97 protein-coding genes, 1 tRNA gene, 1 pseudogene and 4 riboswitches are annotated in these 114,124 nt (G+C 67.7%); of the genes and pseudogenes, 51 read left to right on the top strand and 48 right to left on the bottom strand.

Annotated features, from left to right (window positions below):
• Positions 1 to 512 precede the first annotated feature (512 nt).
• Positions 513 to 1,004 carry a carboxymuconolactone decarboxylase family protein gene (locus ACZYX4_RS13975; RefSeq protein ID WP_463876864.1) on the top strand — a complete coding sequence of 164 codons (492 nt, stop codon included), beginning with the start codon at positions 513 to 515 and terminating at the stop codon, positions 1,002 to 1,004.
• Positions 1,005 to 1,050: 46 nt separating this feature from the next.
• Here ACZYX4_RS13975 and ACZYX4_RS13970 read toward each other — a convergent pair whose 3' ends face one another.
• From ACZYX4_RS13970 to ACZYX4_RS13955, 4 genes are read right to left on the bottom strand one after another with little or no spacing between them, the layout of a single operon-like run.
• Positions 1,051 to 2,100, bottom strand: a complete 1,050-nt coding sequence (locus tag ACZYX4_RS13970) for a sulfate/molybdate ABC transporter ATP-binding protein (RefSeq protein WP_463876862.1) — start codon at positions 2,098 to 2,100, stop codon at positions 1,051 to 1,053.
• Entirely contained in the window at positions 2,097 to 2,945 is an 849-nt protein-coding gene (locus ACZYX4_RS13965) for an ABC transporter permease (RefSeq protein WP_463876860.1), read from the bottom strand. The genes ACZYX4_RS13970 and ACZYX4_RS13965 overlap by 4 nt, the downstream gene beginning before the upstream one ends.
• A gap of 6 nt (positions 2,946 to 2,951) precedes the next feature.
• Positions 2,952 to 3,722: a molybdate ABC transporter substrate-binding protein gene (modA, locus tag ACZYX4_RS13960; protein ID WP_463876858.1), complete on the bottom strand. Its 771-nt coding sequence runs from the start codon at positions 3,720 to 3,722 to the stop codon at positions 2,952 to 2,954.
• The gene (locus tag ACZYX4_RS13955) at positions 3,719 to 4,129 is read right to left on the bottom strand and encodes a TOBE domain-containing protein (protein WP_463876856.1); all 411 of its coding nucleotides are present in this window, start codon (positions 4,127 to 4,129) and stop codon (positions 3,719 to 3,721) included. The genes modA and ACZYX4_RS13955 overlap by 4 nt, the downstream gene beginning before the upstream one ends.
• A 173-nt stretch (positions 4,130 to 4,302) precedes the next feature.
• On the opposite strand from ACZYX4_RS13955, the gene ACZYX4_RS13950 reads away from it, so the two are divergent.
• From ACZYX4_RS13950 to ACZYX4_RS13940, 3 genes are all read left to right on the top strand, one after another.
• Entirely contained in the window at positions 4,303 to 5,637 is a 1,335-nt protein-coding gene (locus tag ACZYX4_RS13950; RefSeq protein WP_463876854.1) for an FAD-binding oxidoreductase, read from the top strand.
• Positions 5,638 to 5,726: 89 nt separating this feature from the next.
• The gene (locus ACZYX4_RS13945) at positions 5,727 to 6,914 is read left to right on the top strand and encodes an AI-2E family transporter (protein ID WP_463876853.1); all 1,188 of its coding nucleotides are present in this window, start codon (positions 5,727 to 5,729) and stop codon (positions 6,912 to 6,914) included.
• Positions 6,915 to 6,945: 31 nt separating this feature from the next.
• On the top strand, positions 6,946 to 7,815 hold the full coding sequence (locus ACZYX4_RS13940) for a DUF4031 domain-containing protein (RefSeq protein WP_463876851.1): 870 nt from the start codon (positions 6,946 to 6,948) through the stop codon (positions 7,813 to 7,815).
• Positions 7,816 to 7,953: 138 nt separating this feature from the next.
• On the opposite strand, the gene ACZYX4_RS13935 is transcribed toward ACZYX4_RS13940, so the two are convergent.
• Positions 7,954 to 8,466 (bottom strand): SRPBCC family protein, encoded by a 513-nt coding sequence (locus ACZYX4_RS13935; RefSeq protein WP_463876849.1) that lies wholly within the window; start codon positions 8,464 to 8,466, stop codon positions 7,954 to 7,956.
• 24 nt (positions 8,467 to 8,490) lie between these two features.
• Positions 8,491 to 8,904 carry a YccF domain-containing protein gene (locus ACZYX4_RS13930; RefSeq protein ID WP_463876847.1) on the bottom strand — a complete coding sequence of 138 codons (414 nt, stop codon included), beginning with the start codon at positions 8,902 to 8,904 and terminating at the stop codon, positions 8,491 to 8,493.
• Between the two features lie 132 nt (positions 8,905 to 9,036).
• Between ACZYX4_RS13930 and ACZYX4_RS13925 the strand changes: the two genes are divergently transcribed.
• A complete protein-coding gene (locus ACZYX4_RS13925; protein ID WP_463876845.1) occupies positions 9,037 to 9,195 on the top strand; it encodes a hypothetical protein in 159 nt (52 codons plus the stop codon).
• A gap of 25 nt (positions 9,196 to 9,220) precedes the next feature.
• A complete protein-coding gene (locus ACZYX4_RS13920) occupies positions 9,221 to 9,616 on the top strand; it encodes a hypothetical protein (protein WP_463876843.1) in 396 nt (131 codons plus the stop codon).
• A 5-nt stretch (positions 9,617 to 9,621) separates the two neighbouring features.
• Here the strand turns inward: ACZYX4_RS13920 and ACZYX4_RS13915 are convergent, their stop codons facing one another.
• The 3 genes from ACZYX4_RS13915 to ACZYX4_RS13905 all read right to left on the bottom strand — a co-directional run bounded on the left by ACZYX4_RS13915 (position 9,622) and on the right by ACZYX4_RS13905 (position 11,063).
• Positions 9,622 to 10,182, bottom strand: a complete 561-nt coding sequence (locus tag ACZYX4_RS13915; protein ID WP_463876841.1) for a YceI family protein — start codon at positions 10,180 to 10,182, stop codon at positions 9,622 to 9,624.
• A gap of 91 nt (positions 10,183 to 10,273) precedes the next feature.
• Positions 10,274 to 10,423: a hypothetical protein gene (locus tag ACZYX4_RS13910; protein ID WP_463876839.1), complete on the bottom strand. Its 150-nt coding sequence runs from the start codon at positions 10,421 to 10,423 to the stop codon at positions 10,274 to 10,276.
• Between the two features lie 28 nt (positions 10,424 to 10,451).
• Positions 10,452 to 11,063: a phosphoribosylanthranilate isomerase gene (locus ACZYX4_RS13905; protein ID WP_463876837.1), complete on the bottom strand. Its 612-nt coding sequence runs from the start codon at positions 11,061 to 11,063 to the stop codon at positions 10,452 to 10,454.
• A gap of 200 nt (positions 11,064 to 11,263) precedes the next feature.
• On the opposite strand from ACZYX4_RS13905, the gene ACZYX4_RS13900 reads away from it, so the two are divergent.
• Positions 11,264 to 11,914: a HutD/Ves family protein gene (locus ACZYX4_RS13900; protein ID WP_463876835.1), complete on the top strand. Its 651-nt coding sequence runs from the start codon at positions 11,264 to 11,266 to the stop codon at positions 11,912 to 11,914.
• Here ACZYX4_RS13900 and ACZYX4_RS13895 read toward each other — a convergent pair.
• The 4 genes from ACZYX4_RS13895 to ACZYX4_RS13880 all read right to left on the bottom strand — a co-directional run bounded on the left by ACZYX4_RS13895 (position 11,911) and on the right by ACZYX4_RS13880 (position 16,039).
• Entirely contained in the window at positions 11,911 to 12,738 is an 828-nt protein-coding gene (locus tag ACZYX4_RS13895) for an ABC transporter permease (protein WP_463876833.1), read from the bottom strand. The genes ACZYX4_RS13900 and ACZYX4_RS13895 overlap by 4 nt on opposite strands.
• A gap of 41 nt (positions 12,739 to 12,779) precedes the next feature.
• Positions 12,780 to 13,709 carry an ABC transporter permease gene (locus ACZYX4_RS13890; RefSeq protein ID WP_463876831.1) on the bottom strand — a complete coding sequence of 310 codons (930 nt, stop codon included), beginning with the start codon at positions 13,707 to 13,709 and terminating at the stop codon, positions 12,780 to 12,782.
• Position 13,710: 1 nt separating this feature from the next.
• On the bottom strand, positions 13,711 to 14,898 hold the full coding sequence (locus tag ACZYX4_RS13885) for an ABC transporter substrate-binding protein (RefSeq protein ID WP_463876829.1): 1,188 nt from the start codon (positions 14,896 to 14,898) through the stop codon (positions 13,711 to 13,713).
• A 67-nt stretch (positions 14,899 to 14,965) separates the two neighbouring features.
• Positions 14,966 to 16,039 carry an ABC transporter ATP-binding protein gene (locus tag ACZYX4_RS13880; protein ID WP_463876827.1) on the bottom strand — a complete coding sequence of 358 codons (1,074 nt, stop codon included), beginning with the start codon at positions 16,037 to 16,039 and terminating at the stop codon, positions 14,966 to 14,968.
• Between the two features lie 236 nt (positions 16,040 to 16,275).
• Here ACZYX4_RS13880 and ACZYX4_RS13875 point away from each other — a divergent pair, with 236 nt between their 5' ends.
• The 6 genes from ACZYX4_RS13875 (at position 16,276) to ACZYX4_RS13850 (ending at position 20,501) form a co-directional block, all read left to right on the top strand.
• Positions 16,276 to 17,016 carry a FadR/GntR family transcriptional regulator gene (locus ACZYX4_RS13875; RefSeq protein WP_463876825.1) on the top strand — a complete coding sequence of 247 codons (741 nt, stop codon included), beginning with the start codon at positions 16,276 to 16,278 and terminating at the stop codon, positions 17,014 to 17,016.
• Between the two features lie 36 nt (positions 17,017 to 17,052).
• On the top strand, positions 17,053 to 17,763 hold the full coding sequence (locus tag ACZYX4_RS13870; RefSeq protein WP_463876823.1) for a cache domain-containing protein: 711 nt from the start codon (positions 17,053 to 17,055) through the stop codon (positions 17,761 to 17,763).
• Between the two features lie 62 nt (positions 17,764 to 17,825).
• Positions 17,826 to 17,891, top strand: a riboswitch (guanidine-III (ykkC-III) riboswitch).
• Positions 17,892 to 17,900: 9 nt separating this feature from the next.
• Positions 17,901 to 18,224 carry a DMT family transporter gene (locus ACZYX4_RS13865; RefSeq protein ID WP_463876821.1) on the top strand — a complete coding sequence of 108 codons (324 nt, stop codon included), beginning with the start codon at positions 17,901 to 17,903 and terminating at the stop codon, positions 18,222 to 18,224.
• Positions 18,225 to 18,226: 2 nt separating this feature from the next.
• On the top strand, positions 18,227 to 18,664 hold the full coding sequence (locus ACZYX4_RS13860) for a DMT family transporter (RefSeq protein ID WP_463876872.1): 438 nt from the start codon (positions 18,227 to 18,229) through the stop codon (positions 18,662 to 18,664).
• A gap of 153 nt (positions 18,665 to 18,817) precedes the next feature.
• Positions 18,818 to 19,828, top strand: a complete 1,011-nt coding sequence (locus ACZYX4_RS13855) for an aldo/keto reductase (protein WP_463876819.1) — start codon at positions 18,818 to 18,820, stop codon at positions 19,826 to 19,828.
• Between the two features lie 22 nt (positions 19,829 to 19,850).
• Complete coding sequence (locus ACZYX4_RS13850; RefSeq protein ID WP_463876817.1) at positions 19,851 to 20,501, top strand: MBL fold metallo-hydrolase; 651 nt, start codon at positions 19,851 to 19,853, stop codon at positions 20,499 to 20,501.
• Positions 20,502 to 20,608: 107 nt separating this feature from the next.
• Here the strand turns inward: ACZYX4_RS13850 and ACZYX4_RS13845 are convergent, their stop codons facing one another.
• Complete coding sequence (locus tag ACZYX4_RS13845) at positions 20,609 to 22,519, bottom strand: DEAD/DEAH box helicase (RefSeq protein ID WP_463876815.1); 1,911 nt, start codon at positions 22,517 to 22,519, stop codon at positions 20,609 to 20,611.
• 327 nt (positions 22,520 to 22,846) lie between these two features.
• A complete protein-coding gene (locus tag ACZYX4_RS13840; protein WP_463876813.1) occupies positions 22,847 to 23,173 on the bottom strand; it encodes a hypothetical protein in 327 nt (108 codons plus the stop codon).
• Positions 23,174 to 23,389: 216 nt separating this feature from the next.
• On the opposite strand from ACZYX4_RS13840, the gene ACZYX4_RS13835 reads away from it, so the two are divergent.
• Positions 23,390 to 24,073, top strand: a complete 684-nt coding sequence (locus tag ACZYX4_RS13835; protein WP_463876811.1) for an SAM-dependent methyltransferase — start codon at positions 23,390 to 23,392, stop codon at positions 24,071 to 24,073.
• Between the two features lie 112 nt (positions 24,074 to 24,185).
• On the opposite strand, the gene ACZYX4_RS13830 is transcribed toward ACZYX4_RS13835, so the two are convergent.
• A complete protein-coding gene (locus ACZYX4_RS13830) occupies positions 24,186 to 25,598 on the bottom strand; it encodes an MFS transporter (RefSeq protein WP_463876809.1) in 1,413 nt (470 codons plus the stop codon).
• A 249-nt stretch (positions 25,599 to 25,847) separates the two neighbouring features.
• Here ACZYX4_RS13830 and ACZYX4_RS13825 point away from each other — a divergent pair, with 249 nt between their 5' ends.
• Positions 25,848 to 27,296 (top strand): hypothetical protein, encoded by a 1,449-nt coding sequence (locus ACZYX4_RS13825; protein ID WP_463876807.1) that lies wholly within the window; start codon positions 25,848 to 25,850, stop codon positions 27,294 to 27,296.
• A gap of 30 nt (positions 27,297 to 27,326) precedes the next feature.
• On the opposite strand, the gene ACZYX4_RS13820 is transcribed toward ACZYX4_RS13825, so the two are convergent.
• Positions 27,327 to 28,634 (bottom strand): MFS transporter, encoded by a 1,308-nt coding sequence (locus tag ACZYX4_RS13820; protein WP_463876805.1) that lies wholly within the window; start codon positions 28,632 to 28,634, stop codon positions 27,327 to 27,329.
• A gap of 96 nt (positions 28,635 to 28,730) precedes the next feature.
• On the opposite strand from ACZYX4_RS13820, the gene trmB reads away from it, so the two are divergent.
• The 5 genes from trmB to ACZYX4_RS13795 all read left to right on the top strand — a co-directional run bounded on the left by trmB (position 28,731) and on the right by ACZYX4_RS13795 (position 36,035).
• Positions 28,731 to 29,654, top strand: coding sequence for a tRNA (guanosine(46)-N7)-methyltransferase TrmB (trmB, locus tag ACZYX4_RS13815; RefSeq protein ID WP_463876803.1), 924 nt, complete (start codon positions 28,731 to 28,733; stop codon positions 29,652 to 29,654).
• A 92-nt stretch (positions 29,655 to 29,746) separates the two neighbouring features.
• The gene (locus ACZYX4_RS13810) at positions 29,747 to 30,622 is read left to right on the top strand and encodes a DUF1206 domain-containing protein (protein WP_463876801.1); all 876 of its coding nucleotides are present in this window, start codon (positions 29,747 to 29,749) and stop codon (positions 30,620 to 30,622) included.
• Positions 30,623 to 30,632: 10 nt separating this feature from the next.
• Positions 30,633 to 31,886 carry an N-acetylglucosamine-6-phosphate deacetylase gene (nagA, locus tag ACZYX4_RS13805; protein WP_463876799.1) on the top strand — a complete coding sequence of 418 codons (1,254 nt, stop codon included), beginning with the start codon at positions 30,633 to 30,635 and terminating at the stop codon, positions 31,884 to 31,886.
• Between the two features lie 166 nt (positions 31,887 to 32,052).
• Positions 32,053 to 32,127, top strand: a riboswitch (cyclic di-GMP riboswitch).
• A gap of 363 nt (positions 32,128 to 32,490) precedes the next feature.
• Entirely contained in the window at positions 32,491 to 33,207 is a 717-nt protein-coding gene (locus ACZYX4_RS13800; protein ID WP_463876797.1) for a biliverdin-producing heme oxygenase, read from the top strand.
• Positions 33,204 to 36,035, top strand: a complete 2,832-nt coding sequence (locus ACZYX4_RS13795) for a bifunctional diguanylate cyclase/phosphodiesterase (protein ID WP_463876795.1) — start codon at positions 33,204 to 33,206, stop codon at positions 36,033 to 36,035. The genes ACZYX4_RS13800 and ACZYX4_RS13795 overlap by 4 nt, the downstream gene beginning before the upstream one ends.
• A 167-nt stretch (positions 36,036 to 36,202) precedes the next feature.
• On the opposite strand, the gene ACZYX4_RS13790 is transcribed toward ACZYX4_RS13795, so the two are convergent.
• Positions 36,203 to 37,072, bottom strand: coding sequence for a DMP19 family protein (locus ACZYX4_RS13790; protein ID WP_463876793.1), 870 nt, complete (start codon positions 37,070 to 37,072; stop codon positions 36,203 to 36,205).
• Positions 37,073 to 37,298: 226 nt separating this feature from the next.
• Between ACZYX4_RS13790 and ACZYX4_RS13785 the strand changes: the two genes are divergently transcribed.
• On the top strand, positions 37,299 to 40,721 hold the full coding sequence (locus ACZYX4_RS13785; RefSeq protein WP_463876791.1) for a DEAD/DEAH box helicase: 3,423 nt from the start codon (positions 37,299 to 37,301) through the stop codon (positions 40,719 to 40,721).
• Positions 40,722 to 40,899: 178 nt separating this feature from the next.
• Here the strand turns inward: ACZYX4_RS13785 and ACZYX4_RS13780 are convergent, their stop codons facing one another.
• The 7 genes from ACZYX4_RS13780 to ACZYX4_RS13750 form a co-directional block, all read right to left on the bottom strand.
• Complete coding sequence (locus ACZYX4_RS13780; protein WP_463876789.1) at positions 40,900 to 41,298, bottom strand: hypothetical protein; 399 nt, start codon at positions 41,296 to 41,298, stop codon at positions 40,900 to 40,902.
• A 268-nt stretch (positions 41,299 to 41,566) separates the two neighbouring features.
• A complete protein-coding gene (locus tag ACZYX4_RS13775; RefSeq protein ID WP_463876787.1) occupies positions 41,567 to 41,989 on the bottom strand; it encodes a heat shock protein transcriptional repressor HspR in 423 nt (140 codons plus the stop codon).
• Between the two features lie 15 nt (positions 41,990 to 42,004).
• Complete coding sequence (locus tag ACZYX4_RS13770; RefSeq protein ID WP_463876785.1) at positions 42,005 to 42,991, bottom strand: DnaJ C-terminal domain-containing protein; 987 nt, start codon at positions 42,989 to 42,991, stop codon at positions 42,005 to 42,007.
• Between the two features lie 94 nt (positions 42,992 to 43,085).
• Entirely contained in the window at positions 43,086 to 43,760 is a 675-nt protein-coding gene (locus ACZYX4_RS13765; RefSeq protein ID WP_463876783.1) for a nucleotide exchange factor GrpE, read from the bottom strand.
• A 2-nt stretch (positions 43,761 to 43,762) separates the two neighbouring features.
• A complete protein-coding gene (dnaK, locus tag ACZYX4_RS13760; RefSeq protein ID WP_463876781.1) occupies positions 43,763 to 45,625 on the bottom strand; it encodes a molecular chaperone DnaK in 1,863 nt (620 codons plus the stop codon).
• 259 nt (positions 45,626 to 45,884) lie between these two features.
• Positions 45,885 to 46,289 carry a hypothetical protein gene (locus ACZYX4_RS13755; protein WP_463876779.1) on the bottom strand — a complete coding sequence of 135 codons (405 nt, stop codon included), beginning with the start codon at positions 46,287 to 46,289 and terminating at the stop codon, positions 45,885 to 45,887.
• Positions 46,290 to 46,695: 406 nt separating this feature from the next.
• Positions 46,696 to 48,921: an MMPL family transporter gene (locus ACZYX4_RS13750; RefSeq protein WP_463876777.1), complete on the bottom strand. Its 2,226-nt coding sequence runs from the start codon at positions 48,919 to 48,921 to the stop codon at positions 46,696 to 46,698.
• 180 nt (positions 48,922 to 49,101) lie between these two features.
• Here ACZYX4_RS13750 and ACZYX4_RS13745 point away from each other — a divergent pair, with 180 nt between their 5' ends.
• From ACZYX4_RS13745 to pabB, 4 genes are all read left to right on the top strand, one after another.
• A complete protein-coding gene (locus ACZYX4_RS13745) occupies positions 49,102 to 49,614 on the top strand; it encodes a MarR family winged helix-turn-helix transcriptional regulator (RefSeq protein WP_463876775.1) in 513 nt (170 codons plus the stop codon).
• 35 nt (positions 49,615 to 49,649) lie between these two features.
• On the top strand, positions 49,650 to 50,465 hold the full coding sequence (locus ACZYX4_RS13740) for a methyltransferase domain-containing protein (RefSeq protein WP_463876773.1): 816 nt from the start codon (positions 49,650 to 49,652) through the stop codon (positions 50,463 to 50,465).
• Between the two features lie 54 nt (positions 50,466 to 50,519).
• Positions 50,520 to 51,143, top strand: coding sequence for a LysE family transporter (locus tag ACZYX4_RS13735; protein ID WP_463876771.1), 624 nt, complete (start codon positions 50,520 to 50,522; stop codon positions 51,141 to 51,143).
• 64 nt (positions 51,144 to 51,207) lie between these two features.
• Positions 51,208 to 53,271, top strand: a complete 2,064-nt coding sequence (pabB, locus tag ACZYX4_RS13730; RefSeq protein ID WP_463876769.1) for an aminodeoxychorismate synthase component I — start codon at positions 51,208 to 51,210, stop codon at positions 53,269 to 53,271.
• Between the two features lie 45 nt (positions 53,272 to 53,316).
• Here pabB and cls read toward each other — a convergent pair whose 3' ends face one another.
• Positions 53,317 to 54,792, bottom strand: coding sequence for a cardiolipin synthase (cls, locus tag ACZYX4_RS13725; protein WP_463876767.1), 1,476 nt, complete (start codon positions 54,790 to 54,792; stop codon positions 53,317 to 53,319).
• A 93-nt stretch (positions 54,793 to 54,885) separates the two neighbouring features.
• On the opposite strand from cls, the gene ACZYX4_RS13720 reads away from it, so the two are divergent.
• The 10 genes from ACZYX4_RS13720 to ACZYX4_RS13675 all read left to right on the top strand — a co-directional run bounded on the left by ACZYX4_RS13720 (position 54,886) and on the right by ACZYX4_RS13675 (position 68,259).
• A complete protein-coding gene (locus ACZYX4_RS13720) occupies positions 54,886 to 55,848 on the top strand; it encodes an aminodeoxychorismate lyase (RefSeq protein ID WP_463876765.1) in 963 nt (320 codons plus the stop codon).
• A 392-nt stretch (positions 55,849 to 56,240) separates the two neighbouring features.
• Entirely contained in the window at positions 56,241 to 56,366 is a 126-nt protein-coding gene (locus tag ACZYX4_RS13715) for a hypothetical protein (protein WP_463876763.1), read from the top strand.
• 305 nt (positions 56,367 to 56,671) lie between these two features.
• On the top strand, positions 56,672 to 58,045 hold the full coding sequence (locus ACZYX4_RS13710) for a DUF4082 domain-containing protein (RefSeq protein WP_463876761.1): 1,374 nt from the start codon (positions 56,672 to 56,674) through the stop codon (positions 58,043 to 58,045).
• Positions 58,046 to 58,857: 812 nt separating this feature from the next.
• Positions 58,858 to 62,862 carry a Pls/PosA family non-ribosomal peptide synthetase gene (locus tag ACZYX4_RS13705; RefSeq protein WP_463876759.1) on the top strand — a complete coding sequence of 1,335 codons (4,005 nt, stop codon included), beginning with the start codon at positions 58,858 to 58,860 and terminating at the stop codon, positions 62,860 to 62,862.
• Complete coding sequence (gene dapA, locus ACZYX4_RS13700) at positions 62,859 to 63,797, top strand: 4-hydroxy-tetrahydrodipicolinate synthase (protein ID WP_463876757.1); 939 nt, start codon at positions 62,859 to 62,861, stop codon at positions 63,795 to 63,797. Before ACZYX4_RS13705 ends, dapA begins: the two co-directional genes overlap by 4 nt.
• Before the next feature lie 34 nt (positions 63,798 to 63,831).
• Positions 63,832 to 65,118 (top strand): heparan-alpha-glucosaminide N-acetyltransferase domain-containing protein, encoded by a 1,287-nt coding sequence (locus ACZYX4_RS13695; RefSeq protein WP_463876755.1) that lies wholly within the window; start codon positions 63,832 to 63,834, stop codon positions 65,116 to 65,118.
• 161 nt (positions 65,119 to 65,279) lie between these two features.
• Positions 65,280 to 66,095 carry a hypothetical protein gene (locus ACZYX4_RS13690; RefSeq protein WP_463876753.1) on the top strand — a complete coding sequence of 272 codons (816 nt, stop codon included), beginning with the start codon at positions 65,280 to 65,282 and terminating at the stop codon, positions 66,093 to 66,095.
• 90 nt (positions 66,096 to 66,185) lie between these two features.
• Positions 66,186 to 66,300, top strand: a riboswitch (SAM riboswitch).
• A gap of 13 nt (positions 66,301 to 66,313) precedes the next feature.
• Entirely contained in the window at positions 66,314 to 66,622 is a 309-nt protein-coding gene (locus tag ACZYX4_RS13685) for a DUF1737 domain-containing protein (protein ID WP_463876751.1), read from the top strand.
• Complete coding sequence (locus ACZYX4_RS13680) at positions 66,619 to 67,050, top strand: rhodanese-like domain-containing protein (RefSeq protein ID WP_463876750.1); 432 nt, start codon at positions 66,619 to 66,621, stop codon at positions 67,048 to 67,050. Before ACZYX4_RS13685 ends, ACZYX4_RS13680 begins: the two co-directional genes overlap by 4 nt.
• Positions 67,051 to 68,259 carry an O-succinylhomoserine sulfhydrylase gene (locus tag ACZYX4_RS13675; RefSeq protein ID WP_463876748.1) on the top strand — a complete coding sequence of 403 codons (1,209 nt, stop codon included), beginning with the start codon at positions 67,051 to 67,053 and terminating at the stop codon, positions 68,257 to 68,259. It begins immediately after the preceding gene.
• Between the two features lie 25 nt (positions 68,260 to 68,284).
• Here the strand turns inward: ACZYX4_RS13675 and ACZYX4_RS13670 are convergent, their stop codons facing one another.
• The 6 genes from ACZYX4_RS13670 to ACZYX4_RS13645 all read right to left on the bottom strand — a co-directional run bounded on the left by ACZYX4_RS13670 (position 68,285) and on the right by ACZYX4_RS13645 (position 75,359).
• Positions 68,285 to 69,469, bottom strand: coding sequence for a glutamate--cysteine ligase 2 (locus ACZYX4_RS13670; protein ID WP_463876746.1), 1,185 nt, complete (start codon positions 69,467 to 69,469; stop codon positions 68,285 to 68,287).
• A 67-nt stretch (positions 69,470 to 69,536) separates the two neighbouring features.
• Positions 69,537 to 71,060 (bottom strand): UDP-N-acetylglucosamine 1-carboxyvinyltransferase, encoded by a 1,524-nt coding sequence (locus ACZYX4_RS13665; RefSeq protein ID WP_463876744.1) that lies wholly within the window; start codon positions 71,058 to 71,060, stop codon positions 69,537 to 69,539.
• A gap of 96 nt (positions 71,061 to 71,156) precedes the next feature.
• Positions 71,157 to 71,960: an energy-coupling factor transporter transmembrane component T family protein gene (locus ACZYX4_RS13660; protein WP_463876742.1), complete on the bottom strand. Its 804-nt coding sequence runs from the start codon at positions 71,958 to 71,960 to the stop codon at positions 71,157 to 71,159.
• A complete protein-coding gene (locus ACZYX4_RS13655; RefSeq protein ID WP_463876740.1) occupies positions 71,957 to 73,591 on the bottom strand; it encodes an ABC transporter ATP-binding protein in 1,635 nt (544 codons plus the stop codon). Before ACZYX4_RS13655 ends, ACZYX4_RS13660 begins: the two co-directional genes overlap by 4 nt.
• 16 nt (positions 73,592 to 73,607) lie before the next feature.
• The gene (locus ACZYX4_RS13650; RefSeq protein ID WP_463876738.1) at positions 73,608 to 74,267 is read right to left on the bottom strand and encodes an ECF transporter S component; all 660 of its coding nucleotides are present in this window, start codon (positions 74,265 to 74,267) and stop codon (positions 73,608 to 73,610) included.
• A 66-nt stretch (positions 74,268 to 74,333) separates the two neighbouring features.
• A riboswitch (TPP riboswitch) is annotated at positions 74,334 to 74,477 on the bottom strand.
• A 114-nt stretch (positions 74,478 to 74,591) separates the two neighbouring features.
• The gene (locus ACZYX4_RS13645) at positions 74,592 to 75,359 is read right to left on the bottom strand and encodes a DUF4386 family protein (RefSeq protein WP_463876736.1); all 768 of its coding nucleotides are present in this window, start codon (positions 75,357 to 75,359) and stop codon (positions 74,592 to 74,594) included.
• Positions 75,360 to 75,537: 178 nt separating this feature from the next.
• Here ACZYX4_RS13645 and ACZYX4_RS13640 point away from each other — a divergent pair, with 178 nt between their 5' ends.
• Complete coding sequence (locus ACZYX4_RS13640; RefSeq protein WP_463876734.1) at positions 75,538 to 75,801, top strand: DUF4235 domain-containing protein; 264 nt, start codon at positions 75,538 to 75,540, stop codon at positions 75,799 to 75,801.
• Between the two features lie 115 nt (positions 75,802 to 75,916).
• On the opposite strand, the gene mnhG is transcribed toward ACZYX4_RS13640, so the two are convergent.
• Genes mnhG through ACZYX4_RS13610 form a run of 6 tightly spaced genes read right to left on the bottom strand, consistent with a single transcriptional unit; the run spans position 75,917 to position 82,387 of the window.
• Complete coding sequence (gene mnhG, locus ACZYX4_RS13635) at positions 75,917 to 76,333, bottom strand: monovalent cation/H(+) antiporter subunit G (protein ID WP_463876732.1); 417 nt, start codon at positions 76,331 to 76,333, stop codon at positions 75,917 to 75,919.
• Entirely contained in the window at positions 76,323 to 76,601 is a 279-nt protein-coding gene (locus ACZYX4_RS13630; protein WP_463876730.1) for an MrpF/PhaF family protein, read from the bottom strand. Before ACZYX4_RS13630 ends, mnhG begins: the two co-directional genes overlap by 11 nt.
• On the bottom strand, positions 76,598 to 77,143 hold the full coding sequence (locus tag ACZYX4_RS13625) for a Na+/H+ antiporter subunit E (RefSeq protein WP_463876728.1): 546 nt from the start codon (positions 77,141 to 77,143) through the stop codon (positions 76,598 to 76,600). The genes ACZYX4_RS13630 and ACZYX4_RS13625 overlap by 4 nt, the downstream gene beginning before the upstream one ends.
• Positions 77,140 to 78,753: a Na+/H+ antiporter subunit D gene (locus ACZYX4_RS13620; RefSeq protein ID WP_463876727.1), complete on the bottom strand. Its 1,614-nt coding sequence runs from the start codon at positions 78,751 to 78,753 to the stop codon at positions 77,140 to 77,142. The genes ACZYX4_RS13625 and ACZYX4_RS13620 overlap by 4 nt, the downstream gene beginning before the upstream one ends.
• Positions 78,750 to 79,325, bottom strand: a complete 576-nt coding sequence (locus ACZYX4_RS13615; protein WP_463876725.1) for a Na(+)/H(+) antiporter subunit C — start codon at positions 79,323 to 79,325, stop codon at positions 78,750 to 78,752. Before ACZYX4_RS13615 ends, ACZYX4_RS13620 begins: the two co-directional genes overlap by 4 nt.
• Complete coding sequence (locus tag ACZYX4_RS13610; RefSeq protein WP_463876723.1) at positions 79,322 to 82,387, bottom strand: Na+/H+ antiporter subunit A; 3,066 nt, start codon at positions 82,385 to 82,387, stop codon at positions 79,322 to 79,324. Before ACZYX4_RS13610 ends, ACZYX4_RS13615 begins: the two co-directional genes overlap by 4 nt.
• Before the next feature lie 152 nt (positions 82,388 to 82,539).
• On the opposite strand from ACZYX4_RS13610, the gene ACZYX4_RS13605 reads away from it, so the two are divergent.
• Genes ACZYX4_RS13605 through ACZYX4_RS13595 form a run of 3 tightly spaced genes read left to right on the top strand, consistent with a single transcriptional unit; the run spans position 82,540 to position 85,666 of the window.
• Entirely contained in the window at positions 82,540 to 83,943 is a 1,404-nt protein-coding gene (locus ACZYX4_RS13605; protein ID WP_463876721.1) for an MFS transporter, read from the top strand.
• A gap of 39 nt (positions 83,944 to 83,982) precedes the next feature.
• A complete protein-coding gene (locus ACZYX4_RS13600) occupies positions 83,983 to 84,465 on the top strand; it encodes a cation:proton antiporter regulatory subunit (RefSeq protein ID WP_463876719.1) in 483 nt (160 codons plus the stop codon).
• Positions 84,466 to 84,469: 4 nt separating this feature from the next.
• Complete coding sequence (locus ACZYX4_RS13595) at positions 84,470 to 85,666, top strand: cation:proton antiporter (protein ID WP_463876717.1); 1,197 nt, start codon at positions 84,470 to 84,472, stop codon at positions 85,664 to 85,666.
• A 24-nt stretch (positions 85,667 to 85,690) separates the two neighbouring features.
• Here ACZYX4_RS13595 and dcd read toward each other — a convergent pair whose 3' ends face one another.
• A complete protein-coding gene (gene dcd / locus ACZYX4_RS13590; protein ID WP_463876716.1) occupies positions 85,691 to 86,266 on the bottom strand; it encodes a dCTP deaminase in 576 nt (191 codons plus the stop codon).
• Positions 86,267 to 87,059: 793 nt separating this feature from the next.
• Between dcd and ACZYX4_RS13585 the strand changes: the two genes are divergently transcribed.
• Both ACZYX4_RS13585 and ACZYX4_RS13580 read left to right on the top strand, forming a co-directional pair.
• Positions 87,060 to 87,133 (top strand) — tRNA-Gly (locus ACZYX4_RS13585).
• Between the two features lie 167 nt (positions 87,134 to 87,300).
• The gene (locus tag ACZYX4_RS13580; protein WP_463876870.1) at positions 87,301 to 88,458 is read left to right on the top strand and encodes a N(5)-(carboxyethyl)ornithine synthase; all 1,158 of its coding nucleotides are present in this window, start codon (positions 87,301 to 87,303) and stop codon (positions 88,456 to 88,458) included.
• A gap of 83 nt (positions 88,459 to 88,541) precedes the next feature.
• Here ACZYX4_RS13580 and ACZYX4_RS13575 read toward each other — a convergent pair whose 3' ends face one another.
• Positions 88,542 to 89,942 carry an MFS transporter gene (locus tag ACZYX4_RS13575; protein ID WP_463876714.1) on the bottom strand — a complete coding sequence of 467 codons (1,401 nt, stop codon included), beginning with the start codon at positions 89,940 to 89,942 and terminating at the stop codon, positions 88,542 to 88,544.
• A 138-nt stretch (positions 89,943 to 90,080) separates the two neighbouring features.
• Here ACZYX4_RS13575 and ACZYX4_RS13570 point away from each other — a divergent pair, with 138 nt between their 5' ends.
• Together ACZYX4_RS13570 and ACZYX4_RS13565 are read left to right on the top strand one after the other, a co-directional pair.
• Entirely contained in the window at positions 90,081 to 90,935 is an 855-nt protein-coding gene (locus tag ACZYX4_RS13570) for a LysR substrate-binding domain-containing protein (protein WP_463876712.1), read from the top strand.
• Positions 90,936 to 91,140: 205 nt separating this feature from the next.
• Complete coding sequence (locus ACZYX4_RS13565; protein WP_463876710.1) at positions 91,141 to 91,494, top strand: hypothetical protein; 354 nt, start codon at positions 91,141 to 91,143, stop codon at positions 91,492 to 91,494.
• 111 nt (positions 91,495 to 91,605) lie between these two features.
• Here the strand turns inward: ACZYX4_RS13565 and ACZYX4_RS13560 are convergent, their stop codons facing one another.
• Both ACZYX4_RS13560 and ACZYX4_RS13555 read right to left on the bottom strand, forming a co-directional pair.
• Positions 91,606 to 95,127, bottom strand: a complete 3,522-nt coding sequence (locus tag ACZYX4_RS13560; RefSeq protein WP_463876708.1) for a proline dehydrogenase family protein — start codon at positions 95,125 to 95,127, stop codon at positions 91,606 to 91,608.
• Positions 95,128 to 95,360: 233 nt separating this feature from the next.
• A complete protein-coding gene (locus tag ACZYX4_RS13555) occupies positions 95,361 to 96,824 on the bottom strand; it encodes an amino acid permease (RefSeq protein ID WP_463876707.1) in 1,464 nt (487 codons plus the stop codon).
• Positions 96,825 to 96,966: 142 nt separating this feature from the next.
• On the opposite strand from ACZYX4_RS13555, the gene ACZYX4_RS13550 reads away from it, so the two are divergent.
• From ACZYX4_RS13550 to ACZYX4_RS13540, 3 genes are all read left to right on the top strand, one after another.
• A complete protein-coding gene (locus ACZYX4_RS13550; RefSeq protein WP_463876705.1) occupies positions 96,967 to 97,878 on the top strand; it encodes a LysR substrate-binding domain-containing protein in 912 nt (303 codons plus the stop codon).
• A 64-nt stretch (positions 97,879 to 97,942) separates the two neighbouring features.
• Entirely contained in the window at positions 97,943 to 98,371 is a 429-nt protein-coding gene (panD, locus tag ACZYX4_RS13545; protein WP_463876703.1) for an aspartate 1-decarboxylase, read from the top strand.
• Between the two features lie 175 nt (positions 98,372 to 98,546).
• Positions 98,547 to 99,596 (top strand): GmrSD restriction endonuclease domain-containing protein, encoded by a 1,050-nt coding sequence (locus ACZYX4_RS13540; protein WP_463876701.1) that lies wholly within the window; start codon positions 98,547 to 98,549, stop codon positions 99,594 to 99,596.
• Between the two features lie 31 nt (positions 99,597 to 99,627).
• Here the strand turns inward: ACZYX4_RS13540 and ACZYX4_RS13535 are convergent, their stop codons facing one another.
• Both ACZYX4_RS13535 and ACZYX4_RS13530 read right to left on the bottom strand, forming a co-directional pair.
• Positions 99,628 to 102,255 carry a trehalase-like domain-containing protein gene (locus ACZYX4_RS13535; protein ID WP_463876699.1) on the bottom strand — a complete coding sequence of 876 codons (2,628 nt, stop codon included), beginning with the start codon at positions 102,253 to 102,255 and terminating at the stop codon, positions 99,628 to 99,630.
• 145 nt (positions 102,256 to 102,400) lie between these two features.
• Positions 102,401 to 103,390, bottom strand: coding sequence for an LLM class flavin-dependent oxidoreductase (locus ACZYX4_RS13530; RefSeq protein WP_463876697.1), 990 nt, complete (start codon positions 103,388 to 103,390; stop codon positions 102,401 to 102,403).
• A gap of 137 nt (positions 103,391 to 103,527) precedes the next feature.
• Here ACZYX4_RS13530 and ACZYX4_RS13525 point away from each other — a divergent pair, with 137 nt between their 5' ends.
• From ACZYX4_RS13525 to ACZYX4_RS13505, 5 genes and pseudogenes are all read left to right on the top strand, one after another.
• A complete protein-coding gene (locus tag ACZYX4_RS13525; protein WP_463876695.1) occupies positions 103,528 to 103,653 on the top strand; it encodes a hypothetical protein in 126 nt (41 codons plus the stop codon).
• A 505-nt stretch (positions 103,654 to 104,158) separates the two neighbouring features.
• Positions 104,159 to 104,248, top strand: a pseudogene (locus ACZYX4_RS13520) (oxidoreductase); the annotation flags it as partial.
• A 56-nt stretch (positions 104,249 to 104,304) separates the two neighbouring features.
• On the top strand, positions 104,305 to 105,006 hold the full coding sequence (locus ACZYX4_RS13515; protein WP_463876693.1) for a type 1 glutamine amidotransferase domain-containing protein: 702 nt from the start codon (positions 104,305 to 104,307) through the stop codon (positions 105,004 to 105,006).
• 63 nt (positions 105,007 to 105,069) lie between these two features.
• Positions 105,070 to 106,773, top strand: coding sequence for a helicase HerA-like domain-containing protein (locus ACZYX4_RS13510; protein ID WP_463876691.1), 1,704 nt, complete (start codon positions 105,070 to 105,072; stop codon positions 106,771 to 106,773).
• Positions 106,774 to 106,846: 73 nt separating this feature from the next.
• Complete coding sequence (locus ACZYX4_RS13505; RefSeq protein WP_463876689.1) at positions 106,847 to 107,839, top strand: hypothetical protein; 993 nt, start codon at positions 106,847 to 106,849, stop codon at positions 107,837 to 107,839.
• Between the two features lie 82 nt (positions 107,840 to 107,921).
• Here the strand turns inward: ACZYX4_RS13505 and ACZYX4_RS13500 are convergent, their stop codons facing one another.
• The 4 genes from ACZYX4_RS13500 to ACZYX4_RS13485 all read right to left on the bottom strand — a co-directional run bounded on the left by ACZYX4_RS13500 (position 107,922) and on the right by ACZYX4_RS13485 (position 113,571).
• Complete coding sequence (locus tag ACZYX4_RS13500; RefSeq protein ID WP_463876687.1) at positions 107,922 to 108,800, bottom strand: DUF559 domain-containing protein; 879 nt, start codon at positions 108,798 to 108,800, stop codon at positions 107,922 to 107,924.
• Positions 108,801 to 109,018: 218 nt separating this feature from the next.
• On the bottom strand, positions 109,019 to 110,980 hold the full coding sequence (locus tag ACZYX4_RS13495; RefSeq protein ID WP_463876685.1) for an NHL domain-containing thioredoxin family protein: 1,962 nt from the start codon (positions 110,978 to 110,980) through the stop codon (positions 109,019 to 109,021).
• Complete coding sequence (locus tag ACZYX4_RS13490) at positions 110,977 to 113,139, bottom strand: bifunctional copper resistance protein CopD/cytochrome c oxidase assembly protein (RefSeq protein ID WP_463876683.1); 2,163 nt, start codon at positions 113,137 to 113,139, stop codon at positions 110,977 to 110,979. Before ACZYX4_RS13490 ends, ACZYX4_RS13495 begins: the two co-directional genes overlap by 4 nt.
• A gap of 144 nt (positions 113,140 to 113,283) precedes the next feature.
• Positions 113,284 to 113,571: an HU family DNA-binding protein gene (locus ACZYX4_RS13485; protein WP_123256536.1), complete on the bottom strand. Its 288-nt coding sequence runs from the start codon at positions 113,569 to 113,571 to the stop codon at positions 113,284 to 113,286.
• Positions 113,572 to 114,124: the final 553 nt, after the last annotated feature.

The following is a 114,124-nucleotide window of genomic DNA, read 5'->3' as shown; positions in this document are numbered from 1 at the left end:
GCGAACGGACCGCGCGGGGGGGCATGCCCTCCGCGCGGGCGGGCCACTGGACATAATCCCCATATGCCCGCTCCCCGGGCCCGGGACTGGACATGTCCCCAAGAATTGGACCGCGCGAATGGACCGCGCGAGTGGGCATGCCCTCCGCGCGGGCGGGCCGCTGGACATACTCCCGATATGCCCAATCCCGGGGCCGGAGAATGGACATGTCCCCAAGGCTTGGACCGCAGGAATGGACATGTCCCGCGCGCCGGCGGCGTCCGCCTCGACACGTCCGCGGCCCGGACCCCCGCAGCCGAGCAGCCCAAGCCCCCATTAAACCCATTCGACGGCCGGCCCCCCAAGGAGCCGACCGTCGATGATGGATGCTGGTCCGATGTCGGCGGACCGGCTCCGCGGAACGGTCGAGGGAACCGCTCCCACGTGGGGATTTGACTGCTCATACATCTTGTCACACCTATGACAAACCTGTCACGTACATTTCTGGAGTTTCCCGTGGGTAGTCTTTGTCCATGGATGAGACAGCGGCAACGAAGCACCACACCACCCGATCCGTTTTCCTGGACAAGGAGCACCCTGCCGCTTGGCGGGCCCTCAACGGACTGGGCCTGAAAGCCAAGGAGGCTGCGGATGAGGCCGGCCTGGACCGGACGCTGGTCGAGCTGTTGAACGTCCGTATCTCGCAGATCAACGGCTGCGCGTTTTGCCTGGACCTGCACGTGGGCGACGCGGTGAACAACGGCGAATCCACCCAGCGTCTGGCCGTCCTCCCGGCCTGGCGGGACACGGACCTCTTCACCGAGAAGGAACGCGCCGCCCTGACCCTGGCCGAGGCCATCACCAACATCTCCGACGCCGGCACCCGTGAGCACGAGGGCGCTGCCGCCCGGAAACACCTCACAGACGGGGAGTTCTCCGCCATCAGCTGGCTGGTGATCGCCATGAACGCCTTCAACCGGGTGTCAATCGTCAGCCAGCACCCTGTCCGCAAGGGCCGCGGGTAACCGGCCACCGCCGGCCGCTTCCAGCCGCGGACAACCACCCGCGCCGTCACGCCGGGTAGATCGATACCGCCGCGGCTTTGACCACGAAATAAACCTCAAGGCCGGGAGCCAGGCCGAGGTCCGCGGAGGCCGCAGGGGTCACGTCCGCGGACAGTTCGCCGGCGCGGACCCGGATCTGGTCCCCGTGCGGCTCCAGGTCCGTGACCGTGACGCGGAACGAATTCCGCGGGCTGCCGTGTGCCTCGCTCAGGAACACCGACACGGCCGACGGCGGAAACGCCGCCACACCGGCCTGCCCGGGCACGAGCGGCGCATCATACTGGCCCGCGAACTCAAGGCCCCCGGCGGACCGGATCCCCGCGGACGTCACGGTCCCGGCCACCAGGTTCAGCCCGGCCAGCCCCGCGGCGAAGCGGCTGCGCGGCCGCCGCAGGACGTCACGGGTGGGCCCGTCCTCGGTGATCCGGCCCTGCTCCATCACGATCACCCGGTCCGCGAGCATGTAGGCGTCCAGGACGTCGTGGGTAACGATGATGGCACGCCGCCCGGCCAGCACCCGCTTGAGCAGCCGCCGCAGCAGCGGTGCCGCGTGGATGTCCAGGGCGGAGAGGGGCTCATCCAGCAGCAGTACCTCCGGATTCACAGCCAGGGCACGGGCCGCCGCCACACGCTGGGCCTGCCCGCCGGAGAGTTCCCCGGGCCGGCGGCCGGCGAGGTCGGCGCCGTCGACCTCTGCCAGCCAGTGCCGGGCGGTTTCCCGGGCTTCCCGCTTGGGAACCCCCGCGCTCCGCGGCCCGAAGGCGACGTTTTCGAGGGCACTCAGATGCGGAAACAGCAGGGGGTCCTGGGCCAGCAGGGCGGTTCCGCGGCGGTGCGGCGCGGTCCAGGTGTGCACGCCTGCGCCAAGCTCGAACAGCACCCTGCCGTTCACTGCGGACCGGCCGGTGTCCGGGCGGAGCAGCCCGGCGATCACGGCGAGCAGGGTCGATTTCCCGGCCCCGTTCGGGCCGAGCACGGCAACCGTCTCGCCCGGCGCCAGGCTCAGCGACACCTCAAAGCGGCGGGCGGCGAGGACGGCGTCGAAAGTGAACGTCATGAGGCCACCCGCCCCGGGATGCCGTTGCGGACCGTCCTGCCGCGGGACCCCGCAGGCGCCGGTCCCCGGTAGGAGAGCCCGACGACGATGACCGCCACCACGACCAGCAGCAGGGACAACGCGACGGCGGCATCGGCGTCGGTCTCTCGCTGCAGGTAGATTTCCAGCGGCAGCGTGCGGGTGACGCCCTGCAGGCTGCCGGCGAAGGTGAGGGTGGCACCGAATTCGCCCAGGCTTCTGGCGAAGGAGAGCACGGCCCCGGATGCGAGCCCGGGCAGGACCAGCGGCAGGGTGACCCGGCGCAGCACGGTGGTGGGGCGCGCGCCGAGGGTCGCGGCTATGGCCTCGTACCGGCTGCCGGCCGACCGGAGGGCGCCCTCGAGGCTGACCACGAGGAACGGCAAGGCCACGAAGGTCTGGGCGAGCACCACCGCCGTCGTCGTGAACGCGATCTGGATGCCGGCGATCTCCAGGCTCCGCCCCAGGAGGCCCTGGCGTCCGAAGGCATAAAGCAGCGCGATGCCGCCCACCACAGGGGGCAGCACGAGCGGCAGCAGGACGAAGGAACGCAGCAGCCGCTGGCCCGGGAAGTCGCCGCGGGCCAGCACGAGCGCGAGCGGGACCCCGAACAGCACACACAGCACCGTGCTCGCGGCGGCCGTGCGGAGGCTGAGCCCGAGGGCGGTGAGCGAGGAGTCCGAGGTGATGAGCGGGATGAACTGCGGCCAGTTGACCCGGCCCAGCATGGCCGCGAGCGGCAACAGCACCAGCAGCGCCCCGACGGCGGCCATGGCCGCGACCCAGCGCGGAATCCCGTTGTAAGTGCTGTCCCTCCGGCGTTTCATGCGAACCTAGGGGGTTCCGAAGCCGGCGCCGCGGAGGAGCTGCTGGCCGTCCGGGCCCATGACTGTCCCGATGAAAGCGGCCGCGAGGTCCTTGTTCTTACTGGTCCGCACCGCGGCGATCGGATACGTGTTCACGGCCCGGGCCGACGCGGGGAAGGGGATTTCCTGCACCTTGTCCTTCGCGGCCTGAACGTCGGTGACGTAGACCAGACCCGCATCGGCCTCTCCGGCGCTGACTTTGCCCAGGACATCGGTCACGGACGACTCCTCGCTGACCGGCGTCAGTGTGATGCCGGTGTCCCGCTCGAGAGTCTTCGCGGCCGCGCCGCAGGGGACCTGCGGCGCGCAGATGACAGTCGTCACGCCGGGCCTCGCGAGATCCGCAAAGGAGGCGATGGACGCGGGGTTCCCCGGCGGCACGGCGATGGTCAGCACGTTGCTCGCGAAGTCCCTGGGCGATCCGTCCACCAGTCCCGCGCCGCTGAGTGTGGCCATGGTGTTGGCATCGGCGGAGGCGAAGACGTCCGCCGGGGCCCCCTGGCTGATCTGGGTGGCGAGGTCGGAGGACCCTGCGAAGCTGAGGGTCACGGTGGTTCCCGGGTTCGCGGCCTCGAACTGCTCGGCGAGCGCCGTGAACGGGGCCCTGAGGGAAGCCGCGGCAAAGACAGTGACGGTGGCGCAGGCGCCCCCGGTCCCGGCTGGTGCGGCGCAGCCCGGCAGCCCGGCGGCGCCGGCTCCCGCCACCAGCACGGCGGCGGCCCTCAGAGCGGCCCTCATAGAACGCCTTTGCCCTTGGGCGTTTCGATGATCACGGTGGTGGCCTTGACGACGGCGGTCGCAACCGAACCGAGCTCCAGGCCAAGCTCCCGCACGGCCTCGCTGCTCATCAGGGACACCACCCGGAACGGCCCGCACTGCAGTTCCACCTGCGCCATGACGGTATCGGCGGTGATGGCCGTGACGAGGCCGACGAAGCGGTTGCGGGCCGAGCTGCCCGCTTTGGCCGGGTCAGCCGGCAGCTGGGCCTGCTCCCGGGCGAGCCGCGCGAGTTCCAGCCCGTCGACGGAGAGCCGGCCGGCGTCGTCCTTGAGCGGGGTCAGGCTGCCGTTCTCGGTCCAGCGCCGGATGGTGTCATCGCTGACACCCAGCAAACGGGCCGCCTCGGACACTCGGATATTAGGCATAGGGACACTCTAGTCCGCATCTGCGGAGTAGAGGCTGATAATGGTCCGCAAAAACGAAACGGGCAGGACGGCGGTCATGGGCCTTCCGGCAACTGCGTCCTCTAGCGCCGGCGCTGCCACCGGACTTAAAATTTACCGGAGGGGTGGAGCCGCGGTCGCCTAGGAGCACCGCCGTGAAGTGGATTACACCTGTTGACCCGGGCTATGACGAGTCCCGGACTCTGTTCAACGCCATGATCGACCGCCGCCCGGCGGTGATCGCCCCCTGCAGCACCCCGGCCGACGTCGCCGAAGCGCTGAAATACGCCAGGGAGAGCGGCCTGGCCGTCGCCGTCCGCGCCGGCGGTCATTCCGTGGCCGGCATGTCACTGAACGACGGCGGCCTGGTGGTCGATGTACGGCCCATGAAGTCCGTCAGTGTGGACCCGGAGGCCCGCACGGTCAGAGCCGGGGCCGGACTGACGTGCGGTGAATTCGACCGGGCCACCCAGCAGCATGGCCTCGCCCTCACCGGCGGCCGCGTCTCCACCACGGGCCTGGCCGGCTTCACGCTCGGCGGCGGCTCGGGCTGGCTGGAGCGGGCCTTCGGCTTTGCCTGCGACGACCTCCTTTCCGTGGACCTGGTGACCGCGGCCGGGGAACAGGTCACCGCCAGCGCAGCGGAGAACCCCGAGCTGTTCTGGGCGCTGCATGGCGGCGGCGGGAATTTCGGCGTCGCCACGTCCTTCACCTTCCGGCTGCACCAGCTCGGCCCGACGGTCCACGCGGGCCTGATGCTGTGGCCGGGCGACGCGGCGGATGAAATCAGCCGGGGCTACCGCGAACTGGCACTCGCGGCACCGGACGAGGAATGCGCCACCATCGCCTACCTCACTGCGCCGCCCGAACCGTTCGTGCCTCCGGAGATGGTCGGCAATATGGCGGTCGGCGTCGTCTACGCTTACGCCGGGGATGCTGCGGAAGGTGCCGAACACGCCAAGCCCTACCGCGCGCTGGGACCCGCCGTGGACCTCCTGGAGGACACTGGCTACGCCGACTTCCAGTGCTCGCTGGACGATCCGCCGGGCAAGTACAACTACTGGAGCGCGGACTACCACAATGAACTTTCCGATGCCGCCCTCGACGTCATCATCGATTCCGCCCGCCAACTGCCGGGGCCGAGTTCCCAGATGCTGGTGCCCCACTGGGGTGGGGCGGTGGGCGGCCCGGCCGCAGCGGCGACCCCGCTGCTGAACCGGAACGCCAGCTGGGTGACCCACCCCTTCGGCCTGGGCGAAACCCCGCAGGGCGGGCAGGAGGCGAAGGCCTGGGCCAAGAGGTTCCGGGAGGACATCGCGCCTTATGCGACCGGGGGCGTGTGGCTGAACTTCATCGGCGACGAGGGTCAGGAACGGGTCCGGGCAGCCTTCGGCGAGGAGAACTACAACCGGCTGGCCCTGGTGAAACGGGAGTTCGATCCGGAGAACACCTTCCGCGGAAACCAGAACATCCGGCCCGCCACTTCCTGATCAACGGGCCAGTCCCACCGGGCTTGGAGCTCCGGCTGTGAGACGGTTGGTAAGTAACGTGACCATCCGATAGTGGGAGACAAAGCAGCATGGGCAGTCCGGTTAAGACAACACCCTGGAGCGACAGCCTGGGCCGCGCCAGCATCAGGACCGCGCAGGTGCTCCTGTTGCTGGTCCTGACAGTGGTGGTGGTCTACGCCCTGATCCAGGTGCGGCTCGTGGTGATTCCGGCACTGCTCGCCCTGATCCTTGCCTCCGCCATCGCGCCCCTGGTCCACTGGCTGCGCCGCCGCGGCTGGCCCAGCACCGCCGCCACCACTTTCTCGTTCGTGGCACTCCTGCTCGCGTTCGGTGCCGTCATCACCGGCATCGTCTTCGCCGTCATGAGCCAGGCGGACGAACTGGCCAGCAAGGCCACGGAGGGCTTCGACCGGGTCTACGACTTCATCCGCACGGGCCCCATCCCCATCGATGACCAGCAGATCCAGCAGGCGCGCGACGCCGCCATCGACTTCGCCACCAGCAGCACCGTCGGCGCGGGCGCCATCTCCGGACTCAGCGCGGCCGGCAACTTCATCACCGGCGCAGTGCTCATGGCGGTGATCCTGTTCTTCTTCCTGAAGGACGGCGAGAGCATCTGGGCGTTTGTGCTGCGGGCGTTCAAGGGCGAGAAGCTGGTCAAGGCACGCCGCGCCGGGGACCGGAGCCTCAACGTGCTCGGCGGCTATGTGCGCGGAACTTCCATCGTGGCCTTCGTGGACGCGTTCTTCATTGGCCTCGCCCTGGTGATCATGGGCGTGCCGCTCGCGCTGCCGCTCGCCGCGCTGACCTTCATCGGAGCCTTCATCCCGCTGATCGGCGCCACCCTGGCCGGTATCCTCGCGGCGCTTGTCGCGCTGGTCGCCAACGGTCCGTTCGCGGCCCTGGTCGTCATCATTGTCGTGATCGTCGTCCAACAGCTGGAGGGCAACTTCCTGCAGCCCGTGGTGATGGGCCAGGCGCTGAACGTCCACGCCCTCGTCATCCTGCTGGCCCTCACGGCCGGCACCATCCTCGCCGGCATCGTCGGCGCGATCCTTGCCGTCCCCCTTGTGGCGGTGGCCTGGGCAGCGATCAAGGCGTGGAACTCAGGAGGCGACGTCACTCCCGGGGACATCGCGGAAGCCGAACACGAGACCCGGCTGAATGAAAAGGGCGAAGGTGTGCGCTCCAAACCGGTTCATGCGCACACCCAGGAGGAGCGGCAGTCCGACACCGCGGCTGCTGACGCCAGTTAGGGCTGATCCGCGGCGGGATTAGACTTCCCCCATGGCCATTTATCTGGACCCTCCGCTCTGGCCGGCGCACGGAACACATTTCTCGCACCTGATCTCGGACACCTCGCTGGAGGAACTGCACGCCTTCGCGGCGGCGGCCGGCATTCCGGACAGGGCGTTCGACGGCGACCATTACGACGTCGCCGAGGTCCGCTACAGCGCTCTCGTGGCCTCCGGAGCGGTGCCGGTGGAGGGCCGCGTCCTGGTCCGCAAACTGATCGCCAGCGGCCTGCGGATCCCGGCCCGGCGGCGCAGCAGCTCACTCAAGCTGCCCCTGCTGACGCGCTGGAATGCCGTGTTGCCCGGCCACGACGCGCTCTTCCTGGACCTGCTGGACCGCTGGGGCGAGGAGCACCGGAAGTACCACGGCCGCACGCACCTGCTGGCCGTCCTGGAGGCCCTGGACCTTCTCACCGGACCCACCGGCCCGCCCCGCACCGTGCTGCTCGCCGCCTGGTTCCACGACGCCGTCTACCTTGGCATCGCGGGCCAGGACGAGGAGGACTCGGTCCGGCTCGCCGAGGACCGGCTGGCCCACGCCGGTCTTCCCGCGGCTGACGTGGACGAGGTGGCCCGCCTGGTGCGGATGACGGCCGACCACCTGCCCGCGGCGGGCGACGGGGCCGCCGCCCTGCTTAGCGACGCCGACCTCTCCGTGCTCGGCGGGGACCCGGCAGCCTACGCCCGGTACCGTGCCGCCGTCCGGCAGGACTTTGCACACATCGGCGACGACGACTTCGCCGCCGGACGCGCCGCCGTCGTCCGCCAGCTCCTGCAGCTGGATCCGCTCTTCCACACCCCGCGGGGCCGGGACCTGTGGCTGGACGCGGCGCGGCGGAACCTGCAGGAAGAGCTCGGGTAGGCGGAGCACTGCATACAGCCTCCCTCCCTCCGGACCGTAGAACCACAACGCGGGGTCACTTAGCGCCCATAAATCCCCTCAGGATGGGCGCTAAGTGACCCCGCGTTGCTTTGGTGTTGCTTGGTCCTGCCTGGTCTGTCAGGGGCTGTGGCGGAGGTGCTCGGCGAGCCGGTCGAAGGACTCGCGCCAGCCGATGCCCTGGCGGTCGCGGTTGTCAATCGTGTCGAAGGGACCCTGGAAGAACGTCATCCGGGTGCCGCCGTCGATCTCCTCCAGCTGGAAGGTCACCTCGGTCTCAAACCCGCGGGTGCCGTCCGGCTTGTCCCAGGCATGGGTGAAGATCAGCAGATTGGGAGGTTCGATGTCCGTGTGGACGCCGCTCCACCAGTTTGCCTTCCCGGTGCTGTCCTGGACCCTGCAGGCGCGGTAGAGGCCGCCGATCTCCAGATCCGCGTCGATGCTCTCGCGGGGAACATGGAACCCGCGGGGCCCCCACCAGGACGCTGCCTGGTCCGGGTCCGTCAGGGCGGACCACACTGTGGCAATGGGGGCCTGGAATTCGCGGGTGATGACCAGCATCAGGTCTTCGGCCGGAGCGGCGGACTCCCCTGGGCCGGACGATGCGGGAACGGCTGTGGCGTGCTCGGACATTGCGGGACTTCTCCTCTACAACGGTTAGCGGCGGGCCTTGCTATAGGCCGTCACAAAGGGCTTGTCACTCGGGACGATCTGTTTGCCAAGCGGCATCAGCGAGATCGGGATGAGCTTGAGGTTGGCGATGGCCAGCGGGATGCCGATGATGGTGATGGCCATGGCGAAGGCGGTCACCACGTGGCCGATCGCGATCCAGATGCCCGCGACGAGCAGCCAGATGACGTTCCCGAGCAGGGAGAAAACCCCGGTGCCACCCGGACGGTCCACCACGGTGCGCCCGAACGGCCAGAGCGCATAGTTGGCGATCCGGAACGACGCGAGCCCCCACGGGATGGTCACGATCAGCAGGCAGCAGATGATCCCGGCCACGAAGTAGCCGAGCGAGAGCCAGAGTCCGCCAAAGAGCAGCCAGATGATGTTGAGCAGTGTCTTCATGGCTCCATTCTCCCCTGCCGGAGGCCAATCCGGACTAGGGGTTCACCCTGAACATTTTCCGAAATGTGTCCCGGAACCGGGGAAGCGGGTCGGCAGCTTTGCGAACGCACGAAAGGGCACAATACTGGGAGCATGCCTGCACTCCTGAAAATTGCCCTGATCGTTGCCGTCGTCCTGCTGGCCGTCGGGCTTGCGGTGAAGGCCGTGCAGTTCCTGTTCTACGTGGGCCTCCTGGTCCTGGTGGGGGCCGGCATCATGTTCTTCCTGCGCCGCTCGCGCATCACCCGCTGATGCCGCCCGCCCGGGACGCGCGCAGATGATGAGCATCGGGGACCTGCTGGGCCCCATTCTCGAAGTCATGACGTGGGTGGGTTTCGTCCTGGGCCTGCCGCTGCTGGTGTGGGGCTGGATTTCCCGGCGGCGGCATTGCCAGTGGGCCGGGACCACCGGCCAGGTGATCAGCGCCGGCGGGTTCACGGGCTACAGCTGGACGGACCACCACGACGTCGACCACCGGTCCCTGTTGCCGGCGGCCGAGTCGCACGGCCTGGTGGTCGGGTCCGACGTCGAACTCTACTACGACGTCTGCCACCCGTCCCGGTGGGGACTCACCCCGCCAAAGCAGGACAATGCCGCCTGGGTCCTGGGCTGGATCCTCACCGGGGTGGGGATCGTTTCCACGGTCGGCGGCTTCGTCCTGCTGCTGTTCTAAACGCTTCACTGCCCTGCCGGCTGCTCCTGCTTCACCAGGGCCGCCTCGACATTGATCTTGACCTTGTCGCTGACCAGCAGGCCGCCGGCCTCAAGCGCGGCGTTCCAGGTCAGGCCGAATTCCTTGCGGCTGATGTCCGCCTCCGCGCTGAAGCCGGCCCGGGTGGCGCCGAACGGGTCCACCGCGATCCCGGTGAACTCGACTTCCAGGTCCACCGGCTTGGTGATGCCGCGGATGGTGAGGTCGCCGGTCAGCACATAGTCCTCGCCGGCGCCCCTGATTCCCGTGGCGCGGAACGTCATGTCCGGATACTCTTCGACGTCGAAGAAGTCAGCGCCGCGGACGTGGGCGTCGCGTTTGGCGTCGCCGGAGTCGAAGCTGGCGGTCTTGATGCCGGCATGAAGGCTGGAGTCGGCGAGGGAATAACCGACATGGGCCTCCGCCGTGGCCTCGTTGAAGCGGCCCCGGACCTTGCTGATGCCGGCGTGGCGGACGGTGAAGCCGACTTCGCTGTGGGACATGTCCAGTGTCCAGACGCCAGGGGTCAAACCTTCGGGCAGTGTCACAACGGTCTCCTTCGCAGGTGGCGGGACGGGCCCGCCGGGTCGTCGGGGTACTCCCCCAAGGAGCCATGCTAGCCACGGCGCCGCGGCCCGGCTAGCCTTCCGCGGAACCTGAGGGGGCCGCCACAGCCGCGCCTTGGGCGCCCCGCCCGGCGGCGTCGACTGCCAGCTCCTCGGCGATGGTGTCAGGGGCGACGACGTAGCTTCGCCCGAAGCGGGCCACCACGGGAGGGCCCGGCGGCATTCCTGCCGCGGGGTTCAGGCTCCGGGGGTCAGGGTTTCGCGGCCAGTGACTTCGCCGCCGCCACGAAGTCCCGGATTCTGGCCACGTCCTTCACCCCGCGGGAGGACTCGACGCCGGAGGAGACGTCCACGCCCCAGGCACCCGCCTGCGAGGCGGCACCGGCGACGTTGGCGGGATCCAGCCCGCCGGCCAGCAGCCAGTTGCGCCCCGCCAGCCCCTTGTCGCGGACCGAAGCGTAGTCCCAGGCCTCGCCGGAGCCGGGGACGGCGGCGTCGATCAGGAGCAGGTCCTCGCCCCAGTCAGCGAACGCCCCGGGCGCGGCGGACATGGTGACGGCCCGGATGAGCCTGAACCCGGCGTCGTGCACGGTACGCACGTCCGCCGGAGTGCGGTCGCCGTGCAGCTGGACCCAGCCCAGGCCGGCCTCACGGGCCAGCGCGACGGCGTCCGCCGCGGCTTCGTGCCGGAAGACGCCGACGGCGGGGAGGCCTGCCGGGACGTGGGCCAGGAGTTCCCGTGCCTGCGCCGGCGTCACTTCGCGGGGGCTGCGGGTCAGGACGAAGCCGACGGCGTCCGCCCCGGCCTCCGCCGCGGCCCGGACCGATTCGGGGGTGCTGAGCCCGCATACCTTGACGAACATCCGGCTCCTTCTTCGGTGTTTACCTTGTTTCTGCCTCCGACGGTAGCAAGGACCGTGGCAAGACAACGCCTCACCTGCCCCCGAGGTGAGATTTCGCGCCCATGTTTGTCCAGAACATGGGCGCGAAGTCGGACCTCGGCGCTGCTGGCAGCGGCCGGGACCCCGCGGTTACATTCCCTGCCGGCGGATAGGGTGGAGGGATGGAGATCATCCGCTATGCCGAGCTGAAAGCCCACCCCTGGCGCAACGGCGGCGGGGTGACCCGCGAACTGGCCAGCCGTCCCGCGTCCGCCTCACCGGAGGGCCCCGCGGCCGCCGGGTGGGACTGGCGGGTGAGCATCTCCGAGATGTCCAAGGCCGGCGGCTTCCCGGCGTACCCCGGCATGGACCGCGTCCTGACCGTGGTGGAGGGCGAACTGCTGCTGCTGAGCGTCGACGGCGCCGAGCACCCGCTCGAGAAGTACCGCCCGTTCCGTTTCTCCGGCGACGCCGCTGCGTCCGGGGCGCTGCCGACGGGCGACATCCGCGACCTGAACGTCATCACCCGCCACGGCGTGTTCAAGGGCTACACCTCCATCATCGAACTCTCCAAGAAGCGGGCGCATCCCGTGTTCGAGGGCCAGCTCGGGATCCTGCTCCAGGGCCAGGCTGCGGTCACCCCCGGCACCGCAGGCGACCATCCGGACGTGCCGTCCGGAGGGGAGCCGGCCGCGGGCTCCCCGGGGACGCAGAGGCACGAGCCGACGACGCTCGCCCGCTATGACGCCGTCGTCGGTTCCGATACCGGCACCCCCGAGATCCTGGGCCGCGGTTTCCTGGCCGTCGTGTCGATCGACCCCGCCGCGGATTAGTCCTCGGTCACCTTCACCCGTGTGGCGCCGATCCCCACCGAGTCCTCGGACAGCCGCTGCGCGAGCCAGATCGGCACGATCGAGACGACGATCAGGACGACGGCCACGACGTTGACCACCGGCGCCTGGTTGGGCCGGAAAAGGTTCTGCAGGATCCAGATCGGCAGGGTGGTGTCCCCGGCACCGATGGTGAACGTGGTCACGATGATCTCGTCGAAGCTCAGCGCGAAGGCCAGCAGGCCGCCGGCCAGCAGCGCGGAGCGGAGCTGCGGGAACGTGACCAGCCGGAACGTGGTGAACACGCCGGCGCCCAGATCCGCGGACGCCTCCTCCAGGCCGCCGTGCATCCGGCGCAGCCGCGCAATGACGTTGTTGAACACGGTCACCATGCAGAAGGTGGCGTGCGCGATCACGACGGTCCACATGCTCAGCGAGACACCCAGAATGGTGGTGAACATGTTGTTCAGGGCGATGCCGGTCACGATGCCGGGCAACGCGATCGGCAGGATCACGAGCAGGCTGATGACGTCCCGGCCGAAGAACTTGTAGCGCAGCAGGGCCAGCGCCAGGAGCGTCCCCAGCACCAGCGAAATGATGGTCGAGACCAGCGCCACCCAGAGCGAGGAAACCACGGCCTCGCGGACGCCGGTGGAATCGATGGCCCGCCCCCACCACTCCAGGGTGAACCCCTTCGGCGGCCAGCCGAACGTCCGGTCCGCGTTGAAGGAGTTCACCACCACCAGCAGCAGCGGCAGGTAGATGAAAAGGAACACCAGCGCGGTGACGACGCCGAGGATGACTTTGGCGCTTCGGGAGAGTCTCATGGTGCTCCTGCCGCCTGTTCCGGGCTAAACGCCGCCACTGTTTACAGGCTGTTGAGGGCGCCGGAGCGCCGGACAATGAAGAGGTACAGCGTGATAATCGCGATCGGGACCAGCGAGACGGCGGCGGCGAACGGCAGGTTGTTCGCGGCCCCGACGTTCGCGTAGACCACGGTGCCGAGCATTTGGGTGGTGCCGCCGACGATCTGGGCCGTGATGTAGTCCCCCAGCGAGAGCGAGAACGTGAAAATCGTCCCGGCAATGACGGAGGGGACCAGCAGGGGGAACATGACCAGGCGCATGGTGGTCAGCGGTTTCGCGCCCAGGTCCCCGGAGGCCTCGAGCAGCGAATCGGGGACCCGGTCGAATCCCGCATAGATCGGCAGGATCATGAACGGCAGCCAGATGTAGGCCAGCGTCAGGATCACGGCGGTTTCGCCGTACCCCGGGGATTCCAGCCCGATCGGGGTCCCCAGCCACTCCAGCAGCCCGCCGTCGGCGAGCACGTTCCGCCACGCGTAGGCCTTGACGAGGTAGCTGGCCCACAGCGGCATCAGCACGGCCACCACCAGCAGCTTCTGCCAGCGCGGGCTGGCCACCTTGGCGATGAAGAAAGCCATGGGCAGCGCCAGGACCAGGTCGATCAGGGTCACGGCGATGGCGATCCACAGTGTCCGCAGCGTGATCCGCTGGTAGACCGGATCGGTGAGGACCGTCACCACGTTTTCGGTGGTCCAGACCGTGGACACCTCGCCGGTGAAGGTGTCCACGGTCCAGAACGCGGTGATCAGCAGCGCGGCCAGGGCGGCGATGTAGACGAGCACCAGCCAGCCGGCGGGGGCGGTCACCAGCCCCGCCAGCCGAAGGTTCGGCGAGCGGTGGAGCAGCGCCGAGAACCTGTGGGCTTTGGGCCGGGGCACGGCGGCAGCTGCCGGCGGCGCCCCGGGGACCGGGTGCTGCGTCTGGAGCGTCATGTCAGCCCTTGATCTCCGTCCAGGCCTTCGTCCACTCCGAGTAATCCGTGCACTTGACGTCCGTGCGGCCGTCCAGGCATTCGGCCACCGGGGTGGTCCAGTACCAGATCCGCTCCGCGTAGGCCTCGTCACCGGAGTGGAAGGTCTCGCAGTGCGCCTTGTCCTTGGTCAGGTCGCAGGCCTTGGGGTTGGCCGGCGATTCGCCGAAGTACTCCGCCACCGCCGCGTTGGCCTCGGGGCTGGCGATGTAGTCCAGCCACAGGTAGGCGCAGTTCTTGTTCTTGGACTCCGAACTGATCATCCAGGTGTCCGACCAGCCGGTGGCGCCCTCTGCGGGGAGCAGCGTCTCCACGTTGGTTCCGTTCGCGACGGCGATGTTGGCGCCGACCTGCCACGTGGTGCCGACCACCGTGCTGCCGCTGGCGAAGGCCTGGACCTCCTTGACGACGTCGCTCCAGTACTCACCGACGTGCTTGCGCTGCTCCTTGAGCAGTTCAACGGCAGCCGCGAGCTGGTCCTTGTCCAGCGCGTAGGGGTTCTTGATCCCGAGCTCCGGTTTCTTGGCCATCAGGTACACGGCGGCGTCGGCGATGTAGATCGGCGAATCGTAGGCGGTGACCTTTCCGCTGTGCTGGGCGGCGTCGTCGAACACGGCGCTCCAGGAGGTGGGTGCCGGGGTGACGGTGTCCGCGGAGTACATCAGCAGGTTCGCTCCCCAGCCATGGGGCATCCCGTAGTTCTTGCCGTCCACGGTGTTCCAGGCCTTGTCCTTCAGGAACGGGTACACATCGGCGTAGTTCTTCAGCAGGGCCATGTTCACGGGCTCCACGTCGTTGCCGGCAATGAGCCGCAGGGAGGCGTCACCGGAGGCCGAGACAACGTCGTACTGGCCGGTGCGCATCAGGGTCACTGCTTCGTCCGAGGTGCCGAAAGGCTTGAAACTCACCTTGCATCCGGTCTGGTTTTCGAAGGGCGTCACCCAGTCGACGGCGGGGTCGTTGCTGCCGTCCTCGACATAGCCCGGCCAGGCGAGGATGGAGAGCTGGCCTTCGCCCTGGCCGATTTCTGATTTGACCGGCTGCGGGGCCGGGGTGGCCGATCCCCCGCCGGTGGTGCCGCAGCCGGCCAACGCGAGCGCTGCCGCCGCGGCCACCCCGACCACGAGGGAGGCCCTATTCCTTGATGCCATGATCCTTACCTTTCGTTGTGGGGGTGAATCAGAAGCTGGTTCCGCGTGGCTGTGCACGACTGAAGCGTCAGGAGCCGCCGGGCGGCAGCCAGACGGCGGCGTCGTCGTCCCAGCTCACCGTGACGCGCCGGTCCAGCAGTTCCGCGTCGCCGCCGGGCAGCGTCTCCGGGGCGAGAACGACGACGGCGGGACCGTCGTCGAGCTGCACCCGCACCTGGGTGGCGTGCCCCACGTAGACGAGGGAGGTGACGGTTCCGGGGCGGGAGGTGACGCCGGCGCGCGGCTCCGGCGCCGCCGTCCAGGACAGGCGCAGCCGTTCCGGACGGATGCAGACCTGCTCCGCGCGGCCGTAGAGTTTCCGGGCGTGGTCGGCGTCGAAGATATTGGAGGTGCCGACGAAGTTGGCCACGAACGCACCGCGCGGGCGCTCGTAGATCTCGTGCGCCGTGCCGATCTGTTCCAGGCGCCCGTTGTTGAAGACGCCGATCCGGTCGCTCATGGTCAGGGCCTCCTCCTGGTCATGGGTGACGAAGATGAAGGTGATGCCGAGCGAGCGCTGCAGTTCCTTGAGTTCGACCTGCATCTGCTGCCGGAGCTTGAGGTCCAGGGCGCCGAGCGGCTCATCCAGCAGCAGGACCTTCGGCTGCACCACCAGTGCCCGGGCCAGGGCCACCCGCTGGCGCTGGCCGCCGGAGAGCTGGGCGGGCTTGCGTCCGACGAACTTCCCCAGCTGCACCCGTTCCAGGGCTTCGCGGGCCCGTTCCTGGCGCTCCTTCCGGGGCATGCCGCGCACGCGCAGGCCGTAGGCGACGTTGTCGATGAGGGACATGTGCGGGAACAGGGCATAGTCCTGGAAAACGGTGTTGAGGTCCCGTTCGAAGGGCGCCATTGAAGTGACGTCCCTGCCCTCGAGTTCGATGCTTCCGGCGGTGGGCAGTTCGAAGCCCGCGATCAGGCGCAGGACGGTGGTTTTTCCGGATCCCGAGGGTCCGAGCATGGAGAAGAATTCGCCCTGGCGGATGTCCAGGTCCACGTTGTCGACGGCGACGGTGTCCCCGAAGACTTTGGTGAGTTTCCGCAGCCGGATCGCCGGAACGGCGTCCGTTTCCGCCGGTCTGCCGGCGGCGAGCGTTTCGGTCATGGGGTGCGCCTCACTCCGTTGCCGGATCGTCGTAGATGCGACGCAGCGGGATGTGATCCAGGCCACAATGGGCTGCTGGGCCAAATACTATTACTCCATAGGTTTTGTGTATAGACCCCCACGGAAGCCCGGATTAGGATGGCATCAACCGGGCGCCGGCAGCCCCCGGCGCCCGCCCCCGGATGCCCGCTCCCGGATACCGGGACGCGACACCAGAAACTGCCAGGGAGGCCCGGATGCTGCTGACACCGCAGGGCGCTTCCCGCAGCCTGGCGGCCGTGTTCACGCCGATCAGGTCCCGGGGCCTGGTGGACGAGGTGTGCGGCCGGATTGAACAGGCGGTGGAAACCGGGCTGCTCACCAGCGGGCAGCGGCTGCCCAACGAGACCGAACTCGCCGCCGCCCTGGGCGTCTCCGCGGTGACCGCCCGCGAGGCCCTGTCCCAGCTGCGGACCGCGGGCATCATCCGCACGGCACGTGGCCGCAGCGGCGGAAGCTTCATCGCCGATGACGTCCTGCCCTCTCGGGAACGCGCCCTGGGCCAGTTGCGGGAACTGACCCGGCTCCAGATCAGTGACCTGGGGCTGCACTACCAGGCCATCGCCGCCGCCTGCGCCAGCGTCGCGGCCCGGCGCTCCGACGCCGCGGACATGGCAACCCTGCGCTCCTTCATCCCGACGGCGGAGGCGGATCCGTTGCACTGGCGGCTGGCGCTCTCGGAGTTCCTGCTCGAGGTGGCCGCCATCGCCCGCTCGGCCAGGCTGGCCCGGGAACTGATCCGGCTGCAGGCCGACCTGGGCACGCTCACGCTGCTGCCGTGCACCGACTCCGGCTACCGCGCGAGAACCACCGGACTCCTCAAGGAGGTCGCGGCCGCCATCGAGGCCCACCAGCCGGCCGCCGCGGAAGCCGCGGTGAAGGCGCTGGTCGCCGCCACCACGGACTGGCTGCTGGCCGAGCAGTCCAAACGTTACTGACCACCCGGTTCCTTCGAGCTAAGGCAGAGACCCCCGATGGCTGAAACCACCGCCTCCCGTGACACCACCACCTTCCATGCCCGGGAACTCGACGCCGCCATCACCGGGATCGAGGACCGGCTTGCGGCGTGGGCCGCGGACACGGGAACCGCCCTGGCCGCGCTCTCCGGCAAGGTCACCGGCACTGCCGTGGACAAACTCATCCGGCCGGTGGTCGAGGAACTGGTCCGGACACCCGACGGATACGTTGCCGGGGCAGGGTTCCTGGCCAACGCGGGACTGCTGGGGCCCGAACGCAGCTACATCGCCTGGTGGCAGGGCGAGGAGCTGGAGCACGTGGATGCGCTCGCCAACTTCAGCCCCAACTCCATCAGCCGCTACGTCAGGTCCGAGTGGTTCCGCATCCCGGTGGAAACCGGCCAGGCCCACGCGACCGGGCCGTACGTGGATTTCCTGTGCACGGACGAATACGTCCTGACCTTCACGCACCCGGTCTTCTGCCGCGCGGACGGTCCGGTGGTGGGCATTGTGGGAATGGACGTCACCGTGCAGCGGCTGGAGCGCGGCGCCATGCCTGCCCTGCGCCGGATCGGCGAACGGGCCACCCTGGTCAACCCGGACGGCCGCGCCATCGTCTCGGCCGCCCCGGACATCGCGGCCGGAGATCTCGCCGCCGCCGCGGAGGGCTGCAGCGTCCACCCCGCTGGAAGGAAGTTCCGGATCTGGAGCGCAGCCACCGCACTCTGACCCGGTGCGCTGCGACGCCGGCCGGGGGTTCGCCTCTCGGCGGGGGCGTTGCTAAGCTGGAGTGAGGGCCCGTCTGAGGGGCCTCCGGACGACGGTTCAGTACCCGGCACGCGACAAGACTGGCCACAGGAGCTGTTATGTCGTGGATAATTCTCGTAGTTTCCGGGTCGCTGGAGGCCGTCTGGGCTGCGGCCCTGCACCGCACCGCACAGACCACGGGCCGCCGACGGATTGCACCGGCCGCCCTTTTCCTCGTGTCCGTACTGGCCAGCACCGGCGGTCTCGCGATCGCCATGCAGTCCATCCCGACCGGCACCGCCTACGCCGTGTGGGTGGGGGTCGGCGTGGTGCTGACCTCCGCCTATGCCATGATCACCAAGGTGGAGCCCGCGACCGCGGCGCGGTTCCTGCTGCTCGGCGGGATCGTCGCCTGTGTGGCCGGCCTGAAGCTGGTGGCGTGACCATGGCCGCAAACCGCACGCCGAACACGGCAACCAAGGCGCCGGCCGCCACCCTGGCCTGGCTCATTCTGCTCGCCTCCGCCGTGCTGGAAGCGGTCTGGGCCACGGCTCTGGGCCTGTCCGACGGTTTCACCCGCCCGCTGCCCACCCTCGTGTTCGCGCTGACCGCGTCGCTGAGCATGGCGGGCCTGGGCTGGGCCGTGAAAAGTATCTCGCTGGGCACGGCCTACGCCGTCTGGGTGGGGATTGGAGCGGCCCTGACCGTAGGCTGGGCGATGGCGACCGGCGTCGAACCGGCCAGTCCGCTGAAATTGTTGTTCATCGCGGGGATTGTGGGCTGCGCGGCCGGGCTGAAGCTGCTGCCGGCGACGAAACAGGCAGCGGAACCGGCGTCGGAGGCACAGCAGCCGACTTCCCCCGCGGGAACTCCCCACGTTTGAGGCAGTACGACGGCGTGTACCGGCGACGCGCCGTCGGACCGGCCATGCAGTATTCAAAGGTGGGGAGAATCCAGCGCCGACGCCGGAATAGCTGCGCGTCCGCCGGAGTTCTTGGCTGGGACGGCAATTCCGGCAGCGAATAGGAGACCAAAGATGAAGGCAGCGACAGTCCTGCTCGGCGACGGTTTGATGGTCAGTCCCTTGGGGTTCGGCGGTATGGCCCTGACCCCGGTGTACGGGGAGGTTGATCCGGCCCAGGCCCTGCGGACCCTGCACCACGCGGTGGATGCCGGGGTCAGCTTCATCGACACGGCAGACATCTACGGGGGCGGCAGCAACGAGGAGCTCATCGCCCGGCTCCTTAAGGAACGCCCGGGCGAGGTGCAGCTCGCCACCAAGTTTGGCCTGGTGGGCACCCCGGCCACCGGCTACTCAGATATCCGGGGTGACGCCGCGTATGTGCGGCAGGCCGTCGACCTCAGCCTGCAACGGCTGGGTACCGACACCATCGACCTGTACTACATGCACCGCCGCGACCTCCGCGTTCCGATAGTGGAAACCGTGGAGGCCATGGCGGAGCTGGTGCAGGCCGGCAAGGTGCGCCACCTTGGCCTGTCTGAGGTGACGGCCGGGGAGCTGCGTGAAGCCAGCAGCATCCACCCGATCGCCGCGGTCCAGAGCGAGTGGTCGATCTGGAGCCGCGATGTGGAGCACAACGTTGTTCCTGCCGCGGCCGAGCTGGGGGTGGGGTTTGTGCCCTATTCGCCGCTGGGCCGGGGATTCCTCACCGGCACCGTGGACGCGTCGAAGCTGGACAGCAACGACTTCCGCCGCAACATCCCGCGCTTCGCCGAGGCTGCACTTGATGCCAACCAGGGTGTGGTCGCGGCCGTGCAGTCCGTGGCGGCTGATCTTGCCGCCGCCGGGCAGGCTGCAACTCCTGCCCAGGTGGCTCTGGCCTGGCTGCTTGCTCAGGGCCGGAAGCTGGGGCTGCCCGTGGTCCCCATTCCCGGCACCCGCAAGGCGGACCGGATCGACGAGAACCTCGGCGCTTTGACGCTCGACTTCACCGCAGCCCAACTGACGAAACTCGACGCCGCTGCGGATGCCGTCGTCGGCTCCCGCTCCGCGGACCCCAACTGGGTGTCCCAGGGCCGTGAATAGCGTCTTTCGTAGACTGAAGCCCATGGACTCGCTCATTCACTCACTACGTGAGATCACCATCCGCCGCATTTCGGTCAGCGAGATGGACAACAACGTGTATCTGCTCACCAGCAAGGTCTCGGGCGCGCAGCTCCTGATCGATGCGGCCGATGATCTGGCCGCCATCCAGGGGCTGCTTGCCGACGCCGCTGCGGATTCCTCCGCGACGCCGAAGCTGGCGCTGGTTGCCACCACCCACCAGCACTGGGACCATGTCCGTGCACTGCCGGGCCTGGTGGCGGCCACCGGGGTGAAGACGGCGGCCGGGACGGATGATGCCCCCGAGCTGCCGGTGCCGGTGGGTGTGCTGCTGGATCACGGGGACGTCTGCACCCTCGACGGCTTCGACGTGACGGCAGTGCACCTGCGCGGCCATACCCCGGGATCGATCGCGCTCGTGTACCAGGACCCGGCAGGCCCGGCGCACATTTTCTCCGGCGACTCGCTGTTCCCTGGAGGCGTGGGCAACACCCAGAACGATCCGGACCGGTTCGCCCAGCTGATCAGCGATGTCAGCGAGCGGCTGTTCGGGGCGTATCCGGATGACACCGTGGTGCATCCGGGCCACGGGACGCCGACCACCCTGGGCGCGGAACGCCCGCACCTGGAGGAGTGGCGCGCCCGCGGCTGGTAGGTCTCAGCCTTTTTATGCGGCGTTTTCGGACAGCCGCCGCGCTATCGGACGGCCGCCACGGGGAACCCCATAGCGGCCGTCCGATTGCGCAGCGGTAAACCGAAACCTTAGCGGCTGCGGCGTTCGTTCGACGCCGGGGCGGACGCCCGGCGGGGGCCGCCGCTGCGTGCCGGACGGCCTTCGCCGGAGCGGCCGTTGCCGCCGCCTGCGTAGGATCCGCCCGAGGTGCCGCCGGTGTTGGAGGACCAGACAGCCGAGTTGCCACCGGCGTTGGCTCCGGTCTTGCTTCCAGCGGGCTTGGCGCCGGCAGCTGCACGCTGGCCCGTTGCCGGACGCCCGCCGCGCTGGCCACCGGTTGCGCCGCCCGTGCGGGGAGCCCCGCCGCTACGGGGTGCGCCGCTGCGGGGAGCCGAAGCGCCGCGGGAGTCGCTGCGTCCTTCTGCGGCGCGGCCGTCGGAACCACGGCCGGCCGAGGCGCGGCCACCGGCAGCCGGAACATCGTTCCGGTGCGTGCCATAGGAAGTTGAGCGGCTGCGGGTGCTGCGGCGCTCGGCGCGCTCGGCATCCTGCCGGTCCTCGTTGCGCTCGATAACCCGCTCTGCGGCGTTGCGCGCAGCGGCCTGGCCTTCGTAGGCCACGGCACGACGCTCGGCACGCGGAAGATCGGTGCGGGGAGCCTCGGCTCCGACGCGTCCGCGTCCGCCACGGCCGCCCCGGCCACCCGCAGTGGGTGCAGCCTGGGTGGTGCGGCGGGCGCGCTTGCGCTCGGCGTTGGCGCCCGTGGAGCTGCCGCCGCCCTGGTTGGACTTGGCGGCCAGCAGTGCGGCGCGGGTGCGCGGGTCGATCTTGTCGGCCATTTCGCCGACCAGCTGTGCAACCAGCGGGGAGTTGGCGGTGACGCGTTCGAAGTTGACGTCAACGCCGGCAGCCTTCATGAGCTTCTTGACGTCGGACTGCTGCTCCGGCAGGGTCAGCGTGACCACTGTGCCGTCGGAACCTGCACGGGCGGTACGGCCTGAGCGGTGCAGGTAGGCCTTGTGCTCTGTGGGCGGATCCACGTGGATGACCAGCTCGACGTCGTCGACGTGGACACCGCGGGCGGCGACGTCGGTGGCCACCAGGACGCGGACCTCACCGGAGGAGAACTCGGCGAGGTTACGGTCACGGGCGTTCTGCGAAAGGTTGCCGTGCAGGTCGACGGCGGGGATGCCGGCGTCCGTGAGGGTCTTCGCCAGCTTGCGGGCGTGGTGCTTGGTGCGCATGAAGAGCACCCGGCGGCCGGCACCCGAGGCGAGCTCGACGATCAGCTGCTTCTTGACGGTCTGGTCGTTGACGACGAGCACGTGGTGCTCCATCGTGGTGACCGCGGCCTGTGATTCGTCCACGGCGTGGGTCAGCGGGTTGGACAGGTAGCGCTGGACGATCTTGTCCACGCCATTGTCCAGGGTGGCGGAGAACAGCATGCGCTGGCCCTGGCTCGGGGTCATGTCCATCAGCTTCTTGACCACGGGGAGGAAGCCGAGGTCGGCCATGTGGTCGGCCTCATCCAGCACGGTGATCTCGACGCCTTCGAGGGTCAGGACGCGCTGGCGGATCAGGTCCTCCAGGCGGCCCGGGCAGGCGATGACGATGTCGACACCGGCGCGCAGCGCCTTTTCCTGGCGGGCCTGGGAAATGCCGCCATAAATAACGGTCGTGTTCAGGCCCATGGCCTTGGCCATCGGCTCGATGGTCGCGTTCAGCTGGGTGGCCAGCTCACGGGTCGGCGCGAGGACCAGGCCCATCGGGCGGCCGGGCTTGCGGAAGTGCTTGGCTTCCCGCTCAGCGAGTCGTGCTACAAGCGGGATGGCGAAAGCAATGGTCTTGCCCGAGCCGGTGCGGCCACGGCCCAGGACGTCGCGTCCGGCCAGGGTGTCCGGCAGGGTCTTGACCTGGATGGGGAACGGTTCAACGATCCCCTGGGCGGTAAGGGTGTCGGCGAGGGCCTTGGGCGTGCCGAGGGCAGCGAAAGTAGTCATATATTTCAAAGGTCTTTCAGGCGGTATCCATGCGGATATCGGCCCCCGGTGCCGGTTGGCCCAGGGGTTCGCCGAAGAAAAGTCAGGTGATCAACCGGCCAGCTGCCAGCTAAGGGCGGCGGCCGGGACCAAATAGAACGCGTTCATCGACGCAGGATGTGCCTCTCACATGAAAAAATCCCACTCCCTGCAGGCGGATTCCGGAAGGAAACCATCAGGGGAACCGGTTGATGAACCGGACCGATCATTCAAGACCAAAGTGGGCATCACTGCACATCAAGTTCCTTCAGTCTACCATCCGGCGGAGCCAGGGCCGTTTTCTCCCGCTCAGGGCACCGGGCTGGGTGCCTGGAACAGCGGGGCGTACGACGCCGGCACCGCGGGCGTTGAGGGCACCGCGGGCACCGCGGCCTCCGGAGCTGCCGGGTCAGGATTGGCTGCCGGCACTGCTGCCCGCCGGATCACCAATGTCCCGGCGTCGATCAGCCGCCGGATTCCGGTGCGCCCGTCCAGGATCCAAAAGAGGTCCGTGGCCGCCACAGTCCGGATTACCTCGCCCCGGTGGACGAGTCTGCCGTTATGCCACGCTTCAATCCCGTCCCCCACCGACAGCTCCTCACACGATAGAACCTGCTGCGCAACCTCTGCAGTCATGGCCTGCTCCTTCCTCAGATCAGGATGCACCCCAGCGTCATTCCGTTCTCCGGCTCCAGCCTCCTCCACCGAGGTTTCGAGCGCATTTCCGGGCGGTGATCTTCGTGTGTCGATTTTCGGGTGCAGCCGTTATGCCGGTGTCCCTTGGAGCCTTCCCCTGCCATGATGTGGGAAACGGCCCCACAACCCGACACCCCCAGACCGGCGAGGACAACGATGACCGATCACGAGCACCACACGCACGCCGAGCACCCCGAGCACGACAGCACTGTCGGTGCGGCCCAGGTGTGGGACGAGAAGTACCGCAGCCGGGCCAAAATTTGGAGCGGCGAGCCGAATCCGCAGCTGATCGCCGAGGCTGCGCACCTTCCTCCCGGGACGGCGCTTGACCTGGGCTGCGGCGAGGGCGCGGACGCCATCTGGCTCGCCAGCCGCGGCTGGAAAGTCACCGCCGTCGACGTCTCCGCCGTCGCGCTGGAGCGGGCCGGAGCGCACGCGCAGGAACGCGGCCAGAGCAGGAACATCACCTGGGTGCGGCAGGATCTCGCCACCTGGGTGCCCGGCGAGCTGTTCGATCTGGTCACGGCCCAGTTCCTGCACTCCACCGTGATGCCCTGGCAGCAGGCCCTGCAGCTGGCCGCCGCGGCGGTGCGGACCGGCGGCACACTGCTGATCGTGGGCCACCACCCCGACGGGCTGCCGCCGTGGGGGCAGCACCATGATCACACCCAGGAGAGGTTCTACACGGCGGAGCAGCTGGCCCGCGAGCTGGGGATCGAGGAGCCCGAGTGGCGGATCGACGTCATGGACACCCGGCACCGCAGCGCCACCGGGCCCGACGGCGAGGCTGCCGCACTGACGGACGCCGTACTGCGCGCCACCCGCCTCGCCGCCCACTGAGCGAAGCGCCCGCCAGGTCCGCCAGGGTCCGTGGCTGCGGCGACAGCACCTGATCCGGCGGTCCTGCGCCGACCTCGCCGGTAACGGGCAGGGCCGTGCGTGGCCGCAGGACCTATCGTCGCACCGCGACCCTCGGTGCGACGGCCACCGCTGCGACGCCGATCACCACCGTCAGGGCGAAGACCCCGGCGAAGGATGCCGCCGTCGTCGTCGGGAACGCGGCGAAGATAAGGCCCGTGGTGGCGAGGGACAGCGCCCCGCCGAGCGAATCGGCAATAGACATCGCCGAGCTGTTGAAACCCTCGTTTTGCTTGCTGGATAGGGCCAGGGTCATCACGCTCAGGCGCGCATACAACAGCCCCATGCCGCCTCCGGCGAACACCCAGGCGGTGATCGCGACGGCGGCCGGCCAGTTAAGGACCGTGGTCACCAGCACCAGGACGACGGCGCCGAGAACGAGGGCCGCACCGATCCGGACGGCGCGGCGGTGGTCCAGGCGCGTCCCGAGCCGGCCCTGGACCGCCGAGCCCACGGCCCAGGAGACGGCTCCGCCGGTGAGCGCCAGGCCGGCGAAGGTGGGCGAGAAATCGTAGCGTTCCACCAGCAGGTACGGCAGGTACACCTCGGCGCCGAAGAACGCGGCCGCGGCCAGGCCGCGGGTGAGGATGACGCTGGGGAGGCCGCGGCGGGCGGACAGGGTTCCCCGCGGCACGAGCGGGCGGACGGCGGTGAGGGCCACGGCGACGGCGGCCACGGCCACGATCCCGCCGGCCACCGGGAGCCGGGCGGAGAGGTTCAGGCCGAGCACGGCGAGCGCCGCGAGCACCGCCCACGCCAGCCGTGCGGAGCCCGAGGACTTCCGCGGCGCAGAAGTGGACATGTCCCCCGCTGCGGCGGGCTCCCGGGATCCGCCGTCGGGCGTGCCGTGCAGCCCGCGCAGGGCCGGCATCACCATCAGCAGGGCCGGCACCACGAGCCCCACCACGCCGAGGAACACCCAATGCCAACTGACCAGCTGCGCCACCAGACCGGCGGCGACGGGGCCCACCAGCGAGGGAATCACCCAGGCTGCGGAGAAGGCGGCGAAGATCTTCGGGTGCAGCACGGGCGGATAGACCCGGGCGATCACCACATACAGCGCCACCGTCATCGCGCCGCCGCCCAGGCCTTGGACCAGCCGGCCGGCCACCAGTGCGGGCATGGTCGCCGCTGTTCCGGCGATCAGCAGGCCCAGCACAAACAGGGCCACGGCTGCGTACAGCGGCCCCACCGGGCCGCGCCGGTCGGACCAGTTGCCGGCGGCCACCATGCCGATAACGCCGGTCGCCAGGGGGCCGGCGAACGCCAGGGCGTACAGGGCGGCCCCGTCCAGCTCCCGGCTGACCAGCGGCATGATCGTGGTCACCGCCAGCGATTCGAACGCGACCAGGAACACGAGGGCACACGCGCCCAGCGTCACCAGCACATAGTCGCGGTGGAAGATGCCGGCTGAATCCAGAGTCGGAGCGGGGACGGGACGGGGCAAGGTCGTGGCCTGATCGATAGTTATGGACGGAACCGTGAAGCCTCGGCCGGTGTTGAGGTCAAGCCCTCAGGCCGGACGTCGGGTCCCGGCGGAGCGGGGATGTTGCTCAAGGGGAAGCATGCCACAGCCGACGGCCGGGGCGCACCCGCAGAAGACCGGGCCTGCCCCCACCAATGTCAGGCCAAAGTGCCCTTCTGGGGATTCCCTGCTGAAACGTAGCCTGTGGCCTACAAGTCAAGGGGGCCTGCGATGTCCACTCGGGCAGTTGAGACAGTTGGAATCTTCCGGGCATCGCCGGCGGCGAGGGGCAGGCGGCGGATTGCCCGCGTCGTGGCGGCCCTGCTGGCGATGCTGGCCATGGGGGGATGTTCCTCCGGGTCCCCGTCGCCGGGCGGGCCGACGGCGGCGGCTCAGTCCCCTTCGTCCAGCACCGCTTCACCGGCGGGCGTTCCGGACAGGGTCTACACAGACCTGGAGCTTATGGCGATCATCAACGCCGTGGCCCAGAACCGCCAAATGCAGGGCGGGGCAATGGACTCCCAGCGCCTGCGCAGCGCGGTGGGGGCGGACGCCGGACCCCTCCCTGCACTGCAGACGACGCCCGGTGATTGCGTGGTCTTCGCGCCCCGGAGCCCGTTCGCCGTCTGGGCGGACAAGAGCGTGACCATGGCGGAGGGCGCGATCCCGATCGCGGCACAGTCGGGGCCGACGACGACCATCACGTTCACGCTCCGGAGCGCGGGAAAGGACGCGATCTCCGAGGCCGACTTCAACTACACGGACGAATTAGCTGCCCGCTGCGGCCAGTTCGGTCTCGCCTTCACGGAGTACGGCAAAACCTCGACGCACGCAGTCCAGCTCCTCAACGCCCCGCCTGCCGGGGAGAGGAGGTTCGCGTGGATGCAGAACCCCGAGCCCCGCCAGCCCGAGGGCTTCGGCTCGGTCGGGCTCCAGGTGCTGGCGGGTACGCTCTCCGTCAGCCTGACTCTTCCCGTCGCCGAACTGAACTCCGGGGCCGATGCCCGGCCGGCCCTCGATTCCATGGCCGCACTGGCCCAGGAGCTCATCGACCAGGCTGCGCAGCACCCTCCGTCAGTCGCGGCGGCTCCGCCGAACTCCCGCACCCCTGACGATCTCGTGGGCCTGCTCAAGGGCATCGAGGGACCGAACGGGAACACGGTGGAAAGGCCGGGCGCCACCGTCATTGGCGCTCAGCGGCCCGGCGCGGATCCCGGCACTGCGTCGCAGGCGCCCCAGGCTCCCTGCACCTACAGCGACGCTTCCTCCTTCCCGCCAGGCTCGACGGTCGGCCAGGGACAGATCCAGGGTTCCAACAAAATGGGCTCCGTGACCCTTACGGTGGCCAGCATGCCGACGACGGCGACGCAGCCGTACCCATTCGACGCCCTTGCCGCTGCTCTTCGGGACTGCGCGACCATCCAGGAGGGCCTGGGCGGCAGCACCCGCCCGTGGTCGGACCTTAAGCACCCGGGCGTGGACATCGCCGCGGACTCGAGTTACGCCGTCGCCTACCAGCTCTCCGATGGGACCGGCGAGCGGCACGTCTTGGTCGGGGCCCGGAAGGGAACGTTGATTGTTCAGAGCAGCGTCATTAAATTCACGGACGCCGAGGTGCAGTCCGGCGCCGAAGGGCTCGCAGCCATGATCGGCCAGGTCTTCGCCAGGGCCGGCCTGTAGACGCGGCGTCGCCGGCGGGCGACTCCGCCGTCAGCCGCCGATGAAGCGGTTCCGCCCGGCGCGGTAGCCGAACACCGCGGCCAGCGATCCGACCACCAGGAAGAGGACACCCGCCGCCGTGAAAGAGCCCGTGGCCTGGTGCAGTTGGCCGACCATCAGGGTGCCGGTGGAACCCACCCCGTAGCCGACGCCCTGCATCATCCCGGACAGGTGCGCGGCGGTGTGGCCGTCCAGGGTGCGGACCATGATCATGGTCAGCGCGACGGCGGTCAGGCTGCCCTGGCCCAGGCCCAGCAGCCCGGTCCACAACCAGATCAGCTCCAGCGGGCCGAAGATGCTCAGCGCGAAGCCTCCGCCGGTCATGAGCGCCACCACGGTGTTGATCGCGCGCTGGTCCCGGAGCCTGGTGGCGAGCGCCGGGGCGAACAGGGACCCCAGCATCTGCAGCAGGATCGAGACGGAGACGATCACTCCGGCCGTGCCGCCGTCCACCCCGCGTTCGCGCAGGATCGGGGCCAGCCAGGCGAACACGCTGAAGGACATCATCGCCTGCAGCACCATGAACAGGGTCACCTGCCAGGCGACGGCTGAGCGCCACACATTCACTCCGCCGTGCGCGCTCTGGTGCCTGCCGTGGCGCTGCCGGATGGCCAGCGGCAGAAAGAGCAGAAGAACGACGCCGGCGGGCAGCGCCCAAAACTGCAGCGCCGCGGTCCACTCCCCCGTCGCGCTAAAGACCGGATAGGTGAACCCTGCGCCGAGGGCTGCGGAGGCGCAGATCGCGGTGGTGTAGAGGCCGCCCATCAGGCCGAGCCGGTGCGGGAAGTCACGCTTCACCAGCCCGGGCAGCAGCACGTTGCAGAGCGAGATCGCGGCACCGCAGGCCGCCGTCCCTGCCAGCAGGGCAGGGAGGTGCCCGGCGTCCCCGGCGCTCAGGGGCCGCAGCAGCAGTCCGGCCGTGAGCACCGCCATCGCGCCCAGCAGCACACGCTCGGCACCGAAACGGCGGGCCAGGACAGGAGCGAGCGGGGCGAAGACCCCGAGCAGCGTGACCGGTACCGTGGTGAGCACGACGACAGCCCAGCCCGGCAGCCCGGCGTCGGCCGTCACTTCGGGCAGGACCGCAGAGAAGCTGGAGAAGACGGTGCGGAGGTTCAGACCGATCAGGACCAGGCACACGCCCAGGTAGGCCAGGGCGCGGCGGCTGCCGACCCGGGTGGGTTCCGCCGCGGGGACGTCGTCGATCTCGGCGTCCACCAGCAGGCCGGGGCGGTCGTCGATCCCGGCGCCGGTGCCGGTGGAGTTTTGGGAACTTTTCGGTATGGTCACGGACCCCATTCTGGCAGGCTCCGTGGCAGCGGCGGTGCCACCAGCACCCGGGCCGGCGATGCTGCCCGCCCGGGCGGACGCCGGGACTCCACTATTCTGGAAGGGATGAGTGAATCCCCAGAATCCCCCGAAACGCCGCAGCCCTCGCGCCCGGTGACCCCCGGCAGCCAGGCCTCCTTCGGCACCTATGGAGGCCGTCCGGTCAGCTTTGTGCGCCGCGGCACCCGCCTGCAGGGCCGCCGGCAGGTGGCGTGGGAGGAGCATTCTGACCGCTGGGCCGTCGAGGTACCACGCCACATCGCCAACACCTCGGTGCACCCGGACTACGTCTTCGACGCTGAAGCCGATTTCGGCCGCAAAGCCCCGCTGATCGTGGAGATCGGTTCCGGGCTCGGGGACGCCGTGTGCCACGCCGCCGAGGAGCACCCGGACAAGGACTTCCTCGCGGTGGAGGTCTATACCCCGGGGCTGGCCAACACGCTGATCAAGATCAACAGCCGCGGCCTGAGCAACGTCCGCGTTGTGGAGGCGAACGCCCCCGAGGTGCTCGCCACCATGCTGCCGGCCGGTTCCGTCACGGAATTGTGGGTCTTTTTCCCGGACCCGTGGCACAAGTCCCGCCATCACAAGCGCCGCCTCATCCAGCCGGCCTTCGCCGACCTCGCCGCCCGGGCCCTGAAACCGGGCGGACTCTGGCGTATCGCAACGGACTGGTCCAACTATGCCGTCCACGTGCGCGAGGTCCTGGCCGATTCCGCCGACTTCGAGAACCTGCACGACGGCGAGCGCAGCGGCGCCGAGAGCCCCCTCACCCAGGTGTGGGAATCCGGCGTCGAGTCCCTCGTGGGTGGGGCCCCCGTCAAGGAGGGCCGCGCACCCGTGAGCACCGAACACACCGGACCCAACGAGGGCATCGATGAGACAGGCGGCTGGGCGCCGCGGTTTGACGGCCGGATCCTGACGAGTTTCGAGAACAAGGCGCATGAGGCCGGCCGGCTCATTTTCGACCTCAGCTACCGCCGCCGCTGAGCGCACGGCTGAGGTGATTTGCCGTCGCAGGATCCGGACCGGCAGCAGTGCTGTTCCCGGCGGGTTCGGCGTGGCACGATTAGCTCAGAGGCATGAACCGGGAAGAACGGCGGCCCGGCGGCACCACCGCGTCATGTGAAGGACCGATCATCAAAAGAGAACTGAAGGACGCAGCGGACGCGGCCGAGGACATCACCAACTCGCCGGCGCTTGAGTTTGCGGCGCGGGCCGGGTTTGCCGTCAGCGGCGTCCTGCACCTGCTGATCGGACTGGTCGCGATCCGGCTTTCCCTGGGCGGCCAGGGCGATGCCGACGTCAGCGGCGCCGTGGCGCAACTCGCCCAGCAGCCGGCCGGGCCGGTGCTGCTGTGGAGTTCCTTCGCGGCGTGTGTCGCCCTCGCCGTGTGGCAGACCAGCGATGCCATCTTCGATTTTGAGCACCTTCCGGCGAAGAAAAAGGTTGCGAAGAAGGCCAAAGCCGTTCTCCAGGCCGTGGTCTATGCCGGGCTCGCCGTGACCCTGGCATCCTTCGCGATCGGTGCGGGCAAGGACCACAGCAGCTCAACCAGCGACCTCACCATCGCTGTGATGAAAGCCCCCGGCGGCTCTCTGCTCCTGCTCGCGGTCGGCGCGGGAATCGCAGTGGCCGGCATCGTCTATGCCATCCGCGGCTTCCGGCAGTCCTTCGCCGAGCACCTCCGGCTCCCCGCCTCGGCGAAGGCCAGGATGGCGGTGACCGTGCTCGGCGTCGTCGGCTACACCGCCAAGGGCATTGCCCTGCTGCTGGCCGGCCTGCTGATCATCATCGCCACCGTCAACGCGCACCCCGAGGAATCAACCGGGCTCGACGGCGGGCTGAAAGGCCTGCGCGACCAGCCCTTCGGCATGTACATGCTCGCCGCTGTCGGCATTGGCCTGATCTGTTACGGCATCTTCATGATGGTGCGGGCAAAACTCGCCAAGATGTAGCTGCCCGGCCATGCCCAGCCCGGAACTCCGCCCCGCCGCCCCGGGGTCCTCTTATGTCCTGTCCGGAACACTGATCTCGGACGGGCACGCCACTGCTGATTCCGTCGTCGCGGTGGCCGACGGCCGGATCGCCTATGCCGGGCCCGGGCGCGGGTTCGACGCCGCAGGTTTCCCGGGCGCACGGGAACTCACCCTTCCGCCGGGCAGCTCGATCCTCCCCGGACTCATCGACCTGCACTGCCACGGCGCGGCGGGCGGCGGCTTCCCCACCGGCGACAGCCCCGCGTGCCGCGGCGCCGTCGGCTTCCTGCACCGCAACGGAACAACGACGCTGCTGGCCAGCCTTGTAACGGCGCCCGCGGAGGAACTCCTCAGGGGAATCGGGGTGTTGAGACCGCTGGCGGAGGAGGGGCTCATCGCGGGCATCCACTCCGAGGGCCCGTTCCTCTCCCCGGCCCGCTGCGGGGCGCAGAACCCGGAGTGGCTCCGGACCCCGGACCTTGAGCTGCTCCGCCGGCTGCTGCACGCGGCCGGCGGCACGCTCAAGACCATGACCTATGCCCCCGAACTGCCCGGAGCCAGCCGGCTGGTCAGCATGCTCGCCGGGCACGGCGTCACGCCGTCGCTCGGCCACACCGACGCCGACGCCCGCACCACCGCAGACTCCCTGACCGGCGCGGCAGAATCCCTGCGGGCCGGCGGAAACGGAGCGGGCCGCCGGCCCACGGTGACGCACCTGTTCAACGGGATGCCGCCGCTGCACCACCGGAGCCCCGGACCTGTGGCAGCGTGCCTGCGCCTGGCGGCCCAGGGCACCGTCGCCGTGGAACTTGTTGGCGACGGCGTCCATCTGGACCCCGATACGGTACGGATGGTGTTCGAACTGGTCGGCGCCGACAACATTGTCCTCGTCACCGATTCCATGGCGGCGGCCGGCCTGCCCGACGGCGAGTACGAGCTGGGCCCCTCCGCCGTGGCGGTGCACGGCGGCGTGGCCGCGCTGAAGAGCAACGGGGCCCTCGCCGGCGGCACGAGCACGTTGCTCGAAGTGGTCCGGAAGACCATCGGGGCCGGGGTGGCGCCCGAAGCCGCGGTTAAGGCGGCGACCCTGGTTCCGGCGGGGATCCTGGGCCTTGAAACGGAGATCGGCAGCCTGAAGCCAGGCATGCGCGCCGACATCGTGGCTGTCGATAGTGACTTCGGGCTGGCCGCGGTCCTGCGCGGCGGCCAGCCCCTGCCCCGCGCCGCCGGAGTCAGGGCCTGAAGTCGTCGTGGACCACGACGCGCGAGAGCTCAATCGATCCGTCCGGCAACCAGGTTTGCCTCTGCAGCTGGATGGTGGGCGCGTTGTCGAGGGAGCATTGTAATGCCGGGCGCCTCAACCGGCCTGTGTTACGTTTTTCTTCGTATTACGTCGGCCCAGGTCGAAGGATAAATAAGGGCAAACCCGGCGCAATCCGGGGACGCAAAGCCACGGGGCCCACGCGGTCAGCCGGGCCGCCGAGCAGCAAAGGTCTCCCATGATGTACAGACTTATTCGACCACTAAGGTCACAGCTACGAAGTTCCGGAAATCTTTCCGGACTTACCGGCCACCGCTCTGAGACCGAAAATCCCTTACCGGACAGTGAGTGTCAAACACTCTGATAAGTCCAGGCCTTTGGCTGCCTTACCATTCCGGAGCCGGGAATGCCGGTGGCTTTTTCGGTAAAGCTGGGTGAACTGGGAGGCATCCGGGCCTGGAGTTTCGCCTTCGTGGAAACGCATGCCCGACCATTCCAGGTGTTGCGGTGGTGCAGGCGCCGCCCGAACGGAACGGTCGCATTCTCGGATGCGATGCGCAGGCCTGGGTCGCGGCCAGGAAAGACCATGACGGCTCATCAAAGCGCTAAATACACAATCAGCTCGTTGTTTGTGCGCTCTGGACAGTTCAAAATTCACTATTTAGGGAACTCTTTGAAGGACTTGAACTCCACACCAACGCCAGATCCCGGGCCGACCGAGGAGCTACGGGAGCGGCTCCGGAGAGAGACCTCCGGGCTGCATCGCAACGTCGAGGAAATGACGGATCTTCCAGGATCCATTTCCACCCGCGAGGACTACGTGGAACTGTTGCGGCGGCTTCATGGCTTCCACACCGCCGTTGAGGCGCGGCTGGCCGACCCTTCCTTGGCCACAGGGTGGCTCGATCTGGGGATTGCCTTGCCAGCGCACAGGCGGGCGCACCTGCTGTCCGAGGATTTGTTGTCCCTTGGAGCCCTGCCCAAGAAGGCTCCGGCGCGGCTCCCCGGGCTGGATAACATCGGTCAGGCCCTGGGATGCCTGTATGTCGTCGAGGGCTCATCTTTGGGAGGGCGTGTCCTCGCCCCGGCTTTCCGTGTTGCCCTCGGGGACGTCCCCACCGGTTTCTTTGACAGTGATGAAAGGATGCATCCGCACCCGTGGCGTTCCGTCATGGCGGGACTTCGAAAGTTCGACGTCGCCGCCGGGAGCGCCGATGATGTGGTGCTGGGAGCGCAGCGAACGTTTTTGGCCTTCGGAAGGCACCTCGTTTGCCGGGCACGGGTCAGGACCGAGGCCCCGTGACGCGCGCCCAGGAGTTGCTGACAGCGGACGAACAGGAACGCCTCGAGGAGTGCGCGCGTGAGCCCATCCATGCGCCCGGGGCGATCCAGCCCCACGGTGCCCTGCTCGTCATCGACCCAGATACCCTGGAAATCGTGCAGGCCAGCGCCAATACTGGTGGGCTGCTTGGCCGTGAGGCAGCCTCACTTCTGGGCCAGCGACTGGAGGTCCTGGCCGGTTCCGAAGCGGTAGCGAAGCTGCGGGCGGTGATCGCTGCCGGGGTCGAAGATGCCCCGAACCCGACGGCCCTCACTATCCTCGGGCGAGCCTTTGACGTCATTTTGCACCAGGCGGACGGACTGGTCATGGTGGAATTCGAACCCGCCCGCGAATGGGGCGACGCGAATCTGCTGGCGCTGTTGCACCCGGCGGCGACAAGACTCTCCACGGCCAAGTCGGTGAGCGAGGTGTGGGCGGCAGCCGCACGAGAGGTACGACGGCTCACTGGCTTCGACCACGTCATGGTCTACCACTTTCATCCGGACGGACACGGTGAAATTGTCGCTGAGGAACATGGCGAGGGCATCACCCCCTACCTCGGGCTGCACTTCCCTGCGTCGGATATTCCAGCCCAGGCTCGCCGGATATACCTGAAGAAACTTTCACGCGTGATCGCCACCAGCGATTACCGGGCCGCTGCCCTGGTCCCGGAGCTAAACCCCCGGACAGGCAAGCCCACAGACCTGTCCCTGGCCGAACTGCGCAGCGTCTCCCCACATCATCTGCAGTTCATGCGAAATATGGGCCAGGGCTCATCGATGTCCCTGTCGCTGGTCCATGAGGGCCAGCTCATCGGGATGATCACATGCTCGCACCGGGAACCGCTCCATCTGCCTTACATCCGGCGGCGCGTGTGCGAAATACTGGCACAGCGGATTACGTTGCAGCTCGGCGCAGTGACCGAGCAACGCCGGCTTTCGGATCAATTGCAGAACCAGCGTCTGCGCAACAGCCTCATCCAGCAGATGGTCACCGCGGACAACGTGGCGGAGGCACTCGTCAGCGGCGCCGCCAACGTCCTTGACCTCCTGGCGGCCGACGGGGCAACGGCCCGTATAGACGGGACGGCCGCATGCGCCGGTCAGAAGCTGCCGGAGGAAAACGTCGAGGCGATGGTCAACCTTTGGCGCAGCACTGCCCAGGACCACCAGCTAATCAGCGAATCGCTCAGCACCGACCGGCCTGACCTGGCCGAGCTCCTTCCCGGAACGGAGGGACTCGTCCTTCTGGATCTGGGCGCAGGAGGGGACTACCTTCTCTGGTTCCGCAACGAGGTCTTGAAGTCGGTGAACTGGCTCGGCGATCAGTCACTCGCGAACCGTAATACGCCGCTCTCACCCCGGAATTCATTCCGGATGTGGTCTCAGTCTGTGTCCGGGCAGTCCGAACCCTGGGACCCGGCGGCGGTCGCGGAGGCCAGCGAATTGCGCCGTGACATCGACACGGTCCGGCTACGCCGGGCGCAGGCCCGGCTCGCTCACCAGGGTCTGCACGATGCACTGACCGGCCTGCCCAACAGACGCCTGCTCACGGAGCGCCTTGGTCATGTACTGGAACGGCGCGCCCACGGCGTTCCAGCGTCCGTGCTCTTCATTGACCTTGACCGCTTCAAGTTAGTCAACGACTCGTTCGGACACGACGTCGGTGACGCGCTGATCGTGGAAGCCGCGGAACGCATCTCCCGTGTAACCCGGGGCAGCGACACCATCTGCCGCTTCGGCGGGGATGAATTCCTGGTCCTCTGCGAAAACACGGACGCCGGCACGGCCGAAAGCATTGCGGAGCGCATCGTAGAGGCGTTCCGGGAGCCGGTCCGCGTAGACGGTCTCGAGCTGCGCATAACGGTATCGGTGGGAATTACGGTAGCGCAGAGACATCACCGTCCTGCCGATCTGCTCCGTGAGGCCGACAGCGCCATGTATCTGTCCAAAAACGGGGGCCGAAACCGGAGCTCATGGTTCACAGACCAGCTGCGGGATCAGGCCAGAGACCGTCTGCACGTTGAGCACGCTCTGCGCCAAGGCATCGATCGCGACGAACTCGTACTCCATTACCAGCCCATCTGCGATGTCGCAGAAGGGCAACTCAAGGGGGTGGAAGCCTTGGTGCGGTGGAACCGGCCCGGACACGGACTGGTTCCCCCCGATGAGTTCATCCCTCTGGCCGAAGACATCGGCATCATCAACCAACTCGGTGAATGGGTGATGACAGAGGCAGTCCGGCAACTCAAGCAATGGCAGGACGACGGCGTCGTAGGATCCGGTTTCCACATGGCCGTCAACGTCTCCCCGCTCCAACTCCTGGCCCCCTCACTGATCGGCACCGTTAAACGGCTCGTGACCGGCTTTGGAGTGAATCCCTCCGACCTGATCATTGAGATCACCGAATCGACGATGATGTCAGCGTCAGCAGCCATCACCAACGCACTCGGCGCCCTGGCAGACTTCGGGGTCACGCTCTCAATCGACGATTTTGGTACCGGTTACTCTTCTCTGGCCTACCTGCGCTACATGCCGGTAAATCAACTGAAGATCGACAGATCCTTTGTCGCCGGGCTCGGCACCAATCAAGCCGATGCCACCCTTGTGGAGACCGTCATCGGCCTCGCCCGCGGATTGGGCATGACCTGCGTCGCCGAAGGAGTTGAGACCGCCGTGCAGATGAACCTGCTTCGCGGACTGGGCTGTGACCTGGTCCAGGGTTACCACTTGGGACGACCACGAACCGGTCCCGAGCTCACCGCCGCCTGGGATCAATCCCCCGTCCCCGCACAGATGGGAGAGCACTGATGCCGGCCGGGGTGCTGCCGGTGATGACGTTGGAAGGACCGGGCGGCCGGGGACATTCTGGGCCAGGGCGTCGGCAGCGTCTGGTACCTCGTCGCCGCGTCAGGTGAAATAATCACCGGCTCCGTCGGGGACCAACGAAAGACAGCCCCGGCGGCCGAGGGTCCGGTTCAGTCGTCCTCCACCGCGAACTCGACGGCGGCCACAATCTCCTTGGTGTCCGGGTGGATCATGACAGCTTCGAGTTCATCGTCCAGCATGAGGAACTCGCCCTGGTCCGTGGTGAAATGCCATGCCAGGGTGGTCTCGCCGTCGTGCTCGTAGTTGGGATCGCCCATGGTGATCTTCAGGAGCGTATGGCCGGCCACGTCGCAGAGTTCGCGGATGATCACCTCGAATTCCGGCACGTCCAGCAGGTCATCCTCGGCGGCCTGGGCCTGGCGCTCCGCCAGGTTCGGGATCCGGGACACGCGCTCGGCGATATGGCGGTCGATTTCCTCGTCGTCCAGGACGAGGAGGTCCGCCTGGCCCCGGAGCCAGGCGGCGTTGAGCGCGGTGATGTCTTCGGTTTCCAGCAGCGTTTCGAACTCGCCGTCGAGCTCTTCGAGGAGCCGGACGGCGTCCGGGACGCCGTCCGTGCCGTCGTCCAGATCCGCGTCCCGGTCAACATACACGTCCGCTTCCTCCTCGGAGAGGGCGTCGAAGGCGGCCACGGTGCGGTTGAACAGGTCCAGGTGCGCGCTGGCCCCCATGTTTTCCAGCCCGGCCCGGATGTAGGGGTCGATGTCCTCGCGTTCGGGCGCGGTAAAGACGTACTGGGCGAACCCTCCGCCCAGCGACTGCGTCAGGTAAAAGTCAACGTAATAGCTGCGCAGAGCGTTCGGTGCGATTTCCCCGACGTCGAGCAGTTCCGCGTACATCGCGTTGACCACGTCCACGTTCGCGTCGACGACGTCCTCGTCGCTGCCGTTGATGATCTCCCGCGGCAGGACCGTCGCGTAACCGGTAGCGGGCAGGGTGGTGGAAAGGTCGTTGCTCATGGAAATTCCTCACTGCTGCAGGCGGGTGGCGCTCCGAACCCTTTCCACGCTACGTGGCGCCGCCGGCAGCGGGGTTGAGCGGCGCTGAACGTCCGGCGAAGTTTGGGTGTCCCGGGCCCGTGCGTCCCTCCGCCCGGATATCCACATGGCACGGCGCCCAGTACGGGGTGCCCTGCCAGGCTCGCTAAGATGGAGCAGATGACCAACTGCTGAAAGTAGTGCGCACATGCCATCCCATCCGGACGATAGTGCCGCACTGGCCATACAGACTCCCGCGATCAACGACCGCTCCCTCGCGGCCGGACTTGCCTACGCCATGGGGAGCCGTGTTTCCGGTATTTCCTTTGACGCCACCACCGGGCTCATGCTCGGCAAGGTCCGGGGCGGCTCAGATGTGCCGTATTCGACGACGGCGAAGCTGGTCCGCAAGGCGGGGGGCTGGAGCTGCACCGTGGGTGTCTGCAGCTGCCCGGTCCGGAAGGACTGCAAGCATGTGGCCGCACTGTTGTTCGCGGCCGAGGACAACCCGGCGATCCGTGTCCAGCTGCTGGCCCCCGCCGACGTCAGCCGGCTGTCCCGGCAGGCCCCGGTCCTCGAGGTCCCGGACTGGGAACAGGCCCTCAGCCCGCTGATCGCGCAGCCGGGGATCACGCAGTCCACCAGTGGCGTCCCGCTGGCGCTCCAGTTCGAGATTGAAGAACCCGCCCCGCACTTTTCCTACACCGGGCGCCGGGATCCGCTGCGCAGCGTGCGCCAGCTGAAGGCCCGTCCCGTGATCATGGGCGCCAAGGGCAAATGGATCCGCGGCGATGTCTCCTGGAACACCTTGAGCTATCTGAGCTACCGGCGCGAATGCAACGAGGCCCACGTCGAGTGGATGCAGGAGTTCCTCGCCTCGCACACCGCGCAGGCGAACCGCCAGCACGCCGGAACCGGGCTGTGGCTGGGCCTGAACACCTATGCCGGCAAGAACCTGTGGAGCCTGCTGGACCAGGCCGGGAAGATCGGCCTCGCCCTGGTCCACAGCCGGGGCCCGGATCCCGTAAGGCTCGTTGAGCAGCCGGCCGCCGTCGGGCTCAATCTGACCCGGTTCGGCACGGGGCCGGTCCCCGACGAGGGGAACGGCGCCGTCATCCCCGACGGCGGGCTGTCCCTCGCCCCCAGCATCACCGTTGAGGGGGAGGTGGTTGATCCGGCCAGCGTCGGGACCATCGGGCGTCCGGCCCACGGGATCTTCCTGACCTCCGGGGCGGATGCCCTGCCGGGCGTCGCACCGGCGGACTCCGTGATCACGCTTGCCCCGCTGGAGAGCGGGCTCAGCGAGGAGCTCCTGACCTTCGTCACGGCGGGAACCACGCTTCACATTCCGGCCCGGGACGAGAGCCGCTTCCTGACCGGGTTCTACCCCAAACTCAAACAGAGCACCCGGGTGACGGCCTCCGACGAGTCCGTGGTGTTGCCCCAGCTGGCCGTTCCCACCCTGTCGCTGCTGGCGAACTACGGCGCAGACCACCGGGTCCGGCTGCACTGGGAGTGGCATTACAAGTCCGGCACCCTCGTCACGGCCCAGCCGCTGTGGCGCCACCCCGGCGATCACGGCTACCGGGACGACCCGGCCGAGGCCCGCATCCTCGAAGCCTTGGGGCAACCCTGGGACGTGGTGCCGGCGCTGGGCGAGTCGGCCACGGGCGGCTGGGGAACGCCGCGGCTGGCAGCCTCGGCGGAACTCAGCGGCCTTGACACCCTGGCGTTCACCGAGGAGCTGCTCCCTGCGCTCCGCGAGGTCCCCGGCGTCAGCGTGGACACGGCCGGCGAGATCGCCGACTACCGCGAGGCCGAGGAGGCCCCGGTGGTGTCCATCTCCACCAAGGCCACCGAGCAGCGGGACTGGTTCGACCTGGGCATCCAGATATCCCTGGAGGGCCAGCCGGTGTCCTTCGCGGCCGTTTTCTCCGCCCTCGCGGCCGGCCAGACCAAGATGCTGCTCCCCAGCGGCGCCTACTTCTCCTTGGACCTGCCCGAGCTGCACCAGCTGCGGGCTCTGATTGAAGAGGCTCGGGAGCTGCAGGACAACAAGGACGCGCCGCTGCAGATCAGCCGTTTCCAGGCCGGGCTTTGGGACGAACTCGCGCAACTGGGCATCGTGGATGAGCAGGCCACGGCGTGGCGTGAGGCTGTAGGAGGGCTGCTGGAAGGCGGCGTGAAGGGCCTGCCGCTGCCCGCAACGCTCAACGCCGAGCTGCGCCCCTACCAGCTGGAGGGTTTCAACTGGCTCAGTTTCCTCTACCGGCACGGACTCGGCGGGGTGCTGGCCGATGACATGGGACTCGGCAAGACGGTGCAGGCGCTGGCCCTGATCTGCGCCGCCAAGGACGCAGCAGCCGGGAACGCGGCGGCCTCCGACGGCGCTGCGCCCTTTCTCGTCGTTGCCCCCACGAGCGTGGTGGGCAACTGGGAGGCCGAGACCGCGCGGTTCGCCCCCGGACTCACGGTGCGCGCCATCGGTGAGACCTTTGCCAAGAGCGGCTCGAACCCCGCGGAGGCCATGGCGGGGGCGGACATCATCATCACCTCTTACGCCCTGTTCCGGATCGACTACGAGGCCTATGCCTCCAAGGAATGGGCCGGCCTGGTCCTGGACGAGGCCCAGTTCGTCAAGAACCACCAGTCCAAGGCCTACCAGTGCGCCCGGAAACTCCCGGCGGTGTTCAAACTCGCCATCACGGGCACCCCGCTGGAGAACAACCTGATGGAGTTCTGGGCGCTCACCTCGATTGTCGCGCCGGGGCTCTTCTCGAGCCCGAAGCGATTCGCCGAGTACTACCAGAAGCCGGTCGAAAAGAACGGTGACAAGGCCCAGCTGGACAAGTTGCGGCGCCGGGTCCGTCCGCTCATGATGCGGCGCACCAAGGAACAGGTCATCCACGACCTGCCGCCGAAGCAGGAACAGATCCTCGAGGTGGTGCTGAACCCGCGGCACCAGAAGGTCTACCAGACGCACCTGCAGCGGGAACGGCAGAAGATCCTGGGCCTGATCGACGACGTCAACAAGAACCGCTTCACCATCTTCCAGTCCCTCACGCTGCTGCGGCAGCTCAGCCTGGATCCGTCGCTGATCGACCCCTCGCTCTCCGGGGTGCGGTCCAGCAAGCTCGATGTGCTCTTCGAGCAGCTGGAGGACCTTGTGGCGGAAGGGCACCGGGCCCTCATTTTCAGCCAGTTCACCGGCTTCCTGGGCAAGGTCCGCGAGCGGCTCGTCGAGGAGAACATCGAGTTCTGCTACCTCGACGGCAGCACCCGCAACCGCACCGACGTCGTCAATGAGTTCAAGAACGGCGCCGCCCCGGTGTTCCTGATCAGCCTCAAGGCCGGCGGCTTCGGCCTGAACCTGACGGAGGCGGACTACGTGTTCCTGCTGGACCCGTGGTGGAACCCGGCCTCCGAGGCGCAGGCCGTGGACCGCACGCACCGGATCGGCCAGGCCCGGAACGTCATGGTCTACCGGCTGGTCGCCAAGGACACCATCGAGGAAAAGGTCATGGCCCTCAAGGCCAGGAAGTCCCAGCTGTTCGCCGACGTCATGGAAGGCGATACCCTCTCCGGCGGCGCGCTGACGGCCGAGGATCTGGCCGCGCTCTTCACCGACTGAGGCGCTGCCACCCCACTGCAACGCGGGGTCACTTTTCGCCGGTAAATCCCCTCAGGATGGGCGCGGAGTGACCCCGCGTTGGGTGTGATGGGCGCGGAGTGACCCCGCGTTGGGTGTGATGGGCGCGGAGTGACCCCGCGTTGGGTGGGATGGGCGCGGAGTGACCCCGCGTTGGGGCTCAGGCCGCGGCCGGCGCAGTCCCGGACCGGGAGGCCGTCTGGTTCCGGAACCAGACGGCCAGTTTCTTGCCCCTGCCCTTCCACCAGCTGTCCTCATCACCGCCGTGCTTCCACCGGTAGATCACCATGACCATCACGAAAACCCCGGCGGCGACGTCTTGCCACGTCCCGCTGGCGGCATCGATCAGCACGCTGGCGGCACAGATCAGGATCGAGGGCCAGGCCAGTGTGGTGAAGACTGTGTTGGCCACGTAGCGGCGGTGGGACCGCGGCAGCGAGAGGGCGCGGACCATGTCGAAGCAGACACAAACGACGACGACGGTCTGGCCCAGGGTCAGCAGGATAGAACCCGTGAGGGATCCTGCGAACACGGCCAGGGCCTGGAGCCCGGAGTTCATGCCCTGCCCGCGATCAGCGCGGGTCCGCACGCCGATTTACCCGGCGAAGATGGATCAAACATGCGGCGCCCCCGGCTGTCCTCGCTGTTTCGCTGGCTGTGGCGCCAGTCTTTCCTGCCAGGACAAGTCAAACGCCGGGCGGGCCTGAAGTCACATGAACCCTGTACCCGTCTTTCCGGCCGTGAACTACCCGGGCGCGTGTGCGAATACTTGCCCGGGCCCGTCGACTCCCTGGACAGCGGAGACCGGAGCCAGCCGGCGGGCAACGTCACTCGCCGTTCCGCGGCCTCCACACAACGATGGCCTGGGACCGGGCCCGGGGGCGCTTGCCGCGGGCCAGGCTGACGACGTCGCCCGCGGCTCCGGCGGCGAAAATGCGGGACTCCAGGCTGCGGGGGCGGCGCTGGAGTTCTTCGCTCAGCTCCGCGACGCGCCGCTGCAGGGCTGCCACCTGGTTCTCCAGCTGAAGGATCCGTTTGATGCCTTCGAGGGAGACGCCTTCCTGCGAGAGCCGCTGCACCTCGCGCAGCATGGTGATATCGCGCTGGGAATAGCGCCGGGACTTGCCCGGGGCGCGGCTGGGCGACACGATGCCCAGCCGGTCATATTGCCGCAGCGTCTGGGGGTGCATGTCCGCCAGTTCCGCGGCAACGGAGATGACGAAGATCGGCTGCTCGTAGTCGATAGCCATGGCAGGCGTCCGCCCCTAGAGCCGGGCCTTGGCTGCCAGTTCGGCGCGGATGTCCTCGCCGGCGGTGGCCGCGGCGAAGGCATTGACGGCCTCCTCAGCTTCCTTGTTCAGCTTCCGCGGGACGGCGACGTCGATGGTCACCAGCAGGTCCCCGGTGGCCTTTGTGTGCTTGACGCCACGGCCTTTGACGCGGAGGGTGCGGCCCGACGGCGTGCCGGCCGGGACCCGGACCTTGACCTTGTCACCGTCGATGGTCGGAACCTCGATGTCGGCGCCCAGGGCGGCCTCCGGGAAGGTGACCGGCACGTGGATGCGCAGGTTGTCACCGTCGCGGACGTAGAAATCGTGCGGCTTCACCGAGACTGTGACCATAAGGTCCCCGTAGCCGGCCGGACCGTGCTGGCCTTTGCCGCGGACACGGACTTTCTGACCGTCCTTGATGCCGGCCGGGACGCGGACGTCGATGACTTCGCCGTCCGGTTCACGCAGGCCGATGGTGGTGCCGCGGATGGATCCGGCGAAGGATATCGAGGTCGACGCCGTCCGGTCCGCGCCCTTCTGCGGGGCACGTTGGAACGACTGGCCGCCGCCGAAGCCGCCGCCGGCTCCGCCGAAGAGGTCGGCGAACTCCGGCGGAATGCCGCCGGATGTGTTGTAGCCGCCGGGCTGGCGTGCGCCGCCACCGGTGAACAAACCGCCAAAAAGGTCCTCGAAGCCAGCCCCGCCGCCGGCGCCGCCGCCACCGCCGGGGGCGAACCGGGCTCCGCCGCCCATGGCCCGGATCGCGTCGTACTGCTGGCGCTCATCGGCATCGGAGAGCACGGAGTAGGCCTCGGAGATGTCCTTGAACTTCTGCTCCGATGCGACATTTCCCGCATTGGTATCCGGATGGTGCTGCCGCGCTAGCTTCCGGTACGCCTTCTTGATGTCGGCGTCGGAAGCGTCTTTGGCGACTCCAAGGATCTTGTAAAAGTCCTTGTCCACCCAGTCCTGGCTAGCCAATGGCGTTTCCTTTCAAATCTGTGTGCCGAGGTGACAGTTCGCGCCAATGTTTGGTCGAAACACGGGCGCGAACTGTCACCTCGATGGGGTACTGCTACGCCGGAACAGCCACGATGACCTGGGCTGCCCGAAGGACCCGGCCGCCGGTCTTGTAGCCGGCGCGCAGGACCTGGCTGACGGTGTCGATTTCGACGTCCGGTCCGGGCTGCTGGATGAGGGCCTCGTGGATCGTGGGGTCGAACTCCACGCCGGTCTCATCGATGCGCACCAGGCCGTAGGTCTTCAGCGCGTTCTCCAGCTTGGCGGCGATCGCGGCGAACGGTCCGTCCGTGAGGTCACCGTGCTGGCGGGCGGCGTCGACGTCATCCAGTACCGGGAGCACGGAGTTCAGCACGCCGATGACGGCCATCTCCCCTGCCACGGCACGGTCACGTTCGACGCGCTTGCGGTAGTTGACGTACTCGGCCTGCAGCCGGCGCAGGTCATTCCTGAGCTCCTCCGCTTCCGCGCCGTCGGCATCCTGGGCAACGGACTCCGCAGCCGGCACCTCCACACTGTTCAGGATGTCCTCCGCCTGGGACAGGGCGTCCCCGGAGTCTGAATCCCCCGCGGCGGCGCGCTCCTGGTCGGGGTGGCGGGCCTGGCCGGTCTTCGGATCAACCTTGCGGTCGTCGTGGATGATCGGCTTCTGCGGCTCGTTCGCCTGCTGTTCAGCGTCGCGACGGCTCTCGGAAGAACCGTGCTCTTCTTCGTTACCGTGATGCGGCATGATTACTTCTTCTCGTCTTCGTCAACGATCTCGGCGTCGACGATGTCCTCGGCGGCTCCCGCTGCCTGCTCGCCGGCGGGGCCATCCTGGGCGCCGGTGGCGCCGTCCGGGGAACCAGCCTGGGCGTAGATGGCTTCGCCGAGCTTGGTCTGGGAAGCCTGCAGCTTCTCAAACGCGGTCTTCACGGCGGCGTCGTCGGTGCCTTCGAGGGCGGCCTTGAGGGCGTCGACGTCGGCCTGGACCTCGGTCTTGACCTCGTCCGGCAGCTTGTCGGCGTTGTCGGCAATCAGCTTGTCCACGGAGTAGGCAAGCTGCTCGGCGGTGTTGCGGGTGTCGGCTGCCTCGCGGCGGGCCTTGTCCTCTGCTGCGTGCTCCTCGGCGTCCTTGACCATGCGGTCGATGTCTTCCTTGGAGAGGCTGGAACCGCCCGTGATGGTCATGGACTGTTCCTTGCCGGTGCCCTTGTCCTTCGCGGAGACGTGCACGATGCCGTTGGCGTCGATGTCAAAGGTGACCTCGACCTGCGGGACACCGCGCGGGGCCGGAGCGATCCCGGTCAGTTCGAAAGTGCCCAGCGGCTTGTTGTCGCGGGTGAACTCGCGCTCGCCCTGGAAGACCTGGATGGCCACGGACGGCTGGTTGTCATCCGCCGTGGTGAAGGTCTCGGAGCGCTTGGTCGGAATGGCCGTGTTGCGCTCGATCAGGTGCGTCATGATGCCGCCCTTGGTTTCGATGCCCAGGGAGAGAGGGGTGACGTCGATCAGGAGAACGTCCTTGCGTTCGCCCTTCAGGACACCGGCCTGCAGCGCGGCTCCGACGGCGACAACCTCATCGGGGTTGACACCCTTGTTCGGCTCCTTGCCGCCAGCGAGTTCCTTGACCAGGTCGTAGACGGCGGGCATACGGGTGGAACCGCCAACCAGCACGATGTGGTCGATCTCGGAAAGCTTGATGCCGGCTTCCTTGATGACGTCGTGGAACGGCTTCTTGGTGCGCTCAAGCAGGTCCTTGGTGAGGTCCTGGAACTTGGCGCGGGTCAGCTGTTCGTCCAGGTGCACCGGGCCGTCGGGGGTGACGGAGAGGTACTGCAGGGAGACGTTGGTGCTGGAAGAGGAGGAGAGTTCCTTCTTCGCCTGCTCCGCTGCCTCACGCAGGCGCTGCAGGGCGATCTTGTCCTTGGACAGGTCGATGCCCTTGACCTTGAGCTGGTTCAGCAGGTAGTCGACGACGCGCTGGTCCCAGTCGTCGCCACCGAGGCGGTTGTCACCCGCGGTGGAGCGGACCTGGATGGTGGAGAAGTTGTCTTCGTCCTTGCCCACCTCGAGGAGGGAGACGTCGAAGGTTCCGCCGCCGAGGTCGAAGACGAGGATGAGCTCGTCCTCCTTGCCCTTGTCCAGGCCGTAGGCCAGTGCGGCCGCGGTGGGCTCGTTGACGATGCGCAGGACCTTGAGGCCCGCGATTTCGCCGGCTTCCTTGGTGGCCTGGCGTTCGGCGTCGTTGAAGTACGCCGGAACGGTGATCACGGCGTCCGTGACCTTTTCACCGAGGTAGGACTCGGCGTCGTTCTTGAGCTTCATGAGGATGCGGGCGGAGATTTCCTGCGCCGTGTACTTCTTGTCGTCAATGGCGACGTTCCAGTCGGTGCCCATGTGGCGCTTGACGGAGGCGATGGTGCGGTCAATGTTGTTGACGGCCTGGCGCTTGGCGATCTCGCCAACCAGCACTTCGCCGGACTTGGAGAATGCAACAACCGACGGCGTGGTGCGGCCACCCTCGGCGTTGGCAATAACGGTGGGCTCGCCACCTTCGAGAACGGAGACGACGGAGTTGGTTGTTCCGAGGTCAATACCTACTGCACGTGACATGTGTTGCTTCCTTCTTTCCGGGGAAACTTGCTGAGATGGCTGCGGACCGCGGGGATCCGGCCGTTATTGAGCGATCTGCACTCAACTTTACTCAGGCCCGATTCAAAGTCAATCCGAAGTTGAGCGCCATGCGCTCAACTTCGGATTGAGGGGGAGGCAGGAAGGCCCGAACGGACGGCCCGTCCCCCGGAACTCCGGCATTGTGCCGGGAGCGACCGGGCCGGCGGGCGCTGGTTTCGCTGTGCGCGAAGTCCGCCGTCTAGCGGTCGCGGCGGTCCGCTTCGCCGGCGGAGTCGTCCCGGGCGCGGTCCTTATCGCCCGCCCCTGCGGCTTTGCCCCCTTCGGCGCGCCGGCGGTCGGCTTCGCCGGCGGTCCCGTAGTCGCCTTCGGGGTACTCCCCCTCCACGGCGGCGGGCGGCGTCGTGCCGGCACCAGCCGCGCCGTAGTCGCCCTCGGGGTAGTCGCCCTCCTGCGCGCCGACGGCGGTGGCGCCGCTGACGCCCGCAGCCCCGTAGTCACCGGTGGGGTACTCGCCCTCTTTTGCCTCGGGCGGATTCTCCCCGGCGGTGCCGGCCGCGCCGTAATCGCCCCCGACGTACTGGCCCTCGGCCGCCGCGTCGTCGGGTTCTGCTGCCGTTCGATCAAACTCGTTGTTTTCGGACATGGTTGGATCCCTCCTGGAAGCCTCGGCGCGCCCAGGCAGGCGCAGGGGCAGTCTATCGAGCACTGCGGGGAGACAACAGGGGGTCGGGCAGCGGGCGCCCGGAGCTCCTCCGCGCCGCGGCGGACGAGGCCGGCGCGGCGCTCATGCCGGCGGGCGCATGGTGAAGTCGGTCCTTGCGGGTAAAACCCTGCTGGTGATCGGCAATGCGGGGCCGCTGCATTCGTTCACGTATGTGCCGGATCTGGCCGCGGCCATGTCCCCGTTCGAGCACCCCTTCGTGATGGACTCGCGCCCAGCGAGGCTGCCGTGGGGCTGCGGCCTACCCCGATTAAAGAGGCAGCCGCCGCCACGGTTGCCTGGTGGGGGGACCAGGACCAGTGACGGCTGCTGCGGTTCTGGGTGCCGGCTAGCGGGTTCCCGCCCTTGCAGTCTCCGGCTCCGGGGCGGACGACAGGGCGCGCGCGGCGGCATCCGTCTCGGGGCGCCCCAGCTTGCTCGGCCACCAGATCCGCGGGCCGATGTCGTAGGTCAGGGCCGGGACCAGCAGTGAGCGGACAAGAATTGTGTCCAGCAGGACCCCGAAAGCCACAATGAACGCCAGCTGTGCCAGGAACATGATGGGGATGACGCCCAGAGCCGCGAAGGTGGCCGCGAGGACCACGCCTGCGGACGTGATCACCCCGCCCGTGACGCCCAGGCCCCGCAGGATGCCGGGCCGGGTGCCGTGCTTAATGGATTCCTCCCGAACCCGACTCATCAGGAAGATGTTGTAGTCCACGCCCAGTGCGACCAGGAAGACGAAGCCAAAGAGCGGAACGGTGGCATCGGCGCCCGGGAACCCGAAGATGTTGTTGAACACGAAGGCTGAGATCCCCAGCGCGGCGGTGTATGACAGGACCACCGAGGCGACCAGCAGGACCGGCGCCAGCACGGAGCGCAGCAGCAGCATCAGGATCACGAGGATGACCGCGAGGACCACCGGGATGATGGTGACGAGGTCGCGCTGGGCGGTGGTGTTCGTGTCCAGGGCCGTCGCGGTCACTCCGCCGACCAGTGCGCCGTCGTCGACCTTCTTGAGGTCCTGGCGCAGGACCACCACGACGTTTTCAGCCTCATTGGAGTCGGCGGCGAAGTTCAGCGTCGCGTTGATCAGGACCTTGCCGTCCCGCACCGCGGGAGCCGTGGGCGCCGCAGGCGCTCCGGGGGCAGCTGGTGCGCCGGTGATGATCGGCACGCCGCCGTCGGCCAGCAGGTAGGCGTCGCCGACGCCGTCAGTCGACTTGGTCTGTTCCAGCACGTCCTGCGCCTTTGCCTCGTTGGCGACGATCACGACCGGGCTGCCGGTGCCGGCGTCGAAGTGCCGGGCCAGGGCATCCTGGCCGTCGACGGCGTTGGAGGCGGTGAGGATGACATCGGTCTGCGGGACGCCGTTGGCCTTGAGCTGCAGGACACCTGCGGAGGCCACCAGGAGCAGCAGCACGGAAGCGATCCAGACGGTCCGGGGCCGGCGGGAAACGAGGGAACCGGTGGCGCGCCACAGGCCCTTCTGCCCCTCAAGGCCGGTGACGATTGCAGGCTCGCGCTCGGCCTCCGGGAGCAGCTTGGGGATGAACGGCCAGAACGCGGCACGGCCAAACAGTGCCAGCAGCGCCGGCAGCAGGGTGAGTGCTGCGAAGAGCGCGCAGAGGATGCCCGCGGCGGCCACCGGACCGAGGGCCTTGTTGGAGTTGAGATCGGAGAACAGCAGGCAGAGGAGCGCGATGATGACCGTGGCACCGGAGGCAATGATGGGTTCCCACGAGTTTTTCCACGCCGTCAGCGCGGCGGCAGTGCGGTTGGTCGTGTGCGTCAGCGCCTCGCGGAAACGGGACACATAGAGCAGGGCGTAATCAGTTGCGGCACCGATCACCAGGATGGACAGGATGCCCTGGCTCTGGCCGTTGAGCTGGATCCAGCCGAGCTTGGCCATGCCGAAGACCAACAGGATGGCGGCGCTGAGGGCGAAGACCGAGGTGAAGAGGACGACAATCGGCAGCAGCAGCGAGCGGTAGACAATCAGCAGGATCACGAACACCGCGCTGAGAGCCGCGAGCAGAAGGATGCCGTCGATGCCGGCGAAGGCGCTGACGAGATCCGCCGTCAGCCCGGCCGGACCGGTCACGAAGGTCTGCATGCCCTCCGGGGCGGATGCCTGCACCTTGTCGCGGAGTTCGGCGACGATTTCCTTCACTTCGCCGTCCGAATCGATCGGGACCACAAACTGCACGGCGTTGCCGTCCTCGGACGGTATGGGGCCGATGACGGTACTGCCGGCACCTACGGCCTCCAGGTCGCCCTTCAGGGCTGCCATTTCACCGAGCTGGGCCGGGGTGAAGGGGGATCCGCTCTCAATGACAATGACGGCGGGGATCTCGTTGGTGTCCCGGAACTTGGTCTGCCAGTCCTGGACCTCCGTGGCCTCGGCTCCTGCGGGCAGGAAGGATGCCTGGTCGTTCGAGGAGACCTCGTCCAGCCGGCCAAAGGTCGGTCCGCCGATCCCGGCGATGGCCAGCCACGTGATGACGAGCAGGACCGGAACCAGCCAGCGCAGCCAGAAGGGGACGCGGGCATTGCCGTGTGGGGTCTTGTTCATGGTTCCTTCTGGTGCTTGCCTCGGAGGAGTAGAATTGACTCCATAGTAGACTATCTCCACTATGGAGATAAGCCCCCGGCGCTGAAAACCTGTCCGATGCCGGGTGGCGCTGAAGTAAACTCCGGAGGGCGCCATCTGCGGAGCAGGCGTCACAGGCCACGGGAGAGAGGACGGCGCACCGTGACAATTGATCCCCCGGGACGCCCTGAATCTTCCGGACCGCCGCCGCTGGTCCGGCTGCTGCAGGAGTTCAGCCTGGAGGCCAACCGCTACGTGGATTCCGCCGGCGGCCGCAACGACATGCACCGGACAGACCTCAATGCCCTGGCCGTGATCATGCAGCACGCCGCGAGGAACCAGATCGTTACGCCCGGCGTGCTCCGCAAGGAACTCCACCTGAGCTCACCCGCCACCACGGCGCTGATCGACCGGCTGCACAACTCCGGCCACGTGGTCCGCGAACGGCAGGGCACGGACCGCCGCCAGGTCCAGCTCCGGATGACCCCCAAGGCCTACCGCGACGGCGGCGCCATGTTCCAGCCGCTGGCCCGCCACACGGCCGCCGCGATGGCCGGATTCACCCCGGAGGAACTGGAGATCGCCACCCGGTTCATGGCTGCGATGATCGATGCCACGGTCAGTGCCGGGCAGGAGGCGGCGCAGCAGACGGCACCGCAAAATACGGCACCCTGAGGCAATTTCCGCATCCGGAGCGGTAGCGTTTCCCTATGAGTGCGCAGCAGCCTGACGATGTGTACAGCCACGGCCACCACGAGTCGGTGGTCCGCGCCCACGCCTCCCGGACAGCGGAGAACTCCGCGGCGTTTGTGATCCCGCATCTCACCGCGGGGGTTTCGGTGCTCGACGTCGGCTGCGGGCCGGGCAGCATCACGTGCGATTTCGCCGGGTTCGTCTTCCCCGGGAGGGTCACCGGGCTGGACCGCTCGCCCGAGGTGATCGGCCAGGCGGCTGCCCTCGCAGCCGAGCTCGGCGTGCAGAACGTCGAGTTTGTCGCCGGAAACATCTACGACCTCGACTTCGAGGACGAAACGTTCGACGTCGTGCACGCCCACCAGGTGCTGCAGCACCTCACGGACCCGGTTGCCGCCCTGCGCGAGATGCGCCGCGTCGCCAAGCCCGGCGGCATCGTGGCGGTGCGCGACGCCGATTTCCACGGCATGAGCTGGTTCCCCGCCGCCCCCGAACTGGATGAGTGGATGGAGCTTTACCAGCGGATCGCCCGGCGCAACGGGGCCGAACCCGACGCCGGCCGCCGTCTGGTTTCCTGGGTGCAGTCCGCCGGGTTCACTGACGTCGCCCCCTCCAGCAGCAACTGGCTCTACGCCACCGGCCAGCAGCGCCGCTGGCAGGCCCGGGTGTGGGGCGAACGCGTCCTGCATTCGGCCTTCGCGGACCAGGCGCTCGAGTACGGCTTCGCCAACGCCGCCGACCTGGCCCGGATTTCGGCCGGCTGGCACCGCTGGGGCTCCACGGATGACGGCTGGTTCCTGATCCCCAACGGCGAGGTGATCGCCAGGGCGTGACGGCGTTGCGAAGTGGCGGCCGCGCGGCCGCCATCGCGGCCGTACACTGAATCAGTGCAACCCTCCCTGTGGCTGGCCCTGGCGGGCGCCGGCGTCCTGATCAGCTTCACGCCCGGCGCGGGCGCCATTAACACCATGAGCAATTCCCTGAACTCCGGCTTCCGGCGTTCCATCTGGGGCATCCTTGGCCAGCAGGCCGCGCTGGTGGTGCACATCGTGATCGTGGCCCTCGGCGTCGGGGTGCTGGTGGCCAGCTCACCCGTCGCCTTCAACGTGATCCGCTATGCCGGCGCCGCCTACCTTGTCTACCTGGGCATCCAGCAGTTCCGGCACAGGCCCGATCTGGACCAGGAGAAGGCGGCCGCGCTGCGCAACGAGCCGGCCCTCTCGATGTTCCGCCGTGGCCTCTGGGTCAACCTGCTGAACCCCAAGGCGATCGTGTTCTTCCTGGCGTTCATGCCACAGTTCATCCGCCCGGAGCAGCCGCTCCTGCCGCAGTACCTGGCCTTGACCGCCACCGTGATCGTGATCGACATCCTCGTCATGTGGTTCTTCTTCGCCGCCGCGGCCAAGTCCTTCCAGCGGTTCACGCACGATGCCCGCGGGCAGCGGATCCTGAACCGGACGTTCGGGGTGCTGTTTATGGCCGTCGGCGTTCTGCTGGCCCTCATCCACTGACGGAGGCGCGGCGTCCGGCCGGGCAGCATCCCGGCGATGCAGGGCAGCCGGTACGCTCTATTTCATGAGTCCCGCACCCGTCATCATCGCCATCGACGGCCGATCCGGCGCAGGAAAGACCACCCTGGCGATCGAGCTGGCGGCACGGCTCCGCGAACACCACAAGGTTTCCCTCTTCCATCTGGAGGACATTTACCCCGGCTGGAACGGCCTCGCGGCCGGCATTGAACGCTACGTCTCGACCGTCCTGGCCCCGCTGCACCGCGGCGATCCGGCCGAATGGGTCAGCTGGGACTGGACGGCGCATTACGACGGCGAAACCCGCACCACCCAGCCCGCCGAAATCGTCCTGGTGGAAGGGGTGGGCGCCGCTGCGGAAGCCGCCCGCCCGTTCCTCGCCGCAGTGGTCTGGGCCGATTCACCCGAACACGACCGGCGCAGCAGGGCCCTGGCCCGCGACGGTGAAAGCTATGAACCCTACTGGGACGAGTGGGCCGCCCAGGAGCAGGCGTGGCTGGCCGGGGACGACGTTCCCGCCCGCGCCGATGTCCGGGTGCTCAACCTTGCCGATGGTGCCGCTCCCGCAGAAGTGCTGCAGGCACTCCAATACCTTCCAGCGCTCGCCCCGGCGCTCCTTCCCGAACTTGGCGCCCGCCGCGGCCTCCAGCTCCGCGCCGAACGGATCGTTGCCGCCCCGGACCCGGCCCGCCTCTTCGAATCCCTTTTCGGCCGCTCAGCCAATGCCGTCTGGCTCGACTCCTCCCTCGCGCCGGACGGCAGCGCCGCCGCGGAACGGAGCCGCTTCAGCATCCTGGCCGACGACGGCGGCCCGTTCGGCCAGTCTGTCCGGCACAGTTCGGGCACCACCCGCGTCAGCGTCGGCAACGCCAGCGTCAGGACCGAGGGTCCGTTCTTCCGCTGGCTCGACGGGGTCTGGGGCCGCCCTGACCTCCGCGCCCCGGCGGACTACCCCTGCGACTTCACCCTGGGCTGGCTGGGCTACCTCGGCTACGAGCTCAAACGCGAGACCGGCGGCAGCGATGTCACAGCCGAATCCCCCGACGCCTACCTGCTGTTCGCCGGCCGCGCCGTGGTGCTGGACCATGCGGAAGGCACGGCGTGGCTGCTGGCCCTGGACACCGCGGACGCCGGCGGCTGGCTGGAGACGGCCAGCGCCGCCACCGAGGCATCCTCCCGGCCGGCGGCGGCATCCGGGCGGGACGACAGAGTCAGCGGCGCCGTCGAACTGTCCGCCCCCGGCCCTGGCCCGGCTTTCGCCGCGCGGGACTCGGAAGTCTCCTACAAAGCCAAAATCACCCAGGCCCAGCACGAAATCGCCGAGGGCAACACCTACGAGGTCTGCCTGACCACCGCGCTGGCAGCGGAACTGCCGGCCGCCGCCCTGGACCCGAGGCAGGCCTACCTGGCGCTGCGCCGGAGGAATCCCGCCCCGTTCTCAAGCTGCCTGCGGTTCGGGGACCTCGCCGTGGCGAGCACCTCGCCGGAGCGTTTCCTGCGCATCACCGCCGACGGCGGCATGCGCGCGGAGCCGATCAAGGGCACCCGGCCCCGGGATGCTGACCCTGCACGGGACGCGCTGCTGCGGCACGAGCTGGAGTCCTCCCCGAAGGACCGCGCCGAGAACATCATGATTGTGGACCTGCTGCGCAACGATCTCAGCCACTTCGCCGTGCCCGGTTCGGTGTCGGTCAGCCGGCTCTGCGCCATCGAAAGCTACGCCACGGTCCACCAGATGGTGAGCACCATCGATGCCCGGCTTCGGCCCGGGATGCCGCGGGCCGAGGCCGTCGCGGCCTGCTTCCCGGCCGGCTCCATGACCGGCGCCCCCAAGGTCAGCACCATGGCAATCCTGGACCGGCTCGAGGGCGCCCCCCGGGGGGTGTACTCCGGCGCGATCGGCTATTTCTCGCTCAACGGCGCGGCCGACCTGGCGGTCGCAATCCGCACCCTCGTCCTCACCGATCGGGCCGGAGGCGGCACCGCGCTCAGCCTCGGCATCGGCGGAGCGATTACCGCGGATTCCTCGCCGCAGGAGGAGTACGAGGAGATCCGGGCCAAGGCCTTCGGGGTCCTCTCGGCGCTTGGCGCGCAGTTCCCCTCCGGCTGACGCCAGCCGCGGTGTGGCTGCCGCGGACGCCGGCTCCCACGCCGGCTACTGCAGGGTGGCCGTCAGCCTTGCCACGTTGTCGACATATTTGACGCCCACCGGCCGCTTCATCCAGTCCTCGAGGATCAGTTCTTTCGAAATCGCCCGGTAGTCATCCTCCACGGCGCTGATCCGGCGCACGATGTCCTCCCCCAGGAGCATCACCGAGACCTCGAGGTTCAGCGAGAAGGAGCGCATGTCCATGTTGCTGGAGCCCAGCACGGCCACCTCGTTGTCGATGGTGAAGTGCTTGGCATGGAGTACGAGCGGGGCCTTGTACAGGTAGATCCGCACCCCGGCCTCCAGCAGCGCCTCGTAGTAGGACTGCTGGGCGTGGTGGACCAGGAACTGGTCGCCCTTTTCCGAGACGAAGAGTTCGACGTCGACGCCGCGCTGCGCCGCCGTCGTCACCGCGTACAGCAGCGAATCATCGGGGACGAAGTAGGGGCTGCAGATCGAGATCTTGCGCTGCGCCGAGTAGATCAGCGTGTTGAAGAGCCGCAGGTTGTTTTCGGTGATGAAGCCGGGGCCGCTGGGCACCACCTGGGCCGTGATGTGCCCGGCGTGCAGTTCGGGCCGGTGCGCGAGCTGGTCCTCAAGGGATTCGTCGGTTTCGCTGAGCCAGTCGGTGGCGAAGACGACGTTGAGCGTCGTGACGATCGGTCCCTTCAGGCACGCCATCAGCTCGACCCATTGGCGGCCGATCTTGCGGTGCCGCGGGTTGTTGTAGAAGGGCTCGATCAGGTTCTGCGACCCGGTGAAGGCGATTTCGCCGTCGATCACCATGATCTTGCGGTGGTTGCGCAGGTCCGGCCGCCGCCATTGCCCACGCAGCGGGTTCAGCGGCAGCATGGGCCGCCAGCGGATCCTGCTGGCCTTGAGCCGGGCGATCAACCTGCTGTAGCCCTTGATGCGCAGCGTCCCCAGGTGGTCGAAGAGGAGGCGGACTTCGACGCCGCGTTCGGCGGCCTCCTCCATCGCGGTCAACAGCTCGTCCGTGACGTGGTCCGAGCTAAGGATGTAGAACTCGGCGTTGACGAATTCCCTGGCCTCACGGACGGCGGCCGTCATCGCCTTGATCGAGTCCGGGTAGCCGGGCAGGAGCTCCACGTGGTTGCCGTCCACCATCGGCAGCGAGCCCAGCGTCTTGTTCAGTTCCGCCGCGGAGGACACCCATTCCGGGCCCTCGTAGCGGCTTTCCATCATCGCCAGATCGGAGGCCCCGGCGCGAACCCGGGTGTTCACGGTGTCCTGCTGCGCCCTGCGCTTGCGGGAGAGCCGGAAGTTGCCGAAGAGCAGGAAGAGGACCAGGCCGACAGCCGGCACGAAAAAGATGATCAGGAGCCAGGCCATGGCCGTGGTGGGACGGCGGTTTCCGGGGATGATGCCGAGGGCCAGCACCCGGATGGCGAGGTCAACAACGGTGAGGATCAGGACCACCCAGGACGGGAGCGTCTCCACCAGGGAAAATGGCCACAGCACAGACAAACCCCTCAAGTTCCAGACCCGCGGAACAGTTCCGGAACGGGCAACCGTCAAATCCTATCCCGGGGCCCGCCGCACTAAGCTGAAGCCATGACTTCTCCTGTTGCAGCTCCCGCCCCTGTCCCGGTGCTGGTCTTCCTGGATCCGGCGTTCGACGGCGGCCGGCTGGCCGATGCCACCAAGCCGCAGCTGATGGCGACAGACCAGGGCGCAACCCGCGGCGACGGGGTCTTCGAGTCGCTGCTGGTCGTGGGCGGGCATCCCCGCAAGCTTCAGGCGCACCTGGACCGGCTGGCCGGGTCGGCCCGGCTGCTGGAGTTGGACATCCCGGCGGAGGACACCTGGCGCCGGGCCATCGCGACGGCGATCGGCGAGTACCGGCGCCAGCACCTGCCGGGCGCCGGGACCGTCGAGGACGACGAACTCGTGGTAAAGCTCCTCGTGACGCGTGGCGTCGAAGGTGCAGCCACGCCTGTCTGCTGGGTCCAGGCCTCCGTCCCCGGGCCCGCCGGGAGGCGCCAGCGCCAGACCGGCATCGACGTCATCCTGCTGGACCGCGGCTACGACAGCGACATCGGGGAACGGGCCCCGTGGCTGCTCCTCGGCGCCAAGACACTCTCCTACGCCGTCAACATGGCCGCGCTCCGCTACGCTCATGCCCAGGGCGCGGACGACGTCATCTTCACCTCCGCGGACGGCCAGGTCCTGGAGGGGCCGACCTCCACCGTGTTGCTGGCGCACCTGGAGATCTCCGACGACGGCGCCGGCGGGGTCCGCACCGTCCGGCGGCTTATTACGCCCCAGCTCGACAGCGGGATCCTGGCCGGCACCTCCCAGGGCGCCTTGTTCACCGCGGCGAAGGCCGCCGGCTGGGAGCTGGGCTACGGACCGCTGGAGCCCCGTGATCTGTACGACGCCGACGCCGTGTGGCTGATCTCCAGCATCCGGCTGCTGGCGCCCGTCAACCACATCGACGGCAAGGAAATCGGCACCCCGGAGCTCCGCCTGCAGCTCACGGCGGAGCTCAACGAGCTGTACGCCACGATCGAGTAACCCACGACGGGCGAAGCCGGAATTCGGTTTTCCACCGGCAGCGGTGCCGGAGGTCCTCTGGCTGGCAATGGGCATAAGATCATTGGGAGGCACCCAGGTCTCAGGAGGGCAGCATCGTTTGTGCTCAGAAGAGAGGGCCAATTTTCAATGAAGGAACATGCAGTCAGCGACTGGATTTCCGCCTCAACCACCAGCCCGGGTTCGCGATGATGACTGACCTTGCAGACGCAGGTAAGGCCTTGTATGAGGAGCGCCTCAAATTACTGGCAGGCCTTTGGATGCCGGCGGCACCGCCATGGGAGGATCTGTCCGACGAGGTGAAGGAACGGTGGCGGTCTTACGCGGAGAATAGCGGGGCCAGCGGTTCTGCCTAGTACGAAAGCAACCCGGGGTTGCTCGCTTACCGGGGCGACGGCAGCACCAACATGGTCGATCTGGTCAAGGTGCACCCCGACCATAAATGCGTGGTGCTCACCGAATCTGCCGTTGAGTGCTTCAACCAGCTCCGGGATCTTTGACCACACGAGAGCCTGATGCCATCATCCCCCGTCACCCGTGGCACTGCCAGGGGCGGGGATGCCAGCCAGCCCCCATTTTCACGGCTCATGGCGTGGCAGCGCCCTAAGCCTAAGAATCCCCTGGCGTCAGACGCGGGGAGCAACGTCGTCCGGTAGCTGGTCCGGCACGCCGGTGGCGGAACCGTCACGCCCGTTACGAGTGTTACTGATGTTATTCCTGTTAGTGTGTGGCTCAGGAACTGACTCATGAGTGACTCAGCGTCGCTCCTGCACCATGATCCCAGCTCCCTGACGCGGAAAGTATCATGAGAAAACTCCTGACAGGTCTTTTGGCAGCCTTGGCCATCGCGGCGGGCTCGCTTACCGCGGCAATACCGGCCGACGCCGCCGCGACTTCGGGTCTATGGACCACTGAAGCGCCCCTCGTTCGTGACTACGTCGACGGACAGTCGATCAACCTTGGCGTGAAGTTCAAGGCGAACAAGCCCGGCGCCGTGACAGGCATCAAGTTCTACAAGGGCACCAAAAATATCGGCGCCCATACCGGCGCCCTCTGGTCCTCCACCGGCGTGAAAATGGCGGCAGTGACCTTCAGTAATGAATCTCCGTCAGGGTGGCAGACTGCAGCGCTGCCCGCACCTGTTGCCCTGGCCGTCGGCCAGACGTACACAGTCTCCTACAAATCCCCCCTCGGAGTTTTCTCCCGGGACGCGGGCTACTTCACCGGACGCACAATCGACAGCGCCGACGGGGCACTGTCCACCGTTGCGGGAAATACCGGCTCATACCGTTACGGCTCCGGTGACGCGTTTCCCACCTCATCCCGCGGTGATGCAAACTACTGGGTGGATGTGGCCTTCCAAACAGACGCCCCTGCTGTAACCGCACCGGCACCGGACCCTGTTGTCATTCCTTCCCCCGCCCCGGCACCAGCCACCGTCTGCCCCAGCAACGGCACGGGAGGCGCGTTCACCGACCGGTTGAACCAGTCGTTCACGGCACCCGGCGGCGCCACGAGCCAGTTCCACATCTACGCGGCCGGCATCGACCAGAACAAGCCCGTCGGCGTCGTCGTCCAACTGCACGGAGACGGCGCCTATGAGTTCGGGCGACCCTCGGCCGGCAAGCTCCTGGCCATGTCAGCCATCGCCGAACAGCAGAATATGATCCTGATCTCGGTCAAGTCCCCGGACCGGGCTGGTGCTGTCACCTGGTGGGAGAACCCGTCTGTGAATGTACCGTTCCTTCAGTCGATGCTGGACACCCAGGTCTACGGGAAATACAACATCGAAAAGAACAGGGTCTGGTTGAGCGGCTATTCGGGGGGCGCCGAGTTCATCAGCCTGTATTACGTGAAGCGACAGCACCAATCGTTTTGTGGCGGTGGAGCACTCATTTCCGGCGGTGGCTCAGTGACTCAAGCGTTGCCGGCAGTTCCCTTCACCCAGGGATTCAAGGACAGCTTCAAGATGCACTTCTACACGGGCCAGGATGACGGAGCGGGTTCACCGATCGACTGGAACGGCTTCCAGGCCGCGCAGACCGGCGCAGCCCAGTGGCGGGACCGCGGTTTCGCCGTCAGCACCGACTTCCCCGCAGGTATCGATCATTACGAGCTTGACGAGCCGAAGGCCTTGAGTGAACAGCTGGCCAAGGCCTACCCTCTGGCCGCACCTTAAGTAAACGGCTGGCCGGACCTTGAATAAGCGGCGTTGGTTCCCTGGGTTGTGCGGCGTCAGAGGGAAACTCACCAACGTTGCCGGCAGGGCCCGCCGTGCCGCTCCGGTGTCCCCGTCTACTGTTGCGGGGACACCGGATGAGCTTCTGAGGCAACCAGCCCTTTCCCCACCACGGCCGGATTAACCAGCGTCCGGTGCTGTTGAGCGGCGTCCCGCTCCCCGCCGACAGGATTCATACGCACAGGTTTAAGCGGAGCGGGCGATCATTCGGGCCAGCCGGCAGCGGGGCCCTGGCCGGCGCCCCGTCGTCGTTGTGCCCGGCTTCCACCGCGCCTGCGTTGCGGCGCCGTGAGGCATGCATTCCCTCTCTGCGCGTGAGGGGCGAGTAACCCATGGGGGTAGTCCACGGGAAAGATTCGGGTACCGACTACTCGTGGGTGCCGCTGGCGCTGTCCATATAGTTCGTAGGGGCATGGAGCACACGCCGACGGTCGTGGGGGGGCGTATTCCGCGCGTGGGCATCAAATCTGAGGTCCACTGGCCCGCTACTTAGTGTCGACGGCGCTGTGCCTCCTGAGACTTTACCCAAAGGACCAAAGCTTCAGGCAGGTCATTGACGTCTGCAAAGACTCTGCCCGCGCCTTGCAGCCAGCCAGTACGATTCGCCAGTTTTAAGGAGAGCCTGATTGGACTTCACGAAAAGTTCAGGAACAGCAGATCGAGGATTAGGCCCAACAAAACCTGCGGTAATCAGTCGCCATCACGACAGTGCTGGGGTGCGGGCCGCCGAGCATATGACGGCACGTGAAACGATGTCAGGTCCTGCCGCATCCACCCTTCTGCGCGGGGAGCCTAACACGGCACCGGATGCAGCAATCTTTGCGGTCACCAAGGCGCCGGCGGCCCGGACCCTGGTGGACATCATCCAGGAAACAATCGCGAGGTACCCTGCTGCTCCGGCGTTGGATGACGGCATGGAGTTGCTGACCTACGAGGCCCTTGGCGCGCGGATTGCGGACGTAGCACGTCGGTTGTGGAGCGCGAATATCGGCGCAGGAGACCGTGTTGGCGTTCGTGTTCCGTCGGGATCCGTGGATCTCTACATTGCAATCCTCGGGGTCCTCGCCGCGGGGGCTGCCTATGTTCCTGTTGACGCCGACGAACCGGAAGACCGGGCCGAAACGGTTTGGTCTGAGGCAGGTGTGTGCGCTGTGATCGGCCAAGACCTTGACCTCACCCTTATAGGCGGGGTGCGCACTCTGGGGCATAGCCCGGAAGCACACTGTGAAGACGATGCCTGGATCATCTTCACCTCCGGTTCCACCGGCAAGCCGAAAGGTGTGGCCATCACGCACCGCTCGGCAGCCGCTTTGGTTGATGCGGAAACGGAACTTTACTGTGTGAGCAGCCCACTCGGGCCTGGCGACCGGGTCCTGGCCGGATTGTCTGTCGCGTTCGACGCCTCCTGCGAGGAAATGTGGCTGGCGTGGCGGAGCGGGGCATGCCTGGTTCCTGCGCCCCGGGACGTGGTCCGCTCCGGCGCCGATCTTGGTCCATGGCTGGCACATCGGGCTATCACAGTCGTGTCGACGGTCCCCACCCTCGCCGCCTTATGGCCGAGCGAGGCACTGGCTAAGGTCCGGCTGCTCATCTTTGGCGGCGAGGCATGCCCTGCCGATCTCGTCGCCAGGCTCGCCGGCCCGTCACGCGAAGTCTGGAACACCTACGGCCCCACCGAGGCAACGGTTATTGCCTGCGGGGCATTGGTGGACGGCAAGCAGCCCGTGAGGATTGGGCTTCCGTTGTGCGGGTACGCCCTCGCCGTCGTCGACGCGGCCGGAATGCCGGTGGCGTGGGGGGAGGAAGGCGAGCTTGTCATCGGCGGTGTAGGGCTCGGCCGGTACCTGGACGCGGCCAAGGACGCCGAAAAGTATGCCCCGATGCCTTCTCTCGGGTGGCCCCGGGCCTACCGCAGCGGCGACGTTGTGCTCGCGGATCCGGCCGGACTGGTGTTCGTCGGCAGGGCGGATGAGCAGGTCAAGCTGGCCGGCCGCCGGGTCGAGCTGGGTGAAATTGACGAAGCTCTCGCTGAACTGCCCGGGGTGGCTGCGGCAGCCGGAGCCATCCAGATGAGCCCCAGCGGCAATAAGGTGCTCGCGGGATATTTGGTGCCGGCAAAGGGCTCGATCCTCGACCTTGGACTATGCCGGGAACTCCTTGCAGAAAAGCTTCCGGCACAACTTGTTCCCGCGCTGGGCATTGTCGAGGAACTTCCCCTGAAGACCTCGGGCAAGGTGGACAGGAAAGCCCTTCCCTGGCCGCTCGTGACTTACGCCGGCACTCATGTCAAGGAGCTTACGGGCGAATTGGCCTGGCTGGCTCAGCAGTGGACGGACCTGCTCGGTCCGCTGCCGTTGGCCGAGAACAGCAATTTTTTCGTCGAAGGGGGAGCGAGTCTGGCGGCCGCCCAGTTGGTCTCATCGCTGCGGGTCCGCTACCCGAACGTTTCCATTGCCGACATCTACGATCACCCAACCCTCGGCGGGCTGACAACCCATCTGACGGAAAGCACCAGCTCCGAGACGGAACAGCGGAACATTGCACCCACTCCCGCATCTATCGGCTGGATCCAGTCAGCGGTGATCCTTGCTCTCTACTCCATCACGGGTCTGCGCTACATCACCGGCATCCTGATTGTCTGTATCGTTGTTTTCCAAGTTTCGGACAGCCCCTGGGTGCCGAATCCGCCGCTCCTGCCGGTATTGCTGGCGTGGGTTGTGCTCTACAGCTTTCCGTTCCGTTTTCTTTTCGCTGTAGCCTCCGCGCGTCTCCTGCTCATCGGGATCAGACCCGGGATTTACCCCCGGGGAGGCGCAACCCACTTGAGATTGTGGGCTGTCGAACGCGTAGTCAACTACTGCAAACTGGAACCGCTGATGGGCACTCCCATGGCTTCCTGGTATGCCCGCGCGCTGGGATGCGAGGTTGGCAAAGACGTCCATCTTGATGCCATGCCTCCCGTCACCGGTCTCGCAACTTTCGGGGCTGGCGCATCGATTGAACACGAAGCGGACCTGGCCGGGCACTGGCTTGACGGTGACGTCCTGCATGTAGGCCGTGTCCGAGTGGACGAGGATGCACGCGTTGGAATGCGCTCCACGCTGATGAACGACGCCCACGTGGGAGCCGGCGCTGAGGTTGCCCCGGGTACCTCCGTCACCGGCAAGGTGCCTGCCGGGCAGCTCTGGGCCGGATCACAAATGGAGTATGTGGGGGCGGCCGGCATGGATTGGCCTTCCACCGCCGGTCACCACCGCCCCTCACGGGGGATCTCGCTTCTTTATCCGGTCTCGCTCGCCGGCATGACCCTGCTACCCCTGGTGTCTGTTATCCCGGGCGGCCTGCTGGCACTGACGGCCGTTCAGGGCATCACATCCCTTGACGACGCCCTGTGGACCTTGGCGGGGTGGAGCCCTGCGTTCCTGGTAATTACCGTGGTTGTCTATCTGACGTTGACTGCGGCGCTGGTGCGCGCCTTAAGCGTTCTCATGAAACCAGGCTTCCATTCGGTGCATGGTTCGGCCTCCTGGGCGGCCTGGTTGACCGAAGCGTTGCTGACGAAATCACTCATTGCCGCCTACCCCATCTATGCCAGTCTGTTCACCCCCGTGTGGATGCGGATGATTGGCGCCCGGGTGGGCAAACATGTGGAAGTCTCGACCGTGGAAACCCTGCCGCACCTGACGCACTTCGCCGACCGGTCCTTCCTCGCGGACCACTCCATGGTGGCCTCACGACGTATCCGCAAAGGCTGGATCCACCTCGGTGCCGCAAGCGTGGGAGAAAAATCCTTTGTGGGCAACTCCGCGATAGTGGGGCCAGACCACCATGTTCCCGACAACTCGCTGCTGGCCGTTCTGTCCTCTGCACCGAAAGACATGCCGGCGGACTCTTCATGGTTCGGGCGTCCAGCCGTGGAACTTCCCCGGCCGGTGGACCAGGGTGATTCCTCCCGGACCTACAACCCCGCCACGCATCTGTTAGTTGCCCGCGGAGCAGTCGAAGTGTGCAGGATTCTTCCTGCTGTCCTCACGGCCTGGCTCGCCTTAATAACGGTCTGGGTCCTCAGTCAGATCTACGATCAAAACGGACTGGCCGTTACCGCACTGTGGTCCGGGCCGGTGCTGTTGGGCAGCGGCATCGTGGCTTGTCTTGTCGCTCTGGCTGCGAAATGGGCCCTGGTGGGGCGCTTTGAAGTTACCGAGTACCCGCTTTGGACCTCCTTCGTCTGGCGGAACGAACTCGCCGATGTATTCTCCGAATCGCTGGCGGTACCCGGTCTTGTCCGGATGAGCCTCGGCACACCCATGCTGAACTGGTGGATGCGTTTGATGGGCACCAAAGTTGGCCGCGGTGTGTGGTGTGAGACCTGGTGGCTGCCGGAGTTCGACCTGATCTCCCTGGGAAATGGCGTCAGCGTCAACCGCGGAACAGTGCTGCAGACACACCTGTTCCACGATCGCATCATGCGGATGGACCGGATACAGCTCGGCGCGGATTCCACCCTGGGCCCGAACAGCATTGTGTTGCCGGGCAGCACCATCATGGACGGCTCCACTGTTGGTGCGGCGTCGCTGGTGATGCGTTCGGAGGTCGTTCCGGCAGGCACCCACTGGGCCGGGAACCCCATCCGTCACTGGTCGCCAAACGAAGCCCCTCTCCGCCAGCGCCACCGGGCGCAAGGTATCAATGATTTTTCAGAGGAAACGCCAGACCACGGTCCGTCAGGCAAGAACCAGGGAGTGTTGAAAAAATGACCTACATCGATCACAGGGCGAACAATTCGGCTGCCGCGCTCGGTGCATTTGGATCCGTTATTACCGCAATGGTCACACCGTTCGACAATCTCGGAGCGCTCGACAATGCCGGGGCCTCAACACTGGCGAAGTGGTTGGCGCAGCCCGGATGGAATGACGGCATCGTGGTCAACGGCACCACCGGAGAATCGGTGGCCACTTCGGACGGCGAAAAGGTGTCGATGGTCCAGTGCGTGACGCAGGCGGTCCAGGACACGGGCACGAAAGTTATCGCCGGCGTCGGTGCAGGCGACACCCGCCACAGCGTTGCCATGGCAATCGCCGCCGCATCGCAGGGAGCGGATGGCCTGCTGGTGGTCGCGCCGTATTATTCGCGCCCCTCACAGCGGGGAATCCTCGAACACTTCATGGCCATTGCTGACAGCACCCCACTTCCGGTGATGCTTTACGACATCCCGAAGCGGACGGGGGTCGCGATCGAGCCAGATACTTTCGTTGCGGCTGCCGAGCATCCCCGTATCCTTGCGGTCAAGGACGCCAAAGGCGACTTGGAGTCGTCCGCCTGGGTGATGGAGCGAACGAACCTTGCCTACTACTCGGGGGACGACGCGCTGAACCTGCCGTTGCTTTCCATCGGCGCCGCGGGATTCGTTTCCGTGGTGGGCCACGTCGTGGGCAACCGATTGCGCGACCTCCTTGAGTGCTACACGCAGGGACGAGTCGCAGAGGCACTTGAAATTCACCGTGAGCTGCTGCCGGTCTACCGAGGGATGTTTCGTGCCCCCGCCGCCGCTTCTGTCAAAGCAGCACTGGCCTGCCAGGGCCTTCCTGGCGGTCCGGTGCGGCTGCCGATGGTCGGTCTCACTGATGAAGAGACCCAAGTCCTGATGCTGGATATGGCATCCGCGAGGGTTCCATCCTCACAACCCGTATGACCCGCCTAGGAATCACCTTGAGCAAGGAACTGTCATGACATCGACCAAAAAGCAGCGCCTCATCGGCGTCGACGTCGCCCGGGGAATCGCCCTGATCGGCATGATGGCTATCCACATCCTGGATGGGTTTGACGAGAACTTCCAGCCGACGTTGGCCTGGACCATTTTGTCAGGCACATCGGCTGGTCTGTTCGCCCTGCTTGCCGGGATTTCGTTGACCTTCACCGCAGGCAGGATGACGCCGCTCACGGGTAGGGCGCTCACGGCGGCGAAGGCGTCCCTGGCAGTACGGGCCATCATCATCCTCTCCATCGGCCTGCTCCTCGCCTCCCTCAACCCGCCGGCCGCCATCATCCTGGCCTACTACGGGACACTGTTCCTGATGGCGGTTCCGTTGTTGGGGCAGGGCCCCCGCGTACTCGCGGCCGCCGCCCTTGGCTTTGCCGTACTCGGGCCCATTTTCATGCAGGCGGTACGCGACCAATTGCCAAACCTTGACGGAGTCGATCCAACATTCGCCTCCCTCGTGACAATGCCCCCGGCGACCGTTTCGGACCTGTTGGTAGGCGGCTCCTACCCCGCCATCCCCTGGATGGCCTATGTCTGCGCAGGCCTTGCGCTTGGCAGGCTTGACCTGGGTTCCCATGCGGTGCAGGTCAGAGTGGCTCTCGGCGGGCTCGGACTCGCAGTAGGCTCATGGCTGGTCTCCGCACTCCTGATGGGGCCCCTCGGGGGCAGCGCCCGCCTGCTGGAATCCACCCCATGGCTGGGCGCCGAAGGAATTCGCGACGTGCAGACCTGGGGGCCTCTTCCCACGCTCCCGACGACGTCGTGGTGGTGGCTGGCGATCCTGTCACCGTATTCATCCACGCCAATGGAACTTCTCAACACCATCGGCATCGCCGCGGTGGTCCTGGGCGCCATGCTGATCCTCGCCAACAAAGCACCAGCGGCGCTCATGCCGCTGGCTGCAATGGGCGGAATGACGCTGACCCTGTACTCAGCGCACCTCGTAGTCCTTGCCACGGGCTTCCTCCAGAACCGGACCGTGGTAGCCCTGGCCATCCATACGGTCGTGGCGGCGCTCTTCGCCATCATCTGGAGGAACGTAACGGCAGGCAAGCAGGGCCCTCTGGAACGCCTGGTGTCCAGCGGCGCCAACCGGGCGCGCAAGCGGGTGCTCGAGAATAACGCCCCTGCAGACGCGGCGGCGAACTCCGCTGCAGTCCCTGGCCCCGGGGCTGAGACTGATCCCCAGGACAGCGCACGGGACGGAGTACCCACGTCTGCCGGCGCTGGCGTTCAGCGCGGTCCGCGATAGCTAATATGAGTCTTCTGGTGACAGCACTTATTGCCATTGCAGCGGTGCTGGGTCTTTCGGCGGCTCCGGCCCCAGCCGCGCCTCCTGGCCGGCTGGTGACCAACCCGTGCGAGCGATTGAACGCGGGCGAAGTGCAGTTCCCAACCAACGGAGTGGGCCGGGTGACGTTCGCCACTGCGAAATCGTATGGCGACATAAAAGTCCTCATTACGGGGTGCGTCAGCACTCGTGCAGGGTATATCCAGGAGTGGCAAAGCACGGGTTTCGCGGGCAGATCCGGTTTCGCCCCGCCGGGCAAAATGTGGCAGGACACGCTCTTCTCGCCGTCGGGGTCCTTCTCCTTCACCGAGGCGCTTGGCAGGAAAAATCCTGGAACGGCACTCAAGTACCACACTATTAACCGCAACTCGCGGTGGGGCGGGGAACCCGGTCCGACGTACAACCAGTACTTTGAAGGTCGGGATGGCGGTGCCGACGAAGACCTTTGGTTCTACCTTCGGGAGGGCGACTACGAGCAGGCGGCAGTCATCAACTGGAACCGTGAACCTGATATGCCCACGGTGCAGGGCGCTTCCTTCGCCATCTTCCTGCACGCCGGAAATTCCCCCACCTTTGGATGCATTTCCACCGACCTCCCCACGGTGACCCGGCTCCTTAAGAGTGCAACGCCAGGCGACCGGATCGTTATGGGAGTGGAGCCCGCGGTGTTCGCTCAGGGCACGAAACCCACGAAGGCCCCGCCATCTGACGGTTCAGGGAAGTCGTCAAGCGCCCAGCCCGCCATCCCGCCATCTGACGGTTCAGGGAAGTCGTCAAGCGCCCAGCCCGCCATCCCGCCAGCTGACGGTTCAGGGAAGACGTCAAGCCCCGAGCCCGCTATCACGCAGCCGCCAGCAAGAATTCTGGCCGCTGCGGTAGGCGCTTTCGCGGTCCTGACCGGCGCCTACGTCATCACCAGAAGGCGGAAACGCCATTGAGCAAGCTGGGTGTGGGGAGCTGGCTCACGGTTACCTAGGATGACGCCGGTGGCGGTGCTGGCCGGCGTCGCAGGTGTTAGGTTTTTGGTGAGTAATGAGAACCGGCGCCAAGCCCTGACTGGCCGGTCGGCAACCCTCCTTTCCGCGGCGGGGTGCTTCAGGTGAATACTCGGCATATCGACCATTCGAGCTGCAAGCGTGAAAGAAGGAGATCCGTCATGCCTGACGCGTCCGCCCCCGCTGTCCCCGGGACAGCACCCGCCCCGTCCCCCGCAGTCCCCGGTGCCGCCGGGGAGAAACTGGCGTACCGCCTGTTCACCGGCCCCGATGACCGCGCCTTCTGCGAGCGCGTCTCGGCCGCCCTCGCCGAGGGCTACGTGCTGCACGGCAACCCGTCCGCCACGTTCAACGGCAGCAGCGTCATCGTGGCGCAGGCCGTCGTGCTGCCGGCGGCGATCGCCAGCGCCGATGCCGCCGTCGCCACTGCCGTGGATGATCTCGAGTTCGACGGCGAGGGCCACGCGTGAGCTACGCCGGGGACCTCAGCCCGCTTCAGGCCTGGGCCAAGCTTGAGGATGGCGCCATCCTGGTGGACGTCCGCACCGAGGGTGAATGGGCCCACATCGGCATCCCGGACACCGCTGCCGCGGGCACCAGGCGGAACGACCCGCTTTTCATCCAGTGGAACCTGGCCGGCGGCATCCCCAATGCGCGGTTCATAGAACAGCTGAAGCTGCAACTGGAACAACAGGCCCCCGCGGCCGGAGGCACAGAACTGGTATTCCTCTGCCGTTCGGGCGCGCGGTCCATCGCCGCGGCGATCGCCGCGACGGAGGCGGGATTCACCTCCTACAACGTCCTCGAGGGCTTCGAAGGCGAACCGGACCGCGACGGCGAACGCACCGTCAACGGCTGGAAGAACCGCGGCCTGCCCAGCAAGCTTGGAAAGCACTAGGTGGCCTTCAACCCTGACGCCGCCGGCTGGAGCGCCGACACGCAGGCCGTCCGCGGCGGACTCGACCGCACCGGCTTCCAGGAAACGTCCGAACCGGTCTTCCTGAACTCCGGTTTCGTCTACGAGTCCGCGGCCGCCGCGGAGCGCGCCTTCACCGGCGAAGACGAGCGCTTCGTTTACTCCCGCTTCGGCAACCCCTCGGTGGCCACCTTCCAGGAACGGCTTCGGCTGCTCGAGGGCACCCAGGCCTGCTTTGCCACCGCCTCGGGCATGTCCGCAGTCTTCACTGCCCTCGGCGCCCTGCTGGCCGCCGGCGACCGGGTAGTCGCGGCCCGTTCGCTGTTTGGATCCTGCTTCGTGATCCTCAACGAAATCCTTCCCCGCTGGGGCGTCGAGACGGTCTTTGTGGACGGCCCGGACCTGGAGCAGTGGCGGTCCGCGCTGTCCGAACCGACGACGGCGGTCTTCTTCGAATCGCCGTCGAACCCGATGCAGGAAATCGTGGACATCGCCGCCGTCAGCGAGCTGGCGCACGCCGCCGGGGCGACGGTCGTCGTCGACAACGTCTTTGCCACCCCCCTGCTGCAGCGCTGCGGGGAGTTCGGCGCGGATGTGATCGTGTATTCGGGGACCAAACACATCGACGGCCAGGGCCGGGTGCTCGGCGGCGCGATCCTGGGCACCAAGGAGTTCATCGAGGGCCCGGTCAAGCAGCTCATGCGCCACACCGGCCCGGCACTCTCCGCGTTCAACGCCTGGGTGCTCACCAAGGGTCTGGAAACCATGGCCCTGCGTGTGAACCACTCCTCCACCTCCGCGCTGCGGCTGGCCGAATGGCTTGAGGGGCAGCCCGCGGTCAGATGCGTCAAGTATCCGCTGCTGCCGTCCCACCCGCAGTTCGAACTGGCCGCCCGGCAGATGAAGGCCGGGGGCACCGTGCTGACCTTCGAGCTCTCCCCGTCCCCCGGGCGTTCGGCGAAAGAGGCCGCCTTCGCGCTGCTGGATGCGCTGCGGATCATCGACATCTCCAACAACCTGGGCGATTCGAAGTCGCTCATCACCCACCCCGCTACCACCACGCACCGCGCCATGGGGCCCGAGGGCCGAGCGGCGATCGGGCTCAGTGACGGCGTGGTGCGCCTCTCTGTGGGCCTCGAGGACGTCGAGGACTTGACCCGGGACCTCGGCCAGGCGCTCAAGCAGGTCTAGCGCTGTTCCGGTCCGTGGTGAAGGGTCAGCCGCGGCGGACCCGGCCCAGGGACGAGCTTTGGTCGGCCGGGTCCCCGGTAACGGTTCCCTCCACGGACACGGTGACGGCCCGTTCGACGACGGCGGCCAGCCCGCCTGCGTGGAACGGCTCCCGCTGCAGTTGCGAACCGGTGCCCTCCGCCAGGATCCGGCCGACGCCCGCTCGCACCAGGTCCAGCTCGCCCTGCTCCTGGAGCACCGGGGCCACGAAGTCCACCAGTGCGTGGACCACGTCCGCGGCCGGCGCCGGGGTGAAGGTTCCGAAGTCCAGCAGCTGGCCCCGGAGTCCGCAGTTGCTGGCTTGCCAGGCGGCCATCCGCAGCAGCAGCGTCGGCACCGGGGCGGGATCGACGCCGTCGTTCCATTCCCGGGACGCCGACTCGACGAGCGCGCGCACCAGCACGGCCATCAGGGCTGCGTCCTCGGCCCGCAGGCAGACATCGGCGACCCGGATCTCCACGGTGGGATGATGCCGGCACAGCCGCGCATCGAAGTAGACCATCCCCTCGTCCATCAGGACGCCGCTTTCCACCAGCCGGGTCACCAGCCGCCGGTAGACCGGCAGGCTGCCGAAGATCATGGTGGGACCCGACCCCGGCCAGCGGTTCCACGCCTGGGTGCGGTAGCTTTCGAACCCTGTTTCCGCACCGTTCCAGTAAGGGGAGTTAGCGCTGAGGGCGATCAGAACGGCGAGCTTGTCGCGGATCCGGTCCATCACGGCCACGCCTTCCTCCGGAGACTCCACAAAGGTATGGACATGCAGGCCGCAGGTCAGCTGGTTCCGGACCGTGAGCCCGAAGCGCTGCTCCATGGTCTGATAGCGGGGATTCGGCGTCAGGTGGGTGGCGGAGCCCTGCGGCGAGGTGGCGAGGGCGGCGACGCGGCCGCCATGGACCCGCGCAGCCTGGTCCGCGATGGCCCGGCCCTGCTTGAGTTGCCGGAGCAGTTCGGTGTAGTCCAGGCAGGGACGCGTCCGGGTTTCGATCTGTTCAAGTTTGAGTTCGTAGCTGAAATCGGTGTCAGCGTGGAAGGTCCACCGCGCCGCGTCGGCCGGGCCCGCGTCCTGCCTGGGCGGAACCAGGCTGGGCAGCATGACGTCGGCGAGGGCAAGCAGCATCCCCGTTTCGGGGTCCACTATCAGGAGTTCTTCTTCCACGCCGAAGGTGCGCATGACTCCATTGTGCGACAGGATCCGCCGAAACGCTCGGGGTCCTTGGACCCGGGCGGGTTCAGCTGATTCAGTCTTGGAAGTACTCGATCTTCGCGCCGATGGTGTTGAGCCGCTCGGCCAGGTCCTCGTAGCCGCGCTCGATCACGTAGATGTTGCGCAGTTCCGAGACGCCCCGGGCGGCAAGCATTGCCAGCAGCAGGCAGGCTGCGGGCCGGAGGGCCGGGGGGCAGCCCACTTCGGCCGCACGCCATTTGGTGGGTCCGTTGACGTAGATCCGGTGCGGGTCCAGCAGCTGCACCTGGGCGCCGAGTTTGTTCAGCTCGGTCAGGTAGATCGCCCGGTTGTCGTAGACCCAGTCGTGGATCATTGTCTGGCCCTGGGCATTCGCTGCGATGACCGCGAAGAAGGGCAGGTTGTCGATGTTCAGCCCGGGGAACGGCATGGGGTGGATCTTGTCCTCGGGGGCGCGCAGTTCCGAGGTCCGGGTGGTGACGTCCACCAGCCGGGTGCGCCCGTTCCGGGCCAGATACTCGCCGGACACTTCCAGCCGCTGGCCCATCTGCTCCAGCGTCGCGAGTTCGATTTCCATGAATTCGATCGGGACGCGCCGGATGGTCACTTCCGAGTTCGTGACGATGCCGGCGGTGATCAGGCTCATCGCCTCGATCGGGTCCTCGGAGGGGAAGTATTCGATGTCGGCGTCGACGGCGGGGCTGCCGGTGATCTTCAGGGTGGTGGTGCCCACGCCCTCTATCCCGACGCCGAGCATCTGCAGGTAGAAGCAAAGGTCCTGCACCATGTAGTTGGGGCTGGCGTTGCGGATGACAGTGGTGCCGCTGCGGTGCGCGGCGGCCATGATGGCGTTTTCCGTGACGGTGTCGCCGCGTTCGCTGAGCACGAAGGAGCGGTCGTGTCCGTCCGACGGCGGCGCCTGCACCGCGTAGTAACCGGCCTTGGCGTCGACGCTGAGGCCGAACTGGCGCAGCGCCTGCATATGCGGCTGCACGGTGCGGGTGCCGAGGTCGCAGCCGCCGGCGTAGGGCAGCCGGTATTCACTGGATTCGTCCAGGAGCGGTCCCAGCAGCATGATGACGCTGCGGGTCCGGCGGGCTGCCTCGACGTCCATCGAGTCGAGGTCCAGCACGGCGGGGCGGCGGATCTGCAGGTCGTTGGCGTTGAGCCAGGTGCATTCGACGCCGATGCTGGTCAGCACCTCGACGATCCGGTTGACCTCTTCGATCCGGGCAAGCCGCCGGAGAGTCGTGGTGCCACGGTTGATCAGGCTGGCGCAGAGCAGGGCGACGCCGGCGTTCTTGCTGCTGTTGACGTCGACGGAGCCGGACAGGGTGCGGCCGCCCTCTACCCGGAGGTGCGTCATCGCCGGCCGGCCCACCTTGACGATGCTCCGGCCGAAGATGGACTCGAGGCGCTGGATCATTTTCAGGCTCAGGTTCTGCTTGCCCTGTTCCATCCGGGCAATCGCGCTCTGGCTGGTTCCCAGCTCGGCGGCGAGCTGCCCCTGCGTCCAGCCTTTCTGGCCCCGGGCGTCGCGGAGCAGTGCGCCGACTTCTTCAACAGTCTCTTGAGTCATCCCCAGAAAATATCACGGATGATTTATTTCCCTCCGTCATTCCCGCCGGAATGCCGTCAATCTCACAGGGATACCCGCACTGTGCGATAAGCACCGCTACTGCCGGACGAGGAAGACCATGTTCCAGGTTCCCGCTGCCAGCGAGGCGGCGACGGCGGCGCCGGCTATCAGCACCCCGCCCAGCAGCACCCAGGCGTCCACGCCGCGGAAGGTCGATTTCCGGGCCCAGGTCCGGTGTGCGCCGCCGAAGCCCCGGGCCTCCATGGTGACCGCAAGCCGGGAGGCGCGCCGGACGGCCTGCACCAGCAGCCCGAAGCTCTGCCCCAGGGTGGCGCGGAGCCGCTGCAGCGGATTCCCGTGGGAGCCCACGCCGCGGGCACGGCGTGCCATGCCGATGGTCTGCCATTCTTCGGCCATGAGCCCCACGAGCCGCATCGCGGCAAGGGTCCCGAGGACGAAGCGGTGCGGCAGCTTCGCCTTCTGCGCGAGGCCGTCCGCCAGGTCCGTGGGGTCCGTGCAGCTCATCAGCAGTACCGCAGGCAACGCAATGGCCAGGCCGCGGATCATGAACCCCAGCCCGAGTTCGAGGGACCCTTCACTGATGGACCATATCCTGGCATCGAGCAGGATGCTTCCGCTGTCCGGCGCCAGGATCGTGGTGCTCCAGCCGCCCAGCGCGGCGGCCAGGAGCAGCGGCCAGCCGCGCTGGGCGAGCAGGCCGATAGTCAGTCCGGCCAGCGGCAGCAGCGCCAGCTCGAACGCCAGGGCCACCGAGGCGGACACCCAGTCGATCGACAGCGCCAGCACCATCGTAATGAGCATAACGGCGGCGAACTTCGCCAGTGGGTTGGCGCGGGCCAGCAGGGCATCGTTGCCGCGCACCGTCAGTTCCTGCCTCATGGCGCGGCGACCTTCCCCGGTTGCCGGTGGTCCGGGGCGCACAGGCTCAGCCCGGTGCCGCCCAGGACCGCGCTGAATTCGGCATCGTGCGTCACGGCCACGACGGCGGTGCCGTCGTCGAGCAGTTCGGAGAGGAAGGAGGCCAGCTCCGCCCAGGTGTTGGCGTCCTGGCCGAAGGTGGGTTCGTCCAGGACGAGCACCTGCGGATGGGCGGCGAGGACGGTGGCCACCGACAGGCGCCGCTTTTCGCCGCCTGAGAGCGTGTAGGGATTGGCGTCCACCAGTTCCGCCAGCCGCAGCCGCTCCAACAGCTCGTCCACACGCTCCCCGCCGCGGCCCAGGTGGCGGGGCCCGAACATCAGCTCATCGAGCACCCGCCCGGTGACGAACTGGTGCTCGGGTTCCTGGAACACGGTGCCGATCCGCGCGATCAGCTGCTGCGCCTTCCACCGGTGCGGATCGGGCCCGGCGCCGGCGCTGAGTTCCGCGGTGGCAGAGACTGTGCCGGACACGGGCGCGAGCAGGCCGGCGAGCGTGAGGGCGAAGGTGGACTTCCCCGAGCCGTTGGGCCCGGTGATGGTCAGGGCCTCCCCGGCCCGGACCTGGGCCGTGATGCCGGATTGCACCGGCTGCGGCGGGACGGGGCGGAAGCCGCCGCGGAGACCGGCCCGCCGCGGGCGTTCGCGGGAGACCGCCAGGTCCTCCGCGGCCAGCAGCAGCCGCCCCGCGGCGCCGGCGCCGGGGGCGTTCCCCGCGGATCCGCCGGATGTGCCGCCGGCCTGTGCGCCGCCGCGCGCCCGGGTCTGCGGCACGTAGCCGGGCACCCAGACTCCTGCCGCGGTGAGCATGTCCCGTGCCTGCGCCAGGACCTGCTCCGGCGGCCCGTCGACCAGCACGGCGGAGTCCGTGGCCGGGCCCGGCTGCAGCACCACAATCCGGTCCACGAGGTCCTTCCAGACCGAGACCCGATGCTCCACCACCACCAGGGTGGCTCCGGTTTTATCCAGGCAGCGGCCGACGGCGTCGCGGACTTCCAGGACGCCGGCGGGATCCAGGTTGGCGGTGGGTTCGTCGAGCAGGATCAGCCCGGGGCGCATCGCCAGGATGCCGGCGAGCGCCAGGCGCTGCTTTTGCCCGCCGGAGAGCGACGAGGTCGGGTGGTCCAGCGGCAGCCGGCCCAGTCCGACGTCGTCGAGCGCTTCCGCCACCCGGGACCAGATGTCCGCCGGGGGCACGGAGAGGTTCTCCGCGCCGAAGGCGACATCGTCGCCGAGGCGCGAGAGCACCACCTGGGTCTCCGGGTCCTGCTGCACCAACCCGGCCCGGCCGCGCCGGGTCCGCGGCGGGGCGCCGTCGATCAGCAGGGTGCCGGTCTCGTCCTCGTCCCCGGCATCCGCCGCGGCCCCAGTCGCGTGCTCGGCGCCGCCCGCGGAGCTGTCGCCAAGCACCCCCGCCAGGGCGTGGAGCAGCGTGGACTTGCCGGAGCCCGAGGGTCCCAGCAGCAGCACGCGCTCCCCGGGCCGGATGTCCAGGTCCAGGCCGCTGACGGCGGGCCGGGACCGGCCGGCGTGCCGCCAGCCCCAGCCCCGGGCGGTGATCGTGGCCGGGCGGACCGTATCGAAGGATGTCATGGTCAGTGTGCGGACGTCAGGAGAAGACGGGCTCCGTGGCTGCCCTGCGGGAGGCAAAGGAACTCAGCACCCCGGTCCTGGCCAGGCCACGGGTGGCGAGCCAGGACAGCCCGCCGGCGATCACGGCACCGGAGATGGCGGTGAAGATGATGTACGCGAGTTTGTCGCCGCCGGCGTACGCGATGTTCCAGCCCCAGGGCATAAACGAATCGTTCAGTCCGCAGAACAGGCCCGCGCCGGCGCCGGCCAGCAGGGACACCGGCAGGTTGAACTTCTTGTACACAAAGGCGGCGAAGACCAGTTCGGCGCCCAGGCCCTGCAGCATCCCGGAGAGGAGCACCGTGGTGCCGTACTGCGAGCCCATGATCAGCTCGCCGGTGGCGGCCACGGTTTCGCAGAACAGTGCGGCGCCCGGTTTGCGGATGATGAGCATGCCCAGCACCGCGGGGATCATCCAGCCGCCGGCATAGAGCCCGGTGAGCGGCGGGTAGAAGGCGTTGACGGGGGCGGAAATGAGGTTGGCGCCCTGGGACCAGGCCCAGAAGATCACGCCGCCGGCCACCGCGATCAACGCGGCCACCACAATGTCCACCACACGCCAGTTGTGGCTGCGTCTGGCGGGCGTGGTGGCAGGTTCACGCCTAACGGGTTCGTGCTTGGCTGAAGTATCAGTCATATCGTCCTCCTGAGGAACAGGAGGGGAGAGTGACCCGGGGTCCGCGGCTTCCGCCGGCGCCCCGCGCACTCTGAGAACTCGACTCCCTTGCGCCGGTACTAACCGGATCAGGTTCGAGGGTCTGCGGCTGTCCGCACTCTCAGCGCCCACCTGTGGTTTCCCCGGATTTCTCCGGTGATGCCCGACGGCGGCGCTCCCCTGTCGTATCTAAATGTCGCCCTTGTGGGCGTGGCCCAGTTTACACCTGTGGAGGTTTGTTTTCCGGGCCAGGCTGTCACAATCCGCTGGCGTCGGCATCGGTGACCCGGAAGGGCCGCCGGGACGTCAGCCTGGCTGGCCGCGGTTGCCGCTGCTCCGGGGCGTCCGCGCCGCCAGCCGGATCAGCGCAAGCCCCACGGCCACGAACCAGACCCACAACAGCACCCCATAGCCCCAGTAGAATTCCGGGACGGCGTGCCGCAGCGCCTCCGCGACGACGCCCAGGCCGCCGGTGGCCATGCCGAGCCACGCGAGGGTCCTCGGCAGCACCCCCCGCAGCATGACAACAGAGATCAGCAGGATGCCAAGCGCGGACAGGACCGCGACGACGGCGGGGGTGTTGTTCTCTGCGACGATGGCCTCGGCGGCGGTCGCATAGCGGAGCCGGGCTGCGTCGTCCCCGGCCGCGGTGTACCGGTCGCTGAGGTACATGAGCACCAGGGAGCCCCTGCTGGTGACCGGGACGGCGAGGAACAGCGCCCACGCCAGGCCGCCGACCACCGTTGCCAGCAGGGCCAGGCTCTTGTCGAGCGGGGCGAGCGCCACGAAGAGGGCCACGAACACCAGCACGGCCAGGATGTTCGGCATGATCCACAGCAGCTGTTCGGCGAGGTAGATCCCCTTGTTCCGCGCGATGAATTCCAGCGTCTCGGCGCCTCCGTGGACCGGCGGCGGGGCGGCGAAGTCCAGGAACAGGGCGAGAATCAGCAGCGCCACGAAGAGCACCGAGGAGATGCCGGCCCACAAATAGAGCCGCCGCCAGGTCTGGCCGTCAGCCGATGGGGTGCTCTGCGGCGAGGGGTGGCTCCGCGGCCGGGTTTTGGGCTGGTCCATGCTCGAAGGTAGGCCCGGGCCGGACCCGCCCGACAGGGGCGTTGGTCCCGGGCCACCCACCGGCCACGGGCTTGGTCCCGGCCCCGCGGTGCCGGTCCCGCGTTCCTGGCTGAACCGCCTGGCCGGGAACGCTAGGCTAGGGGGAGCCCTGTTTCCTCCCCCGCAAGGAGTCCGAAGAATGAACACCTCCATCAAACTGCTCGGCACCGGCGTCAGCCTGCTCGCCGGCTTTCTCGGCACAAAGCTCGTTGACACCGTCTGGGAGAAGTCCACGGGCACCAAGCCGCCCAAGGGCCACGACCACGATGTGCCCACCACGCTTCGCTCGGCCCTGACCTTCGCGCTGATCTCGGCGTCCGTCAGCGCCATCATCCAGGTCCTCGCCAACCGCGGCACCCAGCGCGCGGTTACCCGCTTCGCCAAGACCAAGGACCTGGTTTAGAGCGCCTGGTTTAGAGCGCCTGGTTTAGAGCGCCTGGTTTAGAGCGCCTGGTTTAGAGCGCCTGGTTTAGAGCGCCTGGTTTAGAGCGCCTGGTTTAGGGCGCATCGTCTAGCCCTCACCGTCCGGCGGCGGCCGCGTCGCCGTCGTCGTCGGTGAAACCGCGTTTGCCGGCCGCCTGCTGCACCACAGCCTCCAGTTCGTCCGAGCTGAGCAGCTCCGGGTGCAGGTGCTTGGTCCGGTAACCGGCCCGGCCGACCATATGCGCGGACACCGGCACGGTGAGCAGTTGGAAGATCCACGCCACCACCAGCACCGGCCAGACCCACCAGGTGCGCATTTGCAGGCCCAGCGCGAAGAGCAGCAGGAACAGCCCCAGCACCTGCGGCTTGGTTGCTGCGTGCATCCGGGTCATGAGGTCCGGGAAGCGGAGCAGGCCCACCGCCGCGGCGAGGGACATCAGGGCGCCGACCACCATAAAGACCGCCGAGACGGCGTCGATCACGGTATCGCCGGAAAATGTCTCAGGATTCACGGATCTTCTCCCGACGGTCGGCAACGAAGCGGGCGACCGTGACCGAGCCGACGAACCCGATCAGGGACACCGCCACTAACAGCATGAGGTTGTTGAGGTGCCGGTTCGCGGCCATGTCGATACACAAGGCGGCGCCCACGATGGCCAGCAGCACGTCCGCGGCCAGCACCCGGTCCAGCAGCGAGGGCCCGCGCGCGATCCGGATAATCGCGCCTCCGGCGGCCAGGGAGAGGACCACGGCGGTCACGGTCAGGACCAGCTGCATCATGCTGCCACCTCCTGGTTGAGGGCGGACAGTTCGGCTTTGGTGCCCATGATCCTGATCAGTCCCGCTTCCGTGTCGCGGACGTCCTTGCGCAGCTGCGCGGCGTCGGCGGCGCTGCGGACGTTGATGCCGTGGATGTAGAGCGTGGACGTGGATCGGTCCACCTCCACGACCAGTGAGCCGGGGATCAGCGCTGTGACGTGGCCGGTCGCGGTGACCAGCAAGTCGGAATGGCTCCGGAGCGGGACCGCGACGACGGCGCTGATCACCCTGGGACCCTTGGCCACGGCCAGGTAGAGGACCTGGAAGCTCGCTGCCACCACTTTGGCCAGGAACATCAGGGCGAACGGAACCGCCCGGAGCGCGTTGAAGCGTCCGCCGAGTTCCACCGGCGGCAGGTAGAACAGCCGGGCCACCAGGACGGCGATGAGGGCACCGAAGAGCAGGTTCCCGGGGCTGAAGTCCCGCCAAAGGGCGCCCCAGACAATCACGAGCCACACCAGCAGCGGGAGTTCCTGCCGCAGCGAGATCCGTTTCCGGCTCATTTGGACACCGCCTGCTGCTCGGGCCGGGCGATCGCGGGGACCGGCGCGTCCTCGCCGAGGACCGCCTGGATGTACGGGGTCCGGTCCAGCATGTCGACCGCGGACTGGTCCGCCACCTTGAACAGCGGGCCCGCGAAGATGGTCAGCCCGACGCCGAAGATGACCAGGCCCAGGGTGGAACCCACCATGGTCCGAGGCAGCAGGGTGACGTTGGTTTTGCCCGCCCGGTCCCCCGTGGCCGAATCCTCGGGGGCGGCCAGCAGCACCGGATCGGGGTGTTCGGCGTCCTCGGGCTTGCGCCAGAAGGCGCGGTTCCAGACGCGGGCGATAGCCAGCAGGGTCAACAGGCTGGTCAGCACCCCGCCGATCACCAGGGCATAGGCCAGCGGGGTTCCCAGCTGCACCCCGGCCTGCAGCAGTCCGAGCTTGCCCAGGAAGCCGGAGAGCGGCGGGATCCCGGCCAGGTTCATGGCCGGGAGGAAGAACAGCACCGCCAGCATCGGGGACAGCTTCGCGAGCCCGGCGACGCGGTCCATCGAGGAACTGCCGCCGCGGCGTTCAATCAGGCCGGTCACCAGGAAAAGGCTGGTCTGGATGGTGATGTGGTGCGCCACGTAGAAGACGGCGGCGCCCAGCCCGGCCACCGAGGACATCGCAAGTCCAAACACCATGTAGCCGATGTGGCTGACCAGGGTGAAGGACAGTAGTCGTTTGATATCGCTCTGGGCCAGGGCGCCCAGGATTCCCACAATCATGGTCAGCAGGGCGGCGACCATCAGCGGGGTATTGAAGGTGTCCCCCGGGAACAGCAGTGTTTCGGTTCGGACGATCGCGTAGACGCCCACCTTCGTGAGCAGGCCGGCGAACACCGCCGTGACCGGGGCCGGCGCCGTCGGGTAGGAGTCCGGGAGCCAGAAGGACAGCGGAAAAATGGCCGCCTTGATGCCGAACGCCACCAGCAGCATCACGTGCAGCAGATTCTGCGTGCCCTCGTCCAGGTCCGCGAGCTTGATGGCCAGGTCGGCCATGTTGATGGTACCGGTGGCGCCATAGATCATCGCGATCGCGATCAGGAAGAGCACCGAGGACACCACCGAGACCACCACGTAGGTCACGCCGGCCCGGATCCGCGGCCCCGTCCCGCCGAGGGTCATCAGCACGTAGCTGGCGGTCAGCAGGATCTCGAAGCCCACGTAGAGGTTGAACAGGTCCCCGGAGAGGAAGGCGTTGGACACCCCGGCCACCAGGATCAGGTAGGTGGGGTGGAAGATCGACACCGGCGCGTCCCGGTCACCGTCGGCCATACCCTGCCCGGTGGCGTAGATCAGCACGGCAAGACTCACGGCGGAGGAGACCACCAGCATCAGCGAGGAGAACTGGTCCACCACCATCACGATGCCCCACGGCGGGAGCCAGCCGCCGATGTTGACCGCCGCCGTTCCGCCGTCCCAGACGGAGGCCAGCAGCCAGCACTCAAGGACCAGCGTCAGGGACAGCAGCGCAATGCTCACGGTCCGCTGAGCCCGCGAGTGCCGGATCAGCAGGAAGGTCAGGGCAGCGCCGAGGATGGGAAGGAGGACGGCGAGCGGGGCGAAACTGGCAATGTTCACTGTCCGCCTCCTTCCTTGGGTAGGGAGACATTCAGGGATCCGGGCTGTTCCTCCGAGGCGGCCGCCCCGGCGTTCAGCGTGCGGTCGGCGGCCCTGACCGCGGCCTCGGCGCCGCCGGGAACGTCGGACACCGATTGGCCGTCCGAGCCGATCATGGTCAGGGGGAACTCGGAGGTCTCCACCGGGATCACGGAGTCGTCCTCGACGTCGAAGCTGGGAGTCTTCGCGACCCGGCGGTCCTCGGCGTCGTCCTGGATCTCATCCTCCCGGGCCAGAACCCAGGTCCGGTAGATGATACCGAGCATAAACGCCGTGACGGCGAAGGAAATCACGATCGAGGTGAGGATCAGGGCCTGCGGCAGCGGATCGTTGTACTCCCCGGCGGCCGTGTCCTTGCTGTACATCGGCGCCAGGCCGGCATAGCCGCCGGTGGCGAGGAGCAGCAGGTTGGTGGCGTTCGCGAGGAGCATCAGGCCCAGCAGGACCCGGGTCAGGCTGCGTTCGAGGATCAGGTAGATGCCGCACGCATAGAGAGCCCCCATGACCGTCAGCAGGGTCAGGTTGACGCTCATACTTTCCCCTCGGATGTGGTCCCGGCCGGAACCCCGCCGGTGTCCTGCCCGTCGGCCTGCCCGCCGGCCTGCTCCTCGGGCTGTCCCGCCGGGTGTTCCTCGAAGTGTTCGTCGATTTCGGCGCCGAGGCTGCGCAGCACGTCCAGCACCAGGCCGACGACGACTGCGTACACGCCGATGTCGAAGATCGTGGAGGTAACGAACTTGACGTCGCCGAAGACCGGCAGCCAGAACTCGATGATGGCGGTTTGGAACACCTGGCCACCCAGCAGCAGCGGCGCCAAACCCGAGGCCGCCGCGGTGGCGAGACCGACGCCCAGCAGGGTGCCGGCGCTGATCGGGGTGGCTTCGCGCAGCTCGAAGCGGCCGCCGGCGAGGTAGCGGACGGTGAGCGCCAACCCGGCGGTGAGGCCGCCGGCGAAGCCTCCGCCGGGGAAGTTGTGGCCCGCGAGCAGCAGGTAGATGGAGAAGACGATGATGGAGTGGAAGACCAGCCGAGTGACGACTTCGAAGATGATCGAGCGGCGTTCCGGCGCCATAGTCCGGCCTGCGACGAGCCATGCGTCCCGGCTGGAGGCCCCGAACCGGCGGCTCATGGCCAGCGCGGCATCGTCACGGGTCGTTCCGCGGCTGGTGCCGGGGCGTCGGCGTCCGACGGTCCCCTCGGCCACAGTGGAGGAGGCCCGGATCCCCTCGCCGCGGCCCCGGACGAAGATCAGGCTGGCAACCCCGGTAGCCGCCAGGGCCAGCACCGAGAGCTCCCCGAAGGTATCCCAGGCGCGGATGTCCACCAGGGTCACGTTCACAATGTTCAGTCCGCCGCCGCCCTCGTACGCCAGCTTCGGGAACTCAAGCGACACGGGCGCGGCCACCCGGGCGCCCAGGGCGAAGATGGCGACAAAAACCATGGTGATACCGAAGGCGGCGCCGATGATCACACGCACCACCCGGTACTTCCCTCCGGTCCGGTCGCGCAGTTCGGCCGGGAGGCTGCGCATGGCCAGGACGAAGGCCACCAGGATGATGGATTCCACCAGCATCTGGGTCAGCGCGAGGTCCGGGGCGCCCTGCAGCGCGAACATCAGGGCAATGCCGTAGCCGCTGACGGACACCATCAGAACGGCCAGGAAGCGCTTGTCGGCGCGCACCGCGGCCAGCGCCCCGATCACAATTCCGGCACCCACCACGATCTGCAGCGGGGAGTTGGGGTCGATGAAATAGAGGTCTTGTGGCAGCGGTTTGTTGGCCAGCACCAGGACGGTCAGCGGCAGGACGAACGCCACGGTGAGGATAACGGACAGGTAGAAGAACAGCGAACCCCGCTGGGTCCGGCCGGTGATCCAGACCGCGGCGTCGTCGAGCGCGCCGATGGTCAACTGGTAGGTCCGGTCACCATCGATCCAGCCAGGGACCAGACCCTGGAGCCGGGAGACCGCGTTGCGGCCGTAGAACATGGCCAGGCCGAGGGCGAAGGTGATGGCGGTCAGTCCCAGGGCCGGCGTCAGCCCGTGCCACAGCGCAAGGTACCCGGCGGCGGCCGCCGGGTCCTCGCCGTCGGGCACGAACAGGGCCGCGTAGGGCTGGATCCAGCCGTCCACCGGGGCCGGCCACAGTCCATAGACGATGGTCAGGACGCTCAGGATGGCGGGGGCCGCCAGGAAAGCCGGTTTGATCGGTTTGAACGGGGTGGTCTCGACGCCGGGCTTGACGGCGAAGGCGCCCCACATGAACCGTGCACTGTAGGCGAAGGTCAGGATGGATCCCAGGACCAGGCCGATCAGGATCCCCTGGCCCCACGGGCCGGCGGCGGGGCCGGTGCTGTAGTGGACGAAGGCTTCGAAAACCGATTCCTTCGCGACGAAGCCGGCCAGCGGCGGGATGCCCGCCATCGACGCGGCGCCGATGGCGGCCACGATGGCGAGGGCGCGGGAGGAACGGTAGACACCCGAGAGCTTGCGGATGTCACGCGTTCCGGCCTGGTGGTCGATGATGCCCACCACGAGGAAAAGAGTGGCCTTGAAGAGTCCGTGGGCAAGGAGCAGGGCAAGGCCGGCCAGCGCCGCGTCGGGTTTGCCGAGCCCCACGACCATGGTCAGGAAGCCAAGCTGGCTGACCGTGCCGTAGGCCAGGATGAGCTTGATATCCGTCTGCCGCAGCGCCCGGTAGCCGCCGACCAGCATCGTGGCGAGGCCGAGGCCGAGCACCACCGGCAGCCAGTACGCTGTGTCCGCGAATCCCGGCGCCAGCCGTGCCACGAGGTAAATGCCGGCCTTCACCATGGCCGCGGCATGCAGGTAGGCGCTCACCGGGGTGGGGGCCGCCATGGCGCCGGGGAGCCAGAAGTGGAAGGGAACAAGCGCCGATTTGGTGATCGCACCGATCAGAATGAGTACGACGGCGGCGCCCACGGCCCCCGCGTCGGGTCCGGCCACGAGGGCGGGCGCCAGTTCCAGGACGGTCGAAATCCGGTAGGTTCCGGCGTTGAAGCCGAGGATGATCAGGCCCACCAGCATGGCCAGGCCGCCGGCCGTAGTCACGATAAGGGCCTGCAGGGCGGAGCGCCGCGCTGAGAGCCGGGTCCGGGCGTAGCCGATCAGCAGGTAGGACAGGACCGTGGTGAGTTCCCAGAAAATGAACATCAGGAGCAGGTCATCGGCCGTCACGAGGCCGAACATCACCCCGGCGAAGGCCAGCAGTTGGGCGCCGAATCCGCCGAGGTACTCGTCCTTGTCTTTGAAGTACCGGGCGCAGTAGACCAGGACCAGCGCCCCCACGCCGAGGACGAGCAGCGACAGGACCCAGGCGAGGGCGTCCATCCGGAAGGCCAGCTCAATGTCCAGCTCGGGGATCCAGGGCAGGACCTCGGCCGGGCCGGCGCTGGCTCCACCGCCGCTCTGGTCTGCACCGGAGCCGGAATAGACGGCGCCGTGCTGCAGGAGCAGCCAGACGAACGATCCTGCGGGCACCGCCGCGAGGGCGTAAAACGAATTCCGGCCGAACTTCCGGAAGAGAAATGGTGCCACAGCAGCCACCGCAAAGTGCACGGCAAGGACTGTGATCACTGGTATCTCCGCAACGTCAGGAACTCGGTTGTCAAAAAGTTGGAGCAGGCGGGGTATTCGTTAGGTTCAGTCCGGACAGTTTACCAAGCGTGCACAAATTCTTTTCGCACGGTGCGCCGGGACCCGGGCACACTGCGGATAGCATTCTCGCTATGAACTCCGCTGCTGCCCCAGAGGCCATTCGTGCCGCCTCCGAACTGGAATCCGGAAGCCCGGTCACCCGCAAGGGCCGTATTCTCGCGTGGGCAGCCTGGGACTGGGGCTCGGCCGCCTTCAACGCGGTCATGACCACGTTCGTCTTCACCGTGTACCTGACCTCCAATGCCTTCGGCGGCGAGGACCAGGCCTCCGCGGTCCTGGGCGGCGCACTGGCCATCGCCGGTGCCGCCGTCGCGCTGCTGGCGCCTGTCACCGGGCAGCGCTCGGATACCAGCGGGCGCCGGAAGCTGTGGCTGGGGGTCAACACGGCCGCCGTTGCGCTCCTGACCGCCCTGTGCTTCTTCGTCTTCCCGCGTCCGGAGTTCCTGTTGCTGGGCGTGACGCTGATTGCGCTGGCGAACGTATTCTTCGAGTTTGCCGGCGTGAACTACAACGCCATGCTCGCCCAGATCTCCAGCCCGAAGAACATCGGCAAGGTCAGCGGCTTCGGCTGGGGCATGGGGTACCTCGGTGGGATCGCAGCGCTGGTGATAGTGCTCCAGCTCTTTGTCCAGCCCAGCTTCGAGTGGTTCGGCGCCTCGACGGAGGACGGCCTGAACATCCGCCTGGTCGCGGTGTTCTCGGCCCTGTGGTTTTTCATTTTCGCGTTACCCGTGCTGTTCGCCGTGCCGGATCTTCCCAGAACCAAGCAGGGCACCAGCCTGGGGTTCCTGGCCTCTTACGGCCTGCTGGTGCGGCGGATCAAAGCGATCTACCGGACCAGCCCGCACACCATCTACTTCCTGCTCGCCAGTGCTGTCTTCCGGGACGGGCTTGCCGCGGTGTTCACCTTCGGGGGCATCATCGCTGCCGGCACCTTCGGCTTCGAGCTCAAGGACGTCATCTTCTTCGCGATCTTCGGGAACGTGGTGGCCGCCGTAGGCGCCATCATGGGCGGCTTCCTCGACGACCGGATCGGGCCGAAGTCGGTCATCACCGGGTCGCTGGTGGGCCTGCTGATCGCCGGCTCGATGATCCTCGTCCTCGGCAACGGGAACCATTCCTTCTTCGGCATGGACTGGGCCGGCACCACCACGTTCTGGATCTTCGGCCTGTTCCTGTGCCTCTTCGTGGGCCCGGCGCAGTCCTCCTCACGGGCCTACTTGGCCCGGCTTGCCCCGCACGGCGAGTCCGGAGAGCTGTTCGGGCTCTACGCCACCACCGGCCGGGCCGTCAGTTTCCTCGCCCCCGCACTTTTCACGCTGTGCATCACGGTGGCTGCCCCGCTGGTGGAGCCCGGCGAGGCACAACGCTGGGGCATCCTCGGCATCATGGTGGTGCTCCTGGCCGGGCTGCTGCTCCTGCTCCCGGTCAAGGCGCCGGACGAGACCGACATCGCGGTGGTCCCCGCGCCCTGATGCTGCCCGGATGGCCCTCCGGCCCACTAGGCTGGAGGAATGAACGTGGATGAAACGGACCTGCCGGGACTGGGCCGGCGCAAGGACTTCATGACCGCCTCCGGGCGGCGGATCGGCGTCGTGGAATACCGCGAGGGCCAAACCGAGCTGATCGTCTCCACGTGGGACGATCCGGACACCTGCCAGGCGTCCATCCCGCTGACCGCGGAGGAAGCCACTGCGCTGGGAAACCTGCTGGGCGGCCAGCGGCTGGCCATGCAGCTTTCCGAAGCCCACCGCGAGGTCCCGGGGATCGTCACGCGGCAGTTCTCCATCGGCCCCGATTCCCCCTTCCGCGGACAGCCGATGGGCAAGGCCCGCATCCGGACCCGAAGCGGTGCCTCGATCGTCGCCATCATGCGCGCAGGCGAGGTGCTCCCCTCGCCGGGACCGGACGCCGTCCTGCAACGCGGCGACCTCCTCGTTGCAGTGGGAACGCAAGAAGGCCTGGACACAGCAGCCGGCATCCTGCGCAACGGCTGACAGTATGGATCCGCTCGCACTGACCCTGATTGAACTCGGGGCCGTCGTCTTTTGCCTCGGCCTCCTGGGGCGGCTGGCGGGGCGGATCGGCATGTCCCCTATCCCCCTGTACCTGCTCGGAGGCCTGTTCTTCGGTGTCGGCGGGATTGTGAAACTCGAAGGGATGCAGGAATTTACCCACCTCTCGAGTGAGATCGGGGTCATCCTTCTCCTGCTTATGCTCGGATTGGAATATACAGCCGCCGAGCTGGTCACGGGACTGCGCCGCTCCTGGCAGGCTGGCGTCCTGGACCTGGTCCTGAACTTCCTGCCGGGCGCCCTGCTCGCGGTCTTGCTGGGCTGGGGAGTCGTGGGGGCGATGGTGATGGGCGGGGTCACCTACATCTCGTCCTCGGGGATCGCCGCCAAGGTCATCACGGACTTGGGCCGGATCGGTAACCGCGAAACTCCGGTGGTGCTCTCGATCCTCGTGTTCGAGGACTTGGCCATGGCGGTCTACCTGCCGATCCTGACGGCGACCCTGGCCGGCGTCAGCTTCGTCGTGGGGCTGCAGACCGTCGGGATCTCGCTCGCCGTCGTCACCGTCGTGCTGCTGGTGGCACTGCGGCACGGGCACCATGTCTCCAAGGCCGTGCACAGCGAAAACTCCGAGGTCTTCCTGCTCAACCTGCTCGGGGCCGCACTGCTGGTCGCCGGGCTTGCCTCGGCCATGCAGGTGTCCGCGGCGGTGGGGGCCTTTATGCTCGGTATCGCCATCTCCGGGGCCACCGCGCACAGCGCCACCAGGATCCTGGAGCCATTGCGGGACCTTTTCGCAGCAATCTTCTTTGTGGTCTTCGGCCTCAACACAGATCCCTCCACCATCCCGCCCGTGCTCGGCTGGGCCCTGCTGCTGGCTGTCGTCACCGCCGCCACCAAGATGATCACGGGCATCTGGGCGGCCAAGCAAGCCGGGATCGGCCGGCCAGGGCGATTCCGCGCCGGCGCCGCACTGATCGCCCGTGGAGAGTTCTCCATTGTCATCGCTGGCCTGGCCGTCGCCTCCGGCGTGGTGCCCCAGGAACTCGCGGCCCTTGCCACCGCGTACGTGCTGATCATGGCCGTGACGGGCCCGCTGGCAGCCAGGTTCGTGGAGCCGGTGGTGGCGCTGCTTCGCCGGCCGTCGAAACCGCCGACGGTGCGGACGGCGGACGGCGTCTAGCGATTCGCCGCGCGGCCGAGGCGTCTAGACGTTCGTGCGGTGGAAGTTCAAGTGGCTGCGGCTCGCCGTCGGGCCGCGCTGGCCCTGGTAGCGGTTGCCGTACTCGCCGGACCCGTAGGGGTACTCGGCGGGTGAGGTGAGCTGGAAGAAGCACAACTGGCCGATTTTCATGCCCGGCCACAGCTTGATCGGCAGCGTCGCCATATTGGATAGTTCGAGCGTCACGTGTCCGGAGAAGCCCGGATCGATGAATCCTGCGGTCGAGTGCGTGAGCAGGCCCAGCCGTCCCAGCGAGGACTTACCCTCAAGCCGGGCGGCGATGTCGTCGGGGAGCGTCACTGTTTCGTAGGTGGAGCCGAGGACAAATTCTCCGGGGTGGAGGATGAACGCCTCGCCGGCCTCAACCTCCACCAGACGTGTCAGTTCGGGCTGTTCCTCCGCCGGGTCAATATGGGCGTACTTGTGGTTGTCGAAGAGCCGGAAGAACTTGTCGATCCGGACGTCAACCGACGACGGCTGCACCATGGCAGGGTCAAACGGCTCCAGAACAATCCGGTGGGAGTCAATTTCGGCACGAATGTCGCGGTCAGAGATCAGCACAGTCCCAAAATTACCGTACTCGCCGGGGACAAAAGTGCGCGGGGCGAGTGTTACAGCCCCGTTGCTCTTCCAGAACCGACTTGAGCTGCTCCAACTGGCAGACTTCGGCCTTCATCCGGCGGCGGAACGGGAACTTCAGCCGGGCCAGGAAACCCCGGGGCTCGCATTCCAGGGCGAAGCGGACGCGGGTGCTCCGGCCTTCCGCGCTCAGGTAGAAGCCGCCGCGCGTGAGCTCCGGACCCCCGGGACCCTGTACTGGGTTTCCGCCCCGGGCCGCGCCTGGGTGATCTCGAAATCCCCGCCGACGGCGCGTCCGCCGGGGCCGGCGACGGTCTGCCGGTACACGGCGCTCCTGCCGGGCGCTGAGGGGCGAGCGCGGACGGCCCGTCCACGGCCTGCCAGGGAGCCGTTCCCGGATCCTGCGTCACCCGCCAGATGAGTCCGGCCGGCGTCGACGGCGGCCTCGGCCGCGGCACCACAGCCTACGACCCGCTGCTACGGCGATCCGACGGTCCGCCCAATGCTTGCCTCGGCCCGCTCGAGAAGGGTCCGTTGGCCGCGTCCAGGCGGGTGATCGGAGACCTCTGCAGCAAGGGCGGCTGACGGCGCGGGGACTGCGCAGGGACGGAACGCGTAACGCGTCCCGTCCCTCAATCTTCTCCCCTGGTATCCCGGCTGCGCGCCCTGGACGCGACCAGAAACCGGCGCGGGTGTTCTGAGAAGGCTTCCGGCTGGGGTAAGGTGAATCTCGTTGTTCCCCGGGACCAAGTCCGGCCTTTCGGACAGTCCCATTGCGGCTGTAGCTCAATGGTAGAGCGCTAGCTTCCCAAGCTTGATACGCGGGTTCGATTCCCGTCAGCCGCTCCAATTCCCCGCACGGCCATGGCCGGGACCCAGCCCGGCGGACCTCCCGGGCCGATAGGCCGCTACCTGTATCCTTCGAAGTCAGGAACCTCTCCGGTTCCGCTACAGGAGCGATCATGGCTGACAATTCCCCCCGTCCCGCAGAGTCCCAAAAAGAAGTGAGCGGCGCCATGAGCCGCCTCACCCTCGGAGTCCTTGCCAGCACGCGGAAGACTGACGAACGGCGCCTCCCGATCCACCCCCTCCATCTTGACCGCATCGCCCCGGAGCTGCGGCAGCAGCTGATCCTGGAAGAGGGTTATGGCAAGCGCTTCGGCGTCTCGGACGCCGACCTGGCACCGCTGGTGGGGCGCATCGTCCCCCGTGCGCAGCTGCTGGCCGAGGCCGACATCGTCCTCCTGCCCAAGCCCCAGCCTGAAGACCTCGCCGAACTCCGGGACGGTCAGGTCCTGTGGGGCTGGCCGCACTGTGTCCAGGACCGGGCGATCACCCAGCTGGCGATCGACAAGAAGCTCACCCTGATCGCCTTCGAGGCGATGAACCACTGGGCCCGCGACGGCGGTTTCGGCCTCCACGTCTTCCACAAGAACAACGAGCTGGCCGGCTACTGCTCCGTGCTGCACGCCCTGGCACTGACGGGATCCACGGGGGTCTACGGCCGCCGCCTGAGCGCCGTCGTCATCGGCTTCGGGGCCACGGCCCGCGGTGCCGTCACTGCCCTCAACGCCCACGGCGTCCATGACGTCCAGGTGCTGACCAACCGCGGGGTTGCCGCGGTGGGCTCCCCTATCCATTCGGTGCGGATCGCGCAGTTCGACCACGACGACAAGGCGCCGTTCCGCAGCGAGGTCATCACCGACCGGGGCCGTTTGCCGCTTGCGCCCTTCCTCGCCGCGAGCGACATCGTGGTCAACTGCACCCTGCAGGACCCGAACGCGCCGCTGACCTACCTGCACTCCGAGGACCTCAACGCGTTCCGGCCCGGCAGCCTGATCGTGGACGTGTCCTGTGACGAGGGCATGGGCTTCAGCTGGGCGAAATCCACCACCTTCGCCGAGCCGACGTTCAAGGTCGGGGTCCATATCGACTACTACGCGGTGGACCACAGCCCGTCCTACCTGTGGAATTCCTCCACCTGGGAAATCAGCGAGGCGCTGCTGCCGTTCCTGGAAACCGTGATCACCGGCCCCGGGGCCTGGGCCACGAACGAGACCATCCGCCGCGCGATCGAAATCCGCGACGGCGTGATCCTCAACCCGGACATACTGCAGTTCCAGCAGAGGAACCCGGAGTACCCGCACCTGCCCGTGGCCGGCCAGGTCGGCTAGCGGTTCTTCCGGGATTCCGCTGCATAAACGGACTGCCGCTGCGTGGATCCACGCAGCGGCAGTCCGAAAACGGTGCGGAATAGTTAGGGTGTGGCGGCCGCGGGCTGCCCGCCCTGGCTCCGCCCGTCCCCCCGGCCGGCCTCCCTGCGGATGATCTTCACGAGCCGCCGCCGGTCCTTCAGGTCCACCTTGAGCATCAGCTGGCCACGGCGCGCCAGCACGACGGCGACCGTCGCCGCGGCCAGTGCCGGCACCCCGCCGGAGACAAGGATGGCCGTGTGCGGATCCACATGCTCAGCCAGCCAGCCGATCATCGGCCCGCCAATGGCCTGCCCGCCGATCAGCACCATGATGTACAGGCTCATGACGCGCCCGCGGATGGCCATATTGGAGCTGATCTGAACCAGCTGGTTGGCGGCGGTCAGGAACATCAGGCACCAGAACCCGGCCAGTACCATCGCCGCCCCGAACCACACCATGGAGGGCGCCAGCGAGGCTAGGCAGAGCATCAGCCCGTACATTCCCGCCCCCAGCATCACCGAGCGAAGCCTCAGTTCCCGCCGGCGGGCGGAGGTGATGGCCCCCGCCAACGCCCCGAGCGCCACCAGCGCGTTCAGCAGACCGTAGCCGCCGGCACCGACGTCGTAGACCGTGTCCGCGAAGGCCGCCAGCAGCACCGGCAGGCTCATCGCGAACACGGCAATGAACCCGGCCATCAGCCACGGCCAGTAGATGGTGGGTTTGCTCAGCGCATAGTTCAGCCCCTCCCGCAGCATGCCCTTGCGCTTGGGCGCCGGCGCGCTGATGTGCAGCTGGTCCTTGCGCAGCGTGAGCAGCATCGCGACGGTGAAGCAGCAGGCGACGGCGTTCGCGGCAAACGCCCAGCCGGCCCCCACCGCGGTAAGCAGCAACCCGGCGAGCGCCGGTCCGATCAGGCCGCCGAGCTGGAATGTCGTGGAATTCACGCTGATGGCGTTACGGAGGTAGGCCGGGCCGACGAGTTCATTGACGAAGACCTGCCGCGCGGGCTGGTCCAGCACAGTGACCAGTCCCAGCGCCAGGGCGATCACGTATACGTGCCAGACCTCGATCCGCTGGCTCAGCGCCAGCACCGCGAGGATGGCCGCCAGCACGGCTGCCACCGATTGGCACAGCATCAGGATCTTCCGTTTGGCGAAGCGGTCCGCCATCATGCCCGCCCACGGGCCCAGGAACAGCGAGGGAAGGAACTGCAGCGCCACCGTGATCCCGACGGCGGTGACGGAACCGGAGAGCTGGAGTACCAGCCAGTCCTGGGCAATCCGCTGCATCCAGATGGCGGTCACGGCGATGAAATGCCCGATCGCGAAGATACGAAAATTGCGGACTTTCAGCGAAATGAAGGTGTGGCGCCATGGAAGCCGCTGGCTGACGACGGCGATCGGCGTCGTATTGGCGTCCGGCAGTGCAGATACGTTGGCCTCTAACGGCGGAGGGGATGCCACAGAAAGTCCTCAAAGGAGCGGGTGAGCGGGCTGCCTTAACGCTAAGCTGGCCGCATCAGATTGTGGAAGCTTATTCACCGCATAACTCGCATTACGAAACGCAATGCGGCGCGAAAGCGCCGCATTTCAGGAGAGCGCATGTTCGAACCCGCCCAGCTGCGGTCCTTCCTGGCCGTGGCGGAAACGCTGAGCTTCACCAAGGCCGCGGACCGGCTGGGCCTGGCGCAGCCGACGGTCAGTCAGCACGTGCGCAAGCTCGAGGCCGCCGCGAAGCGGGTCCTGGTGGCACGGGACACCCGGGACGTGCGCCTGACCGACAACGGGGACGCCATGGCCGGGTTTGCCCGCAGCATCCTGTCCGCGCACGACGCCGCCGCCCGCTACTTCTCCGGCTCGGCCATGCGCGGCCGGCTGCGTTTCGGCACGGCTGACGACCTCGCGATCACCGGCCTGCCGAGGGTTCTGAGGGAGTTCCGGCAGGTCTACCCGCAGATCAACCTGGAACTGACAGTGGGCCAGAGCACCCAGCTCTACAAGCGGCTCAACGCCGGCCAGCTGGACCTTGTCTTCGTCAAATGGGTGGCCGGGGCCAAGGAGGGCACGGTGGTGCAGCAGGACTCCTTCGCCTGGGTGGGCCTGGAACAGACCTCGCTGGACCCTGCCGAGTCCGTGCCGCTGATTGCCTACCCTGCTCCCAGCCTGAGCCGGAAGCTGGCCATCGACGCGCTCGAATCCGCCGGCCGGACCTGGCGGATCACCTGCACCACGCGGCAGATCAGCGGGGTGCTGGCCGCAGTCCGTGCCGGTATCGGGGTGGCGGTCATGCCGTCCTCGCTGGTGCCGGAGGACCTGTTGGTCATCACCCGGCGCTTCGACCTGCCGCCGGTGGGCGACGTCGATTTCACCCTGATCCGCAACCCGCTGGCCAACACCGAGGTGATCGAGGCCCTGACCCAGACCATCGCGGGCCGGACTTTGAAGCACCCCGCCTGAGTGGCCGGGTGGGCGCCCTGCGTACTCGCCTGTGTACCTACGCGGATTGCGTACTTACGCATACCATTGATCCACTCGGGTTTGTGGCCTATCCTGAAGATGTTGAAGGTCAAGCAGAGGCCAATGACAACGATTCGAAATACGAACGCTGTCCTGTGTGTCTGCCGTGCGGCGACCCTCCGGAGGCGTTCGGGATAGGCCGACAATGACGCCAGCCGTAAACCGCCCCCACACCCCCGCATCAGTCCGCGGCCTCAAGCGGGTGGGCCCGCTTTCCCAGGTGGTGCACCGCGGCTCCGCCGCGAACCACCCCAGTCGCGGACGTTTGGACCCGCACTCTGCGACCCTGGTGGAGGCCGAGTACGTCGGCAGCCCGGACTGTGAACGCTGCGGGACCGACGAGTTCATCTACCTTGAAACCTTTGTCCCGGCCACTCACCACAGAGACGGTTCCATCAAAAATCTGGGCGAAGTCACGTACTTCTGCTCCGGTTGCGACGACTTCTCCGCCCACGCCGTACCTGCCTCGTGGGTTCCCCCGGGCTGGTACTTCGGCTGAGCCGTCAGGCTCCGAGCCACCTAAACCACGAGCCGGGCGGCCACTATTGGAGGGTGGCCGCCCGGCTCGTTTTGTTGCCCGGGGTGTGGGGGCCTCCGGAGAGGCGGCTCCCTAAATCAGTCCCTCCGAGATGTTGCTCGGGGTGCCGAATCGGTGCGCCGTGATGCTGACGGCCTGCTCGTGCAGGAACGGCAGGAGTTCAATGCGCCCGGCTTCGGTGACCGGGTTTGAGTAGACCGCCAGGTCCGGTCGTCCCCCGGTCGCCTCGGCAAGGGCCCTGGCGTTCCCGCCGATGAGCCGGATCCGCGAGACTGGGAGCCTGGCCGCGCCGGCAAGCTTTTCCGCGGACGCCAGCCAGTCGGCGTCGTTCCCGACGGTCACGTCGATGCCGAGGCCGGAGAGCACGGTGCGCAGTTGGGCGGGGAGTTCGACGGCGGTGGACACCGTCAGTGCGGAGCCCGCCAGGACGCCGGCCGCCAGGGTCCGGACCAGGTGGGCGAGCGGTTCGCCTTCGGAGAGCCGCACCGTGACCGGCAGTGCCCGGTAGCGGAAGATATTCCGTTCGGCGCTGAGCCCGGAGACGTCCTTGGCGGTGCCGAATTCCTCGGCCCAGGCGAGGGCGTCCGAGGCCAGGGCGCGCTGCAGCTGTTCCAGCTCGCCGTCGGCCAGGAAGCCCTGGGCTGCCTGCCCGAGCCGGTGGACGCCGGCATGCGCGGCCGCCTTGCCAGCCGCGGCGCTGGGCTTGCTGACCCAGCCGCCGAGCCCGGCGAGGTAGTTGGGCCCGCCGGCCTTGGTGCCGGCGCCGACGGCGGACTTTTTCCAGCCGCCGAAGGGCTGGCGCCGCACGATGGCGCCGGTGATGCCGCGGTTGACGTAGAGGTTGCCGGCCTGGACGGTGTCGAGCCAGACGCCCACTTCCTCCGGGTTCAGCGAGTGCAGGCCGGAGGTGAGTCCGTACTCGATCTGGTTCTGGATAGCGATGGCGTCCTCCAGGGTTTCGGCGGTCATCACGCCCAGGACGGGGCCGAAGAATTCGGTGAGGTGGAAGTAGGATCCGCGGCGCACGCCGTACCGGACGCCCGGGCTCCAGAGCTTGCCCGTCCCGTCCAGCTGCTGCGGCTTGACGGCCCAGCTTTCGCCTTCGCCCAGGGTGGTGAGCGCGTCGAGGAGCTTGCCACCGGCGGGTTCGATGATCGGACCCATCTGGCTGGACGGATCCTCCGGGTAGCCGACCTTCAGGGACGTGACGGCGTCGATCAGCTGGTTGTGGAACCGCTTGGACTTGGCCACGGAACCCACGAGGATCACCAGCGATGCGGCAGAGCACTTCTGCCCGGCGTGGCCGAAGGCGGAGTACGCGACGTCCTTGGCCGCGAGGTCCAGGTCGGCACTCGGGGTGATGATGATGGCGTTCTTGCCGCTGGTCTCGGCCAGCAGCGGCAGGTCCTGGCGGAAGGAACGGAACAGTTCGGCGGTCTCGTAGCCGCCGGTGAGGATCACCCGGTCCACCGCGGGATGGGAGATCAGCTGCCGGCCAAGCTCCCGCTCGCCCAGCTGGACCATGGTCAGCACGTCCCGCGGGACGCCGGCCTCCCAGAGGGCCTCGATCATCGCCGCACCACTGCGGCGGGCCTGCTTGGCGGGCTTGACCACAACGGCGGAGCCCGCGGCGAGGGCGGCCAGGGTGGAGCCGGCCGGGATGGCCACCGGGAAGTTCCACGGCGGGGTGACCACGGTGAGCTTCGCCGGGACGAAGGTGGCGCCGTCGACGTTGTCGAGCCTGCGGGCCGCTTCGGCGTAGTAGTGCGCGAAGTCGACGGCCTCGCTGACTTCGGGGTCGCCCTGGTCGATGGTCTTGCCGGTTTCGCTTGCCATGACCTCCAGCAGATCGGCGCGGCGGGCTTCCAGGACATCGCCGGCGCGGTGCAGGATCGCCGCACGCTCGTTCCCGGAAAGGGCGCCCCAGGCCTTGCCCTTTTCCACCGCGGCCTCGACCACGGTATTCAGGGTCTGCTCATCGTTGATGGTGGCTGCGGCCACGGCGGCGTTGCCAAGGCTCGAGGACGGGACCCGCTCCAGGATGGCGCGGCCCCAGCCGCGGTTTGCCGGCAGCGAGGGGTCGGTGTCCGCGGTGTTCTCGAAGGAGTCGTGCGGCATCGGCCCGGCCGGAAGGCAGCGGTTCTGCCGTCGGTTGGGCGGCGGGACCTCGCCGTCGAGCCTGGCGAGGGAGGCGAGGAAGCGCTGCTTCTCGCGCTCGAAGAGGGTTTCGTTCTCGCTGAGTTCAAAAACGGCGGACATGAAGTTGTCCTGGCTGGCGCCTTCCTCGAGCCGGCGGATCAGGTAGGCGATCGCGACGTCGAACTCGGCGGGGTGGACCACCGGAGTGTAGAGCAGGAGCGAGCCGACGTCTTTTTTGACGGCTTCGGCCTGGCCCTGGGCCATGCCGAGCAGCATCTCGAACTCGATGCCGGATTCCACGCCGCGCTGCTTGGCGAGAAGCCAGGCGAAGGCGATGTCGAAGAGGTTGTGGCCGGCGACGCCGATCCGGATGTTGCGGATCCGGTCGGGGTGCAGCGCGTAGTTGATGACGCGTTTGTAGTTGGTGTCCGAGTCCTGCTTGGTGCCCCAGGTGGCGAGCGGCCAGTCGTGCAGGGACGCCTCGACCTGTTCCATCGGCAGGTTGGCGCCCTTGACCACGCGGACTTTGATCGCGGCACCGCCGTCCGCGCGGCGGGCCGAGGCCCAGTCCTGCAGGCGGATCATGGCGGCGAGCGCGTCCGGGAGGTAGGCCTGCAGCACGATGCCGGCCTCGAGGTTTTTGAACTCCGGCTTGTCCAGGATCCGGGTGAAGACCGCGATGGTCATGTCCAGGTCCTTGTACTCCTCCATGTCCAGGTTGATGAACTTGGCCTTCCCTCCGCCGGCGGCAAAGGACGCGGCGCGGGTGAAGAGCGGGGTGAGCTTCTCGACCACATGCTCCACGGCCTCGTCGAAGGCCCAGGCCGAGTGCGGGGCCACCGTGGAGGAGACCTTGATGGAGACGTAGTCGACGTCGGGGCGGGCCAGCAGCTTGTGCGTTCCCTCGAGGCGGCGTGAGGCCTCATGTTCGCCAAGCACGGCCTCGCCCAGGAGGTTGACGTTGAGCTTGATGCCGTCCTTGCGGATCCTGGCGATGGCCGGGCCCAGCTTGGCGTCGGTGGCATCGACGATGAGGTGGCCGACCATCTCACGGAGCACCCGGCGGGCGATCGGGATGACCACCTGCGGCAGCACCGGAGCCATGGTGCCGCCGAGGCGGACGGCGCCGCGCATGTACCAGGGCAGGAAGGCAGGGACCTTGGGGGCCAGTACGGCGAGGTTGCGGGCGGCGACGTCCAGGTCCTCGGGGCGGACGACGCCGTCGACGAACCCGACGGTGAAGTCCAGGCCATTGGGGTCCTTCAGGACGCCGGCGAGCTGCTGCGCGGAGGCGTCCACCGGGACCTTCGCCGCCTCTGTGAGCCAGTGGTGTACCAGCCCGATGGTTTCCCCGGCGAGGGCTGCGGCCTCAAGGACCAGGGAGCCTACCGAGGAGGGTGCGTGCCCGGCCGTGCTGCCGGTGTTCGCTCCGGACTCCGTTGAAATGTTGGTCATGGCTGGTACTCGTTCTTTCTCAAAATAGGGACCGTTCCAGATTCAGTATGCGACCGGATTTTCATAAGATAAAGCGATGTTTTCCGAGCAATACTGGTTAGAAAAGTCGAACGTTCTCCGCCGGCGCGAAACCTCCAGGAACACGCGAATGCGCTATCACTTTTGGTTCCCAAAGACGGGTTTGGGACGGGTTTGGGAACCAAAAGTGATAGCGCAACTCGGTCGTGGTGCTGTCAGCCGACGTGGCGGTGCATCTCCACGAGCTCTTCGTGCCGCGGGCTGTCCGGGTTCATCAGCGAGTGCTTGCGGCCGTAGCCGAAGTAGATGACCAGGCCGATGACGAGCCAGACCCCGAAGCGGGCCCAGGTCTCCCAGTGCAGCTGGAACATCAGGAACGCCGATGCCAGCACACCAAAGGCCGGAACCAGCGGCATCAGGGGAAGCCGGAAGGTGCGGGGGGCATCGGGCTTCTTGTAGCGGAACACGATGACCGCGAGGCAGACGACGACGAAGGCGGCCAGGATGCCGATGTTGGTCAGGTCGGCGACGGCCTTGATCGGGAACACGCCGGCGAGCAGCGCGGAGGAGATTCCGGCGATCCAGGTGACGCGCTGCGGCGTGCCGTGGCGGTCCGTCTTGGAGAACCAGCCGGGGAGCAGCCCGTCGCGGCTCATCGAGAACCAGACGCGGGTGACGCCGAGCAGGAAGGTGAGCATTACGGTCAGGATGGACAGCACGGCGAAGACCGAGATGATCGTGGCGATGACCGGCAATCCCACGCTGTTGAATGCCGAGGCGAAGCCGGCCTTCGGGTCGATGTCCTGGTAGTTCTGCATGCCGGTGAGCACCAGGGTTGCAGCGACGTAGAGGAGCATCGCGATGATCAGGGACATGATGATGGCCTTGGGCATGTGCTTCTTGCCGTCCTTCGCCTCTTCCGCGGCGGTGCTCATCGCGTCGTAACCGAACACGGCGAAGAACACCGTGGCCGCACCCGCCACGACCGGGCCGAAGCCGCTGGGCATAAAGGGGTTGTAGTTGCCGGTGTCGATGTAGAAGATACCGAGGCCAATGATGAAGAGGATCAGGATGACCTTGATCGCCACGGCAATGAGTTCGAAGCGGCCGAAGGTTTTGGTGCCGCGGGACAGGATCCAGGTCACGATCAGGCAGACCACGATTGCCGGGATGTTGACGATGCCACCGGTGCCTTCATCCGGCGTCGCGGTCATCCAGACCGGCATGTTGATGCCGATGCCGGTGAGGAAGGCGTCGAAGTAGCCGGAAATGCCGATGGCCACGACGGCCACGATCGCGATGTATTCCAGCAGGAGGTCCCAGCCGATGAACCAGCCGATAATCTCGCCGAGCGCGACATACCCGTAGGTGTAGGCCGACCCGGCCCGCGGGATCATGCCCGCGAACTCCGCGTAGGACAATGCGGCCGCCGCGGAGGCGAGGCCCGCGATCAGGAAAGAGAACAGCACTGCCGGGCCGACGCCGGGTGCCGTCTCGCTGCCGTGGGCCACGAGGCCCGCCAGGGAGAAGATGCCAACGCCAATGATGCCGCCGACGCCGATGGCGGTCAGCTGCCAGAACCCGAGGCTCTTCATCAATCCGCTGTGCAGGTTCTCTTCCTCGATGTCGTCGATGGGCTTGCGCCGCATGATCGACCTGTCTATATCTTTTGTACTCATCAGGGTCTCCTGCTTAGGTGTGGCGCCCATCAATCCACCCTGTGATGGGAGTTACTGAACGACTACAGTATGCAAGCCAGATTGCATTAGATAAAGTGAATTTTCCTAATCAATAACCATTAGAAATAGCAAAGGAATAGCGATGCTGGATGTCCGGCGGTTGCGCCTGCTGCGCGAACTGAAGATCCGGGGCACCCTCGCCGAAGTCGCGGAGGCGCTCCAGTACAGCCCCTCCTCGGTCTCCCAGCAGCTGGCCCTCCTGGAAAAGGAAGCCGGCGTCGAACTGCTTCGCAAAACCGGGCGCCGGGTCCAGCTCACGCCTCAGGCCGAAGTCCTGGTGGCCCATACGGCGCAGCTGCTGGAAACGCTGGAACAGGCCGAGGCCGACCTGGCCGCCTCGCTGACCACCGTGACGGGGACGGTCCGTATCGCTGTCTTCCAGTCCGCGGCGCTCGCCCTGATGCCCGACGCCCTCACCCGGATGTCGTCACGCTATCCCGAAGTGCGGATTGAAATGACCCAGCGGGAACCCGAAACGGCGCTTCATGAGACCTGGGCGCGGGACTTTGACCTGGTGATTGCCGAGCAGTACCCCGGACACGCGGCACCCCGGTACGCCGAACTCGACCGGCTCCGGCTCACCAGCGATGCGATCCGCCTCGCCGTTCCGCCGCGCTCCCCCGAACGGCCCGCAGTTACGTCCCTTCCGGACACCGCCGGGCTGGCCTGGGTCATGGAGCCGCGCGGGACGGCGTCACGGCATTGGGCCGAGCAGGCCTGCCGCAGCGCCGGGTTCGAACCCGATGTCCGCTACGAGACAGCTGACCTGCAGGCCCAGATCCGGCTGATCGAATCCGGCAACGCCGTGGCCCTCATGCCGGATCTCGTCTGGACCGGGCGGGGGACGACGTCGCAACTGATCACCCTGCCGGGCGAGCCGCACCGGACCATCTTCACCTCGGTGCGGCGCTCCAGCGCCAAGCGACCGGCCATCCTCGCCGCCCGGGAGATCCTTGCCGAGACGGCCGCTTCCATCCCGCCGGCCGGCCCGTGACGCGGCCGGCGACGTTGCCTGGCTCACAGCACTGCCGTCGGGCCGGCGCTAGACTGGGTGCGTTATGAATCGCACAATATTCAAGTCCAAGATCCACCGCGCCACGGTCACGCACGCGGACCTCCACTATGTCGGGTCGGTCACCGTGGACCTCGATCTGCTGGAAGCGGCCGACATCCTTCCCGGTGAACTGGTGTCCATTGTTGACGTCACCAATGGCGCCCGGCTGGAAACCTACACGATTGCCGGCGAGCGCGGTTCCGGCGTCATCGGGATCAACGGTGCTGCCGCGCACCTCATGCACGAGAACGACATCATCATTCTGATCACCTACGCCCAGATGACCACGGATGAGGCCAAGGCCTACAGCCCCAAAGTGGTCCATGTGGACAGGGACAACAAAATTGTCCAGATCGGCAACGACCCGGCGGAGGGCCACACCCCCGGGATCATGCGCCCGCCGTTCGCGCTGAACAACGCCACGCTCAACTGACGGCCTCGGACCGCGGGCGTTCCCGCAGCGCACGCAACGCGGGGTCAGACCGCGCCCATCCCGGGCCCCGGCATGGGCGCGGTCTGACCCCGCGTTGCTGGGGGCGCCGGTAGGCTGGGACCGGTCCAAGCTGCTCCGGCCGAGACCAGGGGCAACAGCACGAAGTGGGGAAGAATTGAACAGCGTCACAACTCGCCGCACGGCGGAACCCAGTACCGCCAGATGCGGCGCCGTCGACTGGATCGCCGCCGGGCTGGCCGGGCTGCTGCTGGTCTCCGCCACCGCCTGCGCCGGCCCCGGGACGGCCCCGGCCGCAGCGCCGGTGCCCGTCGCGAGCTCCACCACCTCCGCCGGGAGCCCCGCGCCCACCGCAGAAGGCGGCACGCCGGGTGGCCCGGGCGAGGGCGCCCCGTCCCAGCAACCGGCCGCCTCCAGCGAGGCCCTGGACGTGCTGGCCACGATCCCGGTCAAGGGCCGGGCCCCGAAGACGGGTTACTCGCGCGATCAGTTCGGCCAGGCCTGGGCCGACATCGACCGCAACGGCTGTGACACCCGCAATGACATGCTCCGCCGGGATCTGACGGACCTCGCCCTCAAACCCGACACCCAGGACTGCGTTGTCCTCTCCGGCATCCTGAACGACCCCTACACGGCAACCCTGATCAATTTCCTCCGCGGCACCAACACCAGCCCCGCCGTGCAGATCGACCATGTGGTGGCGCTCAGCGATGCCTGGCAAAAGGGCGCCCAGCAGCTCACCGAGGCCCAGCGGCTCTCCTTCGCCAACGATCCGCTGAACCTGCTCGCGGTGGACGGCCCCACCAACCAGCAGAAGAGCGACGGCGACGCCGCCACCTGGCTGCCGCCGAACAAGTCCTACCGCTGCGACTACGTGACCCGCCAGATCTCGGTCAAGTCCAGCTACGGGCTGTGGGTCACCCGGGCGGAACATGACGCGATGGCACGGGTCCTGGCTGATTGCCGGGACGCCACCATCCCCGCCGGCCAGGAAACACCGGCACCGGCCGAACCCCGGCCGGTTCCCCCGGCCGCCGCCCCACCCGCTCCAGCCCCCGGCGTCGCACCCGCCCCACCCGCCTCGACGGCCGTGTACTACGCGAACTGCGCCGCCGCCCGTGCCGCCGGGGCCGCGCCACTGCGGGCGGGCCAGCCGGGCTACCGCGAGCAGATGGACGGCGACCGCGACGGCGTCGCCTGCGAATAGCGGGACGTCGGATTCGACTCCAGCGGAGCCCTTAGTTCGTCGGCAGCGCGTCCAGCAGCCGCGCGCAGCGGATGAAGCCCAGGTGTGAGTATGCCTGCGGGTGGTTCCCCAGGTGCGTTTCGGTGCCCGGATCGTACTCCTCCGGCAGCAGCCCGGTAGGCCCGAACAGGTTGACCAGCTGGTCGAACAGGTCCCACGCCTCCTCGATCCGCCCCACCGCAACGTAGGCCTCGATCAGCCACGTGGTGCAGATGTGGAAGCCGCCCTCCAGGCCCGGCAGGCCGTCGTCGTACCGGTAGCGGAACACGGTGGGTCCCACGCGCAGTTCCCGTTCCACCGCCGTGACGGTGTCCAGGAATCGCTGGTCGGAGACGTCCAGGAGTCCGGAGAGCCCGACGTGCAGCACCGCGGCGTCCAGGTCCGGACTGTCGTAGGCCACGGTGAAGGACGCGGCACTCTCGTCCCAGCCCTCGCGCAGGACCTCCTCCCGGATGACCGCCGCCGTCGGCTCCCACGCCGGAAACGGCGTCCGGCCGTGCCGGGCGGCAGTGCGCAGCGCCCGGTCCAGCGCCACCCAGCACATCACCTTGGTGTAGATATGGTGCCGGGGCGCGCGCCGGGCTTCCCAGATCCCGTGGTCCGCCTCGTGCCAGCGGGCCAGAACGGCCGAAGCCATCTGGACCATCAGCTCCCAGTGCGCATCGTCCAGCACCCCCTGCCGGGCGCTCAGGGCGTCGATCAGCTCGGCGATCGGCCCGAACACGTCCAGCTGCACCTGGTGGTCCGCGGCGTTGCCGATCCGGACCGGCCGGGAGCCCGCGTATCCGGGGAGGCTCTCGATGATGGCTTCGGTGGACAGCGGCGCCCCGGTGACGGAATACAGCGGGTGCAGCCACTCCGGGCCTGGGGCCTGGGCCAGAATCCGCCCCAGCCAGGCCAGGAACCCTTCCGCCTCCGACGTCGAGCCGAGGTCCACCAGCGCGTTGACCGCCATGGAGCCGTCGCGCAGCCAGCAGTACCTGTAGTCCCAGTTCCGGGTGCCGCCGATGCCTTCCGGCAGCGACGTGGTCGGCGCCGCCAGCACGGCGCCGGTGGGCTCGTGGACCAGCGCGCGGAGCACCAGGGCGGACCGGCGGACCAGGGAGGGTTTCACGGCCGGCAGCTGCAGCGCCTGCACCCAGCGCCGGGAATGATGCGCGACGGCGGCGCGGCGCGCGTTTTCCTCCGGCGGTTCCGCGCGCCGGGGTTCCGTGTCGCCGCAGCGCAGGTTCAGCACCACGGGGCCGTGGCGCAGCTCGACGTCGGCCGTCGCGGTGGCGTGGCGCCCGTCGGAGGTGAGGGTGAATCGGACGCCGGGGGCGAGCATCATGATCGGGTCCGCGGTCCCCACGACGTGCAGATCCTCGCCGCGGGCCTCCATGATGAAGGGCGCGTTCGCGTAGTCCGGGCGGGGCGCAAAGACAATCCGCGCCGTTCCCGTGCCGGAAAGCACCCGCACCAGGCTGGTCACCCCTTCCGGCGCCGGTTCCAGGTAGTCAGTGACGGTGACGTCGGCCCAGCGGGTTTCCACGATCATGGTGCTGTCCACATAGCGCTGGCCCAGGACCTGCGATGCCTTCACCGGTTCCACCGAAAAGTGGCCGGCCGCGTCGCCGCCGAGGAGATGCGCAAAAAGGGATCCCGAGTGCGGCAGCGGATGGCTCATCCAGCAGATCTTGGCGTCCGGGGTGATGAGCGCGGTGGAGGAGCCGTTGCCGATCAGCGAGTGCCGCTCCAGGCCGACGGCGTCCTCCCCGAACAGCCAGGCCCGCCGCAGTTCAAAGAGGATGGCCAGCACCCGGGCGAAGGACCCGGGGTCCCGCAGCCGGTGCGCGGCCAGGGTGGGCCCCTCCCCCACCCGCAGGGCCATGTCCGGCCCGCGCAGGGTCGCCATCGCCAGCTCATCGCTGGCGGCGTCCCCCGCATAGAGGGCGGCGCTGACGCCCAGCACGGAACGCAGATGCTCCAGGGCGGTTGCCTTGGCCGGCTCCACCACGGACAGGTCCAGGACCGAGCCGTCCACGATGAAGGACAGCCCGTGCGCCCGGGCGATATCCTCCGCCTGCCCGGTGGCCAGCGCGACGACGTCGGGGGCGGCCGGGCGGGTGTGCACGGCCACGGCGACGGGCTTTCGATCGATGGTGATGCCGCGGTAGGCGCCCACCGTTTCGGCGAGTGCCTGGCTGGCCTGCTGCAGCACGGATTCGGTCGCCAGGGACAGCCCGTGGGCGTAGCCCATGTCGAACTCGGCGCCGTGCGAGCCGACCAGGTGCACCTCGGCCGGGAGCCGTGAGACGGCGGCCAGATCGCGCAGGGAGCGCCCCGAGATGACGGCCGCGTGGGTGTTCGGGAGGGCAGCCAGCGCCCGGAGGGCAATCGAGGCGCTGCCCAGCGGCAGGGTCTCGGTGGAGGTGCCTTCCGCGGCGCACAGGGTCCCGCCGTAGTTGCAGGCCACGAGGAGCCCGGGGGTGCGGGCCAGGATCTTGAGTTCGGCCAGCAGTTGCGGCGTCAGCCCGTCGTCGGCGGCGTTGGTCTGCACAAAGGCGCGGAGCAGGCCCAGCGGCAGGGATTTCGTCAGGAGGGCAGAGTGTGCCAGGGACTGGTTGAGTGGAGTGGGCATGGGCGGAGTCCTTCGAGTAGTCCCCAATGCCTGCGTGAGACCGTCCGTGAAGGACGTACTTCCAGTATCCGCCCGGCCGGTTTCCCGCGGGTGTCCCGGCGGTTGCAGCTGTGTAACATCCGCAACGGCCGTGGCCCCCCGGAGCCTAGACCCTGACCAGACCGGCCACGTCGGCCAGCAGCTGCACCGAGCGCAGCCGAGCGCCGGTGCCGGTGCTCTGGTGCGCGACGATGAGCTCGTCGGCGTCGGCGTGGGCGGTGAACCCGTCCAGGTATTCCAGCACGGCGTCCGGGGTGCCCACAGCGGAATACTTCATCATCTGGGCCACATGCTGGCCCTGCGGCGAGTCCAGGATCATGTCCGCCTCGTCGTCGCTGAACTCGCGGCCGTTGCCGAAGAACAGGGAGACGCGGGCGCGTTTGGTGGCGTGGAACATCTGCTGCGCCTCGGCCGCGGAATCCGCCGCGATCACGTTGACGCCGGCGATCACATGCGGGGTGTCCAGCTGCGCGGACGGCTGGAAGTCGCGGCGGTAGATCGCGACGGCGTCCTGCAGTGCGTTGGGCGCAAAGTGCGAGGCGAAGGCGTAGGGCAGTCCCAGCTGCGCGGCGAGCTTGGCGCCGAACAGTGAGGATCCCAGGATGTACAGCGGCACATTGGTGCCCTTGCCCGGGGTGGCTTCCACGCCCTGGATGCGGGTGGGACCGGTCAGGTAGCCCTGGAGTTCCAGCACGTCCTGCGGGAAGCTGTCCGAGGACATCGGGTCGCGGCGCAGGGCCCGCAGCGTGTTCTGGTCGCTTCCGGGCGCGCGGCCCAGGCCCAGGTCGATCCGTCCCGGGTGCAGGGTTTCAAGGGTGCCGAACTGCTCGGCGATGGTCAGCGGCGAGTGGTTGGGCAGCATCACCCCTCCGGCGCCGAGCCGGATGCTCCCGGTCTGCGCGGCGACGTGGGCGATCAGCACGCTGGTGGCCGAGGAGGCGATGGCGGACATGTTGTGGTGCTCGGCGTACCAGACCCGCCGGTACCCCAGCTTCTCGGCAAGCTGCGCCATCGCGACACTCCCCGCGAGGCTCTCTGCCGCCGTCTGGCCCTTGCCGATGGTTGCCAGGTCAAGGATGGAAAGCGGAACAGTCACGGAAAAGCCGGCCTTTCGTAGCGGGAAGTCTCAGGTGCCGCGCCGGGTCCCGGCATGTGCACACTGTCAACAACGACGCCGGGCCCCGGGTTATTTCTGCCTCAACTGTGGCGCTCCCCATGTAGCAGCCGGCAGGGGTGAGCGCCGGCAACGAGCAGTGGGACTTGGCACCCGTCAGCGAACGCGCGCCCGCCAGCCAGCTGGGCAAGCCCGCGGCCGGGCTGCCGGCCGCGACGGTGCCGGCAATCTGGCTCCCCTGGTAGCCGGGACCGCGACATTGGCTGCCTTATCCGGCTGCCAGCTGTTTTCGGTTTCCCCGTCCAGCCACCACAGGTAGTTCTCCGGATTGTCGACCCCGCGGATGGTGGCGTCGTCGTAGGCCTTCGCGTGGCCGTACATGTGGGAGCAGGCCCGGAAGTCGTCCGCCCCGCTGCCGCAGACACAGTACGGGCTGGGCACGTCAGCGCCGCCGTAGTGGTTGGAATCGGGCCACCATGAACCCTGCCGGCCGGGGGTTGGCCGTATTGGCGTACAGTGCCACCCGGGGCTGGGCGGTGAGTGCCGGGGACGGGCCGTTGTTCACCCCAACGATGGCGAACGCCGGGCCCTTCCCCGTTACCGGGAAACCCGCCGAGTGGGCAGGCGGTTGGAATACCCGGCAGGCTGAGGGAGTTACCGCCCCTATGAGCCATGACAACTCACAGCATCCGGAAATGTCGGCCCCGATCGGCCTCAAGGACCAAGGAACCGTCCACCGCCTGGGATTTTGGCGCCACCACGTCGCAGGTTGCCCCGGCCTGGCTGCTGCGCCGCACCCCCGTCATGATGCCGATCCCCGGCACCGGCTCGATCCAGCACGCTAAACCCCCTACTAACCACCGCCGGCCATGTGGCCGGCAGAACAGGAGCCTGACATGGCTAGCATTCTGATGGTCGTATCCGCCGCCGATTCCCTCACCATGCGTGACGGCAGCGAACACCCCACCGGCTACTGGGCCGAGGAACTGGTGGTGTCGCTCCAGACCCTCCGCAACGCCGGACACACTGTCCACATCGCCACGCCCGGCGGTGCGAAGCCCACGGTCGACGAGGTGAGCCTGGCCGCCGAATCCGCCGGCGGCCAGGACCGCGCCGACGGCTTCCGCACGTACCTCGCCGGGATCGACGCCGAGCTGTCCGCGCCGCTCGCGCTGGCCGACGTCGACCCCGCCGGCTACGACGCGGTCGTCCTGCCCGGTGGCCACGGCCCCATGAGCGACCTCTACCAGGACACCGACCTCGGCAGGATCCTGACCGCGGCCAACACGGCCGGCAAGATCATCGCCCCGTTCTGCCACGGCCCGGCCGGCCTGCTGAGTGCCACGGACGACGCCGGGACGTTCGCCTTCGCGGGACGCCGCCTCACGGTCTTCACCAACGAGGAGGAACTGGGCGGCGGCACCGGCCCCAACACGCCGTGGTTCGTGGAGGACGAGCTGAAGGACAAGGGCGCGGTCATCGAGAACTCCGCCGCGTGGACCTCCCATGTGGTCCGCGACGGCAACCTGATCAGCGGCCAGAACCCGCAGTCCAGCGAGGACGTGGCGAAGGAAGTCCTCAAGGCCCTCGCCGAATAGCACCCTGCAAACACCACCCGCCGAAGCCGGGTCCGGGCTGCCGGACCCGGCTAAGCTGTCCGCATGGCCATCAAATCCACCGCAGACAAAGTCGCCACCATCCAGAAGGGGTACACCCTCGAGGGACCCACGATTGAGCTCGGTGCCGCGGTCATCGACGGCGAAGTCCACAAGGATGCCCCCGTCCGGCTGCCGCTGTCCATGATGAACCGCCACGGGCTGGTGGCCGGGGCAACCGGCACGGGCAAGACCGTCACGCTGCACATGATGGCCGAGCAGCTCTCCGCCGCCGGGGTCCCGGTGTTCCTGGCGGATATCAAGGGCGATCTGTCCGGGCTGGCCACGGCCGCCACGGGCAGCGAAAAACTGATGGCACGCACGGCAGCGATCGGCCAGCCCTGGACCGGCAGGACGTTCCCGGTGGAGTTCCTGGCCCTGGGCGGCGACGGCAACGGCATCCCGGTCCGCGCCACCGTCACGTCCTTCGGCCCGATCCTGCTCTCCCGCATCATGGAGCTCAACGACACGCAGGAATCGAGCCTGCAGCTGGTTTTCCACTTCGCGGACAAGAACAACCTCGAACTGATCGACCTGAAGGACCTGCGCGCCGTCATCGCGTTCCTCACCTCCGCGGAGGGCAAGGACGAGCTCCAGGAACTCGGCGGCCTGTCAAAGTCGACGGCCGGCGTGATTCTCCGTGAACTCATCACGCTCGAGGCGCAGGGCATGGAAAAGTTCTTCGGCGAACCCGAGTTCGACACCGCCGAACTGATGCGTACCGCCCCGGACGGACGCGGCGTCATCACCTGCCTCGAACTGCCCACCCTGCAGACCAAGCCGATGCTGTTCTCCACCTTCCTGATGTGGCTGCTGGCCGACCTGTTCGACGACCTGCCCGAGGCCGGGGACCTGGACAAGCCGAAGCTGGTGTTCTTCCTGGACGAGGCCCACCTGCTCTTCAACGGCGCCTCGAAGGCGTTCCTGGACGCCATCACCACCACCGTGCGGCTGATCCGGTCCAAGGGCGTCGGCATCTTCTTCGTCACCCAGACCCCCAAGGATGTCCCCGCGGACGTCCTCGGGCAGCTCGCCAACCGGATACAGCACGCCCTCCGCGCCTATACCCCGGAGGATGCCAAGGCGCTCAAAGCCACCGTCTCCACGTTCCCGATGAGCGATTATGACCTCGAGGAAACCCTCACCTCAGCCGGGATCGGCGAGGCCGTCATCACCGTCATGAACGAGAAAGGCGCCCCGACGCCGGTGGCACTCACCCGCCTGCGCGCGCCGGAATCCGTCATGGGCCCCAGCGCCGACGCCCTGATCTCCAGCACGGTGGCCGGCTCGGCGTTGCTGCCCAGGTACGGCACCGCCGTGGACAACGTTTCCGCCTACGAGAAGATCTCCGGGAAGGCCACGGCGGACGCCGGCGCGGCGGCCCCTGCTCCGGCCCCCGGCGGCACCTCCGACATCGACGCCGAGGCTCGCCGGATCGAGGAGGAGATCCTGGGCCGCCCCAGCAGCCGGCCCGCTCCCGCGGCCGGCCGCCAGGAGCCCCGCCAGGAAAACCGGCAGGAACACCGGCAGTCACCGGAGCAGTCGCAACGGCGGCCGGCGGACGACGGCGGCATGGCCGGAGACCTTGCCGGGGCCTTGGGCGGCGCCCTCGGCGGCGGACTCAAGAGCATGGCCCGCTCGCTCGGGACCCAGCTCGGCCGCGAACTGCTGCGCGGCGTCTTCGGCACCGCCCCCAAACGCCGCCGCTAGGCGCATCTGGTCACATGGAGCCCACGTGACCAGAGGATTCCTGTGGGGTGCAGGTAACGTAAGGTGAGTGCAAATGAGTCAGGCGTTGGTCAGGATCGCAGCCGCATGGCTGCTGGTCCTGATGCTTGCCGTGGCCGGAGGCATCGTCGCGATCAACGTCGTGAACAACTCCCTTGCGAGCCCGCAGCAGCCTGTCCGTGAATATCTCGACGCCCTGCGGCAGGGCGAAGGCGAGAAAGCCCTCGGCCTGCTGCGCGCTTCCGTTCCCCAAAGCAGCGCAGCGATGCTGGACGGCACGGCGCTGCAGACCGCCACCGCACGGATCAGCGGCATCAAGTACGGCGAGGCCGAGGACCGCGGCAACAACCAGGTGATGGTGCCGGTCGACTACACGATTGACGGCAGCGAACTGCGGACCGAGTTCCTGCTGGAGAGGTCCGGCACGGAGTGGTTGTTCTTCCACAAATGGTCGATTGTTCCCGCTGCCCTTCCGGTCCTGGACGTCACGGTGGTCAACGCCAGCGAGGCCACCCTCAACGGGGTCCCGGTGAACATGCCCAACGGCCGCAGCTCCTTTGCCGTCTTCTACCCCGGAGAGTACGAGGCCTCCCTCGCCGGCGAGTACTTCGCCGCTGCGCCCACCAAGGCCACGGTGCCCGGCGGGGACGCCCCCGTGGCACCGCTGAACCTGATGACGGAAGCCACCGACGGGCTGAAAGACGCGGTGGGCAGCAAGGTGAACGAGTTCCTTGACACCTGCGCCGACACCGCCGACAAGCAGCAGCAGCTCCAGCCGGACTGCCCCTTCTATCACACCACCAACAACCGGGTCATTGACGGCACCATCGACTGGAGCATCACCGAGTACCCCACCATCAGCATCGAACCCTTCGGCGGACGCTGGGTGGTGGCGCCCCTGAACGGCAAAGCGCGGATCGAGGCCCAGCAGGTGGATCTGTTCACCGGGGCCGTGACGTATGTCAACAACGTCCACGATTTCAGCTTCACCACGCGCCTGGACATCGGCGCCGACACCGTCAAAGTCACCCCGCTCCTGAGCTATTAGCCCACCGGGCCAGCGGCACCGGCCCGGCGTCACGCCGTCACCCCGGGCAGTCTTTTGGCCCGGCTGGCCGCACCGCACCCCGTCATTCCGCGAAATCCGTTGTTCCACGCTGCCAAGAACCTGACTGCCGTGACGCCTGCACCGGCCCGGCCGGCCGGCCGAGGACCGCCAGGACCTCGGCCAGCATCAGCGCGGGGCGGTGCACAACGTCGTCGTAGTAGTACCGGAGCACGGAGTAGCCGTGAACCACGGACACGTTGTTGCGCCGCTGGTCTCTCTTGATCTGGGCCCACTCACCGTGATGGCGTCCGTCCAGCTCGACAATCAGTCTGCCCTCCAGCAGAAGATCCACATATCCGACGCCGTCAATGTAGACCTGCGCTTCCACCCTGATGCCGGCCTGGCGGAAATACGTCCTGGCGAGGGTCTCCAGGAGGGATTCGGCTCCGCGGTCCACCCAGTCAAGGACCTGGCGGGCGCGGCCATTGCGTTTCCCGGGGAGTCGGTCCCGCAGGAACCCGAGCGTCATATCGCCCCGGCCGACGGCGCAGTCCACCATGACCAGGGCTTCGAGCAGCGGCAGGCACCTCAGCGCGTGGATCAGCACGTCGCCGAGGGCAGCAACCGGCTGGTAGGGGTGCGGCTCGAGGAGCAGCCCGTGGTGCCCGACCTGCCGCTCGAAGGCTTCACCGCGTCTGTGATGTACGTGGACCGGACCGGCGGAGTTCACAGCCCAGAGCCGGTAGAAGGGCGCCGCGCTGCTGCATGTGAGGAGCTGCCTGTGCCGCAGCAGCGCCACATGGTCCGTGGCCGCCGTCGGGAGCGCATAGAGTCCCCGGACCGGCTGCAGGACGCCGGCTCTGACCGCGCGCCGCAGTGCGGCGTCGTCGATTCCCAAGCGGGCCAGTGCAGGCCGCCGGGCCGCTCCCCCGCAGATGGCCAAGGCCCTCAAGACATCCATGCGGCCATCGTTTCCTCCCCCATGCGGCGCCGGGAGCCCGTTGATCCGCCATGTGGACATCTTCACGTCACCAGGCGCAGTGTTTTGCGGCCGCTGAGGCCTCGAAACCCTGTGATTCCGGGGATCCGGGGGTCGGCTAAAGCCAAAAAGCTGCTGTCCGTGACGACGGGGTCACGGACAGCAGCCAGAAACGGGGCTCAGCTCAATTTCGGCAGGAGTCAGTCCATTCCGCGCAGGTCCAGCACCAGCACGGTGTCGCCGTCGGGCTGCAACAGCACCGGGATGCCCCAGTCCTGCTGGTACAGGTGGCAGGCGGCGTGGTCCGGGATCTCGCCGTCCGCATCCTCCGGACCGTCGCAGGCAGCGGCGCGGGCGGTGATGTGCAGCACGCCCTCCGGCACGTCGGCGGCAAGTTCCAGGGTGCGGATCAGCCCCACCGACGTTCCGCCGCCGGCCAGCAGCAGTCCCGGCGGGGTGGAGGAGATCTTCAGCTGGGTCGGGTCGCCCCAGCGGTCGTCCAGCTTCTGGCCCGTCGGGGCGGTGAAGCGGACCGCAAGCTCCAGCAGCCCGGGAGCCACGGGGCTCTTCGGCCGGTGGGTCTGGACCGCGCCCTCATCCACCTGCTGCGCTTCCTTGGGGATCGGCACGTGGACGAGCTGGTGCTGGTTCGCCTCGACCACCACCAGCAGCGGCTCGGCGCCGCCGACCTGTGTGTGGTCCACAATCACGTCGGAGGGCTCGGACAGCCCGCGCGCCAGGGTGGAGACCGTGCCCGAGGCGGGATCGTAGCGGCGGACGGCACCGTTGTAGGTGTCTGCGATCGCCACCGAGCCGTCCGGCAGCACGGTGACGCCGAGCGGGTGCTGCAGCCGGGCTTCGGAGGCCTTCCCGTCGCGGAAACCGAAGTCGAACAGGCCCTTGCCGACGGCGGACTCAACGGTGATTGCACCGCCATCGCCGATCACGAGCTTGCGCAGCGCCGAAGTTTCCGAGTCCGCCACCCAGATGTTGCCGTCGGCGTCCTCGGCGAGGCCGGAGGACTGGGCGAACCAGGCTTCCTCGGCCGGGCCGTCGAGCAGCCCCTCGAGGCCGTTGCCGGCGATGATGGACACCGCGCCCGTGCGCGGGTCGAAGCTGAAGATCTGGTGCACACCGGCCATGGCGACGACGACGGCATGGAGTTTGGTGGACCAGACCACGTCCCAGGGCGAACTGAGGGATACCTGCAGCGGATCCGGTTCCAGCCGGGCACCATATGCGGCACCTTCCTCGTCCACCCGGGCCGGTCCCGTCTCGAGGAGCCGCTGCACGCCGTTGCCGGCCAGTGTGCTGACGGTTCCGTCGGCGAGGGAGAGTCCGCGCAGTCGGTGGTTCACGGAGTCGGCAATTACGACGTCGTAGCCGGTCTCGGCGGCGACGTCCTCCGGGAGCAGGACCAGGCCCTGGGGTTCGTTGAAGCGGGCTGTGGCGGCATTGCCGTCGGCATGTCCCTTGCCGCCCGAGCCGTAGGTGGCCAGCACGGTCTTGAAGTCGGTGGAGAGTTCCACGAGGCGGTGGTGCCCGGTGTCGGTGACCAGCCAGGAACCCGCCTCTGATGCGGTTCCGACGCCGCGGCCGTCGGGGAGGAACAGGGCTTTGCCAGGGAACCGCAGGGTGCCCGACGTCGGCTCCGGCGCCACGTACGGCCCGTTGCCCCGGTGCAGTGTGCCTTTGGCCTCGTGCTCGGCGATCAGCTCGGGAATGAGCACGGCGAGGCCATCGGCGTGGCCCTCACCGGAGAGGTGCGCCACGATGTACCCCTCGGGGTCGATGACCACCAGCGTGGGCCAGGCCCGTGCTGTGTAGGCCTTCCAGGTGTCCAGCTCAGGATCGTCCAGGACCGGGTGGTGGATCTCGTAGCGTTCGACGGCGGCGGCCAGCGCCACCGGATCGGCCTCGTGCTCGAACTTGGGAGAGTGCACACCGACCGTCACAAGGACGTCGGAGTACTGCTGCTCAAGCGGGCGGAGTTCGTCCAGCACGTGCAGGCAATTGATGCAGCAGAAGGTCCAGAAATCGAGCAGCACGATCTTGCCGCGCAGGGATTGCAGGTCCAGGGACTTGCCGCCGGTGTTGAGCCAGTTGCGGCCCACCAGCTCGGAGGCCCGGACCCGGAGGTGGGTGCGTACGGTTGCGGTCATGAGCGTCCTTCCAGCTTTGAGTTGCGTTCGGCCAGCCGGACATCGCGCTCGGCCAGCTTGGCAAACATATCGTTGTAAGCCGTGAGGTCGGCGTCGTTATTCCTGTCCGCCGCCCGGTCGGTGCGCTTGGACTCGCGCGCATCGGCACGGGACCACTGGACGGCAACCCCGATCGCCACCAGGAGCGTGGGCACTTCGCCGATGCCCCAGGCCACGGCACCGCCCATCTGCTGGTCCAGCAGGGCTGACGGTCCCCAGGTGCGGCCGAGGTTGCCGAAGTAGTCTGCGGCCAGCAGCCCGGTGCCGCCCATGACCGCGACGCCAAAGAACGCGTGGAAGCCCATGGTGGCCAGCAGGAGCAGCAGCCGCATGGGGTACGGCGCGCGCCGGGGCAACGGGTCGGTGCCGATCATGGTGAGCACGAAGATGTAGCCGGTGAGTGCGAAGTGCAGGTTCATGAGCTCGTGGCCGATGTGGTCCCGCATCGCGTACCCGAACGCTTCCGAGTAGTAGAACAGCACGATCGAGCCGGCGAAGTTGGCGGCTGCGAACAGCGGATGCGTCACCAGCTGGGAGAACCTCGAGTGGATAACGATCAGCAGCCACTCGCGCGGCCCGCGGGAGCTGTCGCGGCGCGCCGTGAGCGCACGCAGGGCCAGCGTCACGGGGGCGCCAAGGACCAGGAAGATGGGGGCCACCATGGTCAGTGCCATGTGGTCCACCATGTGCGCCGAGAACAGTACCCGGCCGTAGACCGCCGGAGGACCGGAGGTCACATACGTCAGGACTCCGAGCCCGATCACCCAGTTGACGGCCCGGAACCAGGACCAGGAGTCCCCGCGCCGGAGCACCTTGCGCAGGCCGAGGATGTAAGTCACAAGGCCAAAGACCGCGACGGCGACCCAGAGCCAGTCCGGGCGCCATTCAGTCAGCCAGCGTTCCGGGGTCAGTTCCGGCGGCAGTTCGTAGCCGGTGATGATGAAGGCCGGGGAGGCGTTCGGCGCCAGCGCCTCTTCCTGCGGCGGCGCCGAGCGGCCGAGCGCGACGGCGATGCCCGACGTCGCCCCCATGATCAGCAGCTCCGCCACAACGAGCTGCCAGAGCACGCGGCGGACGGACAGTCCACCGCCTTGGCTGCCCAGCTGGGGGATGACCCAGCTCCGGTGCATCAGGCCGATGCCACCAAGGACGAGGGTCGCCGCCGCTTTGAGAAGGATCAGCTGCCCGTAGGCCGAGCCGAAGAGGTCGTTCCAGGACGTGAGGCGGATGCTGGAATTGATGACCCCGGAGGCGAAGACGAGGACGAAGGCGAAGCCGGCCAGGGCGGAGAATCGCCGGAACGTCGGCTCGGTGATATCGGGTCGGCTGCCGGACTTCGAGCCGGATCCGGCGCCGCCCAGCACGCCGGAGAGCAGGGCAAGGGTGATGATGCCGCCGACCCAGGCCGATACGCCGACCAGATGCAGGCCGAGCGAGTTGATGGCACCTTCGTGGTCAGCGGCGCTGGCGGAGTGCCCGGTCAGCGCTGACGGGACGAGTCCGATGAGGGACAGCATGAGGGTTGCCGCCAGGGCGCCCTGGGAACGGACGCCAAAGAGTGCCGTGGTGACCACGGCGGCGACAATTACAATGGCCAGCCACGCGCGGCCGGTCTCGATGTCAGTCATGAAATAGATCAGGGAACGGGTGAACTCCGAGTCCCCGGAGATTCCCTGGCCGGCGATGTCCGAGTAACTCAGCACCAGCACGGCAATCGCTGAGAGCGTCCAGACGGCCCCGGCGGCGGCGGCGATCGCGAGCGTGCGGGTGAAGGCCGGATGTTCCGGAACGTCCCTGTCTTTGGACCTCGAGCCGGCAAGGGAGCGGGGCAGGATTGCGACGGCGAAGAGCAGGCTGCCGATTACTGTGGCCAGCGCAGTGTTATGCACGGCTTTGCTGACCGGCAGGCCCCAGCGCGCCAGGGCGCCCGGGTCAGAGACTGCACCGGCGGCTGCGGCGCCGGTGAACACCAGCGCGGCAACGAGCGCGAGGAAGAGCGCGGCAAGGCCGGCAAACAGCCAGTGCCGGGAGATCAGGTCGGAACCCGCAAGGGCGGCCCGCGCTCCCCCTGTCGGATCGGGAGCGGCGGTGGTGGCTCGGGGATTTGCTGCGGAAGGCACAGTTCCATTGTCCGCTACGCCCCGCCTGCCCGCCGAATCGAGCGCTGCCAGCCAACTGCCCTGGCGCTGCAGCATGCCCTGGTAGTTAACGGGAAAGGAGCGGCAACCCGGGGGGCGCCGCTCCTTTCAAGCGTTCACAGAAGATTACTTCTTCGTGGAGACCGCGGCCTTCAGCTTCGAGCCGGCGGTCAGCTTGACGCTGTGGCCTGCGGCGATCTGAATGGTCTCGCCGGTCTGCGGGTTGCGGCCGGTACGAGCTGCACGGTCGGTGCGCTCAACGGCGAGCCAGCCCGGGATGGTGATCTTTTCGCCCGCGGCGACAGAGGTCTCGAAGACCTCGAACAGTGCATCCAGCACGGAGTTGACGGCTGCCTGGCTGGTGCCGGCCTTGCCTGCTACTTCTGCAACAAGTTCACTACGGTTCTTAGCCATTTATGTCCTCCTGGACGGTCGTGATTCCTGGAGCCTGCACACGGCATGCGCACAAGCCACTGTTCGAAAACTTACCAGCTTGCCGCCGCCCGAGGCGGCAAATTCCCCGTGTTTTCGGCCTTTTTTGACGAAAAACACGGGAATCAACGCCATTCGAGGCATTATTTCGCCATCAGCGGACGCCCCCTCAGCCGCGGCGGCGTCCGCCCCGATGCTCCTCAGATCCTGCGTGATCCGGGTCAGCGCTCCCGGGCAGCGGCGGAGGCGGACGACGTCGGCCTCCCGCCGCTGCAGGGCCCTCACACGGCCCCACGGGAGCCGCTGAGTTCCTGCCACGCCGGGCTCCGGATGTTGGGGACCTGGAGGGTGCACCAGGCGCTGAGGGCCGGCCGGATCGTACGCCGGCTGCGGGAGGTGGGGCGGTGGGAATGTCCTCCACCTTGATTCCTTGTTAAATGCGGGAGAGCCCCAACCGTGTGGTTGGGGCTCTCGACCGTTTAATGATGTTCCGGCGGTGACCTACTCTCCCACACCCTCCCGGGTGCAGTACCAT

The sequence above is a fragment of the Pseudarthrobacter leeuwenhoeki genome, from assembly GCF_055412885.1.
This window is presented reverse-complemented; position numbering and strand designations above follow the sequence as displayed.

Coding starts and splice junctions, on each gene's coding strand:
- ACZYX4_RS13975 (WP_463876864.1), top strand. CDS start 513: ATGGATGAGACAGCGGCAACGAAGCACCACACCACCCGATCCGTTTTC.
- ACZYX4_RS13970 (WP_463876862.1), bottom strand. CDS start 2,100: ATGACGTTCACTTTCGACGCCGTCCTCGCCGCCCGCCGCTTTGAGGTG.
- ACZYX4_RS13965 (WP_463876860.1), bottom strand. CDS start 2,945: ATGAAACGCCGGAGGGACAGCACTTACAACGGGATTCCGCGCTGGGTC.
- modA (WP_463876858.1), bottom strand. CDS start 3,722: ATGAGGGCCGCTCTGAGGGCCGCCGCCGTGCTGGTGGCGGGAGCCGGC.
- ACZYX4_RS13955 (WP_463876856.1), bottom strand. CDS start 4,129: ATGCCTAATATCCGAGTGTCCGAGGCGGCCCGTTTGCTGGGTGTCAGC.
- ACZYX4_RS13945 (WP_463876853.1), top strand. CDS start 5,727: ATGGGCAGTCCGGTTAAGACAACACCCTGGAGCGACAGCCTGGGCCGC.
- ACZYX4_RS13940 (WP_463876851.1), top strand. CDS start 6,946: ATGGCCATTTATCTGGACCCTCCGCTCTGGCCGGCGCACGGAACACAT.
- ACZYX4_RS13935 (WP_463876849.1), bottom strand. CDS start 8,466: ATGTCCGAGCACGCCACAGCCGTTCCCGCATCGTCCGGCCCAGGGGAG.
- ACZYX4_RS13930 (WP_463876847.1), bottom strand. CDS start 8,904: ATGAAGACACTGCTCAACATCATCTGGCTGCTCTTTGGCGGACTCTGG.
- ACZYX4_RS13925 (WP_463876845.1), top strand. CDS start 9,037: ATGCCTGCACTCCTGAAAATTGCCCTGATCGTTGCCGTCGTCCTGCTG.
- ACZYX4_RS13920 (WP_463876843.1), top strand. CDS start 9,221: ATGATGAGCATCGGGGACCTGCTGGGCCCCATTCTCGAAGTCATGACG.
- ACZYX4_RS13910 (WP_463876839.1), bottom strand. CDS start 10,423: ATGCCGCCGGGCCCTCCCGTGGTGGCCCGCTTCGGGCGAAGCTACGTC.
- ACZYX4_RS13905 (WP_463876837.1), bottom strand. CDS start 11,063: ATGTTCGTCAAGGTATGCGGGCTCAGCACCCCCGAATCGGTCCGGGCC.
- ACZYX4_RS13900 (WP_463876835.1), top strand. CDS start 11,264: ATGGAGATCATCCGCTATGCCGAGCTGAAAGCCCACCCCTGGCGCAAC.
- ACZYX4_RS13895 (WP_463876833.1), bottom strand. CDS start 12,738: ATGAGACTCTCCCGAAGCGCCAAAGTCATCCTCGGCGTCGTCACCGCG.
- ACZYX4_RS13890 (WP_463876831.1), bottom strand. CDS start 13,709: ATGACGCTCCAGACGCAGCACCCGGTCCCCGGGGCGCCGCCGGCAGCT.
- ACZYX4_RS13885 (WP_463876829.1), bottom strand. CDS start 14,898: ATGGCATCAAGGAATAGGGCCTCCCTCGTGGTCGGGGTGGCCGCGGCG.
- ACZYX4_RS13880 (WP_463876827.1), bottom strand. CDS start 16,039: ATGACCGAAACGCTCGCCGCCGGCAGACCGGCGGAAACGGACGCCGTT.
- ACZYX4_RS13875 (WP_463876825.1), top strand. CDS start 16,276: ATGCTGCTGACACCGCAGGGCGCTTCCCGCAGCCTGGCGGCCGTGTTC.
- ACZYX4_RS13870 (WP_463876823.1), top strand. CDS start 17,053: ATGGCTGAAACCACCGCCTCCCGTGACACCACCACCTTCCATGCCCGG.
- ACZYX4_RS13865 (WP_463876821.1), top strand. CDS start 17,901: ATGTCGTGGATAATTCTCGTAGTTTCCGGGTCGCTGGAGGCCGTCTGG.
- ACZYX4_RS13860 (WP_463876872.1), top strand. CDS start 18,227: ATGGCCGCAAACCGCACGCCGAACACGGCAACCAAGGCGCCGGCCGCC.
- ACZYX4_RS13855 (WP_463876819.1), top strand. CDS start 18,818: ATGAAGGCAGCGACAGTCCTGCTCGGCGACGGTTTGATGGTCAGTCCC.
- ACZYX4_RS13850 (WP_463876817.1), top strand. CDS start 19,851: ATGGACTCGCTCATTCACTCACTACGTGAGATCACCATCCGCCGCATT.
- ACZYX4_RS13845 (WP_463876815.1), bottom strand. CDS start 22,519: ATGACTACTTTCGCTGCCCTCGGCACGCCCAAGGCCCTCGCCGACACC.
- ACZYX4_RS13840 (WP_463876813.1), bottom strand. CDS start 23,173: ATGACTGCAGAGGTTGCGCAGCAGGTTCTATCGTGTGAGGAGCTGTCG.
- ACZYX4_RS13835 (WP_463876811.1), top strand. CDS start 23,390: ATGACCGATCACGAGCACCACACGCACGCCGAGCACCCCGAGCACGAC.
- ACZYX4_RS13825 (WP_463876807.1), top strand. CDS start 25,848: ATGTCCACTCGGGCAGTTGAGACAGTTGGAATCTTCCGGGCATCGCCG.
- ACZYX4_RS13820 (WP_463876805.1), bottom strand. CDS start 28,634: ATGGGGTCCGTGACCATACCGAAAAGTTCCCAAAACTCCACCGGCACC.
- trmB (WP_463876803.1), top strand. CDS start 28,731: ATGAGTGAATCCCCAGAATCCCCCGAAACGCCGCAGCCCTCGCGCCCG.
- ACZYX4_RS13810 (WP_463876801.1), top strand. CDS start 29,747: ATGAACCGGGAAGAACGGCGGCCCGGCGGCACCACCGCGTCATGTGAA.
- nagA (WP_463876799.1), top strand. CDS start 30,633: ATGCCCAGCCCGGAACTCCGCCCCGCCGCCCCGGGGTCCTCTTATGTC.
- ACZYX4_RS13800 (WP_463876797.1), top strand. CDS start 32,491: ATGACGGCTCATCAAAGCGCTAAATACACAATCAGCTCGTTGTTTGTG.
- ACZYX4_RS13790 (WP_463876793.1), bottom strand. CDS start 37,072: ATGAGCAACGACCTTTCCACCACCCTGCCCGCTACCGGTTACGCGACG.
- ACZYX4_RS13785 (WP_463876791.1), top strand. CDS start 37,299: ATGCCATCCCATCCGGACGATAGTGCCGCACTGGCCATACAGACTCCC.
- ACZYX4_RS13780 (WP_463876789.1), bottom strand. CDS start 41,298: ATGAACTCCGGGCTCCAGGCCCTGGCCGTGTTCGCAGGATCCCTCACG.
- ACZYX4_RS13775 (WP_463876787.1), bottom strand. CDS start 41,989: ATGGCTATCGACTACGAGCAGCCGATCTTCGTCATCTCCGTTGCCGCG.
- ACZYX4_RS13765 (WP_463876783.1), bottom strand. CDS start 43,760: ATGCCGCATCACGGTAACGAAGAAGAGCACGGTTCTTCCGAGAGCCGT.
- dnaK (WP_463876781.1), bottom strand. CDS start 45,625: ATGTCACGTGCAGTAGGTATTGACCTCGGAACAACCAACTCCGTCGTC.
- ACZYX4_RS13755 (WP_463876779.1), bottom strand. CDS start 46,289: ATGTCCGAAAACAACGAGTTTGATCGAACGGCAGCAGAACCCGACGAC.
- ACZYX4_RS13750 (WP_463876777.1), bottom strand. CDS start 48,921: ATGAACAAGACCCCACACGGCAATGCCCGCGTCCCCTTCTGGCTGCGC.
- ACZYX4_RS13740 (WP_463876773.1), top strand. CDS start 49,650: ATGAGTGCGCAGCAGCCTGACGATGTGTACAGCCACGGCCACCACGAG.
- pabB (WP_463876769.1), top strand. CDS start 51,208: ATGAGTCCCGCACCCGTCATCATCGCCATCGACGGCCGATCCGGCGCA.
- ACZYX4_RS13720 (WP_463876765.1), top strand. CDS start 54,886: ATGACTTCTCCTGTTGCAGCTCCCGCCCCTGTCCCGGTGCTGGTCTTC.
- ACZYX4_RS13710 (WP_463876761.1), top strand. CDS start 56,672: ATGAGAAAACTCCTGACAGGTCTTTTGGCAGCCTTGGCCATCGCGGCG.
- ACZYX4_RS13705 (WP_463876759.1), top strand. CDS start 58,858: ATGTCAGGTCCTGCCGCATCCACCCTTCTGCGCGGGGAGCCTAACACG.
- dapA (WP_463876757.1), top strand. CDS start 62,859: ATGACCTACATCGATCACAGGGCGAACAATTCGGCTGCCGCGCTCGGT.
- ACZYX4_RS13695 (WP_463876755.1), top strand. CDS start 63,832: ATGACATCGACCAAAAAGCAGCGCCTCATCGGCGTCGACGTCGCCCGG.
- ACZYX4_RS13685 (WP_463876751.1), top strand. CDS start 66,314: ATGCCTGACGCGTCCGCCCCCGCTGTCCCCGGGACAGCACCCGCCCCG.
- ACZYX4_RS13670 (WP_463876746.1), bottom strand. CDS start 69,469: ATGCGCACCTTCGGCGTGGAAGAAGAACTCCTGATAGTGGACCCCGAA.
- ACZYX4_RS13665 (WP_463876744.1), bottom strand. CDS start 71,060: ATGACTCAAGAGACTGTTGAAGAAGTCGGCGCACTGCTCCGCGACGCC.
- ACZYX4_RS13660 (WP_463876742.1), bottom strand. CDS start 71,960: ATGAGGCAGGAACTGACGGTGCGCGGCAACGATGCCCTGCTGGCCCGC.
- ACZYX4_RS13655 (WP_463876740.1), bottom strand. CDS start 73,591: ATGACATCCTTCGATACGGTCCGCCCGGCCACGATCACCGCCCGGGGC.
- ACZYX4_RS13650 (WP_463876738.1), bottom strand. CDS start 74,267: ATGACTGATACTTCAGCCAAGCACGAACCCGTTAGGCGTGAACCTGCC.
- ACZYX4_RS13645 (WP_463876736.1), bottom strand. CDS start 75,359: ATGGACCAGCCCAAAACCCGGCCGCGGAGCCACCCCTCGCCGCAGAGC.
- ACZYX4_RS13640 (WP_463876734.1), top strand. CDS start 75,538: ATGAACACCTCCATCAAACTGCTCGGCACCGGCGTCAGCCTGCTCGCC.
- ACZYX4_RS13630 (WP_463876730.1), bottom strand. CDS start 76,601: ATGATGCAGCTGGTCCTGACCGTGACCGCCGTGGTCCTCTCCCTGGCC.
- ACZYX4_RS13625 (WP_463876728.1), bottom strand. CDS start 77,143: ATGAGCCGGAAACGGATCTCGCTGCGGCAGGAACTCCCGCTGCTGGTG.
- ACZYX4_RS13615 (WP_463876725.1), bottom strand. CDS start 79,325: ATGAGCGTCAACCTGACCCTGCTGACGGTCATGGGGGCTCTCTATGCG.
- ACZYX4_RS13605 (WP_463876721.1), top strand. CDS start 82,540: ATGAACTCCGCTGCTGCCCCAGAGGCCATTCGTGCCGCCTCCGAACTG.
- ACZYX4_RS13600 (WP_463876719.1), top strand. CDS start 83,983: ATGAACGTGGATGAAACGGACCTGCCGGGACTGGGCCGGCGCAAGGAC.
- ACZYX4_RS13595 (WP_463876717.1), top strand. CDS start 84,470: ATGGATCCGCTCGCACTGACCCTGATTGAACTCGGGGCCGTCGTCTTT.
- ACZYX4_RS13580 (WP_463876870.1), top strand. CDS start 87,301: ATGAGCCGCCTCACCCTCGGAGTCCTTGCCAGCACGCGGAAGACTGAC.
- ACZYX4_RS13570 (WP_463876712.1), top strand. CDS start 90,081: ATGTTCGAACCCGCCCAGCTGCGGTCCTTCCTGGCCGTGGCGGAAACG.
- ACZYX4_RS13565 (WP_463876710.1), top strand. CDS start 91,141: ATGACGCCAGCCGTAAACCGCCCCCACACCCCCGCATCAGTCCGCGGC.
- ACZYX4_RS13560 (WP_463876708.1), bottom strand. CDS start 95,127: ATGACCAACATTTCAACGGAGTCCGGAGCGAACACCGGCAGCACGGCC.
- ACZYX4_RS13555 (WP_463876707.1), bottom strand. CDS start 96,824: ATGAGTACAAAAGATATAGACAGGTCGATCATGCGGCGCAAGCCCATC.
- ACZYX4_RS13550 (WP_463876705.1), top strand. CDS start 96,967: ATGCTGGATGTCCGGCGGTTGCGCCTGCTGCGCGAACTGAAGATCCGG.
- panD (WP_463876703.1), top strand. CDS start 97,943: ATGAATCGCACAATATTCAAGTCCAAGATCCACCGCGCCACGGTCACG.
- ACZYX4_RS13535 (WP_463876699.1), bottom strand. CDS start 102,255: ATGCCCACTCCACTCAACCAGTCCCTGGCACACTCTGCCCTCCTGACG.
- ACZYX4_RS13515 (WP_463876693.1), top strand. CDS start 104,305: ATGGCTAGCATTCTGATGGTCGTATCCGCCGCCGATTCCCTCACCATG.
- ACZYX4_RS13510 (WP_463876691.1), top strand. CDS start 105,070: ATGGCCATCAAATCCACCGCAGACAAAGTCGCCACCATCCAGAAGGGG.
- ACZYX4_RS13505 (WP_463876689.1), top strand. CDS start 106,847: ATGAGTCAGGCGTTGGTCAGGATCGCAGCCGCATGGCTGCTGGTCCTG.
- ACZYX4_RS13500 (WP_463876687.1), bottom strand. CDS start 108,800: ATGGATGTCTTGAGGGCCTTGGCCATCTGCGGGGGAGCGGCCCGGCGG.
- ACZYX4_RS13495 (WP_463876685.1), bottom strand. CDS start 110,980: ATGACCGCAACCGTACGCACCCACCTCCGGGTCCGGGCCTCCGAGCTG.
- ACZYX4_RS13485 (WP_123256536.1), bottom strand. CDS start 113,571: ATGGCTAAGAACCGTAGTGAACTTGTTGCAGAAGTAGCAGGCAAGGCC.